Origin of the sequence: Francisella frigiditurris, from assembly GCF_001880225.1 — a bacterium.
GTDB lineage: Bacteria > Pseudomonadota > Gammaproteobacteria > Francisellales > Francisellaceae > Francisella > Francisella frigiditurris.
In genome coordinates this window covers 922744-1038086 of sequence record NZ_CP009654.1, presented here as the reverse complement: position 1 = coordinate 1038086, position 115343 = coordinate 922744, and the positions used below count along the sequence as shown (strand labels likewise).

Sequence of the window (115343 nt, the reverse complement as noted above, 5' to 3'; positions counted from 1 at the left end):
AAGTCTTCTTTAATAGCTTTTGGCAACTCCCCTGGCTCTGCTCCTCTTAGATACTTAACAGTCTCTTTTAGGACAACAAAATCAACCCCATGTTTTAAAATTACATCATTTATTGGGCTGATAATATTCTTTCTGTCACCTGTTGTACCAATAAGTAAATATTTTTTACCACCTTTATAACATGCTTGAACCATAGTTAATAGAGCATCTATAGCAGCTTCATTATGACCATAATCAAGCACAACAGTTTTACCTTCAACTTCAAAAAAGTTTGCTCTACCTGGATTTACACTAGCATCATTAACATATGCTTTCAAAGCTGATGTAATAGTATCTAAGCTAACGCCAAGTTTAAATGCTAAAGCAATAGCCAACATAGCATTCTCTACATTATGTTTTGCGAAACCTTTAATTGTTATTGGTGCATCAACAACATTTAATAGCTCTTTCTTGACACCCTTCTCAACCCAGCAGAATTTACCATTTTCAACGATACTTGCATAATCAGCATTTGCCAAATAATAATTCATATCATGATTTTCTGGATGCTGTGTAGCAACAATTTTTTTGCACTTTAATGTATCAAAACGTTGCTTCATATATTTATCATCTAAATTAATAATAGCATGAGAATTTTCACCCATTGTTCTAAAGACGATAGATTTTGCTTCAGCTAATTCTGCAACCGTTTCAATCCCATCCTCACCTAAATGGTCAGCTGAAACGTTAGTAACTGCTGCAGCATCAACAAATGTTTCTATAAGGCCTCTTTTTAAAAGACCTCCTCTTGCAGATTCTAATAATGCCACTTCAACTTTTTTATTTGTTAACACAAACTGATGCCCTGTAGGACCAGAATAGTCACCTTCATCAATCAACTCATTATTAACTTTTACCCAATCTGTTGAAGTATAACCAGTTAATTTACCAGCATATCTACAAATAAAATCTGTTAATCTTACTGTTGTTGTTTTACCGTTTGTTCCTGTTACGATAATAGCTGGAATGTCATAAATATCACTCCAAGGAATATTATCAAAATCAACTTCAGATAAATCAACTTCATAACTTCCTTTACCCGAACCTATAAAAGCTTTATTTTTTTCTCTAAAAACATTAAAGCCTTTACTTTTAGCAAGATCATACAATTTACGATAAGTTAAATTTTTATCTTCATTAATTAATGGTAAAAGTTTTTCTTTTGCTTCCTCTATAGACTTTGCAGTACCTTTTTCAACAAGCTCTCTTGCTGACAGCCAAACAAAATCAATAACATCACAAGCTGGCATAGTTATATCAACAGGAGCTATGAATGCAAGTCTAACTCCATTGCGAAAAAACTTATGAGTTATCTTAATATCCTTCCAACCTAAAGCTGGTAATATTCTTTCGGCTTCCTTATAAAAAAGCTTTGTCATTTCATCTTTATTATCTTTTAGAGGAACATCTAAAACCGTACCTGTTTCTTTAAAAAACAGATTTGGTCCGACTAATCTTCTAGAATAACCTTCTGGCATTGACATATATAAATCCTCTTTGCTAATCGATTTTTACGAAAAACATTATCTCAATTTTAATTAGTCTGAATCCTCATCAAAAGATGCAACTCTTACTCCACTACCATCTGATATAATTCCCGCTTTTATAACTTCAGAAATCTCTTTTGATAAGCTTGGATCTTGAGCAATTACCGATGCAGAGAAAGGCTCATGAGTTTTAGTTTTCACTTCACCTTTTTCAACTTCATCATCTTCTCTATTGAAATAAATAATTTGTTTCCAAGTCCTTTTTAACTTATCTGCAAAGATAGTAACCAAATCGCCCTCTTCAGCCATAGATAAGGCAGTATTTACAGCCTCAACTTCATCCTGAATAATTTCTATATTCTCTGCTGAAATACCTGCTTTAATAAGCCCTGCCTTTAACATTTCAGGAACTTCTTCTGGCTTTCTGCCTCTTAAATCATCATCTCTCTTACAAATAAAGTAATCAAAATGTGGTGCTGCAGCTGCGGCCAATTCATGTATGTCTTCATTTCTTCTATCACCAGGAGAAGCTATCACACATATCTTTTTGCCAGTAAAATCCATATTAGAGATCATATGTCCAACTAACTTAATCGCTGCAGGATTATGCCCATAATCCATTAAAACTTTAAAGTTATGCTCTTCAAACCAGTTCATACGACCTGGAGCCTGATAGAAAGATGTAACAAAAGTTCTTAAACCATCTCTAATATTGTCTAATGACATTCCCATACTATAAGATATAGCAATTGCAAACATAGAGTTTTGAACGTTATGAATTGCTTTACCTTCCATAGTCGCAGGTATCAAATGTGTCCATAGAACTGGTATATGAATATGATTATCAAAAATTGTAATCATATCACCATTTACACCTTTCTCTATTACTACCGCTTTACCACCAGCTCTGATATGTTGTCTAACTAATGCATGCTCAGGATTCATTGTTACATAGAAAATGTTTTTAGCTGTTACTTTAGCTGACATTTTTAAACAATGAGGGTCATCGGCATTTAGAACAGCTACATCTTTAGCTGCTTCAACTACAACACTTTTAACTTTCGCTAAGTCTTCTAGAGTATTAACACCTTTTAGTCCCAAATGATCAGAAGCTATATTTAAACATGCTCCCACATTACAATAATCATAACCCATACCACTTCTTACAAGACCGCCTCTAGCAGTTTCAAGAATAGCCATTTCAACTGTAGGATCTCTTAAAACCATCTGAGCAGACGCTGGTCCCGTTGTATCACCAGAAACAGTAAGTTTACCATTAATGTAAATACCGTCTGTAGTTGTAAGACCAACAACTTTACCAGCATTTTTCCACATATGCGCAACCATACGAGAAGTAGTTGTTTTACCATTAGTACCTGTTATAGCTGCTATAGGAATCCTTGCATTACCTAACTCTTTAGGGAATAGCATATCTATTACAGCTCCAGCAACATCTCTTGGTTGGCCTTCACTAGGTGCTACGTGCATTCTAAATCCTGGAGCTGCATTACATTCACATATTGCTCCACCTATTTCATGATATGATTGAGCAATATCATCAATTAAGAAATCCACACCACCAACATCTAGCCCTATAGCACGAATAGCTCTTTCAGCCATGTCTCTATTATCTGGATGTACAATATCAGTTACATCTATAGCTGTTCCACCAGTAGATAGGTTAGCTGTAGATCTTAGATAAAATATTTCACCCTCTTTTAAGATAGTATCTTTATTATATCCAGCTGCTTTCATTAATGTGTTTGCTTGATAATCTAACTCTAAAATAGTTAGAACCTTCTCATGTCCAATACCCCTTCTTGGGTCTTGGTTAACTATTTCTACAAGCTCTTCAATTGTGCTCTTACCATCACCAACAACATGGCCAGGTACTCTTTTTGCAACAGCCACAAGTTTACCATTAACCACTAGCATTCTATGATCAAAACCTGTTGCATATTGCTCAACTAAAACATATCTAGAAACTTTACTCGCCTCAACAAATGCTTCTCTTATTTCTTCATAAGTTTTTAAATTAATAGAAATTCCTCTACCATGGTTTCCATCTAAAGGTTTAACCACTAATGGGAATCCTAATTTTTGTGCTGCCCTAAGTGCATCTGCTTCTGTTCTTACCATTTTTTGTTGTGGAACAGGAAGACCAAGTGCCCCTAGAATTTTATTTGTTTGCTCTTTATCACAAGACATTTGAACTGCAATATTAGTAGTTTGGCTTGTAATAGTAGCTTGAATTCTTTGTTGATATTTACCATGTCCAAACTGAACTAGTGATTGATCATTTAGCCTTATATAAGGAATATCTCTTTTCTTAGCTGCTTCAACTAAAGATCCTGTACTAGGGCCAAATTCTTTACTTTGTGCAAACTTAATAAATTTAACTTTTTCATACTCAAAATCAAAATCATCAGCTTTATAGCCAACTTCTTCTTGAAGCTGTTGAGGAAGAATAGAAAGTAAAAGCTCACGAGCTAGCTCCATAGCTCTAAGACCAACATCCTTTTGCTTATACTCATAAACCATATTGTAATGACCTGGTTCGCCAGTGCTTCTAGTCCTACCAAAAGTAACATCACTACCAGCCATAGATTGAAGCTCCAATATAACATGCTCCCATATATGACCCATCCATGTTCCCTCATCTTCTTTTAGGCGTCTTATGAATCCACCTTCTTCACGATAAGAACAGCCATGTTCCTTCAAACCTGGTAAATTTTCAACCAGTTTATCAACAAACTCTGTTCCTATTTTAGCCGAAGGCCATTCTTCTAAAACTCCTAAATCAATTTCACTTCTTATAACCGGGAAATTGGCATAGATATTTGGACCAACATAAACATTCGTAGCTAATACTTTCATGTAAACTCCTTAACACGATTTAAAGCATAAAATATACTTAATATTCATATTACTAGAAAATTTATAAAAATTTCTATATTTTTTTAATATCTGAAAAAAATTTAATTTCTTGAAAAAACTTATGAAATATGATTTTGGACTTTTAGCTATAGGTGATGAAATCACTGATGGCGATATAGTAAATACAAATACAGCAGCATTTGCTTCATTTTTAACAAAAGAAGGATTTAAAATAGGTAATCATATATGTTGTGAAGATGATAAAAATAGTATCTTCAAAGCTATAGAATTCTTAATTAAAGACCACTCTAATTTAATGACTATTGGAGGATTAGGTCCTACAGAAGATGATATAACAACAGAATCTATTGCAGAATTCTTTAAAAAATCATTGTTTACCGATGAAAAAACTTGGAGTGCTCTTAGAAAGAGAATGATAGAAAAATATAATAAGATTCCAAGAAATAACAATAAACAAGCAATGTTCCCTGATGGAGCTACTATAATAAGAAATGAAAATGGAACTGCAAATGGTTTTAGACTTGAATTTACAAGCAATAGATTTATTTATGTTTTTCCTGGCCCACCTAAGGAGTGTATACCTATGTTAGAGAAATTAAATTTCAATAAAAAACCTTCTTCTAAGCAGATTATACGTCAAACATGGAAAGTATATAATATTGGAGAAAGTTTTCTTGCAGAAAAATTAGATATCATTAAGGATGAATATTCCTTTGTAACGTTCAAATATAGAATTGCCGAAGGTTTTATAGAACTAAAATACTTCTATCCTCAAGGATGCCCTCATAGTAAAGACATAATAAACAAAGTTGAAAAATTACTGGAAACGCATTTAAGTTTAGATAGTAAAGAATAGCTGCTCTTTTTTATCAATAAAAATAGAATCTACTCCATATGACATTAATCTTTTTACATCCTCATCAGACTTGGCAGAATATACAAAGATTTTTTTAAAAAGTTTTTGAAGTAAATGAACCCTTTCTTTATTTAAAAACTGAAAGTTTATAGCCAGGCCAATATAATTATCTCTATCAAAATCTTCTTTCAACGTTGTTTGAATATATTTCTCTTCAGAATCCCAATCTTTTACTTCATATAATTTTGCCTTAGCATATAGAGAATCATCTTTAAGTTTTTCCATTACAAAATTTGAGAAACTAGACAGTAAAACTCTATCCTTTAGCTCGGGATATTTAGAAAGTAAATTTAAGATTTTATTAACAATTTCCTCTTGATACTTTTCATCTTCATTATTTATTTTAATCTCTAAGTTAGTATTTATAGAGATATCTTTAGCCCATTCAAAGTATTCTATCAACGTGGGAATTCTTGCAGGTTTAAAATCAGAATGGAGTAGCTCTATTTTTTTTAATGTTAAAATCTCTGTTTGTGTAACATCTAAATCAGTTAAACTTAACCTTCTTGTTGTACGATCATGAAAAATAAATAGCTCTCCATCAGAACTCATTTGAACATCAAGCTCTATCCATTTAAAACCAAACTCATATGCTTGTCTAAAAGCATCCATTGTATTCTCAATAAAATCTGTCTTTGCTCCCCGGTGAGAAATAAATTTATCTATTTTCATATATCTAAAACCCTAAATTAGAAAACTAATGTATTATACTGCAAACCATCCAAAGCATAAAAACACTATTTTTCTATTAATTAAAAATCTAAAAATAAAATTAAAATAGCCTAAATATTTAGCGTAGAATTTTTTTCAAAAAAATAAATCATGTTATAATTTAAAGCAATACCTAAATCATATGATAAATAATGCTAAATAGTCCTCATATTGACAGAAGACTTGTGTCTTTTTTGCTACATAAAAAGCTTATATCAAAAGAGCAATTAATTAATGAAGTTAGCGATGCAAAAGAATTAAAAAACACTGGTCTATTTAAATATTTAGTAAGTCATGAACTAATTGATAATAAAAAATTTATGATTGAAGCTGCTAATTTACTTAGACTTCAATACATAGACCTTTCTGTAATAAATGTGAAGCATTTAGAAAACGCCTATTTTGATTTAGAGTTTTGTAAACAACATTCATGTCTTCCATTATTTACTCAAAAACAATCTATATTTATTGCTATAGCGAACCCTATAGATAGCCAAGACATCTTAAAAGAATTAAGAAATAAATATAACAAACCTTTTATTGCAATAGTTGCTGAATTTAATCTCATAAATGAAAAAATAGAAGAGTTTAATGAGCACTTAAAAGATGAAGGTAAAGCCTCAAACGAAAATGATGCTCTTGATGACAAAATGAAAAATGTTGAGCTAGATGTCGATCTTGTTGAACATGGTGATGAGTTAAGAGGCGATGATATAATAGGATCTAATGATGATGAAGCTCCTATAATTAGATTCATAAACAACACTATAGTTGACGCAATACAAAAAGGTGCTTCGGATATTCACTTTGAGCCTTATGAAAAAGTTTTTCGTATAAGATATAGGATAGATGGATTACTAATAGAGAATTTTAGCACTACTAAAAATCTAGGTCCTAAAATAATCTCAAGAATAAAAATTATGGCCAGTTTAGATATTGCAGAGAAAAGAATTCCTCAAGATGGAAAATTTAAAATATCTTTATCTAAAGAAAAAGCTATAGACTTCCGTGTAAGTACATGCCCCATAAACTTCGGTGAAAAAGTTGTACTTCGTATTATTGACTCTAGTAGCACTCAAATACCTGTTGAACAATTAGGTTTTGCTGAACATCAGAAAAAACTATATCTAGATGCTATAAGCCAATCACAAGGCATGGTACTTGTAACAGGTCCGACAGGTTCTGGTAAAACAGTAACTTTATATACTGGTATAAATATTTTAAATAAGCCAGAAAAGAACATCTCTACAGCAGAGGATCCAGTAGAACTTGCAGTAAAAGGGGTTAATCAGGTTAACGTAAATAATAAACAAGGTTTAACATTTGCTGCCGCTTTAAAAGCATTTTTACGTCAAGATCCAGATATTATAATGGTTGGTGAGATTAGGGATATAGAAACAGGATCTATAGCAATAAAAGCTTCCCAAACTGGTCACTTAGTATTATCTACTCTACATACAAATAGTGCTCCTGAAACACTAAACAGATTGGTTGATATGGGATTACCAAGATATAATATTGCTACTTCAGTAATCTTAATTATAGCACAAAGACTTTCTCGTAGAATTTGTCCAAAATGCAGAATCCCTGATACAGAAACTAAGTTTGACTTAATAATAGAGGATAGCGGAATAACAGAAGAGATAGCAAAACCATTTGGAACCAGTCTAAAAGAACTCAAAGAAGCAACCATTTATAAAGCAAATCCCAAAGGATGTCCAAGATGCTTTAAAGGATATAAAGGCCGACTAGGTTTATATGAGGTTATGCCTGTATCTAGAGCTATTTCAAGAATGATTCTAGATGATAAAAATACTATGGAAATTGCTGAGCAAGCACAAAAAGAAGCCGTTTCAAACATAAGACAATCTGCTTTAATTAGAGTTGCTGAAGGATTAACAACTCTAGAAGAAATATATAGAATAAGTTAAAGGAAAAATAATGTTTTTCAAAAAAAATAATGCGCCAAAAATTGACTTTATAACATTTAGTTATAAAGGAAAATTACGAAGTGGTAAAAAAACCAAGGGCGAAATTGATGCAAATTCAAAAGAGCTCGCTGAAGCAGCTCTTCGACAAAAAGGTTTTACAGACCTAAAAATAAAAAAACAACCCAAGGACTTACTACCAAAAAAAATATCTTATAATGATATAACAGGTATGACTAGGCAATTAGCCACTATGACTAAAGCAGGAATTCCTATAGTAAAATCATTTGAAGTTTTTATAATGGGAATAAAAAAACATCTTAAACTTAAAATGCTTGTTGTTGATCTAAAACTATCAATTGAAGGAGGTGAATCTCTTTCTCAAGCGCTACAAAAATATCCCAAGATTTTTGATAAATTATATGTTGGTCTTGTAACCGCAGGTGAAGAGTCTGGTAATTTAGATCTGATGCTAAGTAAAATTGCTGATCAAAGAGAAGCGTTACAAAGTATTAAGAAAAAAGTAAAAAAAGCATTATCTTATCCAATCGTAGTCTGTGTTATTGCTGCTGGTGTTACAGGTATCCTCCTTACTTTTGCCGTTCCAGCTTTTTCTGCTATGTTTATAAATTCTGGGAAGCCTTTACCAGCGATTACACAAATTACAGTAAATGCCTCTTACTTTATGCAAGACTCTTGGTGGAAAATAATTCTAGTTATTTTTATAACCATGTCCGTATTTAAAAGTTTAAAATTTAAATATCCAAAAATTCAAGTTTACCAAGATCATTTTATGTTAAAAATACCCATCATTGGTGAAGTCATTTTTAAATCAGCATTAGCTAGGTTTGCTAGTACATTGGAAATAACAACTCAATCAGGGATGAGTTTAACTAGAGCTTTAGACATGGTTGCCCTCTCCACAGGTAATGCTAAATATGACCAAGCTGCTTTAGATATCAAAAAAAGCATTAGTGAAGGAACATCTTTTAAAGAAGCAATAGAAGAAACAGGTGTATTTCCATTTCTAGTAGAGCAAATGGTCTCAGTTGGTGAGGAGTCTGGTGCCCTTGAAATAATGCTAGGAAACCTTAATAGGGTATATCAAGAAGAGGTAGATGTATTAGTAGAAGGACTCAGCTCAATGTTAGAACCTATAATCATGGTGGTTCTTGGTGGCGTAGTAGGTTTCTTAGTTGTTAGTATGTATATGCCTATGTTCCAAATGGGAGATGCTATTTAAACTAAAAATAACCTTATGAAATAATGTATTAAATAATTAATAAATTATTTGTGTCAATATTTGTATATGAATCAAATCCACTTTGCCACATCTAAAGCACTATAAGTAAGAATTACTTTAGCTCCAGCCCTTTTCATCGAAGTCAAAATTTCTAGAGTAATAGCTTCTTCATTAATTAAGCCCTGTTGTGCTGCAGCTTTTACCATAGAATATTCACCACTAACATGATAAGCAGCTATTGGTAAATTAATTTTACTATTTAGTTCATTTATTATGTCAAGATAGCTAAGAGCAGGTTTTACCATTATGAAGTCAGCGCCCTCTTCTATGTCTAATAACGCTTCTCTTATTGCTTCTTTTTTATTTCTATAATCCATTTGATAAGTCTTTCTATCTCCTTTAGGAGAAGAGCTACATGCATCACGAAAAGGCCCATAAAATGCCGATGCATATTTAACAGCATAGGACATAATAGCAACTTTAACAAATCCCATAGAATCTAAAGCTTGTCTCATTGCAAGAATCATACCATCCATCATACCACTTGGAGCAACTATATCAGCACCTGCTTCAGCATGAGAAATTGCTGTTTTTTTCAAGATTTCTAAAGTTCTATCATTATCAACATACTCAACTTCATCTAGAATTCCACAATGTCCATGCGGTGTATAACCACATAAGCAAACATCTGTAGCAATAATAATATTAGAATTTAACTGCTTAAATCTTCTAATTGCCTGTTGTACTATTCCATTTGAATTATAGTTCTCTGAAGCCTCTATATCCTTAACTTCAGGAACACCAAAAATCATAATACTTCTAATACCAGCTTTTTCTATATTACCTAAAAGCTCATCTAGTCTATCTACTGACCAATGATATTGCCCTGGCATTGATGAAATCTCTTTCTTTATATTTTTTCCATGGACTATAAATATTGGATACATCAAATCATTAATGCTTAATCTTGTTTCTGCAACAATTTCTCTTAATGATCGAGAGTTTCTTAATCTTCTAGGTCTAGTTATAGGAAAACTCATACTTACTCTCCTACTTTCTCTTTTTACTAATTGGCTTTTTTCTATATAAAATTAAAATATTACCTATTATTTGTACAAGCTCACATTTTGTTTTCTTAGTTATCTCAGCAGAAATTTCTTCCTTATATTCTTTTGGTGCTCTAAAAGCCTTAACTTTAATAAGCTCATGTGACGTCAAAGCAATGTCTATTTCAGTCAATACATTTTCTGTAAGACCTTTTTCTCCTATTAAAACTACAGGTTTAAGCTTATGAGCTAAACCCTTTAATTCTTGTTGTTTCTTTACATCCATAATTATCTTATCCTATCCAACTATTTCTAACAGTAGGTTTTCTAATATTAGTTCTTTATCTACATTCTTAAAGTTATTAAAATACTCTTTTGCTTTTAGAGCTTTCTTATATAACTTAAAGTTTTCATCCAACCTACGTTTAATTGCTAAATGCTTTATTACAGACACTCTGTCATAGTTTGCTAAAGTAGATTCATCTAACTCTAAACTAACACAATAAACATCTATCAAAATACTTAAAAGCCAATATAAAGCCTCTTTATAATTCGGTGTGACTTCTTTTAATAAACTCCTGATACTCATCTGACCAACTAGAGTCAAAACCAAATGATTTCTAATCTGCCAAAATGCAGCATCTAATTTAATTTTTGCAATTATATTAACATCATTTCTTGCCATTCTCATTGATTTAGCTATAGCATCTTCAGACATGTCAAAAGTATATTTTAAATAGTTTATTTTATCTTTTTCTGTAAAAAAAATATCGTATGTTAATGATCTACTTTTAACAGTATCTAATATTTCATGATAGTCATTAGTGAACATTAGAAAAAAAGTATTCTCTGTAGGCTCTTCTAATGTTTTCAACAAAGCATTTGCTGCCGAATCATTTAGTAACTCTAATTTCTCTATAATTATAATTTTAGCGCCGTTATTATGACCAGCTAACTCACAGTTTTTAATAATCTTCTTTACTTCAGCTAGTTTGATTTCATCATTATCAATATTTGCAATAGTTATATAAGCCGAATCATTATAATCCTCTATTTTTCTATCTAATAAAATCGAGCATAAAGAATTAATAAATCGATCAATTAAAATAGCATCTTTAACTCTAAAAATAAAAGAATGATGAAGGGTATTGGTACTTTTTTGTTCAAAAATTTTATCTAGTAAAGTTTGATGTGATTCTAATTGGAACATTATATTATTTTGCGATTATATAAGATGCTAGCAAATATTCTTTTAACTAAGGCTAATTTAGATTTTATAAATCCTTTATCTTTTTTTCTTACAAAGCTTATTTCATACGCATCAATATCTTGTCTAAAATAATCAATAATATAGTCATCATACGTTTGGATTTTATCAACCAACCCTAATTCTAAAGCATCTTTACCAAACCAGTGCTCACCTGTGGCAACTTTTTCAATATCAAGGTTTGGTCTATATGTAAGAATATGTTTCTTAAACAGATAGTGAATATTTTGCAAATCTTCTTTAAATTTTTCTCTACCTTCTTCAGTATTTTCACCTACAGTAGTTAATGTTCTTTTGTATTGCCCAGAAGTATGCATCTCTACATCTATACCATGTTTTCTAAGCATATCTCTAACATTTGGTACAGTTCCAACAACACCAATAGAACCAACTATTGCAAAAGGCGAACAGATTATTTTATGTGCTACTGAAGCCATCATATAACCACCACTTGCTGCTATCTGATCAATACAGACTGTAAGATTAATACCTGCTTGTCTAATCCTTTCTAGTTGAGCCGCTGCAAACCCATAACCATTTACAACCCCACCTGGGCTATCAACTCTAACAATCACTTCATCCATAGTTTTTGCTATGGACAATACAGATGATACCTCTTCTCTAAGGCTTTCAACTTGAGATGCTTGAAGATCTCCTTTAAAAGTTAGTACAAATATTTTTTTAGAGTCTACAACATCTTCTTTTGAATATTTCTTTTTTTGCTCTTTTCTAAACTCTTTATACTCTCTTTTATCTAACACTTCTAACATTAGATATTCTTGAGCTTTTTTATATCTTTCACCAAGTTTACTTAATTCAAGCTTTCCTTTTGAAGCCTTCACTTGGTGCTCTTTACTTTTTGCTAGCAAAGAAAAGAACATTACTAAAATAAAAACTATTGCAAGAATGACTGCTAATAGATATAAGTTAAAATAAAAAAAATCTACAAAATTACTATACCACATAATCTACCTTGTCATTGATGCTCTTAGTGTTTTCAATAAAGAATCGTTCGCATTACCTTTAAAATATGCTTTCTTTATAGACTCTCTCGCAAAAATTCTTTTTTTATAATCAAATATAGCTCCATAAGACTCATCTATAATAAATCCTTCTGCTTCGAGATAAAGCATCATTGCTGCTATATAACAGTCTGCTAAAGTGAAAGTTGATGATATAAAAAACTCTGACTCTGCAAAAACGCCTTCCATAGATTTAAAACTATCCTCCAAATCTTGGAATATATTTTTTAGCTTAACTTTATTTCCTCTATTTTTCTTTACCTCTGCTAAAACCGTATACCACTCAGCATCTATTTTCTCTAATGCTAATCTAACCTTAATACGATCATGTACTATGCTTGGTAAAAGATTTGGTGCAGGGAATCTCTCATCTATATAAATCATAAGAGCTTTCTTATTATCGACTGAATAATCTTTTTCTTTTAATACGGGCAATGTTCCTTTTGGAGAAATTTTCTTTAAAATGTCAGCTGATAAATCACTTGCCTCAACGACATCAACATTCATTCTCTTTTCTGCTAATGCGATTCTTGCTCTTAAAGAATATGGACAATATTTTGCTGTATACAGTGTTACTTTCATTTGATATAGGCCTTTAATAAAAGATTAATGATTAAAACAAGTAATCTTCTCTGTTATAATCAAAATATTAATAATCTAACCTATGATTTTATCATATTTGTGGATAACTACAACATAGACTCTGAAGGCTTTTTATTAGATTTCGATTCTTGGGATATAAAATTCTGTGAGCACATCGCAGATCAAGAAGGAATCCTGCTTTCTGATAAACATTTTATAATTATTAATTTCCTAAGAGAGTATTATAAAAAGAATCATAAATCTCCTGCTATTAGAGAGTTGGTTAAATCATTAAAAGATAAGTATGGTAATGAAATAGGAAATAGTTTATTTTTACAAATATTATTTCCTGTATCTCCAGCTGTTCAGGCTGCGAAATTAGCAGGATTACCAAAACCTAAAAAATGTATTTAAAGGAGATTTAAATGAATGAAAAAGTATTTTGCAAAAAATATAATGAAGAACTTGATGCTATACCATACCAGCCATTTCCTGGTGAACTAGGCATCAAAATAAAAAAAGAAGTTTCAAATAGAGCTTGGCAAGCATGGCTTTCACACCAAACAATCTTAATTAATGAATATCGTTTAAATTTAATGGATGCTAAAGCTAAAGATTTCTTAAAAGAAGAAATGCAAAAATTCTTATTTGAAAATATAGAAGAAAAGCCAGATCAATTTTCAGCTACTTAACTCTTTTATAAATATATTTTGGATTTATAGTATCTGCTAAAAGCTTATTCTCAAAATCAATTCTAAGCAATATCCCTATTGTATAACACATAATAAGCAAACTACTTCCGCCATAACTTATAAATGGTAAGGTTAAGCCTTTTGTAGGTAATAAGCCAGTATTCACCCCAACATTTACAAAAACTTGAAATGCTAACCAAAAGCTTATTCCATAAGATAAAAATGCTTGATAATATCTTTTTAGCTGATATGCATTCTTTGCTATATTTATGGCTTTTATAACAATAAATAAATAAACTGCTAATAAGATCATGAGCCCTATTATCCCAATTTCTTCCACAATCACTGACGTAATAAAATCAGTATGCGCTTCTGGTAGAAAAAACTGTTTTTGAATACTATTACCTAATCCATCACCAAACCACTCTCCTCTACCAAATGCGATAAGTGCTTGTACAAGCTGATAGCCAGAATCATTAGCATTTTCCCATGGATGTAAGAAACCAGTTATTCTATGCATCCTATAAGGTGAGATTACAACTAACGTAGCCGCTGCCATTAGCATCATTCCCAATAATAATCCATACCAGCGTACTTTATTTCCAGAAACAAATAGCATCCCCATAACACATATAGAAATAACCACTGTAGAACCAAAATCTGGCTGCATTAAAAGTAATAAAGCTATACAACCCAGCATACTTATTGGAGTCAGAATACCTTCTTTAAAATTAGACATCTTCTCAAGATTTGTTGCAATATAACCAGAAAAGAAAATTATTGCTAATAATTTAGCTAATTCAGCAACTTGGATATTAATTATAATTAAAGGAATCCATCTTCTGGCACCATTTACACTTTTACCGATTCCTGGAACCAAAACTGCTACTAAAACAATAAGCATTATAAAAAAGAAAGCATTATGATTTTTTTCGTAGTTCTTTGTTGGTACAAGTAAAGCCAATAAAAATAGAAAAATAGAAACAATAGCAAAAAAACCTTGTCTAATAGAATAATAGAAAGGATTATTATAATCATCCATAGCTACAATCATAGATGCTGATGTAACCATAATCCAGCCAAATGCTAGAAGTCCCAGCATTGCAAAAACTATAGATATATCTATTTCTAATTTAGCTTTTACTCTTTCTCTTTTTGCATTCTGGTTAGTGAGCCAAAGCTTTAATCTATATAGCACTATTTAATCCTTTACAATATCTTTTCTTTATATTCGTTAAAAAGTTTAATAAACACTTCCCCCCTATGCTCATAGTTTCTAAATTCATCAAAACTAGCACATGCTGGAGATAATAATACTATATCATTTTTACTTGCTATATTTACTGCTTTAGCAAAAGCTGTCTTCATATCTTTTAAAACTTCAAAATTAGAATAATACTTTTCTAATTGCACTTTTATATATTCAGCATCTTTACCATAGATACAAACAAATTTAACTTTTTCTGTAATACTTTTTTGCATTATAGAAAAATCTCCACCTTTGGCAACACCACCTAGTAGTAATACTATATTTTTAGAGTTTGTTAAATTATCTATCGCAACGACTGTAGCACCTACATTTGTACCCTTTGAATCATTTATGTAGGAAACTCCTCTAATTTCGCCAATCTTATTACATCTATGTTTTAGGCCTTCAAACTCTTTAAGCTCTGTTATAACCTTCTTATAGTTAATATTAAACTTTTCTAAAATACTCAAGACAACTATAATATTTTCAAGATTATGTAGACCAAAAAGTTTTGTTTCTTCAAGAGCCAATATCTTTTTTTCTTTCTTATAAATACAAGAATTTCTGATAGAAAATTCTGTATTATACTTCAGTCCTTGATCCTCAAAATCGTAAATAAAAAACTCCCTACTAAACTTCTCTAAGTTAAGTTTGGAGTTAATATATTCTTGGTAACTATCATATCTATCAAGATGATCATGTGAAATATTAATTACGCAAGATACATCAAATTTAGCATCTTTAAGCAAATCTATTTGAAAACTAGATATTTCAACCACACAAAATTCCACATCATCATTAACCTTAGATAAAATAGGAGTTCCTATATTTCCTACTAAAATACTTTTATAACCTAAATTGTTCAAAACCGTATTCAACATAGTTACTACGGTACTCTTTCCATTTGAGCCAGTAACAGCTATCAACTTTATCTGTTTAGCTTTAATAGCATCATAATATAAATCAATATCACTTATTATTTTAAATTTATAGCTTTCTAAATTGCTATATGGATTTTTATTTAAAGGAATACCTGGACTAACTACCAATAAATCATATGTTTCTAAATTCTTTTCTAGAAAATCTGCTTCAGATGAAGAAATATGAACCTCTAGATTATATTTTTCTAAATAGATTTCTACGGACTTACCTGTAGATCCATATCCAACTATAAGAATTTTATTTATTAAGACGTCCTTATAAAAAAAGCTTAGCATCTATCTAACCTTTATTGCTGCTAACCCTATAAGTACTAGTATAACTGTAATTATCCAAAAGCGAATAACTACTTTAGTTTCCGGCCAACCTTTAAGTTCAAAATGATGATGAATTGGTGCCATTCTAAATATACGCTTTTTTCTAAGTTTATAAGAACCAACTTGTAAAATTACGGATACTGCTTCTGCAACAAATAGTAAGCCCATTATAAAAAATATTAGCTCTTGCCTTATCATAACTGCTATAACTCCTAAGACAGCACCTAAAGTAAGAGAGCCAACATCTCCCATAAATACTTCAGCTGGATATGAGTTAAACCATAAAAATGCTAAACCAGACCCACAAATAGCTGCGCAAAATACTGCAACCTCAGCTAAACCTTTATTTCCCAAATAATCAAATAAAAGATAATTTGCTAAACTATGATTAGTCTCTATATATGCATAAACTCCCAAACCTGCTGCAACCAATACAACTGGTAAAATAGCTAGTCCATCTAAGCCATCTGTTAAATTTACAGCATTACTACTTCCATTAATTATAAAAAAAGTAAGAATAGTGAAAAGCACTATTCCCATTGGCATAACCCAATCTTTAGTAAAAGGAATAGATAAAAGCATTTTTCCATTTTTTTCTAATAAAAAGTATAAAACTATTGCCAATATAATTGAAAATACTGATTGTAGTGCAAATTTGTAACGTGATTTAAGACCTTTTGGATGCTTTAATACTAATTTCAAATAATCATCAAAAAATCCAATAGCTCCAAAAAAAACGATAACTAGAAGCAATATCCAAAGGTAGATACTAGTTAGATCTCCCCAAAGCAATGAAGAAATCAGTACTGATGATAAGATGAGTACACCACCCATAGTTGGAGTATTTCTTTTAGAAAAATGACTTTGAGGTCCATCATCCCTGACTACTTGACCTATCTGCATCCTTTGCAACCATCTAATCATTGGATAACCCAAGAATAAAGTAATAAACAAAGAAGTTATTGCTATCATCACAATTCTTAAAGACACATAACTACTAAACATAGCTAAAGCTGGCCAAAAGCCAGATAGCCAATTAAAAATCCAAATCAACATACAGTATAAAGTATATAAATTAAAGTTATATTAAGAATAATTATATTATATTTATGTTTTTTTTTATAGAAAAAAATAATTAAAGAATAGGACCAAAATGTTCATATTTCATAGCAAATTCATTATCTATTGGGAACTGATGTTTATAGTTTTTAATAAAGCTTCTAGCTAAAGCTTTATAAGATTTTTTATATTCTCTTATATCTGTCCATGTATTATCTACTTTAATTACTTTTTCACCATCATGAATCTCAGAAATAGACTTAAAATTAAAATACTTTTCTCTTTTATAAACAAACTGAACATTTTCACCTGGATTAGTAATATAATCGACCAACATTTTTGTTTCATCTACAGGAGCTCTTCTACCTGTATTATAATCGCCTTCTATCCAACCAACATTGACCATATAAATTTTTGCATCAGACATTTTCAACCTTTGTCTAAGAATCTTTGCATATCTAGTAGGCTCTAATAATAAAAAAGGTTGGGCATAGCAGCTAGAAAACTCTAATTTAGGTTCAGATACGCCATTTTCTATTCCTATGGAAGTACATGTATAACCTGATAAAAAATGATAAATTGCTTGTCCTTTAGTTAGTTTAGAGACTCTAGGCAATACACCTTTACTATCTTTAACTAAAAAAATAATTGTTTTAGGATTTGATGACTCAAGTTTAACATTAGTTAAGCTTTCTTTTGAAAATGCTAAATATGTATTACTTTGTCCCTTAGTTTTAGAACCAAAAATAATATTACCTTGCTCATCAAAATTAGGGTTTTCAATTAAAGCTTGACCATCTAAAATTTCTTTAATATTTTGGTTTTCTCTACTAAAACTAGCTGCTTTTACAGTAAAACCACCATCTAAACTATGTAAGCCATCATCAGCCCAAGCTGTAGCTCCATTAGCAAATAATTCTCTATTTGTGAGGGCTAGTGTTGTTTTACCACTCCCTGAAAGCCCAAAAAACATAGTTGCATTATCATCTTTATCTATACCAACAGCACAGTGAAATACGCCTATATTAGCTAAAGAAAGATAATAACTCATTGATGAAAGTAAAATCTTATCAATTTCAGTTAAGTAATATGTTCCAGCAATGATACTTTCTCTTTGCTTTAAATTTGTAGCTATTATATTTGGCGAATTCAAACCTAACTCTGCAAAATCTTCAATTTTTGTAGCAGGTGAATGCAATATTGTCCACTCTTCTGAAAAACTTTCTAATTCTTCTTGTGTAGGCTCTATTGATACTAATTTGAAAAAGTAAGCTGCCCATGCAACATTTGTAACGAATCGAACAGCAATTCTATTTTTAACATCATTATTATAAAAACCATCTATAACAAATAAATCTTTTTGAGAAATGTCTTGACGAACTTTTTCTTTAACTATCTTCCAATTATTTCTACTAAGTGGTTTATTATCAGAACCTTTATCATTCCACCAAACATTCTTCTTAGCATATTTAGTTTCAACTATATATTTATCTTCTGGTAATCTTCCTTTTATTTCTCCACTATCAACTAAGATAGCATTACCTTCAGACCGTATATAATGACTATCATTGCTACTTTTGATATATTCTAACAATTCTTTTGTACTTATATTTTGATATATATTTTTTATTGTACACAGATACTCATTATCTGTACTCGAGGATAAATCCATTGATTTCTTTTAGAAATTTCAAAATTTCATATATAGGATGATAATTTGAATTATATATCTTAAAAAAACATTTTTCAAAAAATATATTCTATTAAAAGTTTAATCAAGTAAACTATTTACAATCAAAGTAGTAATTACTATTTAAATTAATTATGAGCAATGAAAAAACTGCGCAAAAAACTAATTTCATTAAAAACATTATAAACAGTGATTTAGATACAGGCTTACATAATACTATTGTAACAAGATTTCCTCCTGAACCTAATGGTTATTTACATATTGGTCATGCCAAATCAATATGCTTAAATTTTGGATTAGCTGAAGAATATAACACTACCTGCCATCTAAGATTTGATGATACTAATCCAGAAAAGGAAGATATTGAATATATAAATGCAATAAAAGAAGATGTAAAGTGGTTAGGCTTTGACTGGGGTGAGAATCTTTATTTTGCTTCTGAATACTTTGACAAAATGTATGAATTAGCTCAACTACTTATTAAAAAAGATAAAGCCTATATTTGTGACTTATCCGCTGAAGAAGTTAGAGAGTATCGTGGCACGCTTAAAGAGCCTGGAAGAAATAGTCCTTATAGAAATAGAAGTATTGAGGAAAATTTAGAGCTATTTGAAAAAATGAAAAATGGTGAGTTCCCTGAAGGTAGCAAAACCCTAAGAGCAAAAATAGATATGGCTTCTGGAAATATAAATTTAAGAGACCCAGCTCTTTATCGGATTAAATTTGCTACACATCCTAAAACTGGCGATAAATGGTGTATATACCCAATGTATGCTTTTGCCCATCCTCTTGAAGATGCTATAGAAAAAATAACTCACTCTCTATGTACGCTAGAATTTCAAGATCAAAGACCTTTTTATGATTGGGTTGTTGAAGAAACAGAATTCGAGAAAAAACCTAGACAAATTGAATTTTCAAGATTAAATCTTAACTATAACATCACAAGTAAAAGAAAGCTTAAATATTTAGTGGATAAAAATTTAGTTAATGGTTGGGATGATCCAAGAATGCCTACACTAAAAGGATTTAGACGTAGAGGATACACTCCAGAATCTATTAAAAACTTTTGTGATATGATTGGCATATCTAAACAAGATTCTTTGATAGATATTTCTGTACTTGAGGAGTCTATTAGAAGCGATTTAAATATTAAAGCTCACAGGAGAAATGCTGTACTAGATCCTATTAAAGTAACTATAGCTAATATGCCACCACACACTCTTAATGTTCCTAATCATCCTCAAGATCCAGATTTTGGAAGAAGAGATATAACAATATCTGAAACTATATACATCGATAGTGAAGATTTTGTATTTGAGTTAGAAAAAGGAATGAAAAAGCTAAGCACAAATGGTCGAGTAAGGTTATTAAACTCTTATGTAATTGATTGTAATGAAGTAGTTACTGATGCTTCAGGTAAAGTTATAGAATTAAAATGTAGCTATCTTCCAGAAACTTTAGGTGGTAAAAAACCTGACGATAATAAAAAACCTGATGGAATCATACATTGGGTAGATGCAAAGAACTGTATTAATGCTGAGATCAGACTTTACGATAGATTATTTAATGATGAAAATCCTGGAAGATTTGAAAATATTGAGGATAGTTTAAATTCTAACTCTTTCGAGTTAATAAAAAATGCAAAACTAGAAAAATCGCTAGAGGATGCTAAGCCAGAGGAACATTTTCAGTTCAATAGAATTGGATACTTCACTGCTGACCAAAAAGATTTTTCAAGAGAAAATATAGTTTTTAATAGAACTGTTACTCTTAGAAATACTTGGGAAGTTAAATAAAGTAGTTATATATTTCTATTAACTCGTTTTCTTATAGTAAGAATTAATAACGATGTTATGATAGCTATAACTATAAACATATCCATTCCATCACTCATATTCGCTTTTGCTAAATTTATATCATTCTCTGGAATATAAACAAAACCAGCTAAATAACCGCCAAATTTACCACCTATTCCTAGGGTAACTAGCCATATACCCATGTATAGTGAAACAAAGCCTTTTGGAGCTATTTTAGTTACTAATGACAGACCTATAGCAGATAAACTTAATTCTGATAAAGCTAAAATAAAATATCCTATGATAAACCCATAGACAGTAACTTTAACATCTATAGGAGTTGTTAGTATTGATATTAAAATCACTATAAAAGATAAAGCTAATATTATAAAAGCTATATTAAACTTATCAATATCTTGAATTTCTCTTCCCGCATTTGCTAAATAAAGCCAAAGTTTCCCAACAATAAATCCAAATATTAAAACACCTATAGCTTCAACACTTAAAATCTGACTTGAGTTTACTAAAACTGTATTAACTGCATAATCTGTAAACAATAAGAGGGAGATAAACATTTGAAAGTATAAACCCCAATATATAATTGATAATACAAAAAACACACCAGCTACTAAAACCTTTTTGTAATTTCCTTTATTAGCAGATAAAAACATAATAATTGCAGATGCGACAAAGGCTATAAATATTGAAAAACTTGCAACATTTGGCTCTTTAAAAATATAGAAAAGAAGAAGTATATATATCAAAATTAATATTGTCGTTTTTAAAATAATCTTCCCTGTTAAAACAAGGTCTATAATGTGTTTTTTAAGAAAACCAAAACCTATAATCAAAACAAAGAGCATTACTATACTTACAGTCATGCTACTATAAAATGGAGCACTATAACCATAATTATCTTTTAATGAAGTCGCAAAGGATAAAGCAAAAAAACTACCTAAATTAATACCAACATAGAAAACATTAAATCCAAAATCTCTATTACCATCAGTTAGAGATGACTTATCATAAAATCTTCCAATAAAAGAAGCCATATTTGATTTAATCAGCCCAGTACTAATTGAAATAAAACTCAAACCTAAAAAAAGTAAATTTTCATTAGTTGATATTGCTAATGTAAAAGTTCCTAATACCATAAAAAATGAACCTAACATCCCTGCCCTATAGTATCCAATTAGCTTTTCTGCGATATATCCCCCTAAAATGGCAGAAATATAAACCATCGATAAAACAGTTCCAACTAAAGAGGCTGACAGTTCTTGTGAAAGATTAAATTTTCCTATTAAAAAAAATATCAATAAAGACTGTATTATGTAATAGCTATATCTTTCAGCAAATTCTGCAAAACTTGTTATAGCAAGTACCTTTTTTTCTTCTCTAAGATCATTCTTATTCATAAATTCCTCTTAATTTATTCTAGTGCCAGAAGCTCTTCCCAAAGTGAAAATTTTTCTTCTAAATCTTTATTTAATTGATCTAACTTACTTTGAACTAACTGAATCTCTTCTTTTGATTTTTTATAAAAATCTGCATCAGCCATTTGTCCTTCAATATCTCCTATACCTTTTTCTAGCTTTTCTATTTGGACAGGTAAGCTTTTAAGAGTTTTTCTTTGCTCATGATTTAATTTGTTTTGTTTTTCTATTTTTTCTTGCTTTTGCTGCACCTTAGGAGCTTCTTTTTTAGGTTCTTTTAAAACTTCTGGTTTAACTTTCTGTCTCAACCAATCATCATAACCACCAACATACTCTTCTAATCCATGCTCCTCAAAAACTATTGTGCTAGTAGCTATATTATTAATAAACTCTCTATCATGGCTTATTAAAAGAATAGTCCCTTTATAATTGATTAGCATCTCTTCTAATATTTCTAAAGTTTCTATATCAAGATCATTTGTTGGTTCATCTAATACAATGACATTACTAGGTTTAGAAAGTATCTTTGCAAGGAGTAATCTATTTTTCTCGCCTCCTGAAAGATGAGTGATAGGAGCATGAAGCCTATCTGGGGAAAATAAAAATTTTTGTAGATATGTTATAACATGTATTGATTTATCATTAATTTGGATAAAATCAGAGCCCTCTTTAACATTATCCATAATACTCAACTTCTCATCCAGTTGATCTCGCAACTGATCAAAATAAGCTATTTGAAGATTAAATGCTTGCTCAATACTACCATCAGTTGGTTTTAATTTACCCAATAAAATATTTAATAAAGTACTTTTGCCACAACCATTTGACCCAAGTATAGCAACCTTATCGCCCTTAACTATCTCTGTAGAGAAATTTTTGAAAAGGTATTTTTGTTGATATTTATGGCCTACATTATTAGCTATAATAACTTTCCTTGATGACTTTTCACCGGCCGAAACATTTATATCAATCTTACCTACTTGCTCTTTTCTTTGTTTTCGCTCAGATCTCATTTTCTCAAGAGCTCGTACTCTTCCTTCATTTCTTGTCCTACGAGCTTTAATTCCTTGTCTGATCCACGCTTCTTCTTGAGCTAGCCTTTTATCGAATTCTTTATTAGATTTTTGTTCAGCTTGTAATATAGCCTCTTTCTTTTCTAAAAACTGAAGATAGTTTCCTTCAAAGGAATATAAATTGCCTCTATCTAATTCGATAATACTCTTTGCAACATTATTTAAAAATTTTCTATCATGAGTAATAAACAATATAGCTCCCGCAAACTGTTTCAAAAACTCTTCTAACCAAGTTATCGAAGATATATCTAAATGGTTTGTAGGTTCATCTAAAAGTAGTAAGTCAGGCTTTCTTATTAATGCTCTAGCAAGTATTACTCTACGCTTCATCCCGCCAGATAGATCAGAAAATTTTTTATCAGTATTAAGCTGAAGCTTTGTAATAATCACATCAGCTTCATTCATATATTCCCAAGCATGGTTTTCATCTATGTATTTTTGAACATCCTCTAATTTATGTAAATTTTCTGGAAAACTCTCTAAACTAGCCAAAATGTCTTGATACTCTACAAGCTTTTCACCAACCTCTCCAAGCCCACTAAGAATAACGCTTTTAACATCTCCTTTTATATCATTAGGAATATCCTGAATCATACTAGCTATTACTGCATTATTATGAATAATTACTTCACCACTATCTGGATGGTTTTTTCCTTCAATGATTTTTAATAGAGAAGACTTACCGGTACCATTTCTACCAATAAGGCAAATCCTTTGACCTTTTGAAATATCGAAATCTACATCTTTTAATATTTCTTGTGTACCAAAAGATAAGTTAAGCTTTTTTAAAGAGACTAATTGCATTTAAGAAGTTTAAAATGTAAATAAAACTTCTTAAATTATAGCACAATGATTAGCTAGATTTATTACGCTTTCTTAATGCAAATAAAAGCATAAAAATACTAACTATAAACATAACTCCGCCAAAAGGTAGAGGAGCATATATAGATTTAGAAACTAAATGACCCATCATAATATCATTCAAAAACCATGCCATACCAAAACCAGCTCCAGCAGCTCCCATAGCTTTACCTTGTTCTTGATCTGTTACAGATGATGAAATAATAGTTAACAGTGCTGTATAACAAATCAACTGAGATGCAGAGCCAACTACACCAATTAACCATTGAATACCTATATTTGCAAATATGGCTGTTGATATTAATCCTATCGAACAAATTACAGCAAATATAATAAAAGCTTTTGTTGGAGTTATTTTTTTAAAAATATATGGCTGAAAAAATAAACTACAAATAGCGACAGCTAAACCTGTAGCAGCATAGAAAAGACCTGTCATGCTAGTGTTATAGCTATAAACTTCATTTAAAAACAATGCTATTCCTTGACCATAAAAGCCCCAAGCAGCCTGCATCAATAAATAAGCAACTCCAACCAGTCTTATCCTTTTATCTGAAAGCAAGAAAGATATCGTTTTATAAACTGTTCCTATTGTTAGTACTAAACCAGGATGCTTAGGCAGATCCTTTTTCATAACAACAAAAATAAATAACATATTTACTAATGATAAAATAGCAGCCACAAAGAAAGGTAATGTATGACTAATACTCATAGAAGCTGCAAAACTTGTTGTTATAGGACCTATAATAAAGCCTAATGAAGCAGCCATAGTTATAAAGCCTAAATTCTTAGATTTTTCTTCTTCACTACTTATATCAATAACAGCTGCTTGTGCTATTTCAAAAGCACCTCCTGCTAAACCACTTATGAAACGACTAGCTATAAAGAGTAGATAATCTCCTGAATATATTGCATAAGCAGATAACATATAAGACAAAGATGTACAAAAAATAGCTGATAGTAAAACAATCTTTCGACCATACTTATCGGAAAGCTCTCCTAATATAGGACCTCCTAATACTAATCCAAGAGGCCATGAAGCTAATGCAATAGAATAATACCAATTTTGAAAATTCCCCCCTACTTCTCCAAAAGTAACAGCCGTAGAGTCAAAAAATAATGACGGCATAATAGGAAAAACTAATCCCAACCCCATTATATCTATAACAATAGTTACAATTAATATCGCTATTAAGATATTTTTAGAAAATTTATCTGTCATAAGAAAACCCAATATCAAATATTTTTAAATAAATTTAAAAGTATAAAAAGACAAAAAAGTAGTCCAAGATTGTAGCTTAAAATAATAATTTATTCAATAATTAATGGCTTGCAATATAGTTATGCTCTACAGCTAATTCCTCTAAAGCTTTTAAAAAAGTTTTAATATAGAACTCCAAGATTTGATTACCATAACCATTCAATAAAACTATATTTTCAAAATTATTTTTAACATAGGCTTCAAAAGCTAAAATCTCTTTATAATCTACTTGCTTATTTTTTTCTATGCTCTTACTTACATGCCCCAGAATTTGTAGAGTTTTCTCTTCGATATCTATAAAAGTAATATCCTTAAGCAATGACTCTTTATCATCTTCAGCTATACTAGTATCAACATAGTCATAAATTAGAATCATGTATCTATAAAGTCTACGTATATATAAACTCATCTTTTGATACTCTTTTACTACTTGAGTTTTATTTTCATAAGAGACTTCTTTAATCAAATTAATTTGCTTAGTAAACTCTGAAAAAATATTAGTCATCAAATCTTCATGAATACTGCCTCTTTCATGAAATAAAATCCCATAAAAAGTTTTAATATCACTAATAGTTTTAGAGAAACTTTCTTTTAACCTTCTTTCTGCTCTTATTGGAAAAACAAATCTATTTACAAGTAATGCAATTACTATACCTTGAGAAATCTCTATCATCCTAAATACAGCTAGTTCAACACTAACATTTTCATTTAAAATAATAATTATCATTGTTATTCCAGCCAAGGATCCTGCATAACTAAATTTAGAAGATGCCCCAGCTATAAAAACTGCCACCATAATAAAAATAAAAGCTAATGAAAAAGCTTCAACCTTATTGAAACTAATCAGGATTATTACAATTGCAATACTTGCGCTAATTATAGTTCCAACAAAACGCATCAAAGCTTTATCTAATGCCCCACCAAGATTTGGCTGCGTTGACATAACAACTAAAACAGTTATCACCATCCACATATACATTTGCTCAGCTCTAAAAAAGCTATCTAAGAGCCTACCTAAAGCATATGCTATTAAACATGCTATAACTGTTTTTGCTGCATTGATTGCTGCGTATTTTTTACTATTTAAAAAAGCAAATTGCATAACTTATATAATTATTTTTTTATTCCTTTACGAAATTTCTTTGTCTAACAACCTCATACATAGATATTCCCGAAGCAACTGATACATTTAAACTAGATACTTCCCCATACATTGGTAGCTTAGCTAAAAAGTCACAATTGGCCTTAGTTTTTTGTCTCATTCCTTTACCTTCTGAGCCAGCTACTAGAGCTATAGAATCTTGCAAGTTCATATCATATAAACTTTCATCAGCTTCACCAGCTAATCCAATTACCCAAACACCTTGTTCCTTTAGCTTTTCAATTGCTCTAGAAAGATTAGTAACAACTACAATTTTTAAATGTTCTGCTGCCCCACAAGCAACTTTTTTGACAGTTGCATTTACTGTAGCGCTATTGTCTTTAGGGATAACTAAAAAATCAACTCCAGCAGAATGTGCTGTTCTAATACAAGCGCCTAAATTATGAGGATCTTGAACACTATCTAAGATCAATATAAAAGCATTTTTATCTTGTGGAAGTAAACTTTTTAGATCTTTTTCATCATACATTTTTTGATTATTTTCTAAACTATAAGCAAATACACCTTGATGTGTTACATCTCTCGGTAATCTCTCTGGAAGTTGCTTAATATGATCTATAACTTCAGGCTTTATTCCCTTTTCACTTGCCAAGTCTAAAATACTCTTTATCTGAGGATTATTTAATCCTTTGTTAAGAATAATAACTTTACTAGCACTATCTGTTTTTATTAAGCTTTCTACAGCATGTATACCATATACTAGACTACTCACTTGCCTCTCCTAGTAAAATTGGTAATGCTTCTCTTAAACCATCAAAAGAACCATTACTCATCATAACAATCTCTATTTTATTATTTTTCTCTTGTTTTAATACTTCTAGAATGTGTTCTTTAAATGTTTCAGCCTCATCGACATATATGACTGTATCAATATCATTTAATGTAGATTTTGCATCCCATTTTAATAATTTATGATTATAGAATAATACCTTGTTAGCTCTCTGTAATGCTTTAGGTAAAAAGTCTTTATTACTCCCATCTTTCATTGTATTTGATCTAGGATCAACTAAGGCTAAAACATATGCTTCTGGAGTTTTATTTCTAACCGCATCTAAAGTAAGTTTTATCGAAGTTGGATGATGTGCAAAGTCATCATATAAAGTTATTCTGTCATTTTTAAAAATAACCTCTAGCCTTCTTTTAACACCTTTAAAACTATTTAGTGCATCTAAAATATCTTTATCATCAATTCCAATCTGTTTTGCAACAGAATATGCACTTAATGCATTTAATGCATTATGTTGTCCAATAAAACCCCAATTAACTGATAACTCTTCCATACCATTAACAATTCTGAAACTTGAATAATCACTACTATGCTCATCTATATGAATAGAGTTTTCAATATTTGTCTGAACTCTCTTAGACCAACAGCCCATATTTATTATATGCTGGACATTTTCATCAGAGGCGTTATATATAACACTAGCTTTACTTGGCATTTTTCTTAAAAGTTGATGGAATTGCCAATAAATAGCATCTATATCTTTAAAAATATCAGCATGGTCATATTCAATGTTATTTATAACCAAAATATATGGATCATAATGGATTAGTTTCGATCTTTTATCAAAAAAAGCTGTATCATACTCATCAGCTTCTATTACAAAATACTCAGAATCAGTGTATCTTGATGATACGCCAAAATCTCCACTAATTCCCCCAACTAAGAAACTAGGATTCAAACCAGCTTGCTCTAATATCTTTATGGTCATCGTGGTTGTTGTGGTTTTCCCATGAGTACCAGAAATTGCGATAACTTTCTTATGCCTTAAGACATTCTCATACAGCCATGAAGGACCTGAAAAGTAATTAAGCTTTTCATCTAATATTTTCTCTATTATAGGTAACCCTCTTTTCATAACATTACCTATGATAATTTCATCAGGCTTGTTATCTAATTGAGAAACATCAAAACCTTTAATTATATCTATCCCTTGACTTTCAAGATATGTACTCATTGGAGGATAAACATTAAGATCAGAACCTGTGACTTTATAACCTCTTTGTTTAGCAAGAACTGCTAATGATCCCATAAATGTTCCACAAACACCTAAAATATGAACATGCTTACTCATAAACCTAAATAGCCTTAATTACTGGATTTTATTTTATTGACAATATTTGTTGTTGAAAAACCTGGTTTTAGAGTAATAGTTTTTACTTCTCCACCATTTGAAATAACATGCTCAGCACCGACAATATTATCAACCGTATAGTCTGCACCTTTAACCAAAATATTAGGTGTAACTTTTTCTATGACATTTACTGGAGTATCCTCTGAAAAAGGCACCACCCAATCAACACACCCTAAAGCTGCTAAAAGCTCCATCCTAGCTTGTAAAGGAACTATCGGTCTTTCTGGGCCTTTTAAGCGAGCAACTGATTCATCTGTATTCACGGCCACTATTAATTTATCACCTAATTTTCTTGCTGCTTGCAAATATTCAACATGGCCTGCATGTAAAATATCAAAACAACCATTTGTCATTACAACTTTCTCACCAACTAAAGAAAGATCATTAGTCATCTGAGCAAGTTCATCTTGAGAAACAACACCAAATTTAAAGCCTCTCTTTCCTGCTAGTGCTGCATGTAACTCCTCTAAAGTAACTGTAGCTGTACCTACTTTACCAACCACAACTCCAGCTGCAGCATTTGCTATCTTCATAGATTCCTCAACTGTATATCCAAGCGAAATACCGATTGATAAGACAGCTATAACTGTATCGCCTGCTCCAGTTACATCAAAAACTTCTTTTGCAACTGTAGGAATAGTTTTATTATCACCACTCTTTTTGACTATGGTCATACCTTTCTCACTTCTAGTGATAAGTATGTTATCAATATTATATTTATTAGCTAATTCTGTAGCCTTCTTTACGATGTCATCATCTGATTGGCATTTACCAACTACAGCTTCAAACTCTTTCAAATTTGGTGTGATAACTGTTGCACCACTATACTTACTAAAATCTGTCCCTTTAGGATCTACTAATACTTGGCAACCAGCAGCCTTTGCTTTTTCAATCAATAACGGCGTATTGCTTAAAGTACCCTTACCATAATCAGATAAAATTACTGTATTAAAGTTTGGCAATATTTTTTGAAATTCATCAATAAATTCATTCTTAGCTATGTCATTAAAATTTTGTTCAAAGTCTAGCCTTACAAGCTGATGCTTTTGAGCTAAGACTCTTAGTTTTGTAATAGTTGGATATTCTGTTTTAATGAGTGACGTCTGAACTTTTCTTTTTAAAAGCTCTTTCTCTAATATATTCGCAGACTCATCTTTTCCTACTAAAGCACATATTCCTACAACCCCATCAAGAGAGCTAATATTTAGAGCAACGTTACCAGCTCCTCCAACTCTATCCTCTACATTTTTAACGTTTACTACAGGTACTGGTGCTTCTGGAGAAATTCTGTCTGAACTACCATGATAATACTTATCAAGCATTACATCACCCACAACTAGAATCTTCGCTTTAGAAATATCTTTATACATATAAGTCCTAAAAAATGCTTTTATAAAACATAGTTATCTACGATTATAACAACAAAAAGAACTTTTTATTAGGGAAATAATATTTGAATGAAAACTTGGTATTTTTTTTCATATTATTTATACTTCATCTAGTATTGTTTACCATTAGGTTTTCTTGATGTTTGTTGAATTTGCTCTACATAATAATGTTCTAAGATTCGGAGAGTTCACTCTAAAATCTGGCAGAATTAGTCCATATTTTTTTAATGCCGGTCTCTTTAATACAGGAAAGCAGCTAGCTACTTTAGCTGATTACTATGCAAAAGTTATTATCGAGTCAGAAATAAAGTTTGATGTGCTATTTGGTCCAGCTTATAAAGGGATTCCTTTAGCTGCAGCAATCTCTACGGTATTAGCTTTAAAATATAATAAAGATATTCCTTATGCTTTTGACAGAAAAGAAGCAAAAGATCATGGTGAAGGTGGTCTTTTTGTAGGAGCAGATATGAAAGATAAAAAAGTTTTACTTGTTGATGATGTAATGACAGCAGGTACCGCTTTCTATGAGTCATACAATAAATTAAAAAATATAAATGCTAAAATCTCTGGTGTAGTTCTATCTATTGATAGACAAGAAAAAGCTAAAGATTTAGATATTTCTGCTACACAAAGAATAGAGAATGAGTTTAATATCCCTGTGAAATCTATTACAAATTTTGATGATATTTATGACTATGTAAGAGACAATTTAGACTCAGAAATGATAAATAAATTCAAACTATACCGTGAGAAATATGGTGCATAAAGATATTTATATAATTGCAGATCTTCATTTAAATGCTAATAACTCTAAAATAGCTGAGATATTTAGAAACTTTCTAGAAAGCATCTCTAGCCCTAAAAATAAACTTTTCATTTTAGGTGATTTTTTTGATTACTGGATTGGAGATGACCATACAGATGCTTTTTATCATCAAATAACTGGTTATCTTAAAAAAGCCTCAGATAGCGGTCTAGAAATTTTATTTATGCATGGTAATAGAGACTTCCTTATTTCTAAGAAATTTGAAAAGCAAAGTGGTGTTAAAATAATAAAAGATCCTTACTATCTTAAAGTTGGATCAAATAAAATAGTACTTGCTCATGGAGACCTACTTTGTACAGATGATAAAAGCTATCAGTTCTATAGGACTTTAGCTAGGAATGGAATTTTACAGTTTTTGTTTAGAAGACTTCCTTTATTTATAAGACAGCGCTTGGCTAAAACTGCTCGTAGTCATAGTTATGAAAAAAACACCCAGAAGCCAAATATTGATGTTACAGAAAAAGGAATCTTAAAATATAAAAAGGACTGTAACATTGTTATCCATGGACATACTCATAAAATGCATATCCATAAAGAAAATGGCTACACAAGATATGTTTTAGGTGATTGGTTCAAAAAAGGAAACTATATTAAGATTGTTGATGATTCTATTACTCTTCACGAAAATATTATCTAGAATTAATTAGAATATTCTTTCTATTTATTAAACTTATATATGTATTTACTTTGTATTGTTGTCAATACTTGTCATCAACGTTGCAGACTGAGACTGATCACCAAACACGCCAAACTTAATAGTCACTTTTGAAGCATTATCTGTTATTTTTTCTATTTCAATTTTAAATTTAGTAGAATCTACTTTTGTAGAACCTTTAATCTCCGCCTTTTCACTAGAGGCCTCTTTAGAAGATATAATATAGTTATTATTTGCTTCCAATGCTTTAAGCGCCGCATTATACACTTTAATTACACCACCATCCATATTCATTGAGTAGTTACCATTAACATATGCTACAGTCCCTGCACCTAATCCAACAGCAGCAACAATACAACCATTTAAAAATAATGTTGAAAGCCCTAATAAAAAACCAAAATATATTTTTTTCATAACTATAAATCCTTATTCATTAAAAAGCCTTAATTAGCTCATAGACATCCTACCATAGAAATATTTATCCACCTAGTTAGATCTTAAATTTTACAAATTATATTTAAAGGTCATTGAGAATAAATAAGGTAATGAAATATTAAAAATCTTTCAATAACATATACAAAACTGCTTTCTGAACAAACTTTCTATTTAAGCTCTGTTGGAAAATAACTGAACATCCATCATCTGGTAGATCTTCACTTACTTCCTTGCCTCTCTCCATAGGCATACAATGCATAAAGACCGCGTTATCATTTGCATAAGACATAAGCTTTTTATTCACTTGAAAGCCCTCAAAAGCATCTTCAGTACATGGTTCAAATCCCATACTACACCAAACATCTGTATACACCGCATCACAACCCTCTACAGCTTCTTTAGGGTTATCAAAGCTTTTCACAATGTTAATATTCTTTAACTGATCCAAAATCTTTTGATCTGGCTTATGTCCTTCTGGACATGCATAATGCACCTCCAAACCAATGGTATTAGCTACAAGCAATAGACTATACAAAATATTATTAGCATCCCCTAAATAAGCAACTTTAAGAGATTTAAGATCTCCAAAAACTTCCTTCAGAGTTAATAAATCTGCCAGTGTTTGACAAGGATGATATAAATCTGTCAAAGCATTTACAATAGGAATCTTTGAATAATTAACCATCTCTTCCAAATGACTATCTGCAAAAGTTCTAATCACAACTGCAGAGCAATAATTTTGTACAACTCTTATAAAATCTCTTGGCTCTTCTTTTTTTCTAGAAGCTGAAACACTTTCTATTACATTAGCTCCCATTTCCATAATAGCCGCAGAAAAACTAAAGCGAGTTCTAAGTGATGGTTTATCAAAAACTAAAGCTATTATTTTATCTTCTAAGGCATTTTTATATTTTTTAGGGTTCTTCTTCATATCTTCTGCTATGAGCATTATATTTGTAAAATCCTCCTGATTTATCTCTGCTCCAGATAGTAGATTATTAAAAGATAATTTTTTCATATCACCCCTCCAAACATACAAGTCGTTCCTAAACTATTTCCTCCTTTTAATAAAAGTTTTCTGGTCAAAATTTTCTCCTCATTTCCATTTAATATAGTTATTGTTTTCTTCGAACAATTTAAGAAATCTTTTATTGAATTTAACTTTATGCTCATGCCACCAGCGACAATTCTTTGATCAATCAATCCTTTAATATCGTTGACAGATAAACTTGGAATCAAGTTTCCATAATTATCCAAAACCCCCTGCTGATCTGTTAAATAAATAAGCTCATCAACATCACATACTATAGCTAATTCTGCCGCAACATTATCTGCATTGACATTTACAGATTCAAACTTATCCGTAAGGCTAACTGTTGCAACTATAGGTATAAACCCTTGGGACAATAGTTTAAAAATAGCTGTCGGGTTAACATTTTTGATTTCACCTACATAGCCATATTTAATTCTATCTATAAAGTCACAAGTAAGTAGATTACTATCTTCCCCTGAAATACCTACACCTTCTAAACTAATACTACTAAAAGCTTTTGAGATTTTTTTATTAACTTTATACAAAGCCATTTGTAATATATCCATATGCTCTTTTGGAGTAACTCTTAAACCATCCCTAAAACAAGTTTTCATATTCTGTTCATTTAGGCATTTAGTTATAAATCTCCCTCCTCCATGAACAATAATAATTTCTGCACCCTCATTCTTTAGGTTTTTTATATCATGGCATAAGTTTTTCATAACTTGCTCATCTTCAAGCACAGAACCACCAAGCTTTATCAAAATTTTTTTATTGGCTAATTTTTTCATGATAAATACTCCGCATTTATACTCACATATTGCTGAGTTAAATCACAACCCCATGCGGTTGCACACTCATTTCCTTGTGAAAATTTAACATTAATAACGATAGTGTCGTCTTTCATAGATTCTTTTAGGCTGGTCAAATCTTCTGAAACTGGTAAGCCATTAGCAAAGATTTTCTGTTCTTGCATAAATATCTGGCATGACTCTAGAGTTTGCTCATCTATATCTACTTCACCTATTTTTGCTAAAACTCTTCCCCAATTAGGAGACTCTCCATATATAGCTGTTTTTACTAAAGAGCTAGAAATAATTTTTTTTGCCAATTCTTTAGTTATTTCAATATCGTTTAGTCCCTCAACTTTTGCCTCAATCAGCTTTGTTGCCCCTTCTCCATCTCTTGCGATGCTTTTAGCTAGAACTACAGCTATCTCATATATAGCTTCTTTAAATATTTTGATATCTTTATCTGAAGAAATAGTTACTCCACTAGCGCCATTAGCCATCATAAAAGCACAATCATTTGTCGACATATCTCCATCTACTGAAATCATATTAAAACTACTAGCACTTGATTCTTTTAGAATCTCTTGAGCCAAATTAATATCAATATCGGCATCTGTTAAAAAATATCCAAGCATTGTCGCCATATTAGGATTAATCATTCCAGAACCTTTACAAATCCCAGTGATAGTTATTTCCCCTGTAGATAGCTCGATCTTTTTATAAACAGATTTTGGTAATAGATCTGTGGTAAGAATCGAAAGAGCAAACTTATCTGCAATATTAGATAAACTACCTAATAGTTTAGGTATTGCTGAAGTTATTTTATTAACTTGCATCTGCTGACCAATGACACCTGTTGAGGCTATGAGCACTTGATTAGATGAACAATTAAGCTCTTCTGCAAGGCTATCAACCACTTGTTGATTATGTTTATCACCTATCTCACCAGTAGCTGCATTAGCCTGTCCGCTATTAGTAATAATTGCCTTGATATTATTAGCTGGCAAGAGGTTCATACAATATTTCACTGGAGCAGCTTTATATTTATTTTTTGTAAAAACACCTACAGCTTTACAATCTCTCTCTGAAACCACAACTCCTAAATCTGGACGATAGAGTCTTACACCGCTATTAATTCCGCCTGCTAAAAATCCTTTTGGTAATTTTGTTCTAAATAAACTCTCCATCTCTATCTCCTTTTTATAATCCTGTGGTTATAGGAAAGCCATAATAATTATTCAAGTTTTCGATAGCTTGAGTAACTGCGCCTTTTAGTAAGTTATCGATAAAAGAAAAAATTATGATTTTATTATTTTTAATCGAAAACCCTAAATGAGTATTAGGTGTGCCAACTACACCTTTTATAGATAAGAAAGATGATATTTTTTGATTGTCATTCTCTCCTGCTATATCAATGAATTTAAATAAAGGATAATCAGCATATTCCTTGCTATAAGCATCACCGACTAAATTTCTAATTTCTTCTTCTGAGGCTTCATTTTCTAAATTAAGATCTGCATAAATAGTCATAGCAATACCAGAATGAACTGGAAGCATACTTGTATTAAAATAAAACTCATCTTCTTTAACATCAAACTCGGCTAAATTTTTTAATATTTCTGGAATATGTTGATGCTTACCAATCTTATATGGAAAAAAGTTATTAAGCATTTCAGCAAACATTAGATCTTGTCTAGCTTTCTTACCAGCTCCAGAAACACCTGACTTTGCATCTATAACTAAGTTATTAGGTTTTATTAGCTGATGTTTTAACAAAGGTAATAAAGATAGTAATACACATGTAGCATAACAACCTGGGTTTGCTATGACGTTATCTTGCTGACTAAACTTAACATATGGAGAAAGACCATATTTAGCACCATTTTCAAGCCCCTTAACAGAATGAGATAGCCCATACCAAGATGCTAATAAATCTTTATCAAGTCTAAAAGCTCCACTTAGATCTAAAACTTTTATTTGTATATTTTTATCATTGAGCTTTTGTAATATTTCTATAGAAATATCTACTGGTGTAGCAAGTAACAGAAAGTCTACCTTAAAGTTTTCAACATTCACCTCATCCAAAGAATATGTATATTCTTTATTTTCTTGCTTAGATACTCCCAAACTTCCTGCTAACTCAAAGTTAGGATGCTTATTTATTAGCTCCTTAAGAAGCTGTCCAGTGTAGCCATTTATCCCTGCAATACAAATTTTCTCCATCATTATCTCATCTCATAAGCTAGTGCTTGATAATCAACTTAACATCTAAAAAATAAAAAGTGAATAATTATTTACTAAAAAAGAATAAATATTTACAATAATTTATAAAATTTTACTTTTTATGCATTTTAAATTATCTTATTAAAAGAGAAATGAGGAGATATAATATGAAAACAACAATCAATACGACAAAAGAGTATGGTGCCAATATAATAGCCTCTACTCCTATAACTATCGTTAAAGGAGATAATGCTTATGTATATGATGATTTAGGTAAAAAGTATATAGATATGGCAACTGGTATATCATCTGTAAACTTTGGTCATAACAACCCAAAAATTCTTGAGGCATTATTTAAGCAGGTGAATAAAATTTCAATTGTGCCAAGACTTTTTCATAATGAACCTTTAGCAAAGTTATTAAAAAAAGCATGCTCTTTAACAAATATGGATAAAGCTATCGTTATGAATAGCGGTGCTGAAGCTATAGAAACTGCTATAAAAGTAATCAGAAAATGGGGATATGTAAAAAAACAAATACCTGAAGACTCCGCAGAAATAATAACTTTTAATAATAGCTTTCATGGTAGAACAATAACAGCAATAGGCACATCATCTAACCCTGCTTATAAAGCAAAATTTGGACCCATGCCTAAAGGCTTTATTTCTATTCCATTCAATGATTTAGAAGCTCTTAAGAAAGCTATTACAAAAAATACTGCCGCAATCATTATTGAGCCAATACAAGGTGAAGGAGGAGTTGTAATTCCTGATAACGAATATTTATATAAATGTCAGGAAGTTTGTAAAAAGAACAATGTCTTATTTATTCTAGATGAAATACAAACAGGTATGGGGCGTACTGGGAAAAATTTTGCTAAAGAACATTATAATTTAGATCCTGATGGAATGACACTTGGCAAATCTCTAGGTGGCGGAGTATTACCTATATCACTTTTTCTTAGTACAAATGAGGTTATGGAGGTTTTACAGCCAGGTGATCATGGCAGCACTTTTGGTGGTAACCCTTTAGCATCTGCTATTGCACATAAAGCTCTTACCATCTTAGAAGAGGATAATTTAGCTAAGAATGCTGAATTTCTAGGCAATTTTTTTGTTAATGAGTTAGAAAAAATAAATTCTAAATATATCCAAGAAATTAGAGCCAAAGGTTTGTTTATTGCTTTACAAATATATCCAGAGTATTTTGAAAATTTTCATCAAGAGCTTTTAAAATTAGGAGTACTTGCTGTGAAAACTAGAAACAACTCTATACGTTTACTTCCACCACTAACTATAAGTAAAGAAACTATTGTTAAAGCTGTGAAAATAATAAAATCAATAGATATTTAAATCACACTTAGCTAGGAATAACTTGAAAACTAACTCTTCTTTTAGCTTTATAATAAAAATGATATGCCACGCAAGGTATAACGACTGTCGGCAAACCAAAATAAAAAGCTGCTCTTAAATCATCATTTACCACCATCAAAGCTAAACATAATACTTGAGACCAAATCCCTATAAGAGTTAAAGCAGGGAAAAAAGGTACCTTAAAATGCATCTTTTTATTACTCTTCTTTTTAATTAGTTTTTTTCTAAAATTATACTGAGACCAGCAAATACATATCCAGCAAAATGTCGCTGTAACCCCAGACATAGCTAGTAAATTTGTAAATGCTACTGTTGTCGAAAACTTAAATGATAATAATAAGAAAAACCAAACAGCTATAATATTTATAGTTACTGAATAGTAAGGCACTGATGCGGAATTTAATTTCTTAAATATTTTTGGAGACATCCCAGATTTTGATAACCCATAAAGTGCACGTGTCGCAGCATACAAACCACTATTAGCACATGAGAAAGCCGCTACTAAGATTACAAATGCAAATATCCCTGCTATGTAATTCAAATGATATTCACGCAATGCTAATGCGAATATGGAATTATCCAAACTCATTTTTTGCCATGGGAAAATAAGTATCAATAAGAAAATAGGTATTATATACAGCCCTACTAGTCTTATAACAATATTTCTAGCTATTCTTGGTATTTGCTTTTGAGCATTTTTAGACTCAGTTGCTGCTAATCCAATTATTTCTGTACCTTGAAAATTAACCAGTAACATTACCATTGTAGTTATTAAAATTAGCTTTCCTTTTGGAAAGAAGCCACCTTCTCCAGCTATATATGAACTACCTATAACTTTCCCCGTATCATTTCCTATAAAATTAAAGAATATTAATAAAGCCACTATACTAAATATCATGAGAGCTACGATTTTTACTAATGATAACCAAAACTCTACTTCACCAAAAATTTTAACTTTCATAAGGTTAATTGTGGTTATTAATAGTCCAAATAATGTTGCCCACACCGCATTAGATACTGATGGAACAAATGTGTGCATGATAATACCAGATGCAATACATTCTAGAGGAATATAAACAATCCAGCTAAACCAATAAGCCCACCCCATTCCACATGCTATAGAGGGAGATACAAATTTAGCTGTGTAATATATAAATGAACCAGAATTAGGGATGGATACAGTGAGCTCTGCTAAGCATATAGTAACTATATAAACTATAAACCCTGCTAACATATAGGCAAGAATAGCAGAAGGACCGACCTCTGATAAAACATACCCTGTTCCAAGAAAAAAACTGGAGCCAATTATTCCGCCCAGAGCAATAAGTTCTATATGTCTTTCCTTTAAAGTTTTAGCTAGTCTCACGTCGTTCTATCCATAGTGCAAAACTAACGCTATTGTTTATCAAATTTTATTTTTAAGCAATCAATTTTTTCGTATAAATCGATTATTTTTTTAGCACCAAAATTCTTTAGAATTACGACTCTTAGGTTTTATATGGAAAACGCTCTTATAAACGTATTTATCGACTTTATAAAATAGGTAGATTTTTTATTTTTTAAGACTTAAAAAACAAAAAATTTTCTATGTTGATTTTCAATTTATTAATATTCTTAATTGAAGATGGTGCGACAAAAATCGTATCATCTCCAGCAACTATACCAATTATTTCAAAACTATTTTTATTATAGTCTAAAGTCCGCGCAACTAATTGTGCTGCTCCAGGTGCTGTATCTATAACAACCATAACTTCATTTGCACTCACACTAATTACTAATGATGAAATATTGTCAGTCATTATCGGCGGTGCTGGTTCATTAGGTATTTTATAAACTAAAGCTTTTTTCTCATTTTTAACTTTAATTGCCCCAATCTTTTTTAACATTCTATTAACTTTAGACTGACTAGCGCTATAGCCTAAAAGCTCTAAAGTGTCACATATATCATTTTGTGATGAGAACTCTTTACTAAGAATAAGTTGCCTCAAATCATGATATATATCAGATTTATCCATAACATTTTCCCTAAAATAGATAAATTAGCTAATTAACTTACCTTTTATATTATCTAATATTTCTTCCATTTTATAGCTTCTAGCACCTTTAACGATAAGCTTAGTTTTTTCATCTTTATATTTAGATAATTCTTCTAGTAAGTCTTTTTCTAACTCTTTCTTATCTTTATAAAAATGAGTATTTCCTCCAGTTATTTCTGATAAGGTGTGCTTTAAGTTTTCTTCATCACCAAATAAAAATACTCTATCAATATGTGCAGAGTTTATCCAATGCCCCATTTGTTGGTGGTATTCTTTTGCTAAGTCACCTAGCTCTCTCATTGAGCTTATAACTAAAACCTTTTTACCAAGAAATGAAGCTAAATCATCAATCGCTGCATTCACAGATGGTGCACTAGCATTATATGTATCATCAACAACTATTAAATTTTCTGTAAATTTATGGCTAAAGAAGCGTCCTTTATAGTTACTAATTTTCTTAGTATTTTCTAAGAAATCTTCTTCTTTTAATCCTAAAGCTACTAAACATGAGATCGCCAATAAACTATTTTTAATATTATGAATACCTACGGTAGGTAAATAATATCCATATATTTTATTATATATAGATATCTTCACATCATACCCTTGATCTAAAACTCTATAATCATCTATATAAATATCTGCATCTTTTGAAAACATTGAGCATGTTACTTTATTAGAAATAACATTGTCCATAAAGTTAGAAAGTCTTTCATCATCAATATTTATAACACAAAAGCCATCTTTGCTGACTACTTTCAAAAGCTCCCCTTTTTCTTGCATTACACCATCAAGGCTTTTTAAGTTCTCTAAGTGGGAGGCTCCTATGTTTGTTATTAATGCAACATCTGGCTTTATTATCTCAGCTGCCGCTTTGATTTCACCTTTAACACTGGTACCTGCCTCTATTACTGCAAAATTAGCTTCTTCAGGTATTTCCAATATTGTCATTGGCACGCCAAGATAGTTATTAAGGTTTCCCTTAGTAAAATGCACATTATAATCAGCCAGCAAAGCTACTATCATTTCCTTAACAGAAGTTTTTCCGCAACTACCTGTTAGAGATATAATTGGCATTTTCAATTCTTGTCTTTTTGTCTCTGCTAATTTTCTTAAAGCTTTTATAGTATTCTCACAAACAATTTGAGGTACATTTATATTTTCTTGCTTCTTAGATACAAGTACTGCAACTGCTCCATTAGCGATAGCATCAGCTATAAAATCGTGACCATCTCTATTAGCGACTATCGCCACAAATAATGTATTATTTTTTATATCACCAGAATTTATAGAAATGTTTTCAATAGTTACATCTCCACCAACATATTCAAAACCTGATTTTTCAGTTAATTGTTTTAAAGATTTAATCATACAATCACACCATATTTTGCAATTTTTTCTCTTTCATCAAAATGTTCTTTGACACCATTAATATCCATATAACATTCATGGCCTTTACCAGCCAATAAAATAACATCTCCTGCTTGAGCATTCTCAATACTATATTTGATAGCATCTTCTCTACTATTTATATAGATATGTTTATCAGCATTAGTAAAGCCTTTTTTAATATCTGCAAGGATATTGTCAAAGCTTTCAAGCCTGCTATTATCTTCTGTAACTATTACTTTATCAGCATATCTTTCTGCTATTTCAGCCATTTCAGGTCTTTTAGAGGTATCTCTATTCCCACCACAACCAAATAAACACCAAAGCTTAGTAGACCTATAAGGTATTAACGCTAATAAAGCCTTTTCTAAAGCATCTGGAGTATGTGCATAATCTATAACTATAACAGCTCCATTTGCTAAAGGGATTCTTTCCATACGCCCTTTTACTGGTTTAATTAAGCTTATATTCTCTAGAGCTTTTTTAATACCTATAATATTTTCAATAGCACCTAAACTAAGAGCTAAATTCATTAGATTAAACTCACCTATGAGATTAGTGCTAAATTGCCCTAACAATTGACCTTTTAGATAAAGTTTAAAATTTGTTTGAAGTGCCTCTATATTTAACTGCTCTAGATATATATCTGCATTTTTATCTAAGAGACTTATTTTAAAGATTTCTTTAGCTGTTGTTATATCACAAAGTTTTCTACCATAGTCATCGTCTATATTTATAACAGCTCTCTTTAGGTTTCCACTTTGGAATAACTTAGCTTTTGCTAAAAAGTAGTTATCCATAGTTTTATGATAATCAAGATGATCATGGCTTAAGTTACTAAATACAGCTATGTCAAAATCCAAACCTTTCACTCTGTTCTGATCTAGTGAATGAGAAGATACTTCCATAACTAGATTATCAAAGTTTTTATACATCCCTATTTTTTGATAGAGCGATAATGTATCTAAAGTTGTATGAGTGCTTTCTTCTAAATCTGGATATAAACCATTACCAATAGTTCCTAGAAGAACAGTTTTACTAGGTGCTAAATCTAAGATTTGTGAAATATAGTTAGTTATAGATGTCTTACCATTAGTCCCTGTCACACCTATAATATTTTTAGGTTTTTTATAATCATAAAACCATTGAGATAAATCACATAACTTATCTTTCAAGTTACTAACGTATCTAACATTTGTAGAATTATCTAAAGTCTTATTATCTGTAAGGACAAGATGTATTCCTTTCGATAAGACTTCTTGAATATATTTATTACCATCAGAAAGGGAACCTTTCAAAGCAACAAAAACAGATTGTTGACAGCATTTGCGACTATCTAAAACTATAGATTGAATATTAGTATTCTCAATATTCTGAGGACAGCTTAAGTTTAAAAACTTACTAATCTGACCAATAGTTTTCATATAGCTACTTCTTAAAATTAGGAAACCCTAAATCCTCTCTAGTTTTATAATAAAGCTTAGCTACTTCTAAAGCTAACTTTCTAACTCTCAAAATATAGCCCTGTCTCTCAGTTACTGATATTGCATGACGAGCATCTAATAAGTTAAAAGTATGAGAAGCTTTTAGTACAAACTCATAAGCTGGAATTGACAAACCTTTCTCAACAAGTCTATAACCTTCTCTTTCTAAGAAATCAAAATACTTAAATAACTCATCAACATTTGCTTCTTCAAAATTATACTGAGACATCTCTACTTCATTCTGCATAAATACATCTCTGTAGTATAGTGGTCCATTTTGAGTATTCGCCCAAAGGATATCATACATACTATCTACGTTTTGGATATACATCGCTAGTCTTTCTAGACCATAAGTAATTTCACCCATCACAGGTTTACACTCTAAACCACCCACTTGTTGGAAATATGTAAACTGTGTGATCTCCATACCATTTGACCATACTTCCCAACCAAGACCCCAAGCTCCTAGAGTTGGTGATTCCCAGTTATCTTCGACAAAACGGATATCATTTTCTAAAGTATCTATACCAAGCTCTCTGATTGAGTCTAAATATAACTCTTGGATATTATCTGGAGATGGTTTCATCACTACTTGGTATTGGTAGTAGTGTTGCGTTCTATTTGGATTTTCACCATAACGACCATCCGTTGGTCTTCTTGATGGCTGAACATACGCTGCTGTCCATGGCTCTGGACCTATAGCTCTTAGTGTAGTTGCTGGATGAAAAGTCCCTGCTCCTACTTCCATGTCTAAAGGTTGAATAATTGCACAACCTTGCTTTGCCCAATAGTGATGTAATTTTAAAATAATTTCTTGAAATGTAAGCATTATTAAAAACCCTAGTTAATAAAAAATAATTAACGATTAATATGCAAAGATTTTAACATATTAAAACAATAAATATCTTAGATTTATATAGTTTTACTGAATATGGATTCCTTCTACACCTTCAACTTTATTAAGTAAATTAATATATTCTTTTTTTGAAAAAAATTGTTTCTTAACAACTAATGCATAAATCTCAAATATATAGCCAAAACCTAATAATACAAGACCCAGAATTAGATTATCAGTTTCAAGTAGAAAAAATAAGCCCAAAATAAGATAGGTAATACTTAGAAAAATAAACTCTATCATGCTCTTTCTCATTTTATGATTCTCCTTTTCAACCCCCATATAGCTTTTAATTATTATTTTTTTATCTCTAAGATCTAGACCTTTTAATCCTGCTATTTTCTTTATTTCAAAAGGCCTTAAAAACTTTATTAATTTACCCAATTGCTTAACTTTTCTTTTTGTATCAGCTATAACTCCAGTTTCATAGTAAAAAAGACGTGAGGTTAATAAGTTTATTTTGCCTTGAATACTTTCTCTAATATAGTCATTCTCATTCTTAGAAACTTCCATTGACAATATATTTAATTGGTTAAGCTTCTCTAACTGCTTTCCAAAGAATAAATTTCCACAATGAAATAAAGCCTTCAAAATAGCTAAAATAGAAACCAATATTGTAAGTACTGTTGCTACTACACCTAATGCATTCATGTTATACCTCTTTTTACACTAAAAAATAGAAAGTTCAAAAATATCTTTTATGTTTTCAAGGCTCATAATTAATCTATCAAAACCAAGCGCCACGCCTGAACATTCTGGAATATTATCTAAACATTCTAAAAGTTTTATATCTTTCTCAAGAAGTTTTTTACCCTGAATCTTTCTAGTCTCTAAATCTTTATCAAATCTCTTTTGCTGCTCTGACTTATCAATAAGCTCATAATATCCATTTGCAAGCTCAACACCACCACAAAACACTTCAAATCTTGCAGCAACTAGCTGATTATTTTTATCCAATACTTTTTTTGCTAAAGCTGACTGATGAATAGTATAGTCATATACAAAATAAACCGTTTTTTCTTGGCTAAGCTCTTTTTCAATATTAAAGCTAAACAAAATATCTAAACAATCTGCTATCGTTAGCTCACCTGCTCCTTGAATATCTCCAGCAACTTGCTTAACAAGCTGCAATAACTCAGACAAGCTAGTTACATGAGGGTTTATATTAAAATATTTCTCAAAAGCTTCTTGATAACTTATATATTCAAATTTAAGATCTGATTTTAGAGATAGGAACATCTGCTGCATTTCTTTCATTAATTGAAAATAATCAATACCAACCCTATACCACTCCACCATAGTAAACTCATGATTATGAAGCTTACTACGAGGCTCATCTCTAAAAGCTTTACATATCTGATAAATACTACCGCTACCCGCAGCTAAAAGCCTTTTCATCGCATACTCTGGAGAGCTTTGTAAATATCTCTTTCCACTGATGGTATCTATACTAAACACATCTATAAAAGGATCTGTAACTCCATAATCATAAGCTAATGGCGTATCCACCTCTAAAACATCTAGTTTGCTAAAATATTCTCGTAGCTTTGCTAAATACTCTGCTCTTTTTTTTATATTAATTAGACTCATTAAGGACCTTAAGCTTATTAATTTTAGCTATATCAACCATTAAAGTGCCTCTCGACATTTCTAAGATCAATTGCATATCTTTATTTATTCCTCTAGCAATCCCTTTATATACATCTTCACCATCGTTAAAACTTATTAATTTTCCGAATGTATAATCATATTTTTCAAATGATTTAAGAGTTTCCAGTATGTTAATTTCCTGATTTAAAGAATTCATCAAATTAGAAATCAGCTCTACTAAAAGCTTAGATGAATTAATCTCTTTGTTATTTACTAAAGAAATAGATGTCCAATCTCTATCAATTTCTTCTTCTAGGCTATCAATATTAACGTTTATCCCAACACCAATTATGATATCAAAACTATTTCTAGTTATATTTTTTGTCTCTATTAATATTCCAGCTATCTTCTTATCTTTGAAATAAATATCATTAGGTAATTTAACTTTTAAAAATTTGCGTAAATCTTCATTTATAACGCTTTCTATAGTCTTAACTACTGATACTGCTACTAGTAGACTAATAATAGGTAACTTTTCTAGATTAACGCTTACTTTTGATGCTAGTGTCGCGTATATATTATCTTTCCCTGAAGATACCCATTTTGAGCCTCTTCGACCTTTACCACTAGTTTGTATATCTGTAAAACAAAGATGATATTTATGAGTAAATTTTTTCTCTGAAAGATATAAATTCGTTGATGCTATCTGAGGAAAATATTCTATATCTATATCATCTATTTCTTTTAAATATTTTTCTATAAAACTATAGTTTTTCATTTTGCATAATCTTTATATTTAGAGATAAATTAACGTTACCTAAAAACTCTTCTTTCTGTAACTCATAACAAGCTTTTACATTATCTCCTATAGAAAAGTCTTCCGTAGAAATATTATCAGTAGCATTAAACCAAATAGCCTTTATGCTTTTATTTTTAATTCTTAAGACAAGTTGAGCATGACTTTGATCCTTACCAACAAATCTTAAATTCTCTATAGTAAAATCATTACAAAAAATAGGCTTCTCAAACTCTCTACCAAATGGCTCTAATGAATCTATAATATCTAAAGTTTCAAAGTCGAACTCATTTTCAGCAAGTTCAAAATCATAATATATTCTAGGACCTAGCTCAATCTTAGAACCCTCGACTAATCTTGATACTTCTTGCTCAAATAAATCATAAAATTTACTAAAGCTCTCTTTTCTTATAGTCAGCCCAGCTGCTCCACTGTGACCACCATATTTTATAATTAGATCATTTTCTAACTCATTTATGGAATCCAAAACTTTTTTAATATGGACTTCATCAATACTTCTTGCTGAACCTGATATTAAGTTTTCATCCATCTGAGTTTGTGAAAAAATTATTATTGGTTTTCCAAAAGTATCTTTCAATCTACTAGCAGATATTCCATGCACTCCAGCATGCCCATCATCTAACAATATACATAAAGAATTCTTACTTTCATTAAGCTCTTTTGCTTTATTTAAAGCTTCTGCAGATATTTGTTTCTGAATCTGTTTTCTTTCATCATTTTGTATTTTTAAGCTTTCGAACTTTTGTTCAATATCTTCTTCACAATCTGAAAGTAAAAAGTTTACAGAGCCTAATGCATCAGCAACTCTACCATCACTGTTTAAAATAGGAGCCACTGTAAAACCTATATACTGACTTGAAAATTTTTCTCTTTCAAAAACATCCCAGCATTTTCTTTTATTATTTTTTAATTGCTCAATACCTAACTTAGTAACTATCCTATTATTAAAACTATTAGCCATACTTACACAATCTGCCACAGTACCAATAGCTACAAAATCTAGAAGCTCTGTTAAAGAATATGTTTTAGACATTTCTCTATTTTCTTCGATAGCCTTTCTTCTTAAAGCAGCCATAAAAAGCCAAGCCACATAACAGCCTGCTATAGACTTATCCGGAAATTCACACCCTTCTTGAGTAGGATTTAAAACTGCAACCGCACTTTCTGGTACACCTTCTGGAGGAATAGCATGATGATCTGTAACTATAGTATCTATTCCATTCTGCTTTAGAACTTTTATTCTTGGTTCATCTGTCGAGCCATTATCAGCTGTAATTATCAAACTTGGTCGAATGTCATCAGTTAAAATTCTATTCATTACAGATTCAGAAAGCCCATATCCCTCTTTCATCCTATGCCCAATATATGAGCGTATTTTCTGTGGATTATATCCAAAAATATTAGTCAAAGCTTCATAGAAAATTGCTTGAGATGTTTGACCATCACAATCATGATCAGTTTCTAAACCTATCACCTCATTATTAACTATAGCTTGATATAATCTATCAACAGCTTTGTCTATATTTTTAAATAAAAATGGCGAGGAAATATTTTTAATAGAGAAATCTAAACTTTTTTCTAAAGTTTCTATATTATTTATTCTTGTAGATATTAATTTAGCTGTAAACTCTGGCAGTTGCTTTGATAGTAAATATTTATAAACTTCTTCATTTAATAATTTCTGTGAAATTAGCATAAATTCATTTTAGATTTATTTTTAATAATATGATGATCTCTGAACATATTCACACCAGACATAAATAATAATCCTAAAGGTATAGCAAAGAAAATTCCCCATAACCCCCATATTCCACCAAATATAAGAATTGCGGAAACCACTCCAACTGGATGCATATTTAAAACTTCAGAGAATAAAATAGGTACTAGTAAGTTTCCATCAAGAGCTTGAATTATGAAAAATACTGCTAACATCCATACTAAAGTCATAGTAAAGCCATATTGTAAGATACCGACCAATACTACTGGAATTGTAATAATAATCATTCCTATATATGGAATAATTACAGATATACCAACACCAAAAGCTAACAATATTGCATAATTTAGATCAAAGTATGCAAAACCTACATATGTAAGTATTGAAACAATTATAAACTCAATAGCTTTACCTCTTACGTAATCTGCCAGTTTTGGTTTCAAATCATTCCATACAAAATATAAAGCTCCATTTTCTTGTGGTAAAAAAGATTTAAACCACTCAATAATAGCTACCTTATCTTTTAAAAAATAAAATACCATTAATGGCACTAAAAATAGATAAATCAATGTTGAAAATACTACTGGTAATGTCATTGCAGTATATTGAAGAATATATGATCCCATATTAGAGCTAATAGCATTCCAATTAATTGAATCAGCCCATTCTACAATAGAGTTTATTCTATGTTCTGTAAGGAAATACGGATACTTATGGGACAACTCTTCCAAGCTATGCTTAAAAGTAGTCATAGTTTCTGAGGTTTGTTTGATAAACCCTATAGTTTGACTAACTATAATAGGAAACAAAACAAATATAACAGATAACAATACCAGTAAGAATAATAAATAAACTACATAAACCAAGAAGGTTCTGTTTATCCTTGTAAATTTATGAAGGATAGTTACTAATGTATCTAACAAATAAGCTATAACAAGAGCCGCTAATATTGGCGCTATGTAATTGCCCAAAAATGTTAATACTAAATAAAAAAACAACATTAAACCTAAAAAGACTATAGGCTCATTATTTGAATATTTTTTCTGATACCACTTCTTTACTGTCTGTAAAAACATAAATAAAATTTAAAATACATAAATAAAATTAGTAGAATTTTAACAGCTTTTGAAATTTTAGTATAGATGACATATTTTCTTTCAAAATATTTAATATTAAGTTGCTATGAATTTTATTTAAAGAAAACTAAAGTAAAGATATTATTACTTATCCTAAATTATTAACATCCAAAACAATAGATGTTTATCGACATAGTTACAATAATAGGTTTATTGTTAAACCTAATTTTCGCATATAGAATAATTAACTATAAAAAGTCCGCGTGGATTATATTTATCTTATCAGCAGTGATAAATATTTTAGCTGTATTTGTTTACTCAATAATTAATAATTATTTCAACACCTTTATACTAATGTCGATTTTGAATAGTGTTTTTTATATTTTTATTGGTCTATATAGTTACTGTATATTCAAAGAACAAATAGTTTCACCATATATACCAAAAAAAGTTAGAGATACAAAAACAATTCCTAAACATCTTGCTTTCATGCTAACTTTTATTGCGACATTCCAAATTGCTTATAATTTAAGCTTTCTAAATAGCTATATATCAACAGAATTAGGAATAATTATATTATTAAAACTTTTCTTATTTTTATGGGGACTGATTCTAATTGCTAATAGATATTTTATAGGATTCTTATTTCTAAGTATAAATTATGCTTTTATGCTCTTATATAATATCTATAACCAGTTTTATTATAGTCAATATTCTGAGGGATTATCTTTTACAACCATTCTAGGTTCTTTTATTTTCTTAGGTATTTATTGTTTAATATTCTTTATAGGCTATATTAAAAATATTAAGACTAAATAAGATTCATACTTAATTGTTTTTCCTCATACTCATTTAATCTAACTCCTATTCCCAACAATCTAATAGGCAAAGTCTGTTTAATATATATATCTTTTAATAAAAAAATAAAACTATCTAAATTAAATTCTTTTACTTGTTTTGTGATACTGCTTTTAATAAAGTTAGTATCTGTTATTTTAATAAAAATGCTACTTATCCTCTTAATATATTCATCAGAAATACGCATACATAATTTTTCATATAAAAATGGGACTTTTTCTAAACATTCATCTAAAGTCTTAAGATCATTGAGATATGTACTCTCAACACTTATTGATTTTCTTATTCTTTCTGAATTTACTTCTCTATTATCAATACCTCGAGAATATTGATAGAGACTTGAACCTAGTTTTCCAAACTTACTAATTAAAGAATCTAAAGATACCGCTTGTAACTGATAACAATATTCAATACCCATCACTTTTAATTTTTCTTGAGTAACGTTACCCACTCCAAAAAGTTTCTTTACATGTAGATTGTAAATAAAATCATCTACATCATTAGGCTTAATAACATATAGCCCATTGGGTTTATTAATATCACTAGCAATTTTAGCTAATAACTTATTTGGAGCAACTCCAGCTGAACTTGTTAATCCAGTTTCATTATAAATTCTTTTTTTTATTTCTTGAGCAATTAACGTTGCACTATTTGAATGTTCTTGAACACCTGATACATCTAAATATGCTTCATCTAGTGATAAAGGCTCAACTTTATCTGTTATAGAGTAAAATATTTTTCTAATATCATTAGATACTTTTTTATATTTCTCCATATTTGTATTTAGAAGTATAAGCTGTGGACATTTCTCTAAAGCGATGGCTGTTGGCATAGCTGAGCGAATCCCATATTCTCTTGCAATATAATTACAAGTTGAAATCACACCTCTTTTTGGATTTGTTCCACCAACTGCAAATGGCTTATCAGCAAGATAACTATTTTCTTTCTCTTCAATCTGTGCAAAAAAGTAATCCATATCTATATGTATTATCTTTTTAACTCCGGACATAAAAATCATTTTGAATATTTAAAAACTTAATATTTATTATACATTTTTTGGGCATGCTTATTACTTTTTTGAAAAACATTCTTAAAAGCTTTAGAATCATAGTGTAACAGCTTAAAAATGAGGAAAAAGAAAATGTTATCAGAAAGATTAGTAAAAGCTTTAAACTATCAATTAAATTATGAACTAGAATCAGCAAACGTCTATTTAGCAAAAGCTGGATATACGGCTTATCTTGGATTAGAAGGTTTTACAAACTGGTTTATGATTCAATTTGAAGAAGAAATAATGCATGCAAAAAAAATAAAGAAATTTATTAGTGACAAAGGAGGACGTATAGAAATCAGAAGCTGTAAAGCTCCTAAAAATGATTTTTCTTCCTTACTAGAAGTTTTTGAAGAGACTTTAACTCAAGAGCAGGAAGTTACTAAAAAGCTTTATGAAATTATGAATATTGCTCAAGAGGAAAAAGAGCACTCTACAAAAAGCTTTTTAGAATGGTTTATTGATAGACAAGTTCATGAAGAGGCTACAGTTGGTGATATGATTAATAAAATTAAATTAGTCAAAGACGCTGGCTTGTATCTTCTAGATCAAGAGGCTGGTAGAAGAGCTCTTTAGTATTTGCCTTCTTTTCTGATTAGGTAATTTAAATTACCTAGAGCATAACTTTGCATTGATAAGCTTGTTAAACCAGCATTATCAATTACTTCTTGTAATGTAATTTCATTTGATCCTAGCTTACCTGATTGTTTACCTATTATAACTACTTCATCATTAACATTTATGTCATCAGCATAGTTTGTTATATCAACCATAGTAGTATTCATTGACATAGCACCTATAGTTTTAAATCTTTTTCCATTAATTAATACTTCTTGCAATTTATAAGGAACTCCATTTACTTTTCCAAAAGGTATATTTGCTAATACAGAATCTCTTTCTAAAGTTACTAAACTTCCATAACCTACTGTATCTCCTTTTGAAAAAGGCATTTTTGCTGCAATATGACTTTTAAATGATAGTAATGGCTTAAGTCCTTCTGGAGATTCTTTTTCTGTTTTCTCACCATATATTAATGAGCCTAATCTAATCATATCAAAATGTGACTCTGGCATTCTTAGTGCTGCAGAGGTTGCTGCCATATGCAATATTAGATCATCCCTATTTAATTCACCCTCTTTTATAACCCAGTCTGTCTGACTTTTGAATTTCTCTACACTTGCTTTTGAACTGCTTAAATCATGAGCACCTGCATTAGGAAAATGAGACATTATTCCAACTATTTTTAGGTTCTTTAAAGCTAGTATTTCTTTCAACTCTTTTTTTCCTTCTTTAGAGTCTAAATCAATACCATTACGTCCCATACCTGCTGAATTTAAATTAATATGTATCGGCACTACTTTATGATACTCTTTGGCAAATTCATTCATCTGCTCTGCTAAAGCCAAATTACCGACCATTTCATTTATTTCACCATATTTATCAGAGTTCTTTAAAACATCTTCGATTTCAGAAGGTGTTGCCTCCCTAAGTCTCATAATCGTACTAGTAATTCCTTTATCTCTTAAAGCAAGCATTTCCGAATTTTCTGTTACACCATAATACTGTATACCTGCTTCTTTAGCAGCAGTTGCTAAATTTGAAATGCCATATCCATAAGCATTAGATTTCATAACTGCTAAGATTTTAAGCTCTTTAGGGAACATACCTTGGATAAGTTTTAGATTGTCATAAAAGGCTTGGCTATCTATTAAAATTTCATTAGGAGAGTATGGTGAGAATTTCTTTTCACTATTTTCTGCATAAGCCAAAGTTGCTGATAAACTTAGAACAACAAAAAAATAAAGAGATGCAATTTTTAAAATAGTAAACTTACGCATAATTTTTCAAACTATTATTAATATAAAATTAATTAAGAATAATCATTTTATATGATTTTCTCGTACATCGTTAATAATTCTTAGCAGAAATGGAATTTGAAGAATTAGTGACAGATTAAACTAAGAAAGGTAATAATAAACTTTGTGTTTTTTTATCTCCTAATAAATATGCAGATAAGTATTTTGAAGAAACTTCAGCATCTTTATTTGCCACCATAGCTTTTAATTGCTCTTTATCTTTATCAGTTAATTGATAATTATTATTCTGAATTTTACATTCCAAATCAAATGGCAATGCTTCTGCATATCCGCCATCGTAGGCTTTTTGTATATATAAGCATGCATTTTCCCATTCTGAGAAAACTACAGCAGCAACAGCCATAGAGTAATAAGCTTCTGCTGTACCTACTTCAGTTAAACATGATTTTATAAGCTTGTTATCATTCGCAAATGCTCCTTTAAATGTGCAATACATAACTTTTGCATCTTGATTCCCAGCATCTGCACTTTTCTTGATTGGCTGGAGTATTTTTTCATTTTCAACATTATCTGAAACATTTTTTCTATCGGTAGAAACATAATTAGCAATCCCAAGATATAAACCATATTTAGCCGGATCTTTTTGATAAAGTTTTTCTAAAGATCTTAAATCCTTCTTACCTTCTCTATCTTGTAGTGCCTCACCAAGACATACTTCATAAGCGTAATTTGATGTTGATTTTAAATATTCTATTGATGCTTTAGGTTGCTTTTTTGCACAATAGTACTGACTATGCAAAAATGACTTTGCAGAATCTATCGCAGAATTTGAATACCCAACACTAAAAAATGTCATTAAAAACAAAGAGAATAATATTTTTTTCATCTATCCACCAGTACAAATATTTTTAACACAATATAACAAAGCTCCTTACCCAAACAGCACGGCTTTTCAAACATCATAGCAAACTTATTGCTGTTAATCTATAAAGTTAATTAGTGAAGATATTTACTAAATTAGAGGAATATATTTATTAACTACGACCAGAACTTATAACTATATTAGAGAAATAAGACTTTTTTAAATTTAACTGATTAAAATCTACTAGTTTCCACTCCCAATTTGGTGAACCAACTTGTCCAGGAGTATTAAATCTAGCATTTACATCTAGCTCTAAAATATCTTGTACAGGTATAATTACATACTCAGCTTCAGTGTTTAAAGCATACTTTAAAATAGCTCTAACTATTTTTTTATAGTTAGTTTTAAAACTTCTTTTTAACAACTTTTTATACCATTTACTTTGCTCATTATACCAACCTAGCAAGGTATTATTATCATGAGTCCCTGTATAGATAATAGTATTACTACCATTTGAGAATTCTTTATTATATAACTTTCTTGGATCAAAATGAAATTGAAAAACTTTCATCCCTTTTAAATTATAATGATCTCGAAGCTCAAATACTTCTTTGCGTAAGTCTCCTAAATCTTCAGCTATAATATTTGCTTTTGGCAACTGCTTATAGATAGTATCAAAAAAGGCATATCCAGGGGCTTCAATCCACTCTCCTTTTATAGCTGTTCTTTCAGCTGCTGGAATTTTCCAATAAGTATCAAAAGCTCTAAAATGATCAATTCTAAGGATATCAAATAGCTTAAAACTTCCTTCTAAGCGCTTAATCCAAAAATCAAAGTTCGTTTCTTTTAATTTGTCCCAATCATAAAGAGGGTTGCCCCATAACTGCCCCGTTTTAGAGAAAAAGTCAGGTGGAACTCCAGCAACAAAAGTTGGCTTCTGATTTTCATCTAATAAAAATATTTCCTGATTCTCCCAAACATCTGCTGAATCCAACCCTAGATAAATTGGAAGATCTCCCATAATTTCTATACTATTTTTATTAGCATAAGCCTTTAGCTCAAACCATTGACGATAGAAAATAAATTGTAAAAATAATTCATAATCTATACTTTCTTGATATTTTGTAAGATCAATATTTTTATTTTTTATCCAATTTTTATAAGGTTCAGACCAGTCTGACCAGATTTGATTATTATTAACTTTTCTAAAAGTTTTGAAAATAGCATAGTCTAAAGTCCAAGAATTATCTTCTATAAAGTTTTGATAATCTTGCTCAAATTTATCTTTCTTAAGCTTTTTAAAATTACTAAAGGCTTTTTGATATAAAGCATTTTTATGCTCTCTAACTAAATCATATTCAACTTTATCTAAGTCAGTATTAAATTTTTCAATATCCGAGCTATTTAGTAATTCATCTTTAATTAACTGATCAATTCCTATATAGATATCATCACCGGCAAAAGATGAACTTGATTGATATGGAGAGTTACCAAACCCTAATGGAGTAAGAGGAAGAACCTGCCATATCTTAACTTTCATTTCTTTTAAGATATCTACAAACTCATAAGCCCTTTTTCCTAAATCTCCTATTCCAAAGTCACTAGGTAAACTAGATATTGCTAGCAAAACTCCAGCTTTTCTCATAAATTTAATTAACCTTCCAAATATCTCTATTATATTCAGCTATAGTCCTATCAGAACTGAAAAATCCAGATTTAGCTATATTAACTAGACTCATCCTCAACCAATGCTCACGATCTTCATAATCTGCGAACATTTTGTCTTTTACTTTAATATATTCAACTAAATCTATTAAAGTCATAAACCAATCTTTGTTTAGGATTTCATTAAATAATCTTTCTAGCTTAGTTTTATTACCAATTGCCAATAATGTTGGAGAAACTATAAAATCTACTACACTCTTAATAATCGGATTATTATAGTAATCTCTAGATCTATATCCACTAGTTTTATATAAATTAATGATAGTGTCACTATCTTTACCAAAGGTGTAAATATTAGCACTTCCTACTAGTTCTGCAATTTCAACATTTGCCCCATCCATAGTACCTAGAGTAATTGCTCCATTAAGCATAAACTTCATATTACCAGTACCACTAGCCTCTTTAGATGCTAAAGATATCTGCTCTGAGATGTCTGTAGCTGGGATCAGTTTCTCTGCAACACTAACATTATAGTTCTCAACGAATAATACTCTAATATATTGATTAACTTCTTTGTCATTATTGATTAATTCTTGTAAACATAGAATAAGATGAATTACATCTTTAGCAATAGTATATGCAGGAGCAGCTTTACCACCAAAAATGAAATTTATTGGTCTTTTAGGTTTTGGGTAAATACCAGACTTAATCTCTAAATACTTATGAATAATATATAAAGCATTCATTTGTTGACGCTTATATTCATGAATACGTTTAATTTGAGTATCAAAAATTCCATTCTCTAAAAGATTTATACCTGAATAATAACTCGCAAATTCTATAAACTGCTCTTTTTTAGTTTTTTTAATCTCATCTAACTTTGCTAATACAGCTTTATCATTATGATAAGCCAATAACTTATCTAGTTTTGTCGAATCTTTTATAAAATCTTTTCCAATTAAACTTTCTAAATATGTTCTTAATTCTGGATTTGATTGTAATAACCAGCGTCTAAATGTAATTCCATTTGTCTTATTATTAAATTTACTTGGATAAATATCATTAAAGTTCTTTAATTCTGTATTTTTAAGAATGCTTGTATGAAGAGCTGCTACTCCATTAACACTAAAACTATAGTGAATACAAATATGTGCCATATGAACACGATTATTATTATCAATAATTGCTAATTCTGGATCAGAATATTTAGCTTTAACTTTTTCATCTAGATATTTAATAATATCTATTAACTCTGGAGAAAGAACTTTCTCTAAATAATGTAATGGCCATTTCTCTAAAGCCTCTGCAAGTATAGTATGGTTAGTATAAGCTGTTGTCTTACTAACTAGCTCAATTGCTTTATCTATATTTATACCTTTCTCTACTAGCTGACGAACCAATTCTGGGATCACTAATGTCGGATGAGTGTCATTAATTTGTATAACAGCATGCTCTGGTAAATTTTCTAATTTATACCCTTTTTCAGTTATGTCTGAGAAAATCAAATTAACAGCATTGCTAACCATAAAGTATTGTTGGAAAATTCTTAACAAATGTCCAGCTTCATCACTATCATCAGGATATAAGAAAAGTGTCAAGTTTTTAGCAATTTGAGTCTTATCAAAAGTAATTCCATTATGAACTATACTTGGGTCAACACTTTCAATATCAAATAAGCATAATTTATTTACAAAACCATTATCAAACCCCACCATATCAATTTCACGTAACTGCGATTGAACACTGAAGTTATTGAAATTAATTTTATAACCAGTTTCTTTTTTATTTAACCAACCTAATTTTTCTATCCAAGGATTTGGTTCTTCATTTTGGCAATGATCTTTAAACTTCTGTCTAAATAAACCATTATGATAATTTAAGCTGATGCCAGTTGCAGGAATAGATAAAGAGGCTATAGAATCTAAAAAGCATGCTGCTAACCTACCCAGCCCACCATTACCAAGGGATGGTTCTGGCTCAAATTCTTCTACTTGTACTATATTTTTACCATTATTTTGTAATATTTGGCAAACCTCATTGTAAACACCCAAATTAATTAGGTTGCTTATAAGCATTTTACCAATTAAAAACTCACTAGAAATATAATAAACCTTCTTTTTAAAGTCTTGCTCTGGTAGTTTATTTGTCTGATTTTTAACATAACAAAGTAATGCATAATATAAATCTTGATCATTAGCTTTACTAACTTCACAATTTAATATTTTTTCGATAGATAATTTAATTTGATTTATTTTGTCCATAATAATTAAAACCTTTTATAAGAAACTTATTTTTAATAAGACTATTAAATTTATTTTTTAGAATATAATGTCACTAAAATTTTTTCCACACAAGAAATATAGATTTTTATTTTTCTTTGCTAATTAATTGTTTATAGATATCAAAGATTTTTTCAGCTGCAGAATCCCAACCAACCTGTTGTTGCATTGCGATCTTTCTGACTTTTTTCCACTCTGCTTTTCTATCGTATAATGCAAAAGATCTACGTACTGCAAGTATAAAGTCTTCTATACTAAATTTATCAAATACAAATCCAGTTGCTTCATCAGCTGCTAAATTTTCTAGTGACGAATCAGTTACTGTATCAGCTAGCCCACCAACTTTATGAACTAATGGTAATGTACCATATATCAATCCATATAGTTGTGTAAGTCCACAAGGCTCAAATCTTGAGGGTACTAATATCACATCAGAACCTGCTATAATACGGTGCGCTTGTTCCTCATCATAACCTATTTGTACGGCAACTGATTCAGGATACGTCTTTGCAGCAGATTTAAATGCTTCTTCTAATGCTGTATCACCACTTCCAAGTAGGACTATTTGCCCACCTCGATTTAATATTTCAGCTAAACCTGTAATTACAAGATTCAACCCTTTCTGTTCTGTCAAACGACTTACAACACCAAATAAAGGTGCATCATTTTGAACTTTTAAACCAATCATCTGTTGAAGAGCAGTTTTACATTTTAGTTTTCCTGCTGCAATTGTGGTGCTAGAGTAATTCGCATCTATATAAGGATCTTTTATTGGATTCCATACTTTTGGATCAACTCCATTTAATATCCCATATAAATCATATTTACGATTTGATAATAAACCATCTAAACCACAACCCTGTTCTTGTCCTTGTATTTCTTTAGCATATGTTGGACTAACAGTAGTGATCTTATCAGAAAAATATAATCCAGCTTTTAAAAATGAAACTTGACCATAGAACTCTATTCCATCCATATTTAAGAAATAATTTGGCAAATCTAGCTCTGGAAAAACATTTAATGGAAAAACTCCCTGATATGCTAAATTATGTATAGTAAAAACAGACTTTACAGCTTTTATTCCTGTAGCAATTTCAGTAGCTTTTAAATATGCTGGGACTAAACCTGCATGCCAATCATGTCCGTGAATTATTTCAGGTTTCCATTGAGAGTCTAAGCCATCTGCAAGCCTAGCTGCCACCCAACCCAACAAAGCAAATCTTTGATAATTATCAGTATAAGGCTGATTTTTTGAGTCTGTATAAGGATTTCCTGGACGATCATATAGTCTTGGAGCATCAATTATATATATATCAATTTTAGTATCAGGAATCTTAGCTAAATATATAGAGATTCTATTAGCGCCAAATTTTGGTGGAAGCTCTATTAGTAAGCTTTTTTTCTTTACATTATTCATGAATGCTGGAAAACCAGGAACTAGTACTCTACTATCAACTCCTAATTCAGATAAAGCTGGAGGTAGTGCTGCAGCAACATCTGCCAAACCTCCAGTTTTTAACAGTGGATATAGCTCACTACAGACATGTAATACACGCATAATAACCTCTTATTTCTCAAGAGCTGTCAGCATCTGTTTAGTTACTAACACAACTCCAGTCTCTGTTCTAAAAAATCTTTTTGCGTCTTCCTTAGGATCTTCACCAATAATAGTTCCTGCAGGAATTTCACATCCTCTATCAATAACAACTTTGCTTAGGCGACAATTCTCACCAATCTCAGTTTCTGGCATGATCACAGCTTGATCAATTACACAATGTGAAGCAATTCTGACATTTGAAAACATTACTGTCTCAGAAATATTTGACCCTAAAACAATACATCCGCCTGAAGCTAATGTATTTGAAATAATCCCATCAACACCATCACTATCTGGAACAAACTTTGCTGGTGGAAGTTGCTCTTCTGCTGTCCAAATTGGCCAGTCTTTATCATAAAGATTTAATTCAGGCATATTTGCAGCTAAATCAAGGTTCGCTGCCCAAAAAGAATCGATAGTACCAACATCTCTCCAGTATGATTTTAAACCTTCTCCACGTGGTACACATGACATACCAAATGGATGAGCTAAAGCTTCTTTCTGACTTACAGCTTTAGGGATAATATCTTTACCAAAATCATGGCTTGATGAACTATCTGCCAAATCTTCTTCAAGCATGTCATATAAATAGTCTGAGTTAAATATATATATACCCATACTAGCTAAACAAGTACTTGAATCACCTGGTATAGTTGGTGCATTACTTTTTGGCTTCTCTATAAAGTTAGTAATTGTACGATCCTCATCTATACCCATAATCCCAAAAGCAAAAGCTTCTTCTCTAGGAATTTCTACACATCCAACTGTACATTTATAACCACTTTGTACGTGATCTCTTAACATCACAGAATAGTCCATCTTATAAATATGATCCCCTGCTAAGACAATCACATACTCTGGGCTATACGAACGTAAAATATCTATATTTTGATAAACAGCATCTGCTGTACCACGATACCAGTGCTCTTCATCAACACGTTGTTGAGCAGGTAGTAAATCTATAAACTCATTTAATTCTCCTCTTAAAAATCCCCAGCCACGTTGTATATGGCGTAATAATGAGTGAGATTTATATTGAGTAACCACTCCTATTCTACGGATACCTGAGTTTAGACAGTTTGAAAGAGCAAAATCAATAATTCTGAATTTACCACCAAAATAAACTGCTGGTTTTGCTCTAGTATCTGTTAAGTTATAAAGACGTGAACCACGTCCTCCTGCTAAAACTAAAGCCATTGCTTTTTTGTAGAGCTGGTGCGTTGAGTTATTAGAATTGTTCATTTTATAAACTCCTTTTAAAGGTTAGCTACAATCAAGTTACCACTGTTGGTTCACTCATTCCAGTAAGTGATTTAATTTTTGTCAAATCTTCAGCTATTTCAATTAAATCAGCTAAAGCTTCTTGTGTAGGAATATTAGTTTTTTCAAACCTAGCTTCATATTTTTCTAAGTATACTCGCAATGTTGCACCTTGAGTTCCAGTCCCAGAAAGCCTAAATACAATACGCGAACCATCTTCAAAAATAATTCTTACACCTTGATGATTTGAAATAGAATTATCAATAGGATCTTTATAGCTAAAATCATCTGCTATTTTTATCAAATTATTTTTATATATACTCCCATTAAGCTCAGGCAACTTCTCTCTTAGCTTTGTCATAATTTGATTAGCTATTACACTATCAATAGCCTCATAATCATGTCTTGAGTAAAAATTACGCCCAAAATTTTCCCAATGCTCTGTTACAAGTTTATCAACATTTTTGTTTGTTGCAGCAACTAAATTAAGCCAAAACAAAACAGCCCAAAGGCCATCTTTTTCTCTAATATGATTAGATCCTGTTCCATAGCTTTCTTCACCACATAAAGTAATTTTTCCAGCATCTAGTAAGTTACCAAAAAACTTCCAACCTGTAGGAGTTTCAAAGCATGGAATATTTAAATACTCAGCTACTCTATCTACCGCTGTTGAAGTTGGCATAGATCTTGCAACCCCTTTAATGCCTTGACTATATCCTGGGATTAGCTGAGCATTAGCAGCCATTATTGCTAAACTATCTGATGGAGCAACATCAATTTTCTTGCCAACAATCATATTTCTATCAGCATCACCATCTGATGCAGCACCAAAATCACTAGCTTGACTACTTCTCATATGTGCTACTAGATCAGCAGCATTTACAGGATTTGGATCTGGATGATGACCACCAAAATCTTCTAAAGGTTCCCCATTCACAACAGTTCCGGCTGGAGCATTTAGCATCTTCTCAAAAATATACTTAGCATAAGGCCCTGAAACTGCGCTCATTGCATCAAATCTAACTGTAAAACCATCAGCAAAAAGTTGACGAATTTTATTGAAATCAAACAACTTTTGCATTAATTCAGAATAATCTAATACTGAGTCTATTACTTCAATAATTGTATTTTCTATTTTATAAGTTCCTAATGTACTTAAATCAACTGACTCTTTAGGAGCATCACTTATATAATATTTTTCAATCTTTTGTGTCTCTAAATAAATTCTTTCAGTTATTTTTTCTGGAGCTGGGCCACCGTTACCAGTATTGTACTTTATCCCAAAATCTCCATCTGGACCACCCGGGTTATGACTTGCAGAAAGTATGATGCCACCTAAAGCATTATACTTACGGATCACACTACTAGCAGCTGGAGTTGAGAAAATTCCATTATGACCAACTATTATTTTAGAGAATTTATTAGCAGCTGCCATTCGAATAATAATCTGTATTGCAACCTTATTATAATATCTACCATCACCACCTACGACTAAAGTTTGCTCTGATATATTCTCTAAAGAATTAAATATTGATTGAACAAAATTCTCTAAATATCCAGGCTGCTTAAAAGCTGTTACTTTATTTCTTAGTCCTGATGTTCCTGGTTTTTGATTAGGAAAAGGTTTAGTTGATATTGTCTGAATTGTCATACTTTAGATTTATCCTAATAATTTTAATTAAAAAATTAATAACTTAATAATCATATTATCACCATCTATTTAGATTTAGAATTATTTACTAACTTGTTATATATAAAAATAAACTAATCAAACCTATTATCTTAACTTTAGAATATATGTATATATAGTGGTTAGATATTAGTTAGTATACAATGTACTTAATATGTATTTATAAAACCCCTCATTATCTATATAAAAGATAATATTTAATATTAGGAGCTTTAATGAATAATAATGATTTATCATCAAACTGTAGTTCAAATATAAATGATTTAGACAAATATTATTTTCATGAAGGTAAACACATATACGCATATAATTTTATGGGTGCTCATAAAGCTCAAGAAAATGGGCAAGATGGTATTAGATTTACAACTTGGGCACCAAATGCAAAAAGTATTTGTGTCATCGGTGACTTTTGTCACTGGGAAGAAAAAAATGAAAACTACATGCAACAAATTAGTCCCGCTGGATTATGGAGCGTTTTCATTCCAAATGTTAGTAATGGTCAAAAATATAAGTTTGTAGTAAAAAATAAATATACAAACAACTATGTTTATAAAAGTGATCCTTATGCTATTTCTTCTGAATTGAGACCTAATACAGCTTCAATTATTAACACTGAAACCCAATATCAATGGCAAGATAGTCAATGGCTAGAAAAACGTACTAATACTAATTACTACGACAGCCCTATGAATATTTATGAGTTACATCTAGCTTCTTGGAAAACCAAAGATGGGAATTTCTTAACTTATGATGAACTAAGTGAAATCTTACCTGAGTATGTCAAAAAAATGGAATATACTCACGTTGAATTTATGCCCTTACATGAACACCCTCTCGATGCTTCATGGGGGTATCAGCCAACTGGTTTTTACTCAATAAATAGTCGCCATGGAGATTTGGTTGGTTTAAAGCGTTTAATTGATAAACTACACAATGCAGATATCGGAGTAATTTTAGACTGGGTTCCTGGACATTTTTGTAAAGATGAACATGGTTTAATAAAGTTTGATGGTAGCTCATGTTATGAATATCAAAACGATGGTAAAGCCTCAAATAAAGGCTGGGGAACAAATAACTTTGATTTGGGTCGCAATGAAGTAAAAGTTTTCCTAATATCAAACGCAATGTATTGGATAAATGAATTTCATATTGACGGACTACGTGTTGATGCAGTATCAAATATACTTTACCTAAATTATGATAGAGATCATGGTGAGTGGGAACCAAATATACATGGTGGCCATGAGAATTTAGAAGGGATAGCTTTTCTTAAAGAACTTAACGGTGTCCTTAAACATACTTGTAAAGGAGTTATAACAATAGCTGAAGAATCTTCAGCATGGCCCAATATCACTACACCTACCGAACACGGAGGTTTAGGTTTTGATTTTAAATGGAATATGGGCTGGATGAATGATACTTTGCGCTATATAGCTTTAGATCCTGTTCATCGCAAATATCACCATAATCTGATTAATTTCTCCATGGCTTATCATTATTCAGAAAAATTTATCCTCTCAATTTCTCATGATGAAGTTGTACATGGTAAAAAGTCTCTCATTAATAAAATGTGGGGGGATTTATGGAATAAATATGCTGGGCTACGTCTTTATATGACTTATATGATAGGTCATCCTGGCAAAAAGTTAATATTCATGGGTAGTGAATTTGGACAATTTATTGAATGGCGTGAATATGAACAACTTCAATGGCAAATAATTAATGAATATCCTGCTCATAAAGAAACCCAGTTATTTTTTAAAAAGCTAAATCATTTTTATAAATCTGAACCTGCTTTATGGCAAGCTGATTATGATCATAGTGGCTTTAAATGGATAGATGCTGATAACTCTTCTCAAAGCATTCTATCTTTTATAAGAAATAGTAAAGATGAAAAAGATAGTTTAATCTTTGTCTGTAATTTCACTCCAATGGTTTATTATGATTATCACTTAGGTGTCCCTAAAGCTGGTGCTTATAAAGAAGTTTTCAATTCAGATGATCTTAAATTTGGAGGTTCTGGACAGCTTATAAGTGAAAAAATACTGACAGCTCCGGAGCCATCTCATGGACATGCTCAACGAATAACTATAAAAATTCCCCCGATGGCATCTTTAATTTTAAAATTAGTTGATTAGATATAATAAATAGAGATTTAGTATTTTTATGCAAACAGCAAATCAAAATATATGGATTCAAGATAGTAAGTCTGGAAATTTTAGACCAATTAATATTGCTCACGACATTAGTCTAGACTTTGAAACAAGTAGTATAAGATTTAGAATCCAAGCAACCGGATTCTTAAACGCATATGTAGTTGGTAAATTTAATGACTGGCAAAAACAAGAAGATCTAAAACTTACTTGGACTACTGATAATGATGACGGTAGCTTATGGTTAACTAAAGATATTTTTTCAATTGAGAATCTCATCCCAGGAACTAACCAATATACATTTATACTTGTTGACTTGGAAGGAAATGAATATAAAGTTTCAATTAATGATAGAACTTTTATTCCACTAAGTTTTAACTGGCTTATTGCTAGTGAGAAACTAGAAATAAAAGCCTCAGAAGATTTTATTACTCCTGGATTTACCTTAGACTTAGTTGCTATAACAGAATCAGTTACTAAACGTAAAAATATAATAGATGTTGAATGGGATATTTCACCTAAAAATCCACATATTCAAATCTCCGATAATAAGCTTTCCACAGATTCAAATCTAAATGATTTATCTGAAATTACCTTAACATGTTTCAGTAAAGCTAATCCCACTTTCACAGCTCAAAGAAATTTTAAAATAGTGAAAGAAAATAGAGATGGTAGCTTAATTCATTTTGTTAAAAAAGATCAAGAATATAGTGGTGATAATTTCAGCTGGGACTTATGGACATTCAATGAAGATAAGACCACCCAAATCGTTCCTTTTTCAAATAAAAGTGATTTTGGCTTATATGCTCTTTGCCAAAAAGAAAATGTAATCGCCAGAAAAAAACTCTGGAGTCTATATTGGCATAATGACTGGGCTGAGCAAACAAACTCTTTTGATATCTCCGACAAAAATGATAGTTACTATATTGTCTATGGAGACTCTATTATTTATACGTCGCTGATTGATGTTATAAATAGAACTAATCCTAGAATAAAATACGCAGTAATGGATGAAGCCGATAAAATTGTGGCTCACTTATCTGATACTCCTTTAATTGGCACCTTCTTTGAGCTTTGGATTAATTCTCAGAAAATTGATGATGTTGATTTGATTATAAAATATAACTCTCAACAACTAATATTTACAAACCTTCCAAAGAATATTAATGGCTCTGATTTGATAGAAATTCGAGCTAATAATACATTTTTGCCAACCAAAGTCTTAATGAGAAATTATTTAGATAAATTCTTTTATCCAGAAAATGATATGGGGATAACATTTAATGACTCTACAATATCTTTAAGGCTTTGGGCTCCAACAGCAAAAAAAGTTGAAGTTCTTTTATATAATGAAGACTTAACAACCAATAAAAAACAGCCAGATTTTTCCTTTGAACTAAAGCCAGAAAATAAATATGGAACTCATCACATAGAACTTAACAGTGCTGATTATGAGAACAAATATTATTTATATCGCTTATATTTTGATGATCTAGATCCAAGAGGTAAGCAGTATACTAGAGTAACTTATGCTATCGATCCATATGCTGTTGGATTGGGAGTGAATGGTGAAAAAGGTTTTCTAGTTAATTTAGATAGCCCCTCACTAATGCCTAATCAATGGCAAGAGCATAAATATTCAAGACTTGAGAATAAAGAAGATACTATTATATATGAAACTCATTTACGTGATTTTACTATAAGTTTAGAAAGTGGAATTCCTGAAAAACTAAGAGGTAAGTTTCTAGGAGCTTCTTACTCTGGAGCATATTACACTAATGAGGAATCTGGAGAAAAAGTCTCAACCGGAGTTGATAGCTTAGTAGAATTAGGAGTTACTCATATACATTTATTACCATTCTTTGATTTTTCTTCAGTAGATGAGTCAAAAACGAATGATAAAAATAATAGAAACTGGGGCTATGATCCTAAGAACTATAATGCCCCTGACGGTTGCTACTCGATAGATCCTTATAATCCATTACAAAGGATTATAGGGACTCGAAGCATGATTCTAGGATTCCATCAAAAAAATATTGGTGTAATTATGGATGTAGTTTACAACCATATGACAGATACTACTAACTTAGATAAGATTATTCCAAAATACTATTTTAGAACTGATCAGTTTGGTAGATTCACTAACGGTTCTGGCTGTGGTAATGAACTAGCAACAGAACGCCCTATGGTTAGTAAATTCATTCAAGATTCTGTAATGCACTGGGTTAAAAACTATAAAATAGATGGTATCCGTTTTGATTTAATGGAACTTATAGATTTAGATACTATTAAAAGTATAATAGCTAAGATCAAAGAGTTTGATCCTCGTATAATTATCTATGGTGAACCATGGAAAGGAGGAGACTCTCCTTTAACAAATGGAACTCATAGAGGCACACAAAAAAACCAAGACTTCTCAATCTTTAATGATTTTTTTAGGGATGCAATACGAGGAAATAATAATCCGGGAAATGGCTTTATCAATGGTGATGCTCACAACTCTTTAAACATCGGAAGAGTTATTGATGGACTAAAAGGTTCCATTCACGGACTTACTGCAAAGCCACTAGAATCTATAAACTATGTAGATGCTCACGATAACTATACACTATGGGATCATATTGAAAAAAGTCAGCAAAATAGCATAAAAGATGGTTCTTACCGAAGGGGTATTTTAGAAAATATTTTTGAAAGTACACTTGTTAGGCAAAATGCTCTTGCTTTAGGTATTATTTTAACTGCGCAAGGAATACCATTTATACATGGTGGTGCTGAATTTCTTAGAACAAAGCAGGGAGATCATAATAGCTATAGAAGTGGTGATGAAATCAACGCTTTTCACTGGTCTGATAAATTAGCATTTAAACCATTTTTTAATTATGTAAAAGGCTTAATAAAACTACGTAAAGAGCATCCAGCATTAAGAATAAGCGATCCAAGAATAATAGATAAATGCTTAAATATAACTACTGCTCATCATGACAATAGATCTGGTGTAATTATTTCTCACTTTAAAGATTATGCAAATGGTGATAGTTGGCAAGATATCGTGATTATATACAATGCTACAACAATTGATGGTTATGAAATAAATGATTTACTACCAAAACCGGAGAGCGGTTTCTGGCACATTGTTGCTGATCATGAGAAATCGGGTACAGAGACATTAAAGAAAGTCTGTGTTGGTAGTTTGCCACCACTAAGATCACATTCTTTAATGATTATTCATAGTTGAGATAAGCATTTAATAAAATATACTTTAAATACCTAATAAATTGGAGTTTATATGGGTAAAAAACTTTTTAAAAAATTAAAAAAATAGCCAATATTAATTCAAATAAGTGTTGTAAAGTCTAATAATCCTCATTGCTTTGCTCTAGCTCTTTGATCTATTGTTTTATTGCCTTTTAGTATTTTCACACTTTATATACTAGTTTTAATTTTTTATTGATTCTCTTTAGGCAACCATAGATCGGCTAATTCAGATGAGCTTAGTTTAGTAGCAGTCTGTGTGGTACCATCTACACTTCCTTCATACATAGTATTTTCTTTGGTTGGTATAGGATATATATTTTTCTCTGCCAGTTTACGACAGAACCTATAGATTACCTATATCAATTTGTAATTCATTTCCCTTAGTTCTTCCACTATGTCTTAGTTTCTTTATCTGTATATCCGTTAGTGTTGCCATTTGTTACTTCATACTTCAAAGTTAATAAACGCACAACTTGATGCATTCTGATTAATCTCTAGAAGTATTTAGTAAAGTTACTCATGTTTTCCAAAAAATTCATTATCCAGTGGTACAAATAGTCGTACAAATAAATAGTGAGCTTTAGTAGAACCTTATGAGACTTTATGAAACCATTATTTGGTGCCGAAGGTGGGAATCGAACCCACACTCTGTTGCCAGAACCGGATTTTGAATCCGGCGCGTCTACCAATTCCACCACTTCGGCATATTGTGAATAGTTATACTAATTGATAACTAAATTTCAGTCAATTATTATTTTTTATTTATAAATTTTCAGGCCAATTATCTATAGATGTGCCTAAAGACAATCCAAGCTCTGTTAATTTATCTTTTATTTCATTTAATGATTTTTTACCAAAATTAGGTGCTTTTAAAAGTTCTGTTTCAGTTTTTTGAACCAACTCACCAATAAATCTTATATTAACAGCTTTTAAACAGTTAGAAGATCTAGCTGTTAAACTAAGCTCTTCAACATGCTTTAATAACATAGGATCTAAATCTTTTGTTGGATCTTCAACAAAAATACTTTGATTAATATTCTCAACATCAACAACACCAGAAAGTTGGTTCTGTATTTTTGTAGCAGCCTGTCTAACAGCTTCTTCAGGAGAAACAACACCATTTGTTTTCACATCTAAGTGCAGTCTATCTAAATCTGTTCTTCTTCCAACACGAGCATCTGTTACATCAAAGTCACAAAAGACTACAGGAGAAAAAGTTCCATCTAGAAGAAATTCTCCATCTTTAAAATTTTCTTCAGTTGCTTTATAACCTGTACCTTTTTCAACTTTAGCTACTATACTAAGCTTTTTGCTTCCAAGATAATTACAGACAAATAGTTCTTTATTTAAAAGCTCAACTCCTTCAGAAGTTTCAGCTTCTCCAGAAAGAACTTCTCTCTCATCTCCATTTATTGAAAAGCTAATTGTACCACTGTCCACATCGTTTAAAGTAACAGCTAAAGCTTTCAAGTTTAATATAATATCAGCAACACACTCTTCACAAGGAATTGCATCTTCGTAAGAAGTAACTTTACCATCATTTATTTTTATAGCAGTTATGCAAGCACCTTCTGAAGCGTATAACATAGTTTGCTTAAGAGCATATCCTAATGTATAACCAAAACCTCTTTCCAAAGCCTCAAATGAAAACTTTGTTGCATTTTCTTGATAACTATCTATAACGATATTTGTAGGGTGTAATAAATTCTCTAGAACCATCATTTAACCTAATTTTATATTTTTATATTGACAAAAATAACACTATGCCGTGAATTATAGCATAATAAAACTTTTTTTTAACATAGTTAATTTGAATCAGAACTTTTTATCTTCTTAATACTATCTAACTTACTCTTTATTTTAGACTCAAAACCATTTACTGAAGGCTGATAGAACTCTCCTTTAATATTATCCGGGAAATATTCTTGTTTAACAAAAGAGTTAGGGTAATCATGCGGATAAAGATAATTACTATCTTTATAGTTTTTTAAATGTTTTGGCACTTCTATATTACGTGATGACTTAACCATGCTCAAAGCATCACTATAAGCCGTATAACTAGCGTTACTCTTAGGAGCCACTGCTAGATATATTGCTGCTTGAGCTAATACTAGCCTACCTTCTGGCAAACCTAATTTTTCATATGCATTCCAAGCATCAATTGCTATTCTTATAGCTTGTGGATCAGCATTTCCAATATCTTCAGATGCAATACAAAGCATTCTCCTTGCTACTACCAAAGGATCAACACCATTATCAAGCATCAAAGCTAACCAAAATATAGCCGCATCCGGATCTGTACCTCTTATTGACTTATGAAACGCTGAAAGTTGCTCATAAAACTCCTTTCCTTCTCTATGAAAATCACGCACCACATCACCAATAGCTATATCAAATAACTTTTCATCAAAAACAATCTCATTTTTCTTATCAGAAAGTAAATACATTCGCTCAATAAGATTAATAATCTTGCGACAGTCACCATCACTAAAATTATAAAAAGAATTATATAGATCTTCTTGTATGCTTACTTTTTTAGAAGACAACTCATCATCTTTCTTTAAAACTCGATCAATTAATTCTCTAACTTCATCTTTCTTTAGTGGATAAAGCCTTACTATCAAAAGTCGAGAAACTAAAGCATCATTTAAATAATAAGTTGGATTTTCTGTAGTAGCTCCAATAAGGATTATTTTACCACTTTCTATGTATGGTAAAAGCAGATCTTGTTGAGACTTATTAAACCTATGAATCTCATCCAAAAATAAAACAAAACTATCTAACTTTTCATTTTCTGAGATCAGCTTTCTTACTTCTTTTACTCCAGAATCAACTGCTGACAACTCAAAAAAAGCTAACTGTTTACTTTTTGCGATTATTCTTGCTAATGTAGTCTTACCTGTACCTGGCTTCCCACATAACACTAAAGAGAAAATGCCATCACTATTAAGCATTTTTGTAAGAATCCCATTAGGAGATAAAAGATGTTTCTGCCCTACTATTTCATTTATTGAAGTCGGTCTAATCCGCGCTGATAAAGGTATATAGTTTTTCATGAAACCTTTTTAAATTTTTTCTTAACAATTTCATAAAGAACTCCTTCCCTAACAGCCCCTTTCGATCTTTCCATAGAAACTATTCCAAATGAATCAAAAACAGCATACAAAATTGCAACGCCACCAGCTATTACATTCACCCTATCTTCTCTCAAGCCATCAAAACTAATATTTTGAACTAACTCTTTTGCTATCATTTTAGTGATAAGATCATTTAAAAATAATTGATTTACATTATCTTGCTTATTTAACGTTGAGTTTATTTTTATAACAGATTGTATCGTTCCAGAAGAACCAAGAGCAACATCCCAGCCTATATATTTATATTTTTTAACGATCGGCTCTATAAGCTTCTTTGTTTCTTCAACTGCTTTAAAGAAATTATCAAATGTTAATTTCCCTTCACTAAAAAAGTCATTTTGCACACCTACACAACCAACATCAAGACTTCTTGACGCCAGTATTGAATCTCCTCTACCAATCACTATCTCAGTAGATCCACCACCTATATCAACTATAAGTGTTTTATTTGTAGTTATAACATTATCTAAAGCTTGTCTAGCTCCCACATACACAAGCCTAGCTTCTTCTTTTCCAGATATTATTCTTATCTTAGTTCCTAAAGCCTTACTCAGCTTTTTCTTAAAAACTCGAATATTCCTTCTAGCTTTTCGTAAGGTATATGTACCTACAGCCTCTACATACTCAACTTGATAGTTTCTAATCTCTCTAGAAAAAGACTCTAGGCATGCTATAGCTCTAGCTTGAGTTTCATCATCTATAGTTAAGTCTTTACTTAGCCCTGCTCTTAACTGTATTTTTTCTTTTTGTTTGTAAATAGTGTTTACTTCACCACTATCAGAAATTTCACAAATAAGCATATGAAAACTGTTAGAGCCAAGATCAACTGTAGCTATTCGCTTAGACATTTTTTAATTTTTAAATCACGAATATAATTTAAGTAACAATGATATTACAAAAAAGTAGCTTAAAATAGCTAAAAAATTTTATTTTAAAACATTTTTATTGTAATATGACCTTAAAGTTAGATGCTAAAAGTGTTCAGTAGACTTGCATTTGATAATGAACTGAACAATCAAACTTATATATAAAAAACTTTATTTCTAAAATTTTAAAAATATATACCAAAGAATTATAAAATAAGGAAAATTAAAATATGTCAAAATGTGTAGATATTTCTGATGATCAATTCATAAGCGAAGTTATTGAAAGCAAAACTCCTGTGTTATTAGACTTTTGGGCTCCTTGGTGTGGACCATGCAAAATGATTGCTCCAATATTAGATCAAGTTGCTGCTCATTATGGTGATAAAGTAAAAATCTGCAAACTTAACATAGATGAGAATGAAGAAACTGCTATGAAGTTTGGCGTTCGTGGAGTGCCAACTTTAATGCTTTTTAAAAATGGAGAAAATGCTGAAACAAAAGTAGGTGTTGTTCAAAAAACTCAATTAATCGCTATGATCGATAAGTATCTATAGTCTTTCATCAAATATTTTCTACTACTAGAGAACAAGCAATGAATCTTAATGAATTAAAGTACAAGTCTGTTAACGAACTTATGGAAATTGCTCAAGGTCTTGATCTTGAATCACTTAGAGCAAGAAAACAAGAATTAATATTTTCTATACTTAAGCACTATGCTGATAATGGTGAAGATATCTACGGTGAAGGTATATTAGAAGTCTTACAAGATGGCTATGGATTTCTTAGATCGTCTGATAGCTCATACTTTGCTAGCCCCGATGATATTTATGTCTCACCTGCTTTTATCAGAAAATTAAACTTAAGAACTGGTGACAGCATTGTTGGTAAAATTCGCCCTCCAAGAGATAGTGAAAAATATTTCGCAGTTAAACACATTGATAGCGTTAACTTTGATTCTCCAGAACAAGCTAGAAAGAAAATTTTATTTGAAAACCTAACTCCTGAATATGCTAAAGAAAGGCTAAAAATGGAAATAGGTAATGGCTCTAGTGAAGATATCACTGCAAGGGTTATCGATTTGGCAGCACCTTTTGGTAAAGGTCAACGTGGACTTATTGTTGCTCCACCAAAGACTGGTAAAACTATTATGATGCAAAATATTGCAACATCTATTGCTAAAAACCATCCTGAATGTAACTTAATTATGCTACTTATCGATGAGCGCCCAGAGGAAGTAACTGAAATGCAACGCTCTGTAAGGGGTGAAGTGGTAGCATCTACGTTTGATGAACCTGCTGCTCGTCACGTCCAATTAGCTGAAATTGTGATCGAAAAAGCAAAAAGACTTGTTGAACATAAGCAAGACGTGGTTATTCTTTTAGACTCAATAACAAGATTAGCGAGAGCTTATAACACTGTTTCCCCTGCATCTGGTAGAGTACTTTCTGGAGGTGTCGAAGCAAATGCTTTACAAAAACCTAAGAGATTCTTTGGTGCAGCAAGAAATACAGCTGAAGGTGGTAGCTTAACAATCATTGCAACAGCTCTTGTTGAAACTGGTTCTAAAATGGATGAGGTTATCTTTGAGGAGTTTAAAGGTACTGGTAACATGGAGCTTCACCTTGATCGTAAAATTGCTGAACGTCGTGTATACCCTGCTATTAGTTTTGATAGATCTGGTACTCGTAGAGAAGAGTTACTTACAACTCAAGATGAATTACAAAAACTTTGGATTCTACGTAAGATTCTTGGTGGCATGGAAGATGTACAAGCTATGGAATTCTTAACTGAAAAAATGAAATCTTCTTTAACTAATGAAGAATTTTTTGAAATCATGAAAAGAGGCGCTATCTAAAATAAAATGAAATCTTTTAAAGATCTAAGAGAATTTATTACATATCTTGAAGAGAATAATCATCTAAAGAAAATATCTCAAAAAATATCTCCCTTCTTAGAAATGACTGAAATCTCTGATCGTGTCCTAAGAAGCAAGGGTCCTGCTCTACTATTTACAAATCCTGATCATCGCTCAAACATTCCTGTATTGACAAATCTTTTTGGAACTCCTGAAAGAATTGCAATTGCTTTAGGCTTAGATAGTGTTGATGAATTAAAGGAACTTGGAGAGCTTTTAGCATATTTAAAAGAACCTGAACCACCTAAAGGGTTTAAAGATGCTATAGATAAATTCCCTATCTTCAAACAAGTTCTCAACATGTCACCCAAAGTGGTAAAAAAACCTGTTTGCCAAGAAGTTGTGATTGATAAAGATAATATAAATCTTCACAGTCTCCCAATTCAAGTTTGTTGGCCTAAGGATGTTGCTCCTCTAATAACATGGGGACTAGTTATAACTAACAGCTTAAGAAAAGAAAGACTAAACCTAGGTATATACAGGCTCCAACTTTTAGGTAAAAATAAACTTATTATGAGATGGTTACATCATCGTGGTGGTGCCTTAGATTATCAAGCATGGTGTAAAAAACATGGAGATAAACCCTTTCCTGTAGCTGTAGCTATTGGTGCTGATCCAGCAACTACTTTAGCGGCTGTAACACCCATTCCAGATACTTTATCTGAATATGCTTTTGCTGGACTATTAAAAAAGCAAAAAGCAGAAGTTGCGAATGCTCTTACTAGTGATCTACTAGTGCCTGCTCATACAGAAATAGTACTCGAAGGATTCATATATCGTAATGAAACTGCACCTGAAGGCCCTTATGGTGATCACACAGGATACTATAACGAAGTTGAGGAGTTTCCTGTCTTTACAGTTGAAAAAATAACTCATCGTAAAAACCCTATTTATCATAGTACATATACAGGTAGACCACCTGATGAGCCTGCTATATTAGGCGTATCGTTTAATGAAATTTTTACTCCAATTATTCGTAAACAATTCCCTGAGATTATAGATTTCTATCTACCTCCGGAAGGTTGCTCTTACCGTATGGCTATTGTTAGTATTAAAAAACAATATCCTGGACATGCAAAACGAGTCATGATGGGAGTTTGGTCATATTTACGTCAATTTATGTACACTAAATTTGTTATCATTGTAGATGATGATATAAATGTACGTAGCTGGGAAGATGTTATATGGGCCATAACCACACGCATGGACCCAACCCGTGACACCACTCTAATTGATAATACTCCTATAGATTATTTAGATTTTGCTTCTCCAATATCTGGCTTAGGCTCAAAAATGGGTCTAGATGCAACAAATAAAATGCCAGGAGAAACTTCTAGAGAGTGGGGAGAAAAAATCGAAATGTCTGAAGAAGTTAAAAAGAAAATCGATGAAATCTGGGAAAGCCTAAAACTCAACTAAAGTATAATAGAGATTTAATAATGAAAACAAATTCAAATAAACACTTTATCTCTATACTTTTATTGCTTATTCTTGGTACTATTTGGGGCTCTGGCTATACTATAGCTAGATTCTGTATGACTCACGGAGTTCATCCACTTGGATATAGCTTCTGGCAATCATTAGGACCAATGATTGCTTTATTAGTTATAGTAATTGTGGCAAAGATTCCTTTTTCTATTAAGCCTAAATACATTCATTATTATTTAGCTTGTGGAATATTAGGAATTGTCATTCCAAATACTATTATGTATTTTTGTGCTCAACATATTCCCTCTGGCTTATTAACTGTATTAATTAATACTGTGCCAATTATAATTTTTCCGTTAAGCATTTTATTTTCTTTAGAAAGATTTGATTTAAAGAGATTTATCCTTGTGCTAATTGGTTTTATCGGAATTTTATTTACTATACTAAGTAATTTAAATCTTCCGGAGATAAATAACATCCCTTGGACAATTATTGCTTTAGTAGCACCTTTCTCATTTGCTTTATGTGCTGTATGGATTGCAGCATTTAAACCATTGCCTAGTAATTTTCTAAGCCTCTCTTTAGGAATGCTTACAACATCAACTATTATACTCATACCTATCACATTAAGCTTAGGACACTTTCACCCTATTAGTTTTCCATTAAATATAAATGACTGGTTGATATTATTGGAAATAATATTATCAAGTATTGGCTATGTGATTCTTTTTATATTAATCAAAGTTGCAGGACCTATCTACTACTCTCTAGTTGGTGGAGTTGCTTCTGCAGTAGGATTAATGTGGGGAGAAATATTCTATGATGAAAACTTAAACACAAACTCATGGATAGGTGTCAGTTTAATATTAATCACCATAATATCTTTAACGATACTATTAAAAAGAAAATATAAAGTTGAATAAAACTTAAAAAGAATTTGAAAGATTATTTTATTTGAGGATCTAGCTCACCAGTCTCATATCTTTGAAACATTTTTTCTAAAGAAATTGGTTTAATTTTAGATGCTTGGCCTGCTGAACCAAATGCAATATATCTAGCTTCGCATATTTCACTCATCGCTTTTTTAGATATTGCAAGATATTTTCTTGGATCAAACTCTGCTGGATTCTCTGCCAAGAATCTTCTTATAGCGCCTGTTGCCGCCATTCTTAAATCAGTGTCTATATTAACTTTTCTTACGCCGTACTTAATTGCCTCAACAATCTCTTCAACCGGCACACCATAAGTTTCACCCATATTTCCACCATAAGTATTAATAACTTCTAGCCAATCTTGAGGAACTGATGAAGAGCCATGCATTACTAAATGAGTGTTTGGAATTCTTGCATGAATTTCTTTTACTCTTTTAATTGATAAAACATCTCCAGTAGGTGGCTTAGTAAACTTATAAGCACCATGGCTTGTTCCTATAGCAATAGCTAAAGCATCTACCTTAGTTTTTCTTACAAAATCAGCTGCTTCTTCAGGGTCTGTTAGAAGTTGCTCTTTAGATAATGTCCCTTCAGCACCAATTCCATCTTCCTCACCTGCTTGCCCAGTTTCTAAAGAACCTAAACAACCAAGCTCCCCTTCAACTGACACTCCACAAGCATGAGCCATTTCTGCTGCTCTTTTTGTTACTTCAACATTATATTCATAACTCGCTGGAGTTTTTCCATCACTCATTAGAGATCCGTCCATCATCACAGATGAAAATCCTAATTGAATAGATCTTTGACAAACATCAGGAGATGTACCATGATCTTGGTGCATACATACTGGAATATGTGGATACTCCTCCACTGCTGCTTCAATTAAATGTTTAATAAAAGGTGCTCCAGCATATTTTCTTGCACCAGCTGAACCTTGTAAAATTACTGGTGAATTAATCTTATCAGCCGCTTCCATAACTGCTCTAACCTGCTCTAGATTATTCACATTAAATGCAGGTATTCCGTAATTGTTCTCTGCAGCATGATCTAGCAACTGCCTTAATGAAACTAAAGCCATCTTACTCTCCTTTAATATTTTATTTAACGTGTCCAGCTATTATTACTTTAATTTTGTTAGTGCTTCCATGCACTCCCATACTATCACCACTTGTTAATACTACAGGATCTCCATCCGCTACTAAGTTTCTTTTTTCAAGTTCCATACAAGCACATCTATTAACATACAGTTTAGACATTCTTGTAGAATCAAAAAATATTGGAATAACTCCTCTATATAGAGTCATTGCTCCAAGAGTCGGTGCATTTCTTGAAAGCGCATAAATTGGTAAGTCAGAGTTCAACCTAGACATCCATCTTGAAGTGTTTCCACCTTCAGTTAAAACCAACAAAGCTTTAGCTGAAATATCATTTGCAATATGCACTGCAGCTACAGAAACTGCATGATCAATACGATTATACTCTGCCACCCTATTCTTTTTAACAATATGTGTCCACTGACTATGTTCAGCAGCATCGCATATTCTTGCCATAGACTCTACAGTTTCCACAGGGTATTGACCAGCTGCTGTCTCTGCAGAAAGCATTACTGCATCAGTTCCATCAAAAACAGCATTTGCAACATCAGAAGCTTCTGCTCTTGTTGGTGATGAGTTCTCTATCATAGACTCCATCATTTGAGTTGCTGTAATAGATGCTTTTTCATTCTGCCTTGCTTTACTAATAATCATTTTTTGTATAGCAGGTACATTTTCATCACCTATTTCCACAGCAAGATCGCCTCTCGCAACCATTACTAAATCTGTAGCTTGAATAATACCTTTAAGGTTCTCTTTTTCTACAGCTTCAGCTCTTTCAATTTTTGCTACTAAAGCAGGCTTCCAACCAGCATCATTAATAAGCTGTCTAGCATATCTAATATCATCACCATCTCTAACAAACGAAACAGCTAAGAAATCAACTTTAAGCATAGCTGCAAGTTTAATATCTTCTTTATCTTTATCAGTCAAAGCAGGTGCTGTCAATCCACCACCTTTTTTATTAATACCTTTATTATTTGAAACTTTTCCACCAACAATCACTTTACAATGAACTTTTTTATTTTCAACTGTAGTTACTTCTAAAACAATTTTTCCATCATCAACAAGCAATATATCTTTTGGTTGAACGTCATCAACTAATTCTTTATAGTCTATTGAAACGGCTTTTTCATCACCTTCATTAACTCCCAAATTAGCATCTAACGTAAAAGTCTGTCCTTTTTTTATAATCACAGAACCATCTTTAAATTTAGATAGCCTAATTTTAGGTCCTTGCAAATCTCCTAAAATACCAACATATGTATCTAATTCTTTTGCCAACTCTCTAACAAGCTCTACTCGTTTTCTATGCTCTTCTGCTGTACCATGAGAAAAGTTACATCTTACTGCGTTAACACCAGCTTCTATCATAGCCTTAAGAACTTCTCTTGACTCGCTCGCTGGACCTAGAGTCGCTAATATTTTAGTTCGTCTCATACTAGAAAACCTCTTTTGTTATAAAACTACTTAAACCTTTCTTTAAGTATTTCTACTGCTGGTAATTTCTTACCTTCTAAAAATTCCAAGAAAGCGCCTCCTGCTGTAGATATATAAGAGATTTTATCTTTTATATCAAACTTCTCTATAGCGGCTATAGTATCTCCTCCACCTGCAACAGAAAAAGCATCGGATTCAGCTATAGCTAAAGATAAAGCTTTTGTTCCTTCTTCAAAATTAACAAACTCAAAAACACCTAAAGGTCCATTCCATAAAATAGTTTTAGAAGAGTTCACTATCTTTGTTATTATTGCTTCAGACTTAGGCCCAATATCCAAAATCATTTCATCTTCTTTTACTTCAGAAACATCTTTTATTGTTGCTTTTGCTGACTCACTAAACTCTTTTGCTACTCTAACATCTACTGGAACAGGAATCTTAACACCTAGCTTTTTAGCTTCTTCTAAAATACCCTTAGCTTCTTCGACAAGTTCTTCTTCATACAAAGACTTACCTACACTGTGACCTTCTGCCTTTATAAAAGTATTGGCAATACCTCCACCTACAATTAAAGTCTCAACTTTATTTAATAGGTTATGTAACACTGATAGTTTAGTTGAAACTTTTGAGCCACCAACTATAGCAGTCATAGGCTTTTTAGGAGATTTTAATGCCAGCTCTAAAGCTTTGATCTCAGCATCTAAAAGAAGTCCCGCACAAGCAACCTTAACATATTTTGCAATACCGTAAGTAGAAGCTTCAGCCCTATGTGCTGTAGCAAATGCATCCATAACGAACACATCACCTAATGCTGCCATTTTTTTAGAAAGAGTTTCATCACATTTCTTTTCACCTTTATTAAAGCGAACATTATCACAAAGAACTATTTCACCTTCATTTATAGAAATCCCATCTAACCAATTCTTTTCGAACCTCACTGGCTTTTTGATAATTTCTTCTAATGCTTTAGCAACTGGCTCTAAAGAAAATTCTGGATTATATTCACTTTCAGTTGGTCTTCCTAAATGTGATAAAAGAATAACTGAACCACCTTTCTTTAGAATATACTCAACTGTAGGAATAGCAGCTTCAATTCTGACTTTACTAGTTACTTTGCCATCTTTAACTGGGACATTAAAATCAACTCTTACAACAACTTTCTTATTTTTTAAATCAACATCTTTCACACTTAAAAAGTCCATTTCAGACCTCCTTTTTTTATAGAGATGCTAGTTTTTCAGCTACTTTCACCATTTGTTCAGTATAAGACATTTCGTTGTCATACCATGCCACAACTTTAACTAATGACTTATCTCCTAATGGAGTAACCTTAGTCTGAGTTGCATCAAATAAAGAACCATACGTAATACCAATAACATCTGAAGAAACTATCTCATCTTCAGTATAACCAAAAGAATCACTAGAAGAAGCTTTCATTACAGCATTAATCTCTTCAGCAGAAACTTTTTTAGAAACAACAGCAACTAGCTCTGTTAGTGAACCAGTTGCCACTGGAACACGTTGAGCAGCGCCATCTAATTTTCCAGCAAGATCAGGAATTACAAGACCAATAGCTTTAGCTGCACCAGTAGAATTTGGTACGATATTTACTGCTGCTGCTCTAGCACGACGTAAATCATTTTTACGATGTGGACCATCTAAAGTATTTTGATCACCCGTATATGCATGGATAGTCGTCATGAAGCCTTTTTCTATAGTAGCAAACTCATGTAACACTTTGGCCATCGGCGCTAAACAGTTCGTAGTGCATGAAGCAGCTGAAACTATAGTGTCTCCAGCTTTCAAAATATCATCATTCACTCCATAAACGACTGTTGGAAGATCATTTCCAGCAGGGGCAGAAATCACAACTTTTTTAGCACCTGCATCAATATGAGCCTGAGATTTAGCCTTTGAAACATAAGCTCCCGTACACTCTAACACAACGTCAATATCTAATTCTTTCCACGGTAGTTTAGAAGCATCTTCCTCACCCAAAAGATTTATTTCTTTTCCATCAACTATAAGAGCATTATCTTTAGCAAATACTGTATTGGACTTAGAATATCTACCTTGCGTCGAGTCATATTTTAATAAATGAGCTACCATCTCTGAAGTAGCTAATCCATTTATGGCAACGATTTCTATTCCTTCCTTACCAAACATCTGACGAAAAGCTAAACGCCCTATTCTACCAAATCCATTTATCGCTATTCTCATTCGATTATTCTCCTTTATATATATTTAGCAATGATTTTTACTAAATTATCTACTGTAAAGCCAAAATATTTCATTAATTCTTCTGCTGGAGCAGACTCTCCAAAAGAAGTCATTCCTTTTACCTCTCCTCCAGCCTTAGGCATATACTTATACCAAAGATCTGCTTGTGCCAACTCAACAAAAACTGCTGGAATATCATCTCTTATCACAGATTTTTTATACTCATCTGACTGCTCTTCAAAAACTTCTAAACAAGGTATTGAAGCAACATTAATAGATATTCCTTTCTTTTCATAGTCTTTTGCTACATTAATCGCCAACTCAACCTCAGATCCTGTTGCAACTATAGTAAGTTTTGCATCATTAGCCTCTTTCGCTAAATATCCTCCAAGATAGGCTTTCTTTGCCTTAGCTTCACTATCAACAACATTAGTAAGATTTTGTCTAGATAAAACCATTACACTTGGAACAGTTTTAGTTTTTAAAGCGCTATGCCAAGCAATCATAGTTTCAACAACATCTGCTGGTCTCCATACATTCAAATTAGGAATCAGTCTTAAACTAGGAATATGTTCAACTGGCTGATGAGTAGGTCCATCTTCTCCTAAACCAATAGAATCATGTGACATAACATAAACAACTGGTTGCTTCATTAAAGCACTCATTCTCATCGCATTTCTAGCATAATCACTAAAAACTAAGAAAGTTCCACCATATGGTCTGATACCACCATAAAGACTTAATCCATTCATTATAGCTGCCATACCAAACTCTCTAACACCATAAGATAAATAATTAGCACCCTTATCTGTATTATTTAACCATACAGAGCCACTCCAATTAGTATTGTTTGATCCTGTCAAATCAGCTGAGCCACCAAACATTTCTGGCAATTCCTGACAAAGAACTTCTAAAGACATTTGCGATGCTTTTCTAGTAGCAACCTTTTTATCAAAATTTATATGCGCATTAATATATTGTTCAACTTTCTGGTTTAAATCATTCGTCAAATCTTTTGATAAAACTCTATTTAATTCATTAAACTTTTCAATATTATTATCTTTGTATGCTTTAAACTTAACATTCCAATCAGATTCTAACTTATTTCCTTTTTCACAAGAATTCCAATAATTATATACTTCCGAAGGAATCTCAAAAGCTGGATACTCCCAGCCAAGTTTTTCTGCCACAGCATCTCTTTCTTCTTTATTTAATGGAGAGCCATGAACTGATGCAGTTCCTGCTTTAGTTGGAGATCCATAACCTATAGTAGTTTTACAGCAAATAAGAGTTGGTTTAGATTTTTCTGCTTGAGCCTTAATTATAGCTTTTTCTATATCTTTCCTATTGTGTCCGTCTACAGAATCTATAACTTGCCAACCATAAGCTCTAAATCTTTCAGGAGTATTATCTGTAAACCATTTTTCCGTATTGCCATCAATAGATATTGAGTTATCATCCCAAAAAGCTATAAGTTTGCCTAAGCCTAATGTCCCAGCCAAAGAACAAGCCTCATGAGAAACTCCTTCCATCAAGCACCCATCACCAAGAAATACATAAGTATAATGATCTATAATATTACTTCCTTCTACATTAAATTTATCTGCCAACAACTTTTCTCCCAAAGCCATTCCCACAGCATTAGCAACACCTTGTCCTAATGGGCCTGTTGTTGTTTCAACACCAGGAGTGTAGCCATACTCTGGATGTCCTGGAGTTTTTGAATGAAGCTGTCTAAAGTTTTTCAAGTCATCTATCGATAAATCATACCCTGATAAATGTAATAAAGAATATAAAAGCATAGATCCATGGCCATTAGATAAAATAAATCTATCTCTATTAATCCAATTAGGATTTGCTGGATTATGGTTTAAAAACTTTTTCCATAGCACTGTAGCTATATCAGCCATCCCCATAGGCATACCTGGGTGACCTGAATTTGCTTTTGAAACCGAATCTATTGATAAAAACCTTATTGCATCTACTGATTTTTGCTCTAAAGAAATTGACATGTTTGACTACCTATAAATAATAAATGAATAAAAACAAAAAACTTAATGTGCAAAATAATACAGCACTAACTTTAATAAAACAAGAAACTAAGCTAGAATTACAGCACTCTAAAAAGCTTATAAAAACGGCTAAAATGGATAAAAAATATAAGATTAACTATCATATTTTTGCAAAGCAAAAAAGAGAGTTAGAATTACAAGTAACCTTAAATGATCTTACAAAACTAAATGGATGCATTAATTCAGGAAGCTACACCTTTAATTGCAACTTCTTTTTCTTCGAAGAAAATTCTACTCCTACTGTTAAATATAATTTTACGGGGGTTATTGATCTTATTTGCCAAATGACATTAGAGATATTCCCATTTGAAATATTTGCTCAAAATACATTAGCTATTACTGACGATGATAGATTTTTAAAAAATGACCTATATGAGCCTTTTATTTGTGAAACAGAGATTCTTGACTTGAGAGATATAATTAAAGAAGAAGTTATTTTAGCTATACCTCTAGTTCCTAAAAAAGACTCTAGCACTTGTAAAATGTCAAAAAAACCTTCATACTATAGCGAACAAGAAGATCTTTCAGAAAAAAGGGAAAATCCTTTTGATATTCTAAAAGAATTAAAGAAGCGATAAGATCTCTATCTATTTAAAAAAAATATTTATATTAAAAATCGGAGGATTTTAAAATGGCTGTACAACAGGTTAAAAAAAGCAGATCAAGAAGAGACATGAGAAGATCTCATGATGCACTAAAATCTAGCACTCTATCGACTGACAAAGCTACGGGAGAATTACACTTAAGACATCATATTTCTCCTAACGGCTTTTACAAAGGTAAAAAAGTTGTAAATACCAAGTCAGAAGACTAATATTAATTAAAACCTTAATTTTATTTAGTAGATAACTAGGAAGAGATATAACTTATGGGCTACAAAATATCAATTGATGCCATGGGCGGCGACAACGGACTTAATACGACAATACCTGCAGTATTAGAAGCAGTAAAAAAAGATCAAAATCTTAGTGTCGTCTTAGTTGGTGATCATCATAAGGTTAAACGAGCTCTAGACAGATATTCTAAAGCTAAAAGAATTAAGCTTCCTATCTTACAAAGAATAGCTATTCACCACGCCAGTGAAACTGTTGGCATGGATGAATCACCTTCTTTAGCTGTTAGAAAAAAGAAAGATTCTTCAATGAGAGTCGCTGTCAATCTAGTTAAAGATGGATCCGTTGATGCTTGCGTAAGCGCTGGAAACACTGGTGCTTTAATGGCTATATCAAAGTTTGTTCTAAAAACAATAAATGGTGTAGATCGTCCAGCTATAGTATATGCTTTACCTGCTTATAATAAAAAAACAAAAAAAATTAGTCGCACATATATGCTTGACCTAGGTGCTAACGTAGTCTGCTCTTCTGAACAACTATTCCAGTTTGCGATAATGGGCTCAATATTAGCTGCTAGCTCAAAAGCAATTGCTGAACCTCGAGTATCTCTTTTGAACATAGGTGAGGAAGAGATGAAAGGTCTAGACAACATAAAGAATGCATCAAAATTATTACAAGCCTGTGATTTTATAAACTACAATGGTTACATTGAAGGTAATCATTTATTTGATGATGAAACAGATGTAATTGTTTGTGATGGTTTTGTGGGTAATGTTTCATTAAAAACAATGGAAGGCTCTCTAAAACTTGTAGAATCTTTAATAAGAAAAGTTGTTAATGACAGCTCTATATTTGTGAAACTTTCAATGCTTACTTCTATGCCTATATTTAGAAAAATAAAGAAAGGTCTCAACTTAGATAGCTTCAATGGCGCTTCCTTACTTGGTTTAACAGGAATAGTTGTAAAAAGCCACGGTGGAGCCACTGCTAATGCCTTTGAAACAGCTATCTATGAAGCTGTAAAAGAAATAAAATTCAACATTCCTAAAACAATTCAAGATTCTCTAGAAAAAGTTCTTTAATATTAAAATTAGTGTATAATTATTTTCTAAGGTTTTCATTCAACCTTTTTTAAGCTAAAAATAGGATACTTAAAATGTTTGCACAAATACTTGGCACAGGAAGCTATTTACCTAAAAAAATACTCTCTAACGAAGATATTAGTAAATTTGTTGACACATCTGATGAATGGATTAAACAAAGAGTTGGAATTGAAAATCGTCACTGCGCAGATGAAAAAGAAACAACTACATTTATGGCTACTGAAGCAGCAAAAGAAGCATTAAAAGCTTCTAATATTTCTGCCCAAGACATAGATGCAATTATAGTTGCCACAAGTACGGCAGACCACATCATGCCATCAACTGCATCCATGGTTCAAACCCAACTAGAAATCAATAATTTTAAAATAAGATGTTTTGACGTAAGCGCAGCTTGTAGTGGCTTTGTATATGCTTTAGATATTGCAAAACAATATATCGAAAATAATATTGCCAAAAACATTTTAGTTATTGGATCAGAGAGAATGACTAGAGTTTTAGATTGGTCTGATAGATCAACTTGCGTTCTTTTTGGTGATGGAGCTGGAGCTGTTGTTGTGTCAGCAAGCAACGAAAAAAAGATACTTTCATCTTTACTTTTCACAGATGGATCTTGCATAGAAATGCTAAAAGTAGGAAGTAACCTACCTAAAGAACGAGGAGCTCCTTTTACTGCAGACGCACATCTATTTATGGAAGGGAATAAGGTTTTTAAATCTGCTGTTTCAAGACTCTCTTCATTAGCTGATGAATTAATTAATGATGCAGGTATTGAAGCAAAAGATATTGATTGGTTAGTGCCCCATCAAGCAAACTATAGAATACTAAATGCTACGGCAAATAAAATCAATATGCCTATGTCTAAAGTAGTGACCACGTTAAAAGACCATGGCAATACCTCTGCCGCATCGATACCTCTAGCATTAGACTTTGCTATTAAAAATAAACTCATTAAACCAGGCGATACAATAATTTCAGAGGCATTTGGTGCTGGTTTCGTTTGGGGTGGCTTCATTGCTAAAATATAATTGTCTTAATATAAATTTCTTTAAATAATATTTATAAAAGGAGTAAAACTATGTCTCAAAAAATTGCCATTGTATTTCCTGGACAAGGTTCACAAAAATTAGGAATGCTACAAGATTATTACAATAATTTTCCTACTTTTAAATCTACTATAGATGAGGCGAAAGAACATTTAGGTTATGACCTTTGGAACATAATTCAAAATGATGAGCAGAAGCTAGGACAAACAGAATATACTCAACCAGCCCTGTTAGCTACAAGTTATGCTATTTTTAAAGTTCTAAAAGAACAGAAACCAAATTTAAATATCGAATATTTTGCAGGACATAGTCTTGGTGAATACACAGCACTATTAGCTGCGGAATGTATTTCATATAGAGACGCTTTACAACTTGTTTCAAAGCGCGGACAATTTATGCAAAATGCTGTTACAGATAAAGACTGCTCTATGAGTGCAATTTTAGGCTTATCAAATGATGATGTTATAGCATGCTGTAAAGAAGCATCAAGCATAGGAACTGTTGAAGCTGCAAATTTTAATTCAACAGGCCAGGTAGTTATCTCTGGAGAAACTGTTGCTGTTGAAAAAGCTAATAGCTTAGCGAAAGAAAAAGGTGCAAAAAGAGCACAAATATTAGCTGTTAGCGTGCCATCTCACTGTTCTCTTATGAAAGATGCTGCCAACAAGTTTGAACAAGAGTTAAATAAAGTTAACTTTAAAAATCCTTCATCAGCAATAATACAAAACGTTGATGCCAGCTCTCATTCAGATGTAAAAGAAATTAAAGCTACTATTATCAAACAACTTTATAAGCCAGTATTATGGACCCAATCAATAGAAAAATTAGTTGAGCTAGGAGTTAATGAAATAATAGAATGTGGTCCCAACAAGGTTTTATGTGGACTAATTAAAAGAATTGATAAAAACCTAATAACCAAAGATACAAATACTGTAGATAGTTTATCTGAAATATAAATAATAAGGAGATAACAATGTCATTAAAAGAAAAAGTTGCTTTAGTAACAGGTGCTAGCAGAGGGATTGGTTTCGAAGTAGCAAAAACATTAGCTGAAAAAGGTGCTCTAGTAATAGGTACAGCAACATCTGAATCTTCTGCAAAAAAATTTGAACAAGCTCTTGCGGAAAAAGGTCTTAAAGCTAAAGGCATGGTTTTAAATATTTCAGATCTAGAAAGTATTAAAGCTTTTTTTGCACAACTAAAAGAAGAAAATATCTCTCCTGAAATATTAGTCAACAATGCTGGTATCACTCGTGATAACTTAATGATGAGAATGTCTGATGATGAATGGAATGCTGTAATAACAACAAATTTAAACTCTATATTCCATATGTCAAAAGAATGTATTAGAGGAATGATGAAGAAGAGATGGGGAAGAATTATCTCTATTGGTTCTGTTGTTGCATCAGCTGGCAACCCTGGACAAACAAATTATTGTGCAGCTAAAGCAGGAGTTATAGGTTTTTCTAAATCTTTAGCTTATGAAGCTGCCCCAAGAAATATTACTGTAAATGTTGTAGCACCAGGATTCATTGCTACTGATATGACTGATAAATTAACTGATGATCAAAAAACGTTTATCTTAGAAAAAATCCCTTCTAAGGCTATGGGTAAACCAGAAGATATCGCTGCCACAGTTGCTTTTTTAGCTTCTGAACAAGCTAGATATATAACAGGTCAAACCATCCATGTAAATGGTGGAATGTATATGGCTTAATATTTTTTCAAAATTATTGAAAATATGTTAAAAAAGTAATATTATTACAAAGATTATTTGGTGTTTTAATTAAATAAAAAGAAGGAAAATAAAATGAGCACAAATGAAGTATACGCTAAAGTTAACTCAATTATAGTTGAACAGTTAGGTGTTAAAGAAGAAGATCTTAGACCAGAAGCTTCTTTCATCGATGACTTAGGTGCTGACTCTTTAGATACAGTTGAATTAGTAATGGCTCTAGAAGAAGAGTTCGATACTGAGATCCCTGATGAAGATGCAGAAAAAATCAGAACAGTTAAAGACGTTTACGACTATATCGATTCAAAAGTAAACTAGTCTATTAAAAAATTCGACTATAAGTGCAGAGAATTTATTTTCTGCTTTTTTTTCAATTATTAATTAGTTGGTTTGTTTTATGAAATCTAATCGTAGAGTTGTTGTTACTGGTCTTGGAATGGTAACTCCTTTAGGGAATGACGTTCCTACCACTTGGGCAAATATTCTTGCTGGTAAAAGTGGTGTTGAGACTATCACGGGATTTGATACTCCAGCCCCTGATATTAGTGAATTTAAAGTTAGATTTGCAGCTAGAATCAAAAATTTTGATGTTGATACTTTAGTTGGTAAAAAAGATGCGAAACGTGTGGATCCTTTTTGTTACTATGGTATAGCTGCTGCTAATGAAGCTCTTAAAGACGCAGGGATAGATAAAGTTTCAGAAGAAGAAGCTTTTAGATTTGGTGTTGCTGTTAGTTCAGGGATTGGAGGAATAGAAACTCTAGAAGCTACTAAAGCTACTATAGATGCTAAAGGTCCTTCAAAAATATCACCTTTCTGTATTCCATCATCAATCATCAACATACTTTCTGGTGTGATTTCTATAAATCATAACCTAAGAGGTCCTAATGTACCTATAGTAACAGCTTGTACGACTGGTACTCATAACATAGGAATGGCGGCTAGGTTAATTGCTTATGGCGATGCTGATGCTATGCTTGCTGGTGGTTCAGAGAAAGCTAGTAATGCTATAGGCATTGGTGGTTTTGCTGCTGCAAGAGCTCTTTCAACAAGAAATGATGATCCTCAAGGCGCTTCTCGCCCATGGGACAGAGACAGAGATGGCTTTGTTTTAGGTGATGGTGCTGGTGTTGTTGTTCTTGAAGAATATGAAAGAGCAAAAGCACGTGGCGCTAAAATTTACGCTGAAGTAGTAGGTTTTGGTATGTCTGCTGATGGTTATCATATGACTATGCCTTATGCTCCAGGTCAAGAAAGATGTATTGAAAATGCTCTTGCTGATGCAGGTCTAAAAGATTCTCCGGATGCTATTGACTATGTTAATGCTCATGGAACATCAACTCCTCTTGGAGATGTACAAGAAAGCCAAGTTGTCGAAAAAACTATAGGTAAATATAGAAAAGACCTAGTAATGAGTTCAACTAAATCAATGACTGGGCATTTATTAGGTGCTGCTGGTGCAATTGAATCTATATTTAGTGTATTAGCTATTAGAGATCAAATAGCTCCACCAACTATTAACCTACAGAATCTAGATGATGGTTGTAATTTAGACTATGCTGCTAATGCTGCTAAAAAAATGAAGATCGATTATGTTCTTAATAATTCATTTGGGTTCGGTGGAACTAATGGGTCTGTAATATTTAAAAAAATCTAATCTAGCTTTCTTTTTCTCAAATACTTAATCTTTTAAACTTTTAATTTGTTAATAATTAAAATTGTTTTTAATTACCCATTATGTCACTATATGTTTTACAATATAGTTTTATATACTATAACTAAAGTTTTTAAACGTAATAATTATTTGATCTAAGAGGCTATATATGACGCTAAACTGTGTATGGAAAAATGGAAAAATAATAAATCCAGACGATGCTAAAATTGGTATAACAACTCACTCTCTACATTATGGCTCAGGAGTATTTGAAGGTATAAGAGCATATAACACAAGTTCCGGTACTGCTATATTAATGCTTGAAGCTCATATGAAAAGATTTTTATATTCTATGAATGCTATAGGGATGAAATCAAAATTCACTTTAGAGGAACTATGCCAAGCTGTAAAAGATACTGTAAAAGCTAGTGGATTAGATTCTTGTTATATAAGGCCTTTTGCATATTTTGCAGAGGGTGGAGTAAGTGTACTACCAAGTGATGACCATCCAGTTGATATTGTCATATATTGTTTACCTATGGGAAGATATCTAGCTGCGGAATTTATAGACATAAAAGTAAGTAAATATATAAGAATACATCCTCAATCAACAGTTGCTGATGCTAAGATAAGTGGCCATTATGTTAATAGCATACTTGCTTCTCGTGAATGTGTCGGAACGCATTATCATGAATCTCTCTTACTAGACTATAATGGTAATGTAGCTGAAGGTGCTGCAATGAACATTTTTATAGTTAAAGATGGAGAAATTATTACCACTCCTTTAGGCACCATCCTCGATGGAATAACACGAAAACTAGTTATTATGTTAGCTAAAGATTATGGCTATAAAGTAAGAGAAGAATATTTTAAAGTAGAAGATATTATTAATGCTGATGAGGCTTTTTTCTGTGGAACTGCAGCTGAAATAACTCCTGTAAGAAGTATTGATGATCATAAGCTTAAAAATCATCAAAGCGTAGGACCTATAACTAAAAGTTTAAAAGATAAATTTGAAGAAATTAAGCAAGGAAAAGCTTATAAAAACACCCTTACATATATAAATTAAGGAGATAGATATGGAAAATAATAAAGTTCAAAAAAGAATATATATTTTTGATACGACTCTCCGTGATGGTCAACAGTCACCTGGTGCAGGCATGACCTTTGAAGATAATATTGCTTATGCAGATCTTGCAGACAAACTTAATATTGATGTTCTTGAAGCAGGATTCCCATCGGCTAGTAATACGGATTTTGAAATAGTTAATACAATTTCAAAAAGAATGACTGAAAGAAAATCTAACATGACTATTGCTGGTCTTTGCCAACTTAGACAAAATCAGATTGAAATCACAATGGATGCTTTACGCCCTTCTCTATCATTAGGAAAAGCTAGAGTACATACTTATCTTCCTGTAGATCCTAATCTAGCTCAAGCAAGCCTGGGTAATAAGAATGACCAAGAGCAAAACATAAAGAATGTATATGAATTTATAAAAATAGCAGCTGATCAAGGATTTGAAGTTGAATTTAGTGCTGAAGGCTATTCTAGACTAGGTGATACTTTTGATTATGTAACAGATATTATTAGAGCAGCTGTATCTGGTGGCGCGACTATTATAAACTGCCCAGATACTATTGGTGGTGCTTGTGAGCGTGAAGGAGATAATTATTTCGTAAAAAATATGATAAAACATGCTGAGATAATTAAAAAAGAATTCCCAGATAAAAATATTATTTGGTCAGCTCACTGCCATAATGACTTTGGATTAGCTCTAGAAAACTCTATGAATGCTGTTTTTGATGGTCCAGCAACTCAGGTTGAAGGATGTATAAATGGTGTAGGAGAAAGAGCTGGAAATGCGGCTCTTGAACAATGTGTAATGTTTTTAAAATCTTTTGGTAATCAAAAAGATGTACATTACTATACAGATGTTAATATAGCCGAGCTAAAAAACATTTCAAACTTTATTGGAAGTAAAATGCTTCCTAGACAGCCTCACTCACCTATTACTGGTCTTAACTCTGCTAGACATACATCTGGTGGTCATACAAATGCTATCTTAAATAATCCTTTAGCTTACCAACCTTTTGATCCATATGCTGTTGGAAGCGAAATATCATTTGTATTTGGTCCTCTTTCTGGTGGTAATCATGCTAAGAAAATTATCGAAGAAAATGGTTATATTTGTGAAGATAAAGAAAAAGCACGTATTGCTCAAAGAATTAAAGATATATATCATGATCGTCGTAAAGGTGTTACTGATGAAGAGTTGTTAGAAGCTTATAAGCAAATACGCTCACCTATAAATCTTACAAGTATTGACTATGGTAAAGCATCTGGTGAAAGCTATGTTGTTTTGGATGGCAACTTCTTTGGAAAGCAAACTGTTACAATAACAGACAAGAGCGAGAACTCAGCTTTATCAACTTTATTAAATGGGATAAAAGAATATATCCCTAGCATAAAAATAGAAGATTATTATTCAAGATCTCTTAAGGATGCTGGGATAAATTCAAAATCTGAAACTACTATAGTAGTTGGTTGTGATGATAGTAATGACACTTTTAGAGGTGTAGCTGTAGATAAAGATATTGAACTATCTGCCTTAAAAGCATTAATCAAAGCTACTAATGAAATGTTCTTAGAAACTAATTATAGAATTTAGAGGTATAAATGAGTAAAAACATTATAGATAAAATATGGGATGCTCATATTGTAAAACACACTCCCAATTTCCCTGATGTTTTATATATAGACAGAATGCTAATGCATGAAGTAACATCTGCTCAAGCTTTTGATAAGCTTAGAGAATTAAACATCCCTGTAAACAATAAAAAATCTATTTTAGCAACTGTAGATCATAGCATATCAACATCCCCTGTTAATCGCTATGACATGAAAGATAAAGTTGCTCAAGCTCAAGTTGAAACTTTGCGCAGAAACGTAAAGGAGTATGATATAGATTTCTATGATTTCGATAGTCAACATCAAGGAATAGTTCACGTTGTTGGTCCAGAACTAGGCTTCACACTTCCTGGTACAACATTAGTATGTGGGGACTCTCATACATCTACTCACGGAGCTTTTGGCGCGTTAGCATTTGGGGTTGGAACTTCTGAAGTTGGTCATGTCTTAGCAACAAACTGTATTCTTCAGTATAGACCCAAAACTATGAAAGTAGAATTTATTGGGACTCCTAGCAAATATGCTACAGCTAAAGATATCGTAATGAGACTGATAGCTGATATTGGTATTGGTGGAGCTGGTGGCCATGTAATCGAGTATACTGGTGAGTCTATTATTAATATGTCTGTAGAAGAAAGAATGACTCTTTGTAATATGTCCATAGAATGTGGTGCAAGAGCTGGCTTAGTATCTCCTGATGAAAAAACTTTTGCATATTTAAAAGGTAGACGATACGCTCCTCAAGGTACTGATTTTGATAAAGCGGTAGAAAATTGGAAGTCTATAGTTTCTGACAAAAATGCTCACTATGATAAAGTAATAACTGTAAATGTTGAAAATTTGCAACCTATGGTTACTTGGGGAATTAACCCTCAGCATGCCATATCTATTACAGATAAAGTACCCAGCCTAAAAGATATTCCGGCACATCAACAAAAATTAGCTCAACAGGCTTACGAATACACAAGCTTTGCTGAAAATGAAAATATTATGGGTAAAGAAATCCAATGGGCATTTGTAGGAAGTTGTACTAATGGACGCATTGAGGATATGAGAGCTGCAGCTGAAGTTCTAAAAGGCAAAAAAGTTGCCAAGAATGTAACTATGTATATAGTTCCTGGTTCTGAACAAGTTAGAAGTATTGCAATATCTGAAGGTTTAGACAAAATATTTACTGATGCTGGAGCGCAGTTTAGAATGCCTGGTTGTTCTATGTGCTTAGCTATGAATGACGATAAAGTCCCTGCAGGAGAAAGATGTATTAGTACATCAAACCGTAACTTTATTGGTAGACAAGGTAAAGGCAGCATAACTCATCTTGCTTCACCGCAAACTGTAGCTGCTAGTGCAATTATGGGTAAAATTTGTAGTGTTGAACAATTAGGCAAGGAGGCAAAATAAATGCAAGCTTTTAAAAAGTTAACAAGTAATGCTTTACCTCTTTGGTTAAGTGATATTGATACTGATATGATAATACCTGCTGAATTTCTTACTCAAACATCTAAAGATGGATATGGAGAAAGTTTATTCTGTAGGCTTAAAGAAAAAGATAAAGACTTTATATTTAATAAGCCTGAATATAAAAATGCGGAAATTTTGATAGCTGGAAATAACTTTGGCTGTGGTTCATCTAGAGAGCATGCTGTTTGGGCTCTTACACAAGCTGGAATAAAAGCTATAATAGCACCTTCATTTTCTGATATCTTTTTCAACAATTCTGCAAAGAATGGATTATTGCTAATAAGTCTTGATGAAAATATAGTTAAAAAGCTTTGTGATAAAGCTGAAGATGCTAGTTTTCAACTAACAATAGACTTAGAAAAACAAACCATTTCCACTTCTAAAGAAGAGTATTCTTTTGAATATGATCCTTTTAGAAAAGAATGTCTTTTAAAAGGTCTTGATGATATGACTTATTTATTATCATTAAAAGATGAAATTCATCAATTTGAACAAAATAGAGCCTAATCACTATGAATAAAAATATTGCTGTATTAGCTGGCGATGGAATTGGTCCAGAAGTTATGGAATGTGCAATAGAAGTTCTTGATGCTATAGCACAAAAATATAATCACACATTTAACTACACATATGCTTTAGTCGGTGGTGCTGCTTATGATAAATACAAAGATCACTGCCCTGCTAAAACTATAGAAATATGTAAAAATTCTGATGCTATTTTGTTTGGCTCAGTAGGTGGCCCTGTAGAGGCTCAAAATGAAGAAAAATGGCAAGGGTGTGAAGCAAAAAGTATTTTAGCTCTTAGAAAGACTTTTAATTTTAATGTTAATATCCGCCCTGCTAAAGTTTTTGAATCACTAAAAGATAGTTGCCCACTAAAAGATGAGCGAATCAAAAATGGTGCTGATATCGAAATATTTAGAGAGTTATCTCGAGATATATATTTTGGTGAGCATAAAAGATTTATAGATAGTAATGGAGTCAGACAAGCTACAGACTTAGCTGAATATGATGAAGAAACTATCCGCAATATAGCTATCAAAGCCTTTAAAAGAGCTCAAGAACGCTCAAAAGTACTTACATCTGTCGATAAGGCTAATGTACTTGATACATCAAGATTATGGCGCGATGTAGTAAATGAGGTTGCTAAAGATTTTCCTGATGTAAAAGTTAATCATATGTATGTTGATAACTGTGCTATGCAATTAGTATTAAATCCAGGACAATTTGATGTTTTGGTTACAGGTAATATATTTGGAGATATATTATCAGATCTAGCATCTGTCCTACCAGGATCTATTGGACTAGTTCCATCTATTAGTCTAAATGCTGATGGATTTGGTTTATATGAGCCTTCTGGTGGATCTGCTTATGATATTAAAGGATTAGGAAAAGCTAATCCTATTGCTCAAATATTATCAGCTGCTTTAATGTTAGCTTACTCTTTTGATTTAGTTGAAGAATCTCAAGCTATTGAAAAAGCTGTAGAAAAAACTTTAGAACAAGGTTATAGAACTGCTGATATCTATAGTAAAGATATGAAACTGACAACTACTAAAGAATTTACATCTAAAATAATTAGTTTTATTTAATTCTCTATTCATTCTCAATATTATTTTGCAAAAGGATAATCTATATAGCCATTTGCTCCACCATGATAATATAATTCAGGATTTGGTGAATTTAACTCAATACCTTCCTTATATCTTCTAACTAAATCAGGATTAGCTATAAATCTTTGACCCCATGCAGCTGCATCAGCCTTACCATCTAATATCATTTGCTCAGCAGTTTCTTTATCTAGTTGCTGATTAATTATATAGTTGCCTTTAAATGCTGATTTAAGCTTTCCTGCCAAATCATCATCTCCAAGACTCGCTCTTGCAAAAACAAAAGCTAATTTACGTTTACTTAATTCTGACAATAAATATGAAAAAGTTTTAACAGGATCGGAATCTGACATATCATGCGAGTCACATCTAGGTGCTATATGCATACCTACATAATCATGCCCCCAAATATCTACTACAGCATCAGTAACTTCTAACATAAGTCTTGCTCTATTTTTTAATGAACCACCATATTTATCATTACGCTTATTTGTGCCATCTTGTAAAAACTGATCTAACAAATAACCATTTGCCCCATGAATCTCTACACCATCAAATCCTGCTTTCTTAGCATTTATGGCAGCTTGTTTATATTCTAAAATAATATTCTTTATTTCCTCTAAGCTAAGCTCTCTTGGTGTAACAAATTCTTTCTTTGGTCTTAACAAACTCACATGCCCTGCTGGCTTTACTGCGCTAGCTGACACTGGTGTCTTACCATCTAAATATACAGGGTCTGAAATGCGACCAACATGCCAAAGCTGAAGTAATATAATGCCTCCTTCTTTATGAACCGCATCAACTACTTTCTTCCAGCCTCGTATTTGCTCATTAGTCCAAATACCAGGAGTATTTGGATAACCCACACCCATTGGTGATATTGAAGTAGCTTCAGTAAGTATCATTCCAGCAGTAGCCCTTTGAGAATAGTACGTAACCATATCATCAGTTGGAACTCTATTTTGATCAGCACGACATCTTGTTAGTGGTGCCATTATTATTCTATTTTTTAACTCGAATGATCCGAGTTTAATTGGACTAAATAATACAGACATTATAGATATATCCTTAATTGAATTAATAAAGACATTAAACAATTTACCTTTATCTTTAGCAACATTTTTCATACTCTTAAACTTATTAAATATAAGCATTTCAATTTATTACTAATTAGAGTTCTTGTAGAATTTTAAACTATAAATATTTTGATAAACAAAATCACTAAAGGAAAAGTAAAATGAAGATTCATATTGTAGAACTAAAATATATTAAAAGTGAAGAAGAAATAGCTAGAATTAGACCTGCTCATAGAGAATTTTTAGATATCGGTTATAAAAATAAGCTATTTCTAGCTTCTGGCCCTAAAGAAGATAAAAGTGGCGGTGTTATTTTAGCTGTAGGTGACATAAATGAGGTAAAAGAGATTTTAAAAGATGATCCTTTTTACAAAGAAAAAATTGCGGAATATTCATTTACATCTTTTAATGCTGTTAAATCAGCAAGTGAGATTGCTAGCTTACTATAGAAACCTAACTAGCTTTATTAATAGATGAATCTAAATAACGACGTATTTCTGTAATTTCATTATTCTTATCAACAAAAACCAAATGAGGATTATGTGATAATTCTTCAGAAGTCTCATACTCCGCATACGATGCTATTATCACCACATCATCAGCAGCGACATGCCTAGCTGCTGCTCCATTTAAGCAAATTTCTCCTGAATCTCCTAAAATAACATATGTTGCAAAACGGCTCCCGTTATTACAATTATAAATCTCTACCTTTTCAAAAGGTATAAGGTTAGCTGCCTCGCATAATTTTCTATCTATACTAATTGAACCATAATAATTTAAGTTAGCTTCTGTAACTGTAGCCATATGTATCTTTGATTTAAGTAATGTTCTCTTCATGATTAAGCCTTAACCTCCTCTAATGAAAAATTATCAATAAGTCTAACTTCTTCAATAAATGCCGCTGCAAAGCGCCTATCAAAATGTTCTTCTAAATAATCGACTTGAATATCATTTTGCTCTAATTGTTTTTCAATCTGTTTAAGAGGCTTATTTAGTTTTATTAACTCCGCAAAGATCCTAGCTTTTTCTCTACCTTTTTCAGACAAACGTAAATTACGGGAACTAAATGCCAAACCATCTGATTCTCGTATAATTGGACAACCTATAATTTCTGTTGGCACAAAAAATGCTTTTGCCATCTCTTTAATCAAATATAATTGCTGAAAATCTTTTTCTCCAAAGTATGCTTTATCTGCTTGTGTCAGTTGCAAAAGCTTCATAACAATGGTTAAGACCCCATCAAAATGGCCAGGACGAGATTTACCACAAAGGATTTTGCTTAATGATTTTTCACTAAGTTGATAATTATAGTTATCTGGATAAATATCTTCTTTAATTGGTGATAATAAAAAGTTAACCTCAGCATTTTCTAATAAATCGACATCCTCTTCCCATGTTTTTGGATAGTTTATAAAGTCACTTTGATTATTAAATTGTGTAGGATTTAAAAATATTGTAACTATAGTTATATCATTTTCTTTTTTACTTTTTTCAACTAAGCTTAAGTGTCCCTTATGTAATGTCCCCATTGTCATTACAACACCTATAGATTTATCTTTAGCTAAAGATTTACGTAGTTTTACCCATTGGTTAATATCTGTGACTATTTTCATATCTTTATCCTCTCTAAGCTATTTGTATATCATAACTTTCACTTTGAGCAGGATATGATATGTTATTTACTTCATCATGATATTTATCAAATGCAGTTTTTATATCTGTAAACCCACTAAAAAAATGACGTACAAACTTAGGCTTAAGATTTGATGTCATTCCTAGCATATCTTGTAATACTAGAACTTGACCATCTACATCTTTTCCAGCACCAATACCAATAACTGGGATACTTAGTAATTCAGTAATTTCTTTAGCTAAAACACTTGGAACACACTCTAAAACTAAAGCAAAGCAACCTAACTTTTGTAATAACAAAGCTTGTTGTTTTATTAGTTCTGCTGAGTCCGTAGTTTTACCTTGGACTTTATAACCTAAGCTATTTACTGATTGAGGAGTAAGGCCCAAATGTCCCATAACAGGAATTCCTGAGTTTACTATGTGCTCGATAACATCAGCATGCCCTTCTACACCTTCAATCTTTATAGAATTTGCTCCAGCTTTTATCAGCTTCTCAGCACATTCAACAGCATACCTTATACCCTTTCTATTAGATAAAAAGGGCATATCTCCAACAATAAATTTATTTGGTGCGCCGGAATGGACTGCTTTAGTCATAAACTCCATCATCTCTATAGTTGCATGAGTAGTATCTGGATATCCAAATATAGTCATAACTCCACTATCACCAACTAGTAAAATATCAATTTCGCTTTCATTAGCTATACATGCAAAAGAATAATCATAGCAAGTTAACATCGATATTTTTTTCTTATCTCTTTTATAGTTTAGTAATTGTGAAGGTAGTAGCTTACTTTTAACTTTTGTCATTTCTTTCTCCTCTATTCTCATTTGAAATAACTTGATAAGTTTCCACAAAACTCTGATAAATTTCTTTAAAAGGATCTTTATCTAAAGCTTTAAGGTTTTTTGATATTGTTTCTTCATCATTTCTGACTAAAGGACCTGTTAAAGCTTTTTCTGGATCTTTCATAATATTTATCATTGTCTGCTTTATAAAGGGTTCTAAAGTCTTATCAGAAGCTAAGAACCTATTTTTCATCTCATAAAAAAACTTTTGCCATAATATCGTCGTGAAGTTATTCGCTAAAACACATAATGCATGGTAATAAGCCTTATCTCTCTCATCTATAGATATGTATTGATTAGGTAACTCAGGAAAAAGATCTTTAAATGAAGGAGCTTTTTTATCTTGAACAAATAAAATGCTTTTATAAACATCATCAGAATAAATTTCATTATTAAAAGTCATTAATGGATGAAATCCAAAAGCTAACCTTGAAACTAAAGCTCCTGAGAAATGAATACAAACTTTCTTCTGTAATTTTGGACTCTCTGTTAAAAACAAATCTATTGTCTTATCAGGAATAGCCAGCAAAACAATTTCTACATTTTCAAAAACAACCTCGAGATTTCGAGTACTTTTATAATCCCAAACTACAAAATCTAAATTAAGAGATGCAAAATATTTAACTAAATGTTTACCCAATCTACCCTGTCCCACAATACCATAGACAGGCTTAAGTGGATTAGCAAATAGCAAAGACATAATAATCAAAGTTTAAATATTAGACTTAACCGTTCATCGTAACACTACTAAGTTTAATAGCAAGAAAAGAAATAGCATCTTTACAAATAATTATTTATAAAACCCATATATCATTTCTCTTTTTTTACCTCAAAACCATCTAAAAACCAAGCATCTGCTTTCTGAAAAAATAATTCTTTAGATTACAAACATCATCAAATATCTTTGACTTTGGAACTCCTTTATCCCAAACAATTTCGGAAAATTCCATATTTTTTAAGCTTCTTTAGTAATTATTATTTTATTAAAATCATATAAAGTATATTTTAAAAATTCCTGCTAAAATTAGTATAATTTATGCAAAACTAGAATTTTTTCTAAGCTTTTACAGGACTAAATAGATGAATACTGAAATGTCATTAAAAAATAAAGTAATACTTACTTTAACTTGTTATCTTTGCTATTTCTACACAGCTAATGTGATCTTAGTTACAGGCGCAGTAATGAAACCTCTATCAGAATATTTTGATAATAGTAATATTGGTTTTGCTTTCACTTTTATTAATGTTGCTATGTGGTTTGCAATATTTATAATTGGTTTTCTAATGATACGATTCTCTATTAAACTACTTTTAATAATAGCTGTTATTATTGGAGTTTTATCTTCATTAATAACATACATATCACCATCTATGTTTACCTTAAAAATATTACTAACTTGTGTAGGACTTACAGGTGGTTTGTTCATGGCTATTGCAAGCTACATGATTGTTCATATATATAATGATCATAAAGTTAGAGCAATGAATGTAATCTTCACTGATTTCTTTTTTAGTTTTGGTGGTGCAATAATTCCAATATTTGCAGCTTATCTTATCACCCAAAATTTTGAATGGTACACTATATATGCTATTTTACAAATCACAGCTATTGCTATTTTAGTATTAGTTATCTTCTCAGATTTTACGATACTTAATAGACATAGCTGTGAGTCAAAAAAACAATCAAACTTAAATTTCTCTTCTTGGAGTTTCAGCTTATATTGTATAGCCTTTGCAGCATTCCTATTTCTACTAGCTCAACTAACAATGACAAGTTATGCTCAAACCTATTTCCAAGATATACTAGGCTGGGGAGCTATAGATGCAAATAAGCCTTTATCATATTTTTGGACAGCTCAATGTATAGGATTATTCCTTAGCCCATTAATTACTAGAAAAATTCCTTTAAAATTCATTCTTCCTTCTTTTATGGTCGTTTCAACAATATGTTTATGTTGCATAATCTATATACCTAATATAGATATAGTCCTAAGAGCTGCAATAGTCTTTGGTTTATTTAACTGTTACATATATGCAGGGTTATTAGCCTACGGAACATTCCAAATGGAAAACCCACCTCCAACTTTAATTACAACAATATTATTATTTGGAACAACTGGTACTGCATTATCAACAACCACTGGTGCATTTATTAATAAATATTTTGGCTTAGTAACTGTAATGCACGCTGTGGTATTTTTCTATTTAATATCTTTTATATTAATAGTGCTTGCTGTTATATATTCAAAAGAAAGTAAAACTGAAAACTTACCGGTCCACTAATAGTTCTTATACTATTTAAAATCATCAATTTTCTTAATAAATTATATAAATTCTTTTTAATATAAAGTTTAATATTTATAGGTTATATTTACACAAAATCTAATTCTAATTAAAAATAATATGAAAAAATATATAAATCAAAGCATGATATTCGGTGTATTGTTAGTAGCCATCCTTGCTGGAGTAGCTTACTACATTGCAAAAATCCCCGCTATTAAAGATCTAGGGATAAGTCCATTAATTATTGGGATACTATTAGGTATGGCTCTTACACATACTCCTGCTAGCAAAATAATCCATCATTGGAAAACCGGTGTTGTATTTAGTGCTAAAAAAATATTAAGATTTGCTATCATATTTTATGGATTCAATTTAACCTTCCAGTTGATTGCTTCTGTTGGTCTTGCAGGTCTTTCTGTTTCTATAATTATGTTAGTATCTACACTGATATTTGGAATACTACTTGGTACAAAAGTATTTGGTCTAGATAGAGATAGTGCTATCTTAGTTTCATCTGGAAGTGCTGTATGTGGTGCTGCTGCTGTTTTAGCAACGGAAGGTACATTAAAGTCTGAACCTTACAAAGCTGCTATGGCTGTTGGAACAGTTGTTCTTTTTGGGACTATCGCAATGTTTATGTACCCTATCCTAATGAAAGCTGGTTTACTTGGAACTATTACTGAACAACAATATGGTATATTTGCTGGAGGCTCTATTCATGAAGTTGCTCAAGTAGTTGCTGCTGGTAATGCTATTAGCAGTCATGCTGAAGAAGTCGCGGTAACTGTTAAAATGATTAGAGTAATGATGTTAGCTCCTATGCTTATTGTTATAGGAATATGGCTAACTCGAGTAGCTATTAAAAATAATCAAGCATCTCAAGATGTTTCTTCTCCATCTTTAATGAGTGTAATTCCATGGTTCGCTATTGGCTTCATACTAGTTGCTGGTTTTAACTCTTTAAATTTATTACCACAAACAACTGTTCACTCTATAGTTCAAGTTGACCAATTTTTATTAGCTATGGCAATGACTGCTCTAGGATTAGAAACTCATGTTTCAAAATTCATCCAAGCCGGTATAAAACCTTTATTATTAGCATTAATCCTATTTATCTGGTTAATATTAGGTGGCTTAGGAATAACATATTTAATTACTTCAATAATCTAAGCTTTTACTTATAAAACCTAAGATATTTTCTAATAAATAATGTATTATTACTAACCAATATAAGTCTTATTTATTTAAACTATGAAACCAATAGTTAATATTGTAACTACCGCAGCTAGAAAAGCAGGAAAAATCATAGTTCAAGCTCAAGCTAATATGGGCTCTGTTAAAGTTTCTCGTAAAGAAGATAATACACTGGTCTCAAATATTGATGTCGCTGTTGAACAACTTATTATAGATAGTATTAGAAAAGCTGGATTTGATGATTTTTTTATAACTGAAGAAACAGGTGAGTTTGGTAATAAAGATAGTAGATTCACATGGATAATTGATCCTATTGATGGCACTAATAACTTTGTTCATGGATTACCACAATGCTGTATATCTATAGGCCTTAAAAAAGATGATGAAATAATTCTTGGTGTAATTTATAATCCTTTCTTAGATCTTATGTTTACAGCATATAAAGGTATGGGTGCTCAATTAAATGGACAAAAAATTAGAGTCTCCGACAGACCGGATATGACAGGAGCTTTACTATCTGTATCACTAAAATACTCAAGAAAAACTTTTGATGATTCATATCTTATTGAATTAGTAAAGTTGCATAAAGTTATTGCTGGATATAGATATTCTGGAAGTATCGCTATGGATCTAGCATATGTTGCAGCTGGTTATTTAGATGGTTTATGGACAGCTACTAAAATTAAAATATGGGATATTGCAGCTGGATACATCATAGCAAAAGAAGCTGGTGCTATTGTTACTGATATTACTGGGAAAAGTGATATAGAAAATGCAGAGTTTATAATTGCTGCTAACAAAAAAATCCAACCTAAGATTGCTAAAACTTTAGCGAAGCATATTAAAAAATAATGAATACACGAGCAATCGCTTGTGAATATATCTTAGATATTCTAGCGAAGAAAAATACTTTACTTACTTTAGATAAAAAGCTAAAAAAACTAGATCTAGATTCTCAAGACAGTTCTTTTATAAAAGCGCTATGTTACGACTTTTTTAGGAATTACTTTTCTTTAGAAAAAATAGTTAATAAATATATTTCAAATAAAACCAAAATCAATGTAAAAATACTTATAATGCTTGGGACATTACAACTTTTAGAAATGTCTCAACCTAATTATGCTGCAATAAATGAAACTGTAAATGCTTGTAAAAAACTTAAAATAACTTGGGCAACTAAATTGGTAAATGCTATTTTAAGGCAAATATTAAGAGATTTTGAGATAGTAAAACGAGATTTCTTAGAATATAAAAAGACTGATTTACCTGAATGGCTTTGTAGTAAAATAAAATCTCAATATCCTAATGATTATCAAGAGATACTTATTCAAAGTAATAAAAAAGCTCCTATGTTTATAAGGCTTAACAACCAAAAAAATAAACAAGAAGTTATGAATTTCCTAAATCAAAATAATATATCTTTTCAACAAACCTCTTTAACAGATTGTATAAGGCTTGACACTCCCTTAAGTGTTGAAAACAATGATCTTTTTAATAAAGGTTACTTTACTATTCAAGACATATCCGCTCAATATGCTGGTCATATAATTAATCCTCACAATGAAGAAAGAATCCTTGATGCTTGTGCAGCTCCAGGAGGAAAAACAACTCATCTGTTAGAAATAAATCCAAATATTTATTTAACTGCTATAGATATTATTGACTCTAGATTGCAGCTACTAAAAGATAATATTTCTCGAGCTTCTAATAGTAAAGTAGAAATAAAAAAGCATGATTTAACTCAAAAATTATCAGGAAGCTTTGACAAAATTATATTAGATGCTCCTTGTAGTGCTATAGGTGTAATAAGAAGAAATCCTGATATTAAAATATCTAGATCTTCTGAAGATGTAAAAAATATTTTAGGTATCCAAAGCAGAATACTTCAAAACCTATGGGGTAACTTAAAGCCTAATGGATATTTACTTTATATAACCTGCTCAATTCTTGAAGAAGAAAATGAAAAACAAATAGAAAATTTTTTACAGTTAACTCCAGATGCCCAAATAGAAAATATAAATATTTTATCTGAATATAAAAGGAAATTTGGTTACCAAATATTACCGTCAGAAAATCAAGGAGATGGATTTTATTATTGTTTAATCCATAGAGTCTAATTTATTCAATATATCCTCTATTTTACCAGAAATTCTTAAGTGACATACAGGATATAAACGTCCAAAGATATCCTTATCAGACTTCTCGACCACTTCAAACCCATAATTAGAATAAAACGCTAAAGCATGCATATTTTGTTGGTGCACATCAACGCATACAGCTCCATGATTTTTTAGAGCATGAACTAATAACTTTTTACCATGTCCATGTCCAAAAGTTGCAGGATCAACAAATAGAAATTCTATTTTATCTCCTATAATTCCTGAGAAACTAACGATTTTATCATTATCATCTCTTAATACATAATAAGCAATTTCTGGATTAGTGAAATATTTTTCTCTAATGATTTTTTTAAGGCTAGCTATCTCTTTCATAGTTAAAAAATCGTATGTACTAGCAACAGAATCTTCCCATAAATCAGCCATACGATCGTAATCTTTTTGTGTTGCTTTTTTGATAACCATACTAGCCTCCTCTCATCAAACGTCTAGAAAATAGATTTTTATAATTTTATGTTGTTATTATACACTAAGGCTAACCTTTAACAAGACAAACCCAAGTGTTAAGGTATTCTAGCTTAGAAAAAACTTTTTTTTAAACTTTTTATCTAGCGATAAATTATTTGGATGCGAGCCTTCCTTACCTTGAGGCACATCTAAACCATGATTAGAATATAGATCTAACCAATATTTTGAAACTTCTTGTTGCCCTTCTTCTATGTAATTTAACTGATGCTTATCAAAAAATGATTTTCCATAGTTCGCCTGCTTAAAAACTTCATGCATTAATTGCGAACAATAATATTTACCTTCGGCATCTGGTAGAAAAAGAGAATTATACTCAGCACCAATGAATTTCTTAGCATTAATAATAACACTATCTAAAATCTCTGCTAATAATGAAGTTCTTGCTATTAGATTTCTTTTATCATTATATTTACTTATATCAGTTAATATAACTCCTCTTTCTGCAACAGCCTCTATTATCTGATTATCTCCTATATATAAACTACAATGATAATAACTATATCCACCATAACCTTTCGATAAGGAACTAATATTTTCCTCGGCAGGATCTATCGTAAAAATCACATCCCCTTTTCTAAGCATTAACTAATTCCATATGTAAAATTGGAAAAGGATTACCTTGACTATCTAATGGTGAGCGACTTTTAACTTTAAAACCATATTTTTCATAAAACCTTAAAGCTCTTGGATTTTGTTCATTGACATCAACTTTTGTACAGTTTTTATTTTTTATTGCATGTTTCAATAAAAGCTGCCCAATACCCTTTCCAAAAAACTCTGGAGATATAAAAAGCATCTCAATATTATTACCTTCTGTACCAAGAAAACCTATTACTTTATTATCATTTTTCAATACTTCTATAGAAAGTTCTTGTATGTAAAAATATTCTGATCTGATGAGTTTTCTCAGCTTACTTATATCTTTAATTGTTAAAAATTCATGTGTTGTTTCAACAGAAGCTTGCCATAGATCTATCATCTCATCAAAATCTTTTTCTTGTGCTTTCTCTAACTTCACTTAAGTAACTCCTCAAGCCTATCTTCGAGCACAATCTCAACACCAAAACTTTGTGCTTTTTCTAATTTGCTCCCAGCATTATCCCCACAAACTAGGATATCTGTCTTTTTTGAAACACTACTAGTTACTTTTGCTCCCATTGATTTTAAGAGCTGTGTTAAGTTATCCCTATTATATTTTTCAAATGTGCCAGTTATCACTATAGTTTTATCTGTAAATACACTATTCTCAATCTGCTTAATAATCGCTTGCTCTTGTATTTGCACTTCAGCACTCAATAGGCTTTCAACTATATTTATATTTAAAGTATCTTGCCAAAAACTAACTATATTATTAGCTATAATTTCACCAATATCATTTATTTGAATAAGATCATCATAACCTGCCTGCCTAAAAGCATTTAATGTTCCAAAATGTTGCGCTAAAGATTCTGAAGAAACCTCTCCAACATCTCTTATACCAAGTGAATAAATAAATTTTGCTAATGTTGGACTCTTACTTTTTTCTATAGAGTCCAAAACATTTTGTGATGATTTAGAACCCATCCTTTCTAAAGAACAAAGTTCTTGATACGTTAACTTATAAATATCTGCTGGATACTTAATTAAATCAACCTCGACTAGCTGTTCAATTATCTTAGCTCCAAGTTTATCAATATCCATAGCTTTTCTAGAAACAAAGTGCTTAAGTCTTTCTGAAGTTTGAGCTTTACAATGCCAACCTCCAGTACATCTATATACTACTTGATCATTTACATTCTCAACAGCTGAACCACAAACTGGACACTCTTTTACCATTTCAATAAGAGTGGCTTTGGGATTTCTATATTCAGGTAAATATCTGACAACTTCAGGAATAACATCCCCAGCTCTACGAACAATGACCCTATCTGTTACACGAATATCTTTCCGTCTAATCTCACTTATATTGTGTAATGTTGCGTTTGATACTATAACACCCCCAACAGCTACTGGTTTTAACCTAGCAACAGGGGTTATAGCACCTGTTCTACCCACCTGAAATTCAATATTTAAAACTTCAGATTCAACCTCTTCGGCTGGAAATTTATAAGCCACAGCCCATTTAGGCGCTCTAGCTACATATCCAATAGCATCCTGTAATGAAATATCATTTATTTTAAAAACCAGACCGTCAATATCATATGCTAAATCTGCTCTCTTATGACTCATCGCTTTATGATATTTTTCTATATCAGAAAAGCTTTTTGCTAAAAACACGTCTTCACTAATAGTAAAACCTATTTCTTTGAGATAACTCATTAGCTGAAATTGAGTTTTTGGATGATTAAAATCATCAGTGAAATAACCAACTCCATAACAATACAGCTTTAGAGGTCTTTTAGCTACAATTTTTGAGTCAAGCATCCTAATACTACCTGCTGCTGCATTTCTTGGATTAGCAAAAGGTTTATGACCACTTTCAACAACTTGATTATTTAGTGCTAAAAAACTCTTTTTATCAAGAATAATTTCCCCTCTAACTTCTAACTCTTCTGGAGGATTTTCGAGGTTTAAAACTAAAGGAATATTTCTAATAGTTTTGACATTCTCTGAAACGTTCTCCCCTTGAACACCATCGCCCCTAGTAACTGCATAATCAAACTGCCCATGCTTATAGAAAATACTAATAGCTAAGCCATCCATTTTTGGCTCACACTCAAATTCTATATTTTCATATTCAATCTTATTACAGAAGCTTTCTAACTCATCTAAACTAAAAACATTAGATAAAGAAAGCATTTTCTTTTTATGCTTTATAGTTTCAAAACCAGAAAGAATTTCTCCACCAACTCTATCTAATACAGAATTTTTTGGTCTTAATTCAGGATTTTGATCTACCAAATCATTTAATAAAGCAAATAATCTATCATAATCACCATCAGATATTTCAGGTTTATCTAACGTATGATATAAATAGCTATGATGCATTAAATAATCAGCAAGTTTAGTAATTTCTGCCTGTAGATTAGTTTTATTTAATTTTGAGTAATCTTTTTGTAAAAATTCTGAATTCATATGAAAATTATTTTTTAACTTCTTCGTTATAAAGTCTTTTTATTTCTGTAATATATGATTTTATACCATCTTCTAGAGAATAGTTTGGCTGATAGCCTAAATTCTTTTGAGTTTCTGAGATATCTGCTTGAGTATAGAATTGATAACTTCCTACAAATGGATTAGGTATATATTCTTTACCTTTATCAATCTCTAGTTCTTTCTGTAATATATTAACTATATCCTCAAAACTTCTAGCTTTACCAGTACCAACATTATAAACCCCACTTTGCTTCGGTTCTGTAGCTCTAATATTTGCCTGTATAATATCTTCAATATAAATAAAGTCTCTAAGAATCTTATCACTTCCTTCAAATAGCTTTGGTTTATCTCCTTTTAATATTTGATGTCCAAATTGAACAACTGTAGAGGCTGTTTTATTCTTATAATATTCACGTGGGCCGTATACATTAAAATATCTCAAACCAACTATAGATATATCCAATTCTTTCTTTATATAGTTATATGAAATATTGTCCATCATCACTTTTGAGAAACCGTAAGCATTATTTGGTAATTCGTAACCTATTTCAAACTTATCATTTCCTCCATAAGTTGCAGCACTTGAAGCATAAATCATATTAGCTCCATGCTTAATAGCCATTTGTAATAATCTTTCATACGCATTTACATTCGTTTGGATCATTAGATCTTGCTCATTAACTGTGGTATCAGAAATTGCTGCCTGATGAAATATATAATCAAATTTATAATTATCTTCTAATTGTTTAATGATTTTTTCATCATTAATATCACCACTTATTACAACTCCTTTAAAACCAATAAGATTTTTAAAATGACCAAAGCTTTTTAAATTACCATTTGAAAAAGTTTCACCATTTCTAAACTTATCTAAAACAACTACTTCTGCTTCTGGATAATTTTTTTGAAAATAAAAAGCCAAGTTACTACCTATAAAACCAGCTCCGCCTGTTATTAAAATACTAGAGTCATTAAAATTAATATTTGTATATTTCATTACTTTTCCTTTCTCTTAATCATCTTAATAATTTTAAAACATATTATTAAATTTCTTTCTTTCCCAAGAATAATATAAATAATTAACTTTTGAATACAACGGCTTATCATTTATTAAAGTACTTTCTTTATTATCCTTATATATGCTTAAATATTTTGCTAAATCCATTGGAGATGACATTTTATAACTATCAATATCTTTAGTATTAATTTTTAGAGTCGCTTTTAATACATCTTTTTTATCAAATTTATAACTATCTTTATCTGATGATGAGTATTCTTGAGCTGTTACTCCATCTGGTAAAGTATAAACCTTAACATTAAGATCAATGTACTTAAAATTATAACTATTTACATATTTACCAAGCTGATAAACATATATTAATAAGTTCACAACATTTTGTGGCGTTATTTTCATATTAATACTAATTTCAGCACCAAATGATAAAGCATTCTTTTTATTGCTTGATAATGCTTTCTCATAATCTTTTAGAGTGTCATAGCTTATAGGATCTGGTTCTCCTCCAGATATGTCTCCATACCCAAACCAATCGTTAGATATTTTATCTATATATGGCTCCACCATCCATTTTGTAACTTTATCATTACTAACACTTTCATTGTACGTATCAAAAGTTACATTGTTAGTATTTTTGTCTACTTTTGTATAAAAGCTTATATCAGGATTATCAGTTTCATAAAACTCAATCTTATATGCATTATCAAGTGGTATATACTTAACATCTTTTACTGTAAATTTTTGATGATATACATCTTCAAGTTGTTGTTTAACTCGTTGAGCAACTTCATCCATCTTGCCCTTAGAAACTGTAGAGCATGAAACTAATATACTTAAGATAAAAACTAATGAAAAAAATTTAGTTCCAAAGAGCCTCATCCTAACTCCTCTTTGTTTTCTTATTCTAGATACTATTATAAGTGAATTTAAAAATAAGTTCTTTTATTTATGCCTTTTGTTTACTCTTAATTATATATTTGTAAGTAGTTCTTATACTTCCATCAAACCATGCAACTAAAGACGTAAAGGGAATTAAACAAGCAAATAAAAAAAACAAGAAGCCACTCAAATTACCTTGAATCATCGTAAAGTAAAGCATTTTCACTGTATTATCTCCCAGAATAGGCGATGTTATTAGAAAAAAGCCTGAAAAAATTGAAAGAAGAATAAATACCCCTTTAACCTTATTTATAACTAGAATAAGAAAAACTACCAACCCTATTTGATAAATTGGTGAATACATTATAAACGCTTCTAGGAGTCCAAAAGAACTAGAAAGAGAAACTATTATCATCCAGTTTATTAATATAAACGTACACAACATGAATACTAATAAATAATAATAAAATTTTTTATTCATTCTTCTTTTTCCCAACTTTAAAAAACATACTGTCTAAAATTTAATTACATTAACTGTTTTATACACATAATTCTATATTAGTTTTAAGCTAATAAAAATGCTTATACACATATATAGATATGCTGTTGGAACTAACTCTCAACTAACCTTCTCTAAGCTTTATACATCAATACTTCTATTTTTTATAAATTAGTTTGTAGTACAAAAAGTCGCATAACTAAAACTTCTTTTTATGATTTTATTTTACTTTACCTCTTAGTTTATATACTCCTTTAAAACCTAACATTTTTACAATTTATTCAGAATCTAAATAATAATCAAATAATTTATTTGAAATGATAATGATTATCATTTACAATGTCACAAATCATAAAACGATGATAATGATTATCATTTGCAAAAAAGTATTAAATAAATTCTATAAATAAAAAAGGAGAAGAGAAAAATGTCTCACACAAATACCCCTACTATGCATATTCTTAGCCGTTCAGATTTATCTGATATTGACCTTAAACCAGCAGAGGTAATTCGCCTTGTAGAAGAAGCTTATTTAACCTATGCTAACGAAGAGTCTCTATGCCCAACAAAGCTAATGATGGATCTTCCCAACAAACAAAGGGATGCTGTTTCTTATTCAATGCTTGGTTACGATGGCTCTCTAGAGAAGATTGGATTTAAGACATCTTATCGTCAAGGTAGTCAGAGCGCTGATAAATACTACACAACAATCAGCCTTTATGATGATACAACAGGACTACCATTTGCATTTATGGACTGTCATCGTATTGGTGGCTACCGTACACCTGCAACAACAGCGATTATTGCTAAGCATTGTGCCAAAGAGAATGCTGAATCAGCATTGATGGTTGGTACTGGTGCTCAAGGTATTAATACACTCTCATACCTTTTAACTGCAGTCCCTACACTTAAAACTCTTAGATTATTCGGCACGCATCCTGATGGGATTGCAGCTAGTCTTGCAACATTTGCTAAGCACTTCCCAGATCGTGAAATAGAGCTTATTGAGGATGTTCCAGCAGCTGTTGCTGAATCTGATATTATTGTAGCAGCTTCAGGACGAGCTGCTCACCCCAAGATTCAGACAAGCTGGTTAAAGCCTGGGGGCTTGCTAGTTTCAGTTGCTAGCAAAGGAGTAGCGAGTGGCGTCTTGCAAGACGTTGATTACGTTGTAGCAACAAATAAAATGCAAATGGGAGTTACTGGGAAGCGTCTGGCTGGCTCAGATAATGAAGCATCTATCGACTCTGAATTACCTGATATTGTGGCTGGTCGCAAATCAGGCAGAAATTCGCAACAAGATAAAGTATTTGCATTTTCAAGTGGCATGATAATCACAGATATCCCTGTTGCCAATGCTCTTGCGACTAGAGCAATTTCAGCAGGACGTGGTACACGAGTTAAACTATGGAGCTAACAATGAATTCAATGAATGCTCTACAACAGAACTGGGCTATTAATATTCAACAAAATACTACTCTACTTGATAACATTGCTAACATTATAAATGGACCCTTTCATATTGTTAATCCTGAGAGTTTTGCTGATAACTTGTTAGATTTTCAGAAGGTTCTTAAGAGCCATAATGTTGATGGGCAAGTTTACTTTGGTAAAAAAGCAAATAAAGCAGGGACATGGTTAACAGAAGTAGCAAAACTAAATGGTGCTGTAGATGTTGCGAGTATTCCAGAGTTTGTTCATGCTTTGAGTAAAGGCATTCAAGGAAAAAACATAGGCGTTACTGGCGCAGCCAAGAGTGATGAACTTTTATGGTTATCTGCTCGTCATGGAGCACTAGTTGCAATTGATGCTTTGGATGAGCTTGAGCGAGCAATTAAAATTGTTACTAATACAAATGATAAGTTAAGAATCCTACTACGAGTACTTCCACCAAATAGTCCTAATAGTCGTTTTGGACTTAATTTAAAGGATATTATTACCGCATTAGAGCACTGTAAGGATGCAAAGAATCATATTATTATGGAAGGCTTTTCCTTTCATTTAGATGGTTATTTAGTAGAACCTCGCGTAGAAATGGCTTCTAAGCTAATTGATTGGTGCATGAAAGCTAGAGAATATGGTTTTCCTAGCTCATCAATATCTATTGGCGGTGGTTTTGCTTGTAGTTATGTTGAAGAAGAAGACTGGCATAGCTTTAAAGCAACTCTCAATCCTGACCAATTTCATGCAGGAAAGACTTTTAGTCATTTTTATCCTTATTATCAGTCACCAACAGGCGCAGATATGCTAAATGCAATTCTAGAATCATCGGTTGGAGATGTTAGCTTAGCAAGCAAGCTAATTGACACACAAATTCAATTATATCTTGAGCCAGGTAGAGCACTTTTAGATGGTGCTGGAATGTCAGTTTTCCCAATCCAAGGCTTCAAGAAAAATGATGAACATGGCATTGTGACTGTTGCTGGACTTAGTATGAGCTTGTCTGAGCAATGGAAAAATAGTGAGTTTTTACCCTCTCCTATTTTGATACAACGTGGCCCTTCTCGCCCGCAGAATCCTATTAGTGTAATGATTGGTGGATCTAGCTGCATGGAATATGATGTGTTGACTTGGCGTAAAATAAGGTTTCCTGCCGTTCCAAGATACGGTGATTTAATCATCTATCCAAATACCGCTGGCTATCAAATGGATAAAAATGAGAGTGAGTTCCATCAACTCCCTCTACCACCAAAGATCGTTGTTACTCAGCAAAACGGAGAATTTTTTTGGAGGATAGACTAATGATTTCTGAATATAAAACTGAAAAAGAAAAAATTATAACAGAGTTTTCTGAACTTATAGGAAGGACTCCATTATATGAACTTGCTCGTACTGGCTGTGGTAGTCGATTACTGTTAAAACTAGAACAATTTAACCCTACAGGTTCTTGTAAAGTCCGAATGGCTCGAGAGATGATTCTAGCAGCAGAACGTGATGGTAGACTAAAACCAGGCGGACATATTGTTGAACCCACATCTGGAAACACTGGCACAGGGCTTGCATTTATTGCTATTGAACGCGGATATAAATATACAGCTATTGTTGATAATCATGCTTCACGCGACAAGCTTCTTGCGATGAAAGCTTTAGGTGCTAATTTAATTTTTGTTGAGGGTGGAACTGATAAACCAAGCACTATTAAACGACGTCAAATGGCAGAAGAGATTGCCAAATCTACAGGCGCATTCTGGCCAGATCAACACTATAACCCAAATAATAATAAAGGTTATACTGGCATTGCTAATGAATTATTAAATGATTTGGATACAGATGTTGATTATTTGATAGGTGCGGTTGGTACAGGTGGTACTATGTGTGGAACTGTTAAAGAGTTACGCAATTTGGGTTCCAAAGTGACTAGTATTGGTGTTGAGCCAGTTGGATCTATTATATTTGGAGGTAAGCCAGGCAAATATTGGCAAACTGGAGCTGGTGCACCAGAAGGGTTTACTGTCGGTATAAACGTTGATCACTCATTAATTGATGAGGGGTTAACTGTCAGTGACATAAATGCCTTCAATACCGCTCGTGTTGTTGCATACCGCACAGGTATCCTTGTTGGTGGCACATCTGGAGCAGCAATTCATGTAGCACTTAAACGACTAATGCTTGTCGAACCAAATAGTACTATCGTGGTATTAGTATGTGACGCTGGGGAAAAATATCTAGATACTATTTACAATGATGAGTGGTTACGCGAACGTAATTTATTAAGTGAATCAACTCAACTATCTGTCCATCAACTTTTTGATGCTTATAAGGACTCTATACTCCTTGCGTCTAGAAATATCGCGGCCTAAACTCATGATGCTTAAACAATATCGAGAAATTATAACCCTTGCAACACCTATCATAGCGCTTCAGTTAGCTCAGGTAGCACTTACTAGTACAGACCTTTTAATGCTGGGACTAATCAGTATAGAAGCTATTGCAGCTGGAGGGCTTGCTCTAGTACTTTACAACCAAATCAGAACAATGTGTGTAGGTATGGTGACAGGGCTTGGCAATCTTGTCGCAGTAGCAGTTGGTAAGGGAGAAACTAGGACTAATAGTAATAATCTTGATGATGAAGCTATCGAAGAAGTGCGGGATTTGATAAGATCTGGACTGTTTTTGGCAACAGTTACAGCTATTATTGCAGTTGTATTTATTAGCATACTAACTAACCTCCTTGTCTACTTTGGACAAAGCGAAATCATTACTGCTCTAGCTAAGCCAATGATGCTTGCATTAGCGCCAGGCCTTTTACCCATGCTATGGCTTAATGTCTTAAGACAGTTTGCCGTTGGTATGCGCCGCGCAGGTTCTTTGTTATTTGTCACTTTGATTTCAGTTGCATTTAATGCTATTTTGAATTTGACTTTTATTTATGGTTGGCTTGGATTACCACGCCTTGAGCTTGTTGGTATAGGCTTAGCAACTACAATAGTTAATTTTTGTATCTTTTTCGTTTATCTTCGAACTGTAATGCTTGATCAAATTCTCAATAAACTCATTTCCCTAAATTTATTTAGAGCTAAACAAGAAACAGTTATACATCTCGCTAGAATGGGTATGCCAATCTCATTAACTTATGGTTCAGAAGCGGCAATTACTTCTATAGCTACTATTTTCATGGGCATATTTGGACCAATAGCATTAGCTGCATCAAATATTGTTAATCAGCTGGCATATATCGTTTATCAGCTTAATATTGGTCTGTCACATGGTTCTTCTATTTTAGTAAGTCGCGCCATAGGAAAAGGTGAAGAAAATAAAATTAGTGGGATAGCTTTACGTAGTTTTACTATTAGCTTCACTATCATGGCTATTATTGCTGTCTTTTACATTGCTACTCCAAACCTTATACTTTTACCATTTCTTGGCGGAGATAAAGCCGACTCTGCTGTTCTTGCGATAGCAACAAGCCTTCTATGGTTTGCTATTGCACACCAGTATTTCAAAGGTTCACAAAATATACTTATTGGTTTGTTACGTGGTCTTGGTAATACAAAAGCTGGATTCAATACTACAATTGTTGGCTATTGGGTGATTGGTATTCCAACAATGGGAGCTTGTGGCTATTGGTTAGCTTGGGGAAGTTATGGTATCTGGTTTGGTCTTTGTATTGGCTTTGCAGTTACAAGTATGTTGCTAGTTTGGTGCTTTGTAGGATTGCTGAAATCCAGAAGTCGGTAAATATTTTTTCTTAAGGTGTAATAATGAAATATGATTTTTGGATTAGGCAAGCCCATAAAACTTTAGGATTTTTTATAATTATGCAGTTTTCCTTTGGAATGGTCGCTTATTATATATCTTTACCAGGCTGGCTAGTAGATTTGCATAGATCTTTTGGCTATGTAGCATTGATACTTGTTATATTTCTTATAGTCGTAAGATTTATTAAACCAAATGTTCCTTATAACCCACCATTATCTATTTTAAACTACATACTCGCAAAGATAGTTCATTTTGGATTATATATAAGTGTACTTGGCATGTCTTTAACCGGTATTGTTGCCTCCATATTTTCTGCTCATGAAAGAAAGATTTTTTATTTAATACCACTTCCTCAGATTCCTAACCATGTTGAGCTATCAAAATACATTTTTAGTTTCCATAGCTTTTTTGCATATATGTTGGCTATATGTTTTACCTTGCATCTATTAGCTGTTGTATATCATAAGGTGATTTTGAGAAATAGCATTTTATCTAGGATGTGGTAGTGATAATGCTTAAAAATAATATTGTTTTTACAAAGGTCATTAATTTAGGGGATATTAAATATGTTAACTTTTAGTCTTAAAAAAATATCTGATCTTATTCCATCAGAAAAAATATCCGAAGAAGCTGCTAATAATTTATATCAAGAGATTTTAGATAATCGAATATGGAAGGTTCCTATACTGGTTGATATCAGTACAAATATAATACTAGATGGTCACCATAGATTTTCAG

102 protein-coding genes and 1 tRNA gene (2 of these 103 only partly in view) are annotated in these 115343 nt (G+C 31.6%); 40 read left to right on the top strand and 63 right to left on the bottom strand.

Annotation, left to right across the window (positions count from 1 at the left end; all coding sequences use genetic code 11):
* On the bottom strand, positions 1–1523 hold the 5' portion of the coding sequence (locus tag KX01_RS05090) for a Mur ligase family protein (protein WP_232223310.1). It extends 169 nt beyond the left edge of the window; only the first 1523 of its 1692 coding nucleotides appear in the window; the start codon lies at positions 1521–1523; its stop codon lies off the left edge, out of view.
* A gap of 54 nt (positions 1524–1577) precedes the next feature.
* Complete coding sequence (gene cphA, locus KX01_RS05085; RefSeq protein WP_071663960.1) at positions 1578–4403, bottom strand: cyanophycin synthetase; 2826 nt, start codon at positions 4401–4403, stop codon at positions 1578–1580.
* 121 nt (positions 4404–4524) lie between these two features.
* Between cphA and KX01_RS05080 the strand changes: the two genes are divergently transcribed.
* Positions 4525–5280, top strand: coding sequence for a competence/damage-inducible protein A (locus KX01_RS05080; RefSeq protein ID WP_071663959.1), 756 nt, complete (start codon positions 4525–4527; stop codon positions 5278–5280).
* Here KX01_RS05080 and KX01_RS05075 read toward each other — a convergent pair.
* Complete coding sequence (locus tag KX01_RS05075) at positions 5263–6012, bottom strand: glycerophosphodiester phosphodiesterase family protein (RefSeq protein ID WP_071663958.1); 750 nt, start codon at positions 6010–6012, stop codon at positions 5263–5265. The genes KX01_RS05080 and KX01_RS05075 overlap by 18 nt on opposite strands.
* A gap of 191 nt (positions 6013–6203) precedes the next feature.
* Here KX01_RS05075 and pilB point away from each other — a divergent pair, with 191 nt between their 5' ends.
* A complete protein-coding gene (pilB, locus tag KX01_RS05070; protein WP_071663957.1) occupies positions 6204–7982 on the top strand; it encodes a type IV-A pilus assembly ATPase PilB in 1779 nt (592 codons plus the stop codon).
* A gap of 10 nt (positions 7983–7992) precedes the next feature.
* Positions 7993–9222: a type II secretion system F family protein gene (locus tag KX01_RS05065; protein WP_071663956.1), complete on the top strand. Its 1230-nt coding sequence runs from the start codon at positions 7993–7995 to the stop codon at positions 9220–9222.
* Positions 9223–9293: 71 nt separating this feature from the next.
* Here the strand turns inward: KX01_RS05065 and hemB are convergent, their stop codons facing one another.
* The 5 genes from hemB to KX01_RS05040 are packed head-to-tail and all read right to left on the bottom strand — an operon-like array spanning position 9294 to position 13139.
* Positions 9294–10262, bottom strand: coding sequence for a porphobilinogen synthase (gene hemB / locus KX01_RS05060; protein ID WP_071663955.1), 969 nt, complete (start codon positions 10260–10262; stop codon positions 9294–9296).
* A 10-nt stretch (positions 10263–10272) separates the two neighbouring features.
* The gene (gene yhbY, locus KX01_RS05055; protein WP_083578901.1) at positions 10273–10554 is read right to left on the bottom strand and encodes a ribosome assembly RNA-binding protein YhbY; all 282 of its coding nucleotides are present in this window, start codon (positions 10552–10554) and stop codon (positions 10273–10275) included.
* A gap of 12 nt (positions 10555–10566) precedes the next feature.
* Entirely contained in the window at positions 10567–11478 is a 912-nt protein-coding gene (locus tag KX01_RS05050; RefSeq protein WP_071663953.1) for a DNA polymerase III subunit delta' C-terminal domain-containing protein, read from the bottom strand.
* Positions 11478–12500 (bottom strand): protease SohB, encoded by a 1023-nt coding sequence (gene sohB / locus KX01_RS05045; protein ID WP_071663952.1) that lies wholly within the window; start codon positions 12498–12500, stop codon positions 11478–11480. The genes KX01_RS05050 and sohB overlap by 1 nt, the downstream gene beginning before the upstream one ends.
* A 3-nt stretch (positions 12501–12503) precedes the next feature.
* The gene (locus KX01_RS05040; RefSeq protein ID WP_071663951.1) at positions 12504–13139 is read right to left on the bottom strand and encodes a glutathione S-transferase family protein; all 636 of its coding nucleotides are present in this window, start codon (positions 13137–13139) and stop codon (positions 12504–12506) included.
* A 99-nt stretch (positions 13140–13238) separates the two neighbouring features.
* Between KX01_RS05040 and KX01_RS05035 the strand changes: the two genes are divergently transcribed.
* Together KX01_RS05035 and KX01_RS05030 are read left to right on the top strand one after the other, a co-directional pair.
* The gene (locus KX01_RS05035; RefSeq protein ID WP_071664753.1) at positions 13239–13553 is read left to right on the top strand and encodes a TusE/DsrC/DsvC family sulfur relay protein; all 315 of its coding nucleotides are present in this window, start codon (positions 13239–13241) and stop codon (positions 13551–13553) included.
* Positions 13554–13564: 11 nt separating this feature from the next.
* Positions 13565–13831, top strand: coding sequence for an oxidative damage protection protein (locus KX01_RS05030; RefSeq protein ID WP_071663950.1), 267 nt, complete (start codon positions 13565–13567; stop codon positions 13829–13831).
* Here the strand turns inward: KX01_RS05030 and ftsW are convergent.
* The 4 genes from ftsW to KX01_RS05010 form a co-directional block, all read right to left on the bottom strand.
* Positions 13824–15029: a putative lipid II flippase FtsW gene (gene ftsW / locus KX01_RS05025; RefSeq protein WP_071663949.1), complete on the bottom strand. Its 1206-nt coding sequence runs from the start codon at positions 15027–15029 to the stop codon at positions 13824–13826. The genes KX01_RS05030 and ftsW overlap by 8 nt on opposite strands.
* 11 nt (positions 15030–15040) lie before the next feature.
* A complete protein-coding gene (murD, locus tag KX01_RS05020; protein WP_071663948.1) occupies positions 15041–16297 on the bottom strand; it encodes a UDP-N-acetylmuramoyl-L-alanine--D-glutamate ligase in 1257 nt (418 codons plus the stop codon).
* A complete protein-coding gene (mraY, locus tag KX01_RS05015; RefSeq protein ID WP_071663947.1) occupies positions 16298–17392 on the bottom strand; it encodes a phospho-N-acetylmuramoyl-pentapeptide-transferase in 1095 nt (364 codons plus the stop codon).
* A 79-nt stretch (positions 17393–17471) separates the two neighbouring features.
* Positions 17472–19067: a phosphoenolpyruvate carboxykinase (ATP) gene (locus KX01_RS05010; protein WP_071663946.1), complete on the bottom strand. Its 1596-nt coding sequence runs from the start codon at positions 19065–19067 to the stop codon at positions 17472–17474.
* A 152-nt stretch (positions 19068–19219) separates the two neighbouring features.
* Here KX01_RS05010 and KX01_RS05005 point away from each other — a divergent pair, with 152 nt between their 5' ends.
* Positions 19220–20881: a glutamine--tRNA ligase/YqeY domain fusion protein gene (locus tag KX01_RS05005; protein WP_071663945.1), complete on the top strand. Its 1662-nt coding sequence runs from the start codon at positions 19220–19222 to the stop codon at positions 20879–20881.
* Positions 20882–20886: 5 nt separating this feature from the next.
* On the opposite strand, the gene KX01_RS05000 is transcribed toward KX01_RS05005, so the two are convergent.
* From KX01_RS05000 to hldE, 7 genes are all read right to left on the bottom strand, one after another.
* Entirely contained in the window at positions 20887–22296 is a 1410-nt protein-coding gene (locus KX01_RS05000) for a peptide MFS transporter (protein ID WP_071663944.1), read from the bottom strand.
* A 14-nt stretch (positions 22297–22310) separates the two neighbouring features.
* Positions 22311–24191, bottom strand: a complete 1881-nt coding sequence (locus tag KX01_RS04995; RefSeq protein ID WP_071663943.1) for an ATP-binding cassette domain-containing protein — start codon at positions 24189–24191, stop codon at positions 22311–22313.
* Positions 24192–24240: 49 nt separating this feature from the next.
* On the bottom strand, positions 24241–25401 hold the full coding sequence (locus KX01_RS04990; protein ID WP_332245033.1) for an MFS transporter: 1161 nt from the start codon (positions 25399–25401) through the stop codon (positions 24241–24243).
* A gap of 166 nt (positions 25402–25567) precedes the next feature.
* Entirely contained in the window at positions 25568–26608 is a 1041-nt protein-coding gene (locus tag KX01_RS04985) for an FUSC family protein (protein ID WP_071663941.1), read from the bottom strand.
* A gap of 19 nt (positions 26609–26627) precedes the next feature.
* Positions 26628–27380 carry a 23S rRNA (guanosine(2251)-2'-O)-methyltransferase RlmB gene (gene rlmB, locus KX01_RS04980; RefSeq protein WP_071663940.1) on the bottom strand — a complete coding sequence of 251 codons (753 nt, stop codon included), beginning with the start codon at positions 27378–27380 and terminating at the stop codon, positions 26628–26630.
* Positions 27373–28746, bottom strand: coding sequence for a UDP-N-acetylmuramate:L-alanyl-gamma-D-glutamyl-meso-diaminopimelate ligase (gene mpl / locus KX01_RS04975; protein WP_071663939.1), 1374 nt, complete (start codon positions 28744–28746; stop codon positions 27373–27375). Before mpl ends, rlmB begins: the two co-directional genes overlap by 8 nt.
* Before the next feature lie 14 nt (positions 28747–28760).
* Entirely contained in the window at positions 28761–30176 is a 1416-nt protein-coding gene (hldE, locus tag KX01_RS04970) for a bifunctional D-glycero-beta-D-manno-heptose-7-phosphate kinase/D-glycero-beta-D-manno-heptose 1-phosphate adenylyltransferase HldE (RefSeq protein ID WP_071663938.1), read from the bottom strand.
* 157 nt (positions 30177–30333) lie between these two features.
* Between hldE and pyrE the strand changes: the two genes are divergently transcribed.
* Together pyrE and KX01_RS04960 are read left to right on the top strand one after the other, a co-directional pair.
* Positions 30334–30960, top strand: a complete 627-nt coding sequence (pyrE, locus tag KX01_RS04965) for an orotate phosphoribosyltransferase (RefSeq protein WP_071663937.1) — start codon at positions 30334–30336, stop codon at positions 30958–30960.
* Positions 30950–31657 (top strand): UDP-2,3-diacylglucosamine diphosphatase, encoded by a 708-nt coding sequence (locus tag KX01_RS04960; protein ID WP_071663936.1) that lies wholly within the window; start codon positions 30950–30952, stop codon positions 31655–31657. The genes pyrE and KX01_RS04960 overlap by 11 nt, the downstream gene beginning before the upstream one ends.
* Before the next feature lie 45 nt (positions 31658–31702).
* On the opposite strand, the gene KX01_RS04955 is transcribed toward KX01_RS04960, so the two are convergent.
* From KX01_RS04955 to argC, 5 genes are all read right to left on the bottom strand, one after another.
* Entirely contained in the window at positions 31703–32089 is a 387-nt protein-coding gene (locus tag KX01_RS04955) for a DUF3568 family protein (protein ID WP_071663935.1), read from the bottom strand.
* 139 nt (positions 32090–32228) lie between these two features.
* Positions 32229–33128 carry an ornithine carbamoyltransferase gene (gene argF / locus KX01_RS04950; protein WP_071663934.1) on the bottom strand — a complete coding sequence of 300 codons (900 nt, stop codon included), beginning with the start codon at positions 33126–33128 and terminating at the stop codon, positions 32229–32231.
* The gene (gene argB, locus KX01_RS04945; protein WP_071663933.1) at positions 33125–33934 is read right to left on the bottom strand and encodes an acetylglutamate kinase; all 810 of its coding nucleotides are present in this window, start codon (positions 33932–33934) and stop codon (positions 33125–33127) included. The genes argF and argB overlap by 4 nt, the downstream gene beginning before the upstream one ends.
* Positions 33931–35121, bottom strand: coding sequence for a bifunctional glutamate N-acetyltransferase/amino-acid acetyltransferase ArgJ (gene argJ, locus KX01_RS04940; RefSeq protein ID WP_071663932.1), 1191 nt, complete (start codon positions 35119–35121; stop codon positions 33931–33933). Before argJ ends, argB begins: the two co-directional genes overlap by 4 nt.
* Before the next feature lie 13 nt (positions 35122–35134).
* Positions 35135–36160: an N-acetyl-gamma-glutamyl-phosphate reductase gene (gene argC / locus KX01_RS04935; RefSeq protein WP_071663931.1), complete on the bottom strand. Its 1026-nt coding sequence runs from the start codon at positions 36158–36160 to the stop codon at positions 35135–35137.
* 164 nt (positions 36161–36324) lie between these two features.
* Here argC and rocD point away from each other — a divergent pair, with 164 nt between their 5' ends.
* Positions 36325–37509: an ornithine--oxo-acid transaminase gene (rocD, locus tag KX01_RS04930; protein ID WP_071663930.1), complete on the top strand. Its 1185-nt coding sequence runs from the start codon at positions 36325–36327 to the stop codon at positions 37507–37509.
* Positions 37510–37516: 7 nt separating this feature from the next.
* On the opposite strand, the gene KX01_RS04925 is transcribed toward rocD, so the two are convergent.
* The 11 genes from KX01_RS04925 to dinB form a co-directional block, all read right to left on the bottom strand.
* Positions 37517–38896, bottom strand: coding sequence for an amino acid permease (locus KX01_RS04925; protein WP_071663929.1), 1380 nt, complete (start codon positions 38894–38896; stop codon positions 37517–37519).
* 193 nt (positions 38897–39089) lie between these two features.
* A complete protein-coding gene (locus KX01_RS04920; RefSeq protein WP_071663928.1) occupies positions 39090–39545 on the bottom strand; it encodes an arginine repressor in 456 nt (151 codons plus the stop codon).
* 24 nt (positions 39546–39569) lie between these two features.
* Positions 39570–40937 (bottom strand): UDP-N-acetylmuramoyl-tripeptide--D-alanyl-D-alanine ligase, encoded by a 1368-nt coding sequence (locus KX01_RS04915; RefSeq protein ID WP_071663927.1) that lies wholly within the window; start codon positions 40935–40937, stop codon positions 39570–39572.
* Positions 40934–42379, bottom strand: coding sequence for a UDP-N-acetylmuramoyl-L-alanyl-D-glutamate--2,6-diaminopimelate ligase (locus KX01_RS04910; protein ID WP_071663926.1), 1446 nt, complete (start codon positions 42377–42379; stop codon positions 40934–40936). Before KX01_RS04910 ends, KX01_RS04915 begins: the two co-directional genes overlap by 4 nt.
* A gap of 4 nt (positions 42380–42383) precedes the next feature.
* Positions 42384–43268 (bottom strand): glycine--tRNA ligase subunit alpha, encoded by an 885-nt coding sequence (gene glyQ / locus KX01_RS04905; protein WP_071663925.1) that lies wholly within the window; start codon positions 43266–43268, stop codon positions 42384–42386.
* 93 nt (positions 43269–43361) lie between these two features.
* Entirely contained in the window at positions 43362–43985 is a 624-nt protein-coding gene (locus tag KX01_RS04900) for a hypothetical protein (RefSeq protein WP_071663924.1), read from the bottom strand.
* 18 nt (positions 43986–44003) lie between these two features.
* The gene (epmA, locus tag KX01_RS04895) at positions 44004–44924 is read right to left on the bottom strand and encodes an EF-P lysine aminoacylase EpmA (protein WP_071663923.1); all 921 of its coding nucleotides are present in this window, start codon (positions 44922–44924) and stop codon (positions 44004–44006) included.
* Entirely contained in the window at positions 44911–45702 is a 792-nt protein-coding gene (locus KX01_RS04890) for a biotin--[acetyl-CoA-carboxylase] ligase (RefSeq protein ID WP_071663922.1), read from the bottom strand. Before KX01_RS04890 ends, epmA begins: the two co-directional genes overlap by 14 nt.
* Positions 45689–47437: a single-stranded-DNA-specific exonuclease RecJ gene (gene recJ / locus KX01_RS04885; protein WP_071663921.1), complete on the bottom strand. Its 1749-nt coding sequence runs from the start codon at positions 47435–47437 to the stop codon at positions 45689–45691. Before recJ ends, KX01_RS04890 begins: the two co-directional genes overlap by 14 nt.
* Complete coding sequence (locus tag KX01_RS04880; protein ID WP_071663920.1) at positions 47431–48534, bottom strand: AI-2E family transporter; 1104 nt, start codon at positions 48532–48534, stop codon at positions 47431–47433. Before KX01_RS04880 ends, recJ begins: the two co-directional genes overlap by 7 nt.
* Positions 48535–49345: 811 nt before the next feature.
* Complete coding sequence (gene dinB / locus KX01_RS04870; protein ID WP_071663918.1) at positions 49346–50401, bottom strand: DNA polymerase IV; 1056 nt, start codon at positions 50399–50401, stop codon at positions 49346–49348.
* Positions 50402–50533: 132 nt separating this feature from the next.
* On the opposite strand from dinB, the gene KX01_RS04865 reads away from it, so the two are divergent.
* Positions 50534–51019, top strand: a complete 486-nt coding sequence (locus KX01_RS04865) for a ferritin (RefSeq protein WP_071663917.1) — start codon at positions 50534–50536, stop codon at positions 51017–51019.
* Here the strand turns inward: KX01_RS04865 and alr are convergent.
* The 7 genes from alr to KX01_RS04830 form a co-directional block, all read right to left on the bottom strand.
* The gene (gene alr / locus KX01_RS04860) at positions 51016–52281 is read right to left on the bottom strand and encodes an alanine racemase (RefSeq protein ID WP_071663916.1); all 1266 of its coding nucleotides are present in this window, start codon (positions 52279–52281) and stop codon (positions 51016–51018) included. The two genes, KX01_RS04865 and alr, sit on opposite strands and share 4 nt — an antisense overlap.
* A gap of 115 nt (positions 52282–52396) precedes the next feature.
* Positions 52397–53146 carry a hypothetical protein gene (locus KX01_RS04855; RefSeq protein WP_071663915.1) on the bottom strand — a complete coding sequence of 250 codons (750 nt, stop codon included), beginning with the start codon at positions 53144–53146 and terminating at the stop codon, positions 52397–52399.
* A gap of 148 nt (positions 53147–53294) precedes the next feature.
* Complete coding sequence (malQ, locus tag KX01_RS04850) at positions 53295–54767, bottom strand: 4-alpha-glucanotransferase (RefSeq protein ID WP_071663914.1); 1473 nt, start codon at positions 54765–54767, stop codon at positions 53295–53297.
* A 4-nt stretch (positions 54768–54771) separates the two neighbouring features.
* Positions 54772–57048 carry a glycogen/starch/alpha-glucan family phosphorylase gene (glgP, locus tag KX01_RS04845; RefSeq protein WP_071663913.1) on the bottom strand — a complete coding sequence of 759 codons (2277 nt, stop codon included), beginning with the start codon at positions 57046–57048 and terminating at the stop codon, positions 54772–54774.
* Positions 57049–57154: 106 nt separating this feature from the next.
* Complete coding sequence (gene glgA / locus KX01_RS04840) at positions 57155–58624, bottom strand: glycogen synthase GlgA (protein ID WP_071663912.1); 1470 nt, start codon at positions 58622–58624, stop codon at positions 57155–57157.
* 9 nt (positions 58625–58633) lie between these two features.
* The gene (gene glgC / locus KX01_RS04835) at positions 58634–59905 is read right to left on the bottom strand and encodes a glucose-1-phosphate adenylyltransferase (RefSeq protein WP_071663911.1); all 1272 of its coding nucleotides are present in this window, start codon (positions 59903–59905) and stop codon (positions 58634–58636) included.
* Positions 59906–59936: 31 nt separating this feature from the next.
* Positions 59937–61574 (bottom strand): alpha-D-glucose phosphate-specific phosphoglucomutase, encoded by a 1638-nt coding sequence (locus KX01_RS04830; RefSeq protein ID WP_071663910.1) that lies wholly within the window; start codon positions 61572–61574, stop codon positions 59937–59939.
* Between the two features lie 254 nt (positions 61575–61828).
* Here KX01_RS04830 and glgB point away from each other — a divergent pair, with 254 nt between their 5' ends.
* A complete protein-coding gene (gene glgB, locus KX01_RS04825; RefSeq protein WP_071663909.1) occupies positions 61829–63751 on the top strand; it encodes a 1,4-alpha-glucan branching protein GlgB in 1923 nt (640 codons plus the stop codon).
* Between the two features lie 28 nt (positions 63752–63779).
* Positions 63780–67001, top strand: a complete 3222-nt coding sequence (gene pulA, locus KX01_RS04820) for a type I pullulanase (RefSeq protein ID WP_071663908.1) — start codon at positions 63780–63782, stop codon at positions 66999–67001.
* Between the two features lie 637 nt (positions 67002–67638).
* On the opposite strand, the gene KX01_RS04815 is transcribed toward pulA, so the two are convergent.
* The 4 genes from KX01_RS04815 to KX01_RS04800 form a co-directional block, all read right to left on the bottom strand.
* Positions 67639–67725 (bottom strand) — tRNA-Leu (locus KX01_RS04815).
* A gap of 58 nt (positions 67726–67783) precedes the next feature.
* Positions 67784–68740 carry a DNA-directed RNA polymerase subunit alpha gene (locus tag KX01_RS04810; protein ID WP_071663907.1) on the bottom strand — a complete coding sequence of 319 codons (957 nt, stop codon included), beginning with the start codon at positions 68738–68740 and terminating at the stop codon, positions 67784–67786.
* A gap of 86 nt (positions 68741–68826) precedes the next feature.
* On the bottom strand, positions 68827–70077 hold the full coding sequence (locus KX01_RS04805; RefSeq protein ID WP_071663906.1) for a replication-associated recombination protein A: 1251 nt from the start codon (positions 70075–70077) through the stop codon (positions 68827–68829).
* Positions 70074–71006 (bottom strand): Ppx/GppA phosphatase family protein, encoded by a 933-nt coding sequence (locus tag KX01_RS04800; protein ID WP_071663905.1) that lies wholly within the window; start codon positions 71004–71006, stop codon positions 70074–70076. Before KX01_RS04800 ends, KX01_RS04805 begins: the two co-directional genes overlap by 4 nt.
* 248 nt (positions 71007–71254) lie before the next feature.
* Here KX01_RS04800 and trxA point away from each other — a divergent pair, with 248 nt between their 5' ends.
* From trxA to KX01_RS04780, 4 genes are read left to right on the top strand one after another with little or no spacing between them, the layout of a single operon-like run.
* Positions 71255–71578 carry a thioredoxin gene (gene trxA / locus KX01_RS04795; protein WP_071663904.1) on the top strand — a complete coding sequence of 108 codons (324 nt, stop codon included), beginning with the start codon at positions 71255–71257 and terminating at the stop codon, positions 71576–71578.
* A 38-nt stretch (positions 71579–71616) separates the two neighbouring features.
* Entirely contained in the window at positions 71617–72879 is a 1263-nt protein-coding gene (gene rho, locus KX01_RS04790) for a transcription termination factor Rho (protein ID WP_071663903.1), read from the top strand.
* Between the two features lie 6 nt (positions 72880–72885).
* Positions 72886–74358: a 4-hydroxy-3-polyprenylbenzoate decarboxylase gene (gene ubiD, locus KX01_RS04785; protein WP_071663902.1), complete on the top strand. Its 1473-nt coding sequence runs from the start codon at positions 72886–72888 to the stop codon at positions 74356–74358.
* A 20-nt stretch (positions 74359–74378) separates the two neighbouring features.
* A complete protein-coding gene (locus tag KX01_RS04780) occupies positions 74379–75290 on the top strand; it encodes a DMT family transporter (protein WP_071663901.1) in 912 nt (303 codons plus the stop codon).
* Positions 75291–75312: 22 nt separating this feature from the next.
* On the opposite strand, the gene fba is transcribed toward KX01_RS04780, so the two are convergent.
* The 5 genes from fba to tkt are packed head-to-tail and all read right to left on the bottom strand — an operon-like array spanning position 75313 to position 82065.
* Complete coding sequence (gene fba / locus KX01_RS04775; protein ID WP_071663900.1) at positions 75313–76377, bottom strand: class II fructose-bisphosphate aldolase; 1065 nt, start codon at positions 76375–76377, stop codon at positions 75313–75315.
* 19 nt (positions 76378–76396) lie between these two features.
* Complete coding sequence (gene pyk, locus KX01_RS04770; RefSeq protein ID WP_071663899.1) at positions 76397–77833, bottom strand: pyruvate kinase; 1437 nt, start codon at positions 77831–77833, stop codon at positions 76397–76399.
* Between the two features lie 26 nt (positions 77834–77859).
* Positions 77860–79035, bottom strand: a complete 1176-nt coding sequence (locus KX01_RS04765) for a phosphoglycerate kinase (RefSeq protein WP_071663898.1) — start codon at positions 79033–79035, stop codon at positions 77860–77862.
* Positions 79036–79051: 16 nt separating this feature from the next.
* Positions 79052–80053 carry a type I glyceraldehyde-3-phosphate dehydrogenase gene (gene gap, locus KX01_RS04760; protein WP_071663897.1) on the bottom strand — a complete coding sequence of 334 codons (1002 nt, stop codon included), beginning with the start codon at positions 80051–80053 and terminating at the stop codon, positions 79052–79054.
* 14 nt (positions 80054–80067) lie between these two features.
* Positions 80068–82065: a transketolase gene (gene tkt, locus KX01_RS04755; RefSeq protein WP_071663896.1), complete on the bottom strand. Its 1998-nt coding sequence runs from the start codon at positions 82063–82065 to the stop codon at positions 80068–80070.
* 23 nt (positions 82066–82088) lie between these two features.
* Between tkt and KX01_RS04750 the strand changes: the two genes are divergently transcribed.
* From KX01_RS04750 to leuB, 13 genes are all read left to right on the top strand, one after another.
* The gene (locus tag KX01_RS04750; RefSeq protein ID WP_232223308.1) at positions 82089–82703 is read left to right on the top strand and encodes a YceD family protein; all 615 of its coding nucleotides are present in this window, start codon (positions 82089–82091) and stop codon (positions 82701–82703) included.
* 53 nt (positions 82704–82756) lie between these two features.
* A complete protein-coding gene (gene rpmF, locus KX01_RS04745) occupies positions 82757–82939 on the top strand; it encodes a 50S ribosomal protein L32 (protein ID WP_071663895.1) in 183 nt (60 codons plus the stop codon).
* Between the two features lie 54 nt (positions 82940–82993).
* Complete coding sequence (gene plsX / locus KX01_RS04740; protein WP_071663894.1) at positions 82994–84040, top strand: phosphate acyltransferase PlsX; 1047 nt, start codon at positions 82994–82996, stop codon at positions 84038–84040.
* A 74-nt stretch (positions 84041–84114) separates the two neighbouring features.
* Positions 84115–85086, top strand: coding sequence for a beta-ketoacyl-ACP synthase III (locus KX01_RS04735; RefSeq protein ID WP_071663893.1), 972 nt, complete (start codon positions 84115–84117; stop codon positions 85084–85086).
* Positions 85087–85136: 50 nt separating this feature from the next.
* Positions 85137–86060 (top strand): ACP S-malonyltransferase, encoded by a 924-nt coding sequence (fabD, locus tag KX01_RS04730; protein ID WP_071663892.1) that lies wholly within the window; start codon positions 85137–85139, stop codon positions 86058–86060.
* A gap of 17 nt (positions 86061–86077) precedes the next feature.
* Positions 86078–86821, top strand: coding sequence for a 3-oxoacyl-ACP reductase FabG (gene fabG / locus KX01_RS04725; protein WP_071663891.1), 744 nt, complete (start codon positions 86078–86080; stop codon positions 86819–86821).
* Between the two features lie 93 nt (positions 86822–86914).
* Complete coding sequence (gene acpP, locus KX01_RS04720; RefSeq protein ID WP_071663890.1) at positions 86915–87157, top strand: acyl carrier protein; 243 nt, start codon at positions 86915–86917, stop codon at positions 87155–87157.
* 79 nt (positions 87158–87236) lie between these two features.
* Positions 87237–88496 carry a beta-ketoacyl-ACP synthase II gene (gene fabF, locus KX01_RS04715; RefSeq protein WP_071663889.1) on the top strand — a complete coding sequence of 420 codons (1260 nt, stop codon included), beginning with the start codon at positions 87237–87239 and terminating at the stop codon, positions 88494–88496.
* Between the two features lie 166 nt (positions 88497–88662).
* The gene (locus tag KX01_RS04710; protein WP_071663888.1) at positions 88663–89562 is read left to right on the top strand and encodes a branched-chain amino acid transaminase; all 900 of its coding nucleotides are present in this window, start codon (positions 88663–88665) and stop codon (positions 89560–89562) included.
* Positions 89563–89572: 10 nt separating this feature from the next.
* Complete coding sequence (locus KX01_RS04705; RefSeq protein WP_071663887.1) at positions 89573–91165, top strand: LeuA family protein; 1593 nt, start codon at positions 89573–89575, stop codon at positions 91163–91165.
* An 8-nt stretch (positions 91166–91173) separates the two neighbouring features.
* The gene (leuC, locus tag KX01_RS04700; RefSeq protein WP_071663886.1) at positions 91174–92586 is read left to right on the top strand and encodes a 3-isopropylmalate dehydratase large subunit; all 1413 of its coding nucleotides are present in this window, start codon (positions 91174–91176) and stop codon (positions 92584–92586) included.
* Positions 92587–93153, top strand: coding sequence for a 3-isopropylmalate dehydratase small subunit (gene leuD / locus KX01_RS04695; RefSeq protein ID WP_071663885.1), 567 nt, complete (start codon positions 92587–92589; stop codon positions 93151–93153).
* 5 nt (positions 93154–93158) lie between these two features.
* Positions 93159–94238: a 3-isopropylmalate dehydrogenase gene (gene leuB, locus KX01_RS04690; RefSeq protein WP_071663884.1), complete on the top strand. Its 1080-nt coding sequence runs from the start codon at positions 93159–93161 to the stop codon at positions 94236–94238.
* A gap of 20 nt (positions 94239–94258) precedes the next feature.
* Here leuB and KX01_RS04685 read toward each other — a convergent pair whose 3' ends face one another.
* Entirely contained in the window at positions 94259–95383 is a 1125-nt protein-coding gene (locus KX01_RS04685; RefSeq protein ID WP_332244990.1) for an alkene reductase, read from the bottom strand.
* 110 nt (positions 95384–95493) lie between these two features.
* On the opposite strand from KX01_RS04685, the gene KX01_RS04680 reads away from it, so the two are divergent.
* Complete coding sequence (locus tag KX01_RS04680) at positions 95494–95781, top strand: YciI family protein (protein ID WP_071663883.1); 288 nt, start codon at positions 95494–95496, stop codon at positions 95779–95781.
* A 4-nt stretch (positions 95782–95785) separates the two neighbouring features.
* Here KX01_RS04680 and panD read toward each other — a convergent pair whose 3' ends face one another.
* Genes panD through KX01_RS04660 form a run of 4 tightly spaced genes read right to left on the bottom strand, consistent with a single transcriptional unit; the run spans position 95786 to position 98516 of the window.
* Positions 95786–96169 carry an aspartate 1-decarboxylase gene (panD, locus tag KX01_RS04675; RefSeq protein WP_071663882.1) on the bottom strand — a complete coding sequence of 128 codons (384 nt, stop codon included), beginning with the start codon at positions 96167–96169 and terminating at the stop codon, positions 95786–95788.
* A gap of 2 nt (positions 96170–96171) precedes the next feature.
* Positions 96172–96945, bottom strand: coding sequence for a pantoate--beta-alanine ligase (panC, locus tag KX01_RS04670; protein ID WP_071663881.1), 774 nt, complete (start codon positions 96943–96945; stop codon positions 96172–96174).
* Between the two features lie 13 nt (positions 96946–96958).
* On the bottom strand, positions 96959–97777 hold the full coding sequence (gene panB / locus KX01_RS04665) for a 3-methyl-2-oxobutanoate hydroxymethyltransferase (RefSeq protein WP_071663880.1): 819 nt from the start codon (positions 97775–97777) through the stop codon (positions 96959–96961).
* Complete coding sequence (locus KX01_RS04660) at positions 97764–98516, bottom strand: Rossmann-like and DUF2520 domain-containing protein (RefSeq protein WP_071663879.1); 753 nt, start codon at positions 98514–98516, stop codon at positions 97764–97766. Before KX01_RS04660 ends, panB begins: the two co-directional genes overlap by 14 nt.
* 380 nt (positions 98517–98896) lie before the next feature.
* Between KX01_RS04660 and tsgA the strand changes: the two genes are divergently transcribed.
* The 4 genes from tsgA (at position 98897) to rsmB (ending at position 103410) form a co-directional block, all read left to right on the top strand.
* Positions 98897–100099: an MFS transporter TsgA gene (gene tsgA / locus KX01_RS04655; protein WP_071663878.1), complete on the top strand. Its 1203-nt coding sequence runs from the start codon at positions 98897–98899 to the stop codon at positions 100097–100099.
* Between the two features lie 120 nt (positions 100100–100219).
* The gene (locus tag KX01_RS04650; protein WP_071663877.1) at positions 100220–101269 is read left to right on the top strand and encodes a YeiH family protein; all 1050 of its coding nucleotides are present in this window, start codon (positions 100220–100222) and stop codon (positions 101267–101269) included.
* An 81-nt stretch (positions 101270–101350) separates the two neighbouring features.
* Complete coding sequence (locus tag KX01_RS04645) at positions 101351–102145, top strand: inositol monophosphatase family protein (protein WP_071663876.1); 795 nt, start codon at positions 101351–101353, stop codon at positions 102143–102145.
* A complete protein-coding gene (gene rsmB, locus KX01_RS04640) occupies positions 102145–103410 on the top strand; it encodes a 16S rRNA (cytosine(967)-C(5))-methyltransferase RsmB (protein ID WP_071663875.1) in 1266 nt (421 codons plus the stop codon). Before KX01_RS04645 ends, rsmB begins: the two co-directional genes overlap by 1 nt.
* Here the strand turns inward: rsmB and KX01_RS04635 are convergent.
* The 7 genes from KX01_RS04635 to KX01_RS04605 all read right to left on the bottom strand — a co-directional run bounded on the left by KX01_RS04635 (position 103393) and on the right by KX01_RS04605 (position 109388).
* The gene (locus KX01_RS04635; protein WP_071663874.1) at positions 103393–103875 is read right to left on the bottom strand and encodes a GNAT family N-acetyltransferase; all 483 of its coding nucleotides are present in this window, start codon (positions 103873–103875) and stop codon (positions 103393–103395) included. The two genes, rsmB and KX01_RS04635, sit on opposite strands and share 18 nt — an antisense overlap.
* A 108-nt stretch (positions 103876–103983) precedes the next feature.
* On the bottom strand, positions 103984–104520 hold the full coding sequence (locus KX01_RS04630) for a YiiX/YebB-like N1pC/P60 family cysteine hydrolase (RefSeq protein WP_071663873.1): 537 nt from the start codon (positions 104518–104520) through the stop codon (positions 103984–103986).
* Positions 104513–104956, bottom strand: coding sequence for a GNAT family N-acetyltransferase (locus KX01_RS04625; RefSeq protein WP_071663872.1), 444 nt, complete (start codon positions 104954–104956; stop codon positions 104513–104515). Before KX01_RS04625 ends, KX01_RS04630 begins: the two co-directional genes overlap by 8 nt.
* On the bottom strand, positions 104953–106992 hold the full coding sequence (ligA, locus tag KX01_RS04620) for an NAD-dependent DNA ligase LigA (RefSeq protein ID WP_071663871.1): 2040 nt from the start codon (positions 106990–106992) through the stop codon (positions 104953–104955). Before ligA ends, KX01_RS04625 begins: the two co-directional genes overlap by 4 nt.
* Positions 106993–106999: 7 nt before the next feature.
* A complete protein-coding gene (gene rfaD / locus KX01_RS04615) occupies positions 107000–108010 on the bottom strand; it encodes an ADP-glyceromanno-heptose 6-epimerase (RefSeq protein ID WP_071663870.1) in 1011 nt (336 codons plus the stop codon).
* 33 nt (positions 108011–108043) lie between these two features.
* Positions 108044–108907 carry a hypothetical protein gene (locus KX01_RS04610; protein ID WP_071663869.1) on the bottom strand — a complete coding sequence of 288 codons (864 nt, stop codon included), beginning with the start codon at positions 108905–108907 and terminating at the stop codon, positions 108044–108046.
* 67 nt (positions 108908–108974) lie between these two features.
* Positions 108975–109388, bottom strand: coding sequence for a hypothetical protein (locus tag KX01_RS04605; protein WP_156860376.1), 414 nt, complete (start codon positions 109386–109388; stop codon positions 108975–108977).
* Between the two features lie 445 nt (positions 109389–109833).
* On the opposite strand from KX01_RS04605, the gene KX01_RS04600 reads away from it, so the two are divergent.
* The 6 genes in view from KX01_RS04600 to KX01_RS04575 are tightly spaced (at most 60 nt apart) and all read left to right on the top strand, a layout consistent with a single transcriptional unit that may run on beyond the window.
* On the top strand, positions 109834–110823 hold the full coding sequence (locus tag KX01_RS04600; RefSeq protein WP_071663867.1) for an ornithine cyclodeaminase: 990 nt from the start codon (positions 109834–109836) through the stop codon (positions 110821–110823).
* Positions 110824–110825: 2 nt separating this feature from the next.
* A complete protein-coding gene (locus KX01_RS04595; protein ID WP_083578900.1) occupies positions 110826–112148 on the top strand; it encodes an alanine racemase in 1323 nt (440 codons plus the stop codon).
* The gene (locus tag KX01_RS04590) at positions 112148–113206 is read left to right on the top strand and encodes a PLP-dependent cysteine synthase family protein (protein WP_071663865.1); all 1059 of its coding nucleotides are present in this window, start codon (positions 112148–112150) and stop codon (positions 113204–113206) included. The genes KX01_RS04595 and KX01_RS04590 overlap by 1 nt, the downstream gene beginning before the upstream one ends.
* 4 nt (positions 113207–113210) lie before the next feature.
* Positions 113211–114584, top strand: coding sequence for an MATE family efflux transporter (locus tag KX01_RS04585; protein WP_071663864.1), 1374 nt, complete (start codon positions 113211–113213; stop codon positions 114582–114584).
* Positions 114585–114607: 23 nt separating this feature from the next.
* Positions 114608–115111: a cytochrome b gene (locus KX01_RS04580; protein WP_071663863.1), complete on the top strand. Its 504-nt coding sequence runs from the start codon at positions 114608–114610 to the stop codon at positions 115109–115111.
* A 60-nt stretch (positions 115112–115171) separates the two neighbouring features.
* Positions 115172–115343, top strand: partial view of a ParB N-terminal domain-containing protein gene (locus KX01_RS04575; RefSeq protein ID WP_071663862.1) — the beginning only. The gene runs 218 nt beyond the window's last position; only the first 172 of its 390 coding nucleotides appear in the window; the start codon lies at positions 115172–115174; the stop codon falls past the right edge of the window.

Bases quoted from the DNA above. Each gene is read 5' to 3' on its own strand.
- KX01_RS04890 (WP_071663922.1), bottom strand. From the start codon at position 45,702: ATGAAAAACTATAGTTTTATAGAAAAATATTTAAAAGAAATAGATGAT.
- KX01_RS05000 (WP_071663944.1), bottom strand. From the start codon at position 22,296: ATGAATAAGAATGATCTTAGAGAAGAAAAAAAGGTACTTGCTATAACA.
- KX01_RS04830 (WP_071663910.1), bottom strand. From the start codon at position 61,574: ATGACAATTCAGACAATATCAACTAAACCTTTTCCTAATCAAAAACCA.
- leuC (WP_071663886.1), top strand. From the start codon at position 91,174: ATGAGTAAAAACATTATAGATAAAATATGGGATGCTCATATTGTAAAA.
- KX01_RS05065 (WP_071663956.1), top strand. From the start codon at position 7,993: ATGTTTTTCAAAAAAAATAATGCGCCAAAAATTGACTTTATAACATTT.
- dinB (WP_071663918.1), bottom strand. From the start codon at position 50,401: ATGTCCGGAGTTAAAAAGATAATACATATAGATATGGATTACTTTTTT.
- hldE (WP_071663938.1), bottom strand. From the start codon at position 30,176: ATGTATAAAGATATTTCTAAAGCGAAGATTCTAGTTGTGGGTGATGTA.
- glgB (WP_071663909.1), top strand. From the start codon at position 61,829: ATGAATAATAATGATTTATCATCAAACTGTAGTTCAAATATAAATGAT.
- KX01_RS05010 (WP_071663946.1), bottom strand. From the start codon at position 19,067: ATGGATTTATCCTCGAGTACAGATAATGAGTATCTGTGTACAATAAAA.
- KX01_RS04735 (WP_071663893.1), top strand. From the start codon at position 84,115: ATGTTTGCACAAATACTTGGCACAGGAAGCTATTTACCTAAAAAAATA.
- rho (WP_071663903.1), top strand. From the start codon at position 71,617: ATGAATCTTAATGAATTAAAGTACAAGTCTGTTAACGAACTTATGGAA.
- KX01_RS04590 (WP_071663865.1), top strand. From the start codon at position 112,148: ATGATTTCTGAATATAAAACTGAAAAAGAAAAAATTATAACAGAGTTT.
- glyQ (WP_071663925.1), bottom strand. From the start codon at position 43,268: ATGCTTACATTTCAAGAAATTATTTTAAAATTACATCACTATTGGGCA.
- KX01_RS04610 (WP_071663869.1), bottom strand. From the start codon at position 108,907: ATGAGGCTCTTTGGAACTAAATTTTTTTCATTAGTTTTTATCTTAAGT.
- KX01_RS05030 (WP_071663950.1), top strand. From the start codon at position 13,565: ATGAATGAAAAAGTATTTTGCAAAAAATATAATGAAGAACTTGATGCT.
- KX01_RS04710 (WP_071663888.1), top strand. From the start codon at position 88,663: ATGACGCTAAACTGTGTATGGAAAAATGGAAAAATAATAAATCCAGAC.
- pyrE (WP_071663937.1), top strand. From the start codon at position 30,334: ATGTTTGTTGAATTTGCTCTACATAATAATGTTCTAAGATTCGGAGAG.
- malQ (WP_071663914.1), bottom strand. From the start codon at position 54,767: ATGAGAAAAGCTGGAGTTTTGCTAGCAATATCTAGTTTACCTAGTGAC.
- KX01_RS04910 (WP_071663926.1), bottom strand. From the start codon at position 42,379: ATGAAAACTATTGGTCAGATTAGTAAGTTTTTAAACTTAAGCTGTCCT.
- KX01_RS04880 (WP_071663920.1), bottom strand. From the start codon at position 48,534: ATGTTTTTACAGACAGTAAAGAAGTGGTATCAGAAAAAATATTCAAAT.
- alr (WP_071663916.1), bottom strand. From the start codon at position 52,281: ATGCGTAAGTTTACTATTTTAAAAATTGCATCTCTTTATTTTTTTGTT.
- KX01_RS04645 (WP_071663876.1), top strand. From the start codon at position 101,351: ATGAAACCAATAGTTAATATTGTAACTACCGCAGCTAGAAAAGCAGGA.
- argC (WP_071663931.1), bottom strand. From the start codon at position 36,160: ATGATGGAGAAAATTTGTATTGCAGGGATAAATGGCTACACTGGACAG.
- KX01_RS05075 (WP_071663958.1), bottom strand. From the start codon at position 6,012: ATGAAAATAGATAAATTTATTTCTCACCGGGGAGCAAAGACAGATTTT.
- KX01_RS04865 (WP_071663917.1), top strand. From the start codon at position 50,534: ATGTTATCAGAAAGATTAGTAAAAGCTTTAAACTATCAATTAAATTAT.
- ligA (WP_071663871.1), bottom strand. From the start codon at position 106,992: ATGAATTCAGAATTTTTACAAAAAGATTACTCAAAATTAAATAAAACT.
- sohB (WP_071663952.1), bottom strand. From the start codon at position 12,500: ATGTGGTATAGTAATTTTGTAGATTTTTTTTATTTTAACTTATATCTA.
- KX01_RS04600 (WP_071663867.1), top strand. From the start codon at position 109,834: ATGTCTCACACAAATACCCCTACTATGCATATTCTTAGCCGTTCAGAT.
- fba (WP_071663900.1), bottom strand. From the start codon at position 76,377: ATGGCTTTAGTTTCATTAAGGCAGTTGCTAGATCATGCTGCAGAGAAC.
- KX01_RS04685 (WP_332244990.1), bottom strand. From the start codon at position 95,383: ATGAAAAATGTTGCTAAAGATAAAGGTAAATTGTTTAATGTCTTTATT.
- KX01_RS04915 (WP_071663927.1), bottom strand. From the start codon at position 40,937: ATGATTAAATCTTTAAAACAATTAACTGAAAAATCAGGTTTTGAATAT.
- yhbY (WP_083578901.1), bottom strand. From the start codon at position 10,554: ATGGATGTAAAGAAACAACAAGAATTAAAGGGTTTAGCTCATAAGCTT.
- KX01_RS04900 (WP_071663924.1), bottom strand. From the start codon at position 43,985: ATGAATGCATTAGGTGTAGTAGCAACAGTACTTACAATATTGGTTTCT.
- panC (WP_071663881.1), bottom strand. From the start codon at position 96,945: ATGAAAATAGTCACAGATATTAACCAATGGGTAAAACTACGTAAATCT.
- KX01_RS05040 (WP_071663951.1), bottom strand. From the start codon at position 13,139: ATGAAAGTAACACTGTATACAGCAAAATATTGTCCATATTCTTTAAGA.
- leuD (WP_071663885.1), top strand. From the start codon at position 92,587: ATGCAAGCTTTTAAAAAGTTAACAAGTAATGCTTTACCTCTTTGGTTA.
- KX01_RS04805 (WP_071663906.1), bottom strand. From the start codon at position 70,077: ATGAAAAACTATATACCTTTATCAGCGCGGATTAGACCGACTTCAATA.
- trxA (WP_071663904.1), top strand. From the start codon at position 71,255: ATGTCAAAATGTGTAGATATTTCTGATGATCAATTCATAAGCGAAGTT.
- KX01_RS04780 (WP_071663901.1), top strand. From the start codon at position 74,379: ATGAAAACAAATTCAAATAAACACTTTATCTCTATACTTTTATTGCTT.
- panB (WP_071663880.1), bottom strand. From the start codon at position 97,777: ATGACAAAAGTTAAAAGTAAGCTACTACCTTCACAATTACTAAACTAT.
- KX01_RS04660 (WP_071663879.1), bottom strand. From the start codon at position 98,516: ATGTCTTTGCTATTTGCTAATCCACTTAAGCCTGTCTATGGTATTGTG.
- pyk (WP_071663899.1), bottom strand. From the start codon at position 77,833: ATGAGACGAACTAAAATATTAGCGACTCTAGGTCCAGCGAGCGAGTCA.
- KX01_RS04960 (WP_071663936.1), top strand. From the start codon at position 30,950: ATGGTGCATAAAGATATTTATATAATTGCAGATCTTCATTTAAATGCT.
- rfaD (WP_071663870.1), bottom strand. From the start codon at position 108,010: ATGAAATATACAAATATTAATTTTAATGACTCTAGTATTTTAATAACA.
- mpl (WP_071663939.1), bottom strand. From the start codon at position 28,746: ATGAGTAAGCATGTTCATATTTTAGGTGTTTGTGGAACATTTATGGGA.
- fabF (WP_071663889.1), top strand. From the start codon at position 87,237: ATGAAATCTAATCGTAGAGTTGTTGTTACTGGTCTTGGAATGGTAACT.
- KX01_RS04855 (WP_071663915.1), bottom strand. From the start codon at position 53,146: ATGAAAAAAATATTATTCTCTTTGTTTTTAATGACATTTTTTAGTGTT.
- glgP (WP_071663913.1), bottom strand. From the start codon at position 57,048: ATGGACAAAATAAATCAAATTAAATTATCTATCGAAAAAATATTAAAT.
- mraY (WP_071663947.1), bottom strand. From the start codon at position 17,392: ATGTTGATTTGGATTTTTAATTGGCTATCTGGCTTTTGGCCAGCTTTA.
- acpP (WP_071663890.1), top strand. From the start codon at position 86,915: ATGAGCACAAATGAAGTATACGCTAAAGTTAACTCAATTATAGTTGAA.
- argB (WP_071663933.1), bottom strand. From the start codon at position 33,934: ATGAAAAAATTAGCCAATAAAAAAATTTTGATAAAGCTTGGTGGTTCT.
- KX01_RS04580 (WP_071663863.1), top strand. From the start codon at position 114,608: ATGAAATATGATTTTTGGATTAGGCAAGCCCATAAAACTTTAGGATTT.
- KX01_RS05050 (WP_071663953.1), bottom strand. From the start codon at position 11,478: ATGTTCCAATTAGAATCACATCAAACTTTACTAGATAAAATTTTTGAA.
- KX01_RS04605 (WP_156860376.1), bottom strand. From the start codon at position 109,388: ATGAATAAAAAATTTTATTATTATTTATTAGTATTCATGTTGTGTACG.
- ubiD (WP_071663902.1), top strand. From the start codon at position 72,886: ATGAAATCTTTTAAAGATCTAAGAGAATTTATTACATATCTTGAAGAG.
- KX01_RS04680 (WP_071663883.1), top strand. From the start codon at position 95,494: ATGAAGATTCATATTGTAGAACTAAAATATATTAAAAGTGAAGAAGAA.
- KX01_RS05080 (WP_071663959.1), top strand. From the start codon at position 4,525: ATGAAATATGATTTTGGACTTTTAGCTATAGGTGATGAAATCACTGAT.
- murD (WP_071663948.1), bottom strand. From the start codon at position 16,297: ATGCTAAGCTTTTTTTATAAGGACGTCTTAATAAATAAAATTCTTATA.
- rpmF (WP_071663895.1), top strand. From the start codon at position 82,757: ATGGCTGTACAACAGGTTAAAAAAAGCAGATCAAGAAGAGACATGAGA.
- KX01_RS04750 (WP_232223308.1), top strand. From the start codon at position 82,089: ATGAATAAAAACAAAAAACTTAATGTGCAAAATAATACAGCACTAACT.
- rocD (WP_071663930.1), top strand. From the start codon at position 36,325: ATGAAAACAACAATCAATACGACAAAAGAGTATGGTGCCAATATAATA.
- fabD (WP_071663892.1), top strand. From the start codon at position 85,137: ATGTCTCAAAAAATTGCCATTGTATTTCCTGGACAAGGTTCACAAAAA.
- KX01_RS04955 (WP_071663935.1), bottom strand. From the start codon at position 32,089: ATGAAAAAAATATATTTTGGTTTTTTATTAGGGCTTTCAACATTATTT.
- KX01_RS04630 (WP_071663873.1), bottom strand. From the start codon at position 104,520: ATGCTTAGAAAAGGGGATGTGATTTTTACGATAGATCCTGCCGAGGAA.
- panD (WP_071663882.1), bottom strand. From the start codon at position 96,169: ATGAAGAGAACATTACTTAAATCAAAGATACATATGGCTACAGTTACA.
- cphA (WP_071663960.1), bottom strand. From the start codon at position 4,403: ATGAAAGTATTAGCTACGAATGTTTATGTTGGTCCAAATATCTATGCC.
- pulA (WP_071663908.1), top strand. From the start codon at position 63,780: ATGCAAACAGCAAATCAAAATATATGGATTCAAGATAGTAAGTCTGGA.
- KX01_RS04920 (WP_071663928.1), bottom strand. From the start codon at position 39,545: ATGGATAAATCTGATATATATCATGATTTGAGGCAACTTATTCTTAGT.
- hemB (WP_071663955.1), bottom strand. From the start codon at position 10,262: ATGAGTTTTCCTATAACTAGACCTAGAAGATTAAGAAACTCTCGATCA.
- KX01_RS04705 (WP_071663887.1), top strand. From the start codon at position 89,573: ATGGAAAATAATAAAGTTCAAAAAAGAATATATATTTTTGATACGACT.
- KX01_RS04765 (WP_071663898.1), bottom strand. From the start codon at position 79,035: ATGGACTTTTTAAGTGTGAAAGATGTTGATTTAAAAAATAAGAAAGTT.
- KX01_RS04995 (WP_071663943.1), bottom strand. From the start codon at position 24,191: ATGCAATTAGTCTCTTTAAAAAAGCTTAACTTATCTTTTGGTACACAA.
- KX01_RS04585 (WP_071663864.1), top strand. From the start codon at position 113,211: ATGATGCTTAAACAATATCGAGAAATTATAACCCTTGCAACACCTATC.
- KX01_RS04810 (WP_071663907.1), bottom strand. From the start codon at position 68,740: ATGGTTCTAGAGAATTTATTACACCCTACAAATATCGTTATAGATAGT.
- KX01_RS04990 (WP_332245033.1), bottom strand. From the start codon at position 25,401: ATGGGGTTGGGATTAGTTTTTCCTATTATGCCGTCATTATTTTTTGAC.
- KX01_RS04595 (WP_083578900.1), top strand. From the start codon at position 110,826: ATGAATTCAATGAATGCTCTACAACAGAACTGGGCTATTAATATTCAA.
- tsgA (WP_071663878.1), top strand. From the start codon at position 98,897: ATGAATACTGAAATGTCATTAAAAAATAAAGTAATACTTACTTTAACT.
- leuB (WP_071663884.1), top strand. From the start codon at position 93,159: ATGAATAAAAATATTGCTGTATTAGCTGGCGATGGAATTGGTCCAGAA.
- fabG (WP_071663891.1), top strand. From the start codon at position 86,078: ATGTCATTAAAAGAAAAAGTTGCTTTAGTAACAGGTGCTAGCAGAGGG.
- glgC (WP_071663911.1), bottom strand. From the start codon at position 59,905: ATGAACAATTCTAATAACTCAACGCACCAGCTCTACAAAAAAGCAATG.
- gap (WP_071663897.1), bottom strand. From the start codon at position 80,053: ATGAGAATAGCGATAAATGGATTTGGTAGAATAGGGCGTTTAGCTTTT.
- KX01_RS04650 (WP_071663877.1), top strand. From the start codon at position 100,220: ATGAAAAAATATATAAATCAAAGCATGATATTCGGTGTATTGTTAGTA.
- KX01_RS04985 (WP_071663941.1), bottom strand. From the start codon at position 26,608: ATGCAATTTGCTTTTTTAAATAGTAAAAAATACGCAGCAATCAATGCA.
- KX01_RS05005 (WP_071663945.1), top strand. From the start codon at position 19,220: ATGAGCAATGAAAAAACTGCGCAAAAAACTAATTTCATTAAAAACATT.
- glgA (WP_071663912.1), bottom strand. From the start codon at position 58,624: ATGCGTGTATTACATGTCTGTAGTGAGCTATATCCACTGTTAAAAACT.
- pilB (WP_071663957.1), top strand. From the start codon at position 6,204: ATGCTAAATAGTCCTCATATTGACAGAAGACTTGTGTCTTTTTTGCTA.
- KX01_RS04635 (WP_071663874.1), bottom strand. From the start codon at position 103,875: ATGGTTATCAAAAAAGCAACACAAAAAGATTACGATCGTATGGCTGAT.
- argF (WP_071663934.1), bottom strand. From the start codon at position 33,128: ATGAAAAAATTATCTTTTAATAATCTACTATCTGGAGCAGAGATAAAT.
- KX01_RS04800 (WP_071663905.1), bottom strand. From the start codon at position 71,006: ATGTCTAAGCGAATAGCTACAGTTGATCTTGGCTCTAACAGTTTTCAT.
- rsmB (WP_071663875.1), top strand. From the start codon at position 102,145: ATGAATACACGAGCAATCGCTTGTGAATATATCTTAGATATTCTAGCG.
- plsX (WP_071663894.1), top strand. From the start codon at position 82,994: ATGGGCTACAAAATATCAATTGATGCCATGGGCGGCGACAACGGACTT.
- recJ (WP_071663921.1), bottom strand. From the start codon at position 47,437: ATGCTAATTTCACAGAAATTATTAAATGAAGAAGTTTATAAATATTTA.
- tkt (WP_071663896.1), bottom strand. From the start codon at position 82,065: ATGTCAATTTCTTTAGAGCAAAAATCAGTAGATGCAATAAGGTTTTTA.
- epmA (WP_071663923.1), bottom strand. From the start codon at position 44,924: ATGAGTCTAATTAATATAAAAAAAAGAGCAGAGTATTTAGCAAAGCTA.
- argJ (WP_071663932.1), bottom strand. From the start codon at position 35,121: ATGGAGAGTTTATTTAGAACAAAATTACCAAAAGGATTTTTAGCAGGC.